This window comes from Streptomyces sp. 2A115 (assembly GCF_052245575.1).
GTDB lineage: Bacteria > Actinomycetota > Actinomycetes > Streptomycetales > Streptomycetaceae > Streptomyces.
In genome coordinates, this window is sequence record NZ_JBQQCG010000003.1 from 1 (window position 1) to 111656 (window position 111656).

The 111656-nt window shown below is 69.8% G+C and carries 102 protein-coding genes and 7 pseudogenes (1 of these 109 running past the window's edge); 53 read left to right on the forward strand and 56 right to left on the reverse strand.

Annotation, left to right across the window (positions count from 1 at the left end; translation table 11 throughout):
* Positions 1-293: 293 nt before the first annotated feature.
* Both ACTWQR_RS03090 and ACTWQR_RS03095 read right to left on the reverse strand, forming a co-directional pair.
* A complete protein-coding gene (locus ACTWQR_RS03090; RefSeq protein WP_443225302.1) occupies positions 294-1289 on the reverse strand; it encodes an FkbM family methyltransferase in 996 nt (331 codons plus the stop codon).
* The gene (locus ACTWQR_RS03095) at positions 1238-3274 is read right to left on the reverse strand and encodes a glycoside hydrolase family 15 protein (protein WP_443225303.1); all 2037 of its coding nucleotides are present in this window, start codon (positions 3272-3274) and stop codon (positions 1238-1240) included. Before ACTWQR_RS03095 ends, ACTWQR_RS03090 begins: the two co-directional genes overlap by 52 nt.
* Before the next feature lie 122 nt (positions 3275-3396).
* On the opposite strand from ACTWQR_RS03095, the gene ACTWQR_RS03100 reads away from it, so the two are divergent.
* Positions 3397-4326: a hypothetical protein gene (locus ACTWQR_RS03100; RefSeq protein WP_443225304.1), complete on the forward strand. Its 930-nt coding sequence runs from the start codon at positions 3397-3399 to the stop codon at positions 4324-4326.
* A gap of 52 nt (positions 4327-4378) precedes the next feature.
* Here ACTWQR_RS03100 and ACTWQR_RS03105 read toward each other — a convergent pair whose 3' ends face one another.
* Positions 4379-4780: a YybH family protein gene (locus tag ACTWQR_RS03105; protein ID WP_443225305.1), complete on the reverse strand. Its 402-nt coding sequence runs from the start codon at positions 4778-4780 to the stop codon at positions 4379-4381.
* 143 nt (positions 4781-4923) lie between these two features.
* Between ACTWQR_RS03105 and ACTWQR_RS03110 the strand changes: the two genes are divergently transcribed.
* The 3 genes from ACTWQR_RS03110 (at position 4924) to ACTWQR_RS03120 (ending at position 6708) form a co-directional block, all read left to right on the forward strand.
* Positions 4924-5406 (forward strand): SgcJ/EcaC family oxidoreductase, encoded by a 483-nt coding sequence (locus tag ACTWQR_RS03110; RefSeq protein WP_443225306.1) that lies wholly within the window; start codon positions 4924-4926, stop codon positions 5404-5406.
* A 117-nt stretch (positions 5407-5523) separates the two neighbouring features.
* Positions 5524-5955 carry a luciferase domain-containing protein gene (locus ACTWQR_RS03115; RefSeq protein ID WP_443225307.1) on the forward strand — a complete coding sequence of 144 codons (432 nt, stop codon included), beginning with the start codon at positions 5524-5526 and terminating at the stop codon, positions 5953-5955.
* Positions 5956-6408: 453 nt separating this feature from the next.
* Positions 6409-6708: a DUF6342 family protein gene (locus tag ACTWQR_RS03120; protein WP_443225308.1), complete on the forward strand. Its 300-nt coding sequence runs from the start codon at positions 6409-6411 to the stop codon at positions 6706-6708.
* Positions 6709-7145: 437 nt separating this feature from the next.
* Here ACTWQR_RS03120 and ACTWQR_RS03125 read toward each other — a convergent pair whose 3' ends face one another.
* Entirely contained in the window at positions 7146-7937 is a 792-nt protein-coding gene (locus tag ACTWQR_RS03125; RefSeq protein WP_443225309.1) for a L,D-transpeptidase, read from the reverse strand.
* Positions 7938-8025: 88 nt separating this feature from the next.
* On the reverse strand, positions 8026-8541 hold the full coding sequence (locus ACTWQR_RS03130; protein WP_443225310.1) for a SigE family RNA polymerase sigma factor: 516 nt from the start codon (positions 8539-8541) through the stop codon (positions 8026-8028).
* Positions 8542-8985: 444 nt separating this feature from the next.
* Between ACTWQR_RS03130 and ACTWQR_RS03135 the strand changes: the two are divergent.
* A pseudogene (locus ACTWQR_RS03135) lies at positions 8986-9273 on the forward strand (RNA polymerase sigma factor); the annotation flags it as partial.
* Between the two features lie 83 nt (positions 9274-9356).
* Here ACTWQR_RS03135 and ACTWQR_RS03140 read toward each other — a convergent pair.
* Entirely contained in the window at positions 9357-10127 is a 771-nt protein-coding gene (locus ACTWQR_RS03140; RefSeq protein ID WP_443225564.1) for a TIGR03943 family putative permease subunit, read from the reverse strand.
* Positions 10128-10135: 8 nt separating this feature from the next.
* On the reverse strand, positions 10136-11146 hold the full coding sequence (locus ACTWQR_RS03145) for a permease (RefSeq protein WP_443225311.1): 1011 nt from the start codon (positions 11144-11146) through the stop codon (positions 10136-10138).
* 162 nt (positions 11147-11308) lie between these two features.
* Here ACTWQR_RS03145 and ACTWQR_RS03150 point away from each other — a divergent pair, with 162 nt between their 5' ends.
* From ACTWQR_RS03150 to ACTWQR_RS03165, 4 genes are all read left to right on the forward strand, one after another.
* A complete protein-coding gene (locus tag ACTWQR_RS03150; protein WP_443225312.1) occupies positions 11309-11920 on the forward strand; it encodes a Uma2 family endonuclease in 612 nt (203 codons plus the stop codon).
* Positions 11921-11949: 29 nt separating this feature from the next.
* Positions 11950-12414: a VOC family protein gene (locus tag ACTWQR_RS03155; RefSeq protein ID WP_443225313.1), complete on the forward strand. Its 465-nt coding sequence runs from the start codon at positions 11950-11952 to the stop codon at positions 12412-12414.
* Between the two features lie 113 nt (positions 12415-12527).
* Entirely contained in the window at positions 12528-13463 is a 936-nt protein-coding gene (gene hemC / locus ACTWQR_RS03160) for a hydroxymethylbilane synthase (protein WP_443225314.1), read from the forward strand.
* A 119-nt stretch (positions 13464-13582) separates the two neighbouring features.
* Positions 13583-14149, forward strand: a complete 567-nt coding sequence (locus ACTWQR_RS03165; protein WP_443225315.1) for a TIGR03086 family metal-binding protein — start codon at positions 13583-13585, stop codon at positions 14147-14149.
* Positions 14150-14164: 15 nt separating this feature from the next.
* Here the strand turns inward: ACTWQR_RS03165 and ACTWQR_RS03170 are convergent, their stop codons facing one another.
* Positions 14165-15508 (reverse strand): helix-turn-helix domain-containing protein, encoded by a 1344-nt coding sequence (locus ACTWQR_RS03170; protein WP_443225316.1) that lies wholly within the window; start codon positions 15506-15508, stop codon positions 14165-14167.
* Between the two features lie 516 nt (positions 15509-16024).
* Between ACTWQR_RS03170 and ACTWQR_RS03175 the strand changes: the two genes are divergently transcribed.
* The gene (locus ACTWQR_RS03175; protein WP_443225317.1) at positions 16025-17275 is read left to right on the forward strand and encodes an amidohydrolase; all 1251 of its coding nucleotides are present in this window, start codon (positions 16025-16027) and stop codon (positions 17273-17275) included.
* 73 nt (positions 17276-17348) lie between these two features.
* On the opposite strand, the gene ACTWQR_RS03180 is transcribed toward ACTWQR_RS03175, so the two are convergent.
* Together ACTWQR_RS03180 and ACTWQR_RS03185 are read right to left on the reverse strand one after the other, a co-directional pair.
* A complete protein-coding gene (locus ACTWQR_RS03180) occupies positions 17349-18608 on the reverse strand; it encodes a hypothetical protein (RefSeq protein ID WP_443225565.1) in 1260 nt (419 codons plus the stop codon).
* An 89-nt stretch (positions 18609-18697) separates the two neighbouring features.
* Positions 18698-19933 carry a PP2C family protein-serine/threonine phosphatase gene (locus ACTWQR_RS03185; RefSeq protein ID WP_443225318.1) on the reverse strand — a complete coding sequence of 412 codons (1236 nt, stop codon included), beginning with the start codon at positions 19931-19933 and terminating at the stop codon, positions 18698-18700.
* A gap of 198 nt (positions 19934-20131) precedes the next feature.
* Here ACTWQR_RS03185 and ACTWQR_RS03190 point away from each other — a divergent pair, with 198 nt between their 5' ends.
* The 4 genes from ACTWQR_RS03190 to ACTWQR_RS03205 all read left to right on the forward strand — a co-directional run bounded on the left by ACTWQR_RS03190 (position 20132) and on the right by ACTWQR_RS03205 (position 23748).
* Positions 20132-20506, forward strand: a complete 375-nt coding sequence (locus ACTWQR_RS03190) for a hypothetical protein (RefSeq protein WP_443225319.1) — start codon at positions 20132-20134, stop codon at positions 20504-20506.
* Positions 20507-20820: 314 nt separating this feature from the next.
* The gene (locus ACTWQR_RS03195) at positions 20821-21870 is read left to right on the forward strand and encodes an ATP-binding cassette domain-containing protein (protein ID WP_443225320.1); all 1050 of its coding nucleotides are present in this window, start codon (positions 20821-20823) and stop codon (positions 21868-21870) included.
* Positions 21867-22727: an ABC transporter permease gene (locus ACTWQR_RS03200; RefSeq protein ID WP_443225321.1), complete on the forward strand. Its 861-nt coding sequence runs from the start codon at positions 21867-21869 to the stop codon at positions 22725-22727. Before ACTWQR_RS03195 ends, ACTWQR_RS03200 begins: the two co-directional genes overlap by 4 nt.
* Before the next feature lie 136 nt (positions 22728-22863).
* Positions 22864-23748, forward strand: coding sequence for a hypothetical protein (locus ACTWQR_RS03205; RefSeq protein ID WP_443225322.1), 885 nt, complete (start codon positions 22864-22866; stop codon positions 23746-23748).
* Here the strand turns inward: ACTWQR_RS03205 and ACTWQR_RS03210 are convergent.
* Entirely contained in the window at positions 23639-24985 is a 1347-nt protein-coding gene (locus ACTWQR_RS03210; RefSeq protein ID WP_443225323.1) for an aminotransferase-like domain-containing protein, read from the reverse strand. The genes ACTWQR_RS03205 and ACTWQR_RS03210 overlap by 110 nt on opposite strands.
* A gap of 77 nt (positions 24986-25062) precedes the next feature.
* Here ACTWQR_RS03210 and ACTWQR_RS03215 point away from each other — a divergent pair, with 77 nt between their 5' ends.
* Both ACTWQR_RS03215 and ACTWQR_RS03220 read left to right on the forward strand, forming a co-directional pair.
* Positions 25063-25848, forward strand: coding sequence for an alpha/beta fold hydrolase (locus ACTWQR_RS03215; RefSeq protein WP_443225324.1), 786 nt, complete (start codon positions 25063-25065; stop codon positions 25846-25848).
* A gap of 154 nt (positions 25849-26002) precedes the next feature.
* On the forward strand, positions 26003-27127 hold the full coding sequence (locus ACTWQR_RS03220; protein WP_443225566.1) for an endonuclease/exonuclease/phosphatase family protein: 1125 nt from the start codon (positions 26003-26005) through the stop codon (positions 27125-27127).
* Between the two features lie 16 nt (positions 27128-27143).
* On the opposite strand, the pseudogene ACTWQR_RS03225 reads toward ACTWQR_RS03220, so the two are convergent.
* Both ACTWQR_RS03225 and ACTWQR_RS03230 read right to left on the reverse strand, forming a co-directional pair.
* Positions 27144-27242, reverse strand: a pseudogene (locus ACTWQR_RS03225) (snapalysin family zinc-dependent metalloprotease); the annotation flags it as partial.
* A gap of 50 nt (positions 27243-27292) precedes the next feature.
* Entirely contained in the window at positions 27293-29365 is a 2073-nt protein-coding gene (locus tag ACTWQR_RS03230; RefSeq protein ID WP_443225325.1) for a PhoX family protein, read from the reverse strand.
* A gap of 247 nt (positions 29366-29612) precedes the next feature.
* Here ACTWQR_RS03230 and ACTWQR_RS03235 point away from each other — a divergent pair, with 247 nt between their 5' ends.
* Both ACTWQR_RS03235 and metG read left to right on the forward strand, forming a co-directional pair.
* On the forward strand, positions 29613-31520 hold the full coding sequence (locus tag ACTWQR_RS03235; RefSeq protein WP_443225326.1) for a VWA domain-containing protein: 1908 nt from the start codon (positions 29613-29615) through the stop codon (positions 31518-31520).
* A 229-nt stretch (positions 31521-31749) separates the two neighbouring features.
* Positions 31750-33465, forward strand: a complete 1716-nt coding sequence (gene metG / locus ACTWQR_RS03240; protein ID WP_443225327.1) for a methionine--tRNA ligase — start codon at positions 31750-31752, stop codon at positions 33463-33465.
* 64 nt (positions 33466-33529) lie between these two features.
* Here metG and ACTWQR_RS03245 read toward each other — a convergent pair whose 3' ends face one another.
* The 3 genes from ACTWQR_RS03245 to ACTWQR_RS03255 form a co-directional block, all read right to left on the reverse strand.
* Positions 33530-34285, reverse strand: a complete 756-nt coding sequence (locus ACTWQR_RS03245; RefSeq protein ID WP_443225328.1) for a class E sortase — start codon at positions 34283-34285, stop codon at positions 33530-33532.
* A gap of 186 nt (positions 34286-34471) precedes the next feature.
* Entirely contained in the window at positions 34472-34768 is a 297-nt protein-coding gene (locus ACTWQR_RS03250; protein WP_443225329.1) for a helix-turn-helix domain-containing protein, read from the reverse strand.
* Complete coding sequence (locus ACTWQR_RS03255) at positions 34768-35259, reverse strand: DUF2975 domain-containing protein (protein WP_443225330.1); 492 nt, start codon at positions 35257-35259, stop codon at positions 34768-34770. The genes ACTWQR_RS03250 and ACTWQR_RS03255 overlap by 1 nt, the downstream gene beginning before the upstream one ends.
* A 170-nt stretch (positions 35260-35429) precedes the next feature.
* On the opposite strand from ACTWQR_RS03255, the gene ACTWQR_RS03260 reads away from it, so the two are divergent.
* Positions 35430-36848, forward strand: coding sequence for an FG-GAP repeat domain-containing protein (locus ACTWQR_RS03260; protein ID WP_443225331.1), 1419 nt, complete (start codon positions 35430-35432; stop codon positions 36846-36848).
* A 61-nt stretch (positions 36849-36909) separates the two neighbouring features.
* Positions 36910-37464, forward strand: coding sequence for an NUDIX hydrolase (locus ACTWQR_RS03265; RefSeq protein ID WP_443225332.1), 555 nt, complete (start codon positions 36910-36912; stop codon positions 37462-37464).
* Between the two features lie 21 nt (positions 37465-37485).
* Here ACTWQR_RS03265 and ACTWQR_RS03270 read toward each other — a convergent pair whose 3' ends face one another.
* The gene (locus ACTWQR_RS03270; protein WP_443225333.1) at positions 37486-38205 is read right to left on the reverse strand and encodes a DinB family protein; all 720 of its coding nucleotides are present in this window, start codon (positions 38203-38205) and stop codon (positions 37486-37488) included.
* A 91-nt stretch (positions 38206-38296) separates the two neighbouring features.
* Complete coding sequence (locus ACTWQR_RS03275; protein ID WP_443225334.1) at positions 38297-38710, reverse strand: ATP-binding protein; 414 nt, start codon at positions 38708-38710, stop codon at positions 38297-38299.
* A gap of 237 nt (positions 38711-38947) precedes the next feature.
* On the opposite strand from ACTWQR_RS03275, the gene ACTWQR_RS03280 reads away from it, so the two are divergent.
* A complete protein-coding gene (locus tag ACTWQR_RS03280; protein ID WP_443225335.1) occupies positions 38948-39799 on the forward strand; it encodes a helix-turn-helix domain-containing protein in 852 nt (283 codons plus the stop codon).
* A gap of 8 nt (positions 39800-39807) precedes the next feature.
* The gene (locus tag ACTWQR_RS03285) at positions 39808-40005 is read left to right on the forward strand and encodes a DUF397 domain-containing protein (RefSeq protein ID WP_443225336.1); all 198 of its coding nucleotides are present in this window, start codon (positions 39808-39810) and stop codon (positions 40003-40005) included.
* Positions 40006-40045: 40 nt separating this feature from the next.
* Here ACTWQR_RS03285 and ACTWQR_RS03290 read toward each other — a convergent pair whose 3' ends face one another.
* Both ACTWQR_RS03290 and ACTWQR_RS03295 read right to left on the reverse strand, forming a co-directional pair.
* Positions 40046-41392, reverse strand: a complete 1347-nt coding sequence (locus tag ACTWQR_RS03290; protein ID WP_443225337.1) for a pectate lyase family protein — start codon at positions 41390-41392, stop codon at positions 40046-40048.
* Between the two features lie 214 nt (positions 41393-41606).
* Entirely contained in the window at positions 41607-42404 is a 798-nt protein-coding gene (locus ACTWQR_RS03295; RefSeq protein ID WP_443225338.1) for a DUF3152 domain-containing protein, read from the reverse strand.
* 324 nt (positions 42405-42728) lie between these two features.
* On the opposite strand from ACTWQR_RS03295, the gene ACTWQR_RS03300 reads away from it, so the two are divergent.
* The 4 genes from ACTWQR_RS03300 (at position 42729) to ACTWQR_RS03315 (ending at position 46254) form a co-directional block, all read left to right on the forward strand.
* Entirely contained in the window at positions 42729-43427 is a 699-nt protein-coding gene (locus ACTWQR_RS03300) for a response regulator (RefSeq protein WP_443225339.1), read from the forward strand.
* A 35-nt stretch (positions 43428-43462) separates the two neighbouring features.
* Positions 43463-44956, forward strand: a complete 1494-nt coding sequence (locus ACTWQR_RS03305) for a sensor histidine kinase (protein ID WP_443225567.1) — start codon at positions 43463-43465, stop codon at positions 44954-44956.
* Positions 44953-45543: a hypothetical protein gene (locus tag ACTWQR_RS03310; protein ID WP_443225340.1), complete on the forward strand. Its 591-nt coding sequence runs from the start codon at positions 44953-44955 to the stop codon at positions 45541-45543. Before ACTWQR_RS03305 ends, ACTWQR_RS03310 begins: the two co-directional genes overlap by 4 nt.
* Before the next feature lie 234 nt (positions 45544-45777).
* Positions 45778-46254, forward strand: coding sequence for a hypothetical protein (locus tag ACTWQR_RS03315; RefSeq protein WP_443225341.1), 477 nt, complete (start codon positions 45778-45780; stop codon positions 46252-46254).
* Between the two features lie 22 nt (positions 46255-46276).
* Here the strand turns inward: ACTWQR_RS03315 and ACTWQR_RS03320 are convergent, their stop codons facing one another.
* The 8 genes from ACTWQR_RS03320 to aspS all read right to left on the reverse strand — a co-directional run bounded on the left by ACTWQR_RS03320 (position 46277) and on the right by aspS (position 55406).
* A complete protein-coding gene (locus ACTWQR_RS03320; protein WP_443225342.1) occupies positions 46277-46642 on the reverse strand; it encodes a hypothetical protein in 366 nt (121 codons plus the stop codon).
* A 193-nt stretch (positions 46643-46835) separates the two neighbouring features.
* Positions 46836-48680, reverse strand: a complete 1845-nt coding sequence (locus ACTWQR_RS03325; protein ID WP_443225343.1) for a carbohydrate-binding domain-containing protein — start codon at positions 48678-48680, stop codon at positions 46836-46838.
* A complete protein-coding gene (locus ACTWQR_RS03330) occupies positions 48677-49525 on the reverse strand; it encodes a VTC domain-containing protein (protein ID WP_443225344.1) in 849 nt (282 codons plus the stop codon). Before ACTWQR_RS03330 ends, ACTWQR_RS03325 begins: the two co-directional genes overlap by 4 nt.
* Complete coding sequence (locus tag ACTWQR_RS03335; RefSeq protein ID WP_443225345.1) at positions 49522-50166, reverse strand: DUF4956 domain-containing protein; 645 nt, start codon at positions 50164-50166, stop codon at positions 49522-49524. The genes ACTWQR_RS03330 and ACTWQR_RS03335 overlap by 4 nt, the downstream gene beginning before the upstream one ends.
* Positions 50167-50422: 256 nt before the next feature.
* Positions 50423-51736, reverse strand: a complete 1314-nt coding sequence (locus ACTWQR_RS03340) for a pectate lyase family protein (protein ID WP_443225568.1) — start codon at positions 51734-51736, stop codon at positions 50423-50425.
* 171 nt (positions 51737-51907) lie between these two features.
* Positions 51908-52342: a hypothetical protein gene (locus tag ACTWQR_RS03345; RefSeq protein ID WP_443225346.1), complete on the reverse strand. Its 435-nt coding sequence runs from the start codon at positions 52340-52342 to the stop codon at positions 51908-51910.
* A gap of 214 nt (positions 52343-52556) precedes the next feature.
* Positions 52557-53525, reverse strand: coding sequence for an intradiol ring-cleavage dioxygenase (locus ACTWQR_RS03350; protein WP_443225347.1), 969 nt, complete (start codon positions 53523-53525; stop codon positions 52557-52559).
* Positions 53526-53642: 117 nt separating this feature from the next.
* Positions 53643-55406, reverse strand: a complete 1764-nt coding sequence (gene aspS, locus ACTWQR_RS03355; RefSeq protein WP_443225348.1) for an aspartate--tRNA ligase — start codon at positions 55404-55406, stop codon at positions 53643-53645.
* 217 nt (positions 55407-55623) lie between these two features.
* On the opposite strand from aspS, the gene ACTWQR_RS03360 reads away from it, so the two are divergent.
* On the forward strand, positions 55624-57801 hold the full coding sequence (locus ACTWQR_RS03360; protein ID WP_443225349.1) for a SpoIIE family protein phosphatase: 2178 nt from the start codon (positions 55624-55626) through the stop codon (positions 57799-57801).
* On the opposite strand, the pseudogene ACTWQR_RS03365 reads toward ACTWQR_RS03360, so the two are convergent.
* Positions 57750-58840: pseudogene (locus tag ACTWQR_RS03365) on the reverse strand (AI-2E family transporter). The gene ACTWQR_RS03360 and the pseudogene ACTWQR_RS03365 overlap by 52 nt on opposite strands.
* Before the next feature lie 83 nt (positions 58841-58923).
* On the opposite strand from ACTWQR_RS03365, the gene ACTWQR_RS03370 reads away from it, so the two are divergent.
* Positions 58924-60300, forward strand: coding sequence for a cytochrome P450 (locus ACTWQR_RS03370; protein ID WP_443225350.1), 1377 nt, complete (start codon positions 58924-58926; stop codon positions 60298-60300).
* A 212-nt stretch (positions 60301-60512) separates the two neighbouring features.
* Here the strand turns inward: ACTWQR_RS03370 and ACTWQR_RS03375 are convergent, their stop codons facing one another.
* Complete coding sequence (locus ACTWQR_RS03375; protein WP_443225351.1) at positions 60513-61940, reverse strand: condensation domain-containing protein; 1428 nt, start codon at positions 61938-61940, stop codon at positions 60513-60515.
* Between the two features lie 333 nt (positions 61941-62273).
* Between ACTWQR_RS03375 and ACTWQR_RS03380 the strand changes: the two genes are divergently transcribed.
* The 6 genes from ACTWQR_RS03380 to ACTWQR_RS03405 all read left to right on the forward strand — a co-directional run bounded on the left by ACTWQR_RS03380 (position 62274) and on the right by ACTWQR_RS03405 (position 65864).
* Entirely contained in the window at positions 62274-62468 is a 195-nt protein-coding gene (locus ACTWQR_RS03380) for a hypothetical protein (RefSeq protein ID WP_443225352.1), read from the forward strand.
* Positions 62469-63032: 564 nt separating this feature from the next.
* On the forward strand, positions 63033-63275 hold the full coding sequence (locus ACTWQR_RS03385; RefSeq protein ID WP_443225353.1) for a hypothetical protein: 243 nt from the start codon (positions 63033-63035) through the stop codon (positions 63273-63275).
* 249 nt (positions 63276-63524) lie between these two features.
* Entirely contained in the window at positions 63525-63665 is a 141-nt protein-coding gene (locus tag ACTWQR_RS03390; RefSeq protein WP_443225354.1) for a hypothetical protein, read from the forward strand.
* 288 nt (positions 63666-63953) lie between these two features.
* Entirely contained in the window at positions 63954-64316 is a 363-nt protein-coding gene (locus ACTWQR_RS03395) for a hypothetical protein (protein WP_443225355.1), read from the forward strand.
* Between the two features lie 411 nt (positions 64317-64727).
* Positions 64728-65006, forward strand: coding sequence for a hypothetical protein (locus tag ACTWQR_RS03400; RefSeq protein WP_443225356.1), 279 nt, complete (start codon positions 64728-64730; stop codon positions 65004-65006).
* Between the two features lie 510 nt (positions 65007-65516).
* Positions 65517-65864: a hypothetical protein gene (locus tag ACTWQR_RS03405; protein WP_443225357.1), complete on the forward strand. Its 348-nt coding sequence runs from the start codon at positions 65517-65519 to the stop codon at positions 65862-65864.
* A gap of 183 nt (positions 65865-66047) precedes the next feature.
* Here ACTWQR_RS03405 and ACTWQR_RS03410 read toward each other — a convergent pair whose 3' ends face one another.
* From ACTWQR_RS03410 to ACTWQR_RS03420, 3 genes are all read right to left on the reverse strand, one after another.
* Positions 66048-66350 carry a hypothetical protein gene (locus ACTWQR_RS03410; RefSeq protein ID WP_443225358.1) on the reverse strand — a complete coding sequence of 101 codons (303 nt, stop codon included), beginning with the start codon at positions 66348-66350 and terminating at the stop codon, positions 66048-66050.
* A 318-nt stretch (positions 66351-66668) separates the two neighbouring features.
* On the reverse strand, positions 66669-66968 hold the full coding sequence (locus tag ACTWQR_RS03415) for a hypothetical protein (protein ID WP_443225359.1): 300 nt from the start codon (positions 66966-66968) through the stop codon (positions 66669-66671).
* Between the two features lie 221 nt (positions 66969-67189).
* Positions 67190-67678, reverse strand: a complete 489-nt coding sequence (locus tag ACTWQR_RS03420; RefSeq protein WP_443225360.1) for a hypothetical protein — start codon at positions 67676-67678, stop codon at positions 67190-67192.
* A gap of 845 nt (positions 67679-68523) precedes the next feature.
* Here ACTWQR_RS03420 and ACTWQR_RS03425 point away from each other — a divergent pair.
* Both ACTWQR_RS03425 and ACTWQR_RS03430 read left to right on the forward strand, forming a co-directional pair.
* The gene (locus ACTWQR_RS03425) at positions 68524-68955 is read left to right on the forward strand and encodes a hypothetical protein (protein WP_443225361.1); all 432 of its coding nucleotides are present in this window, start codon (positions 68524-68526) and stop codon (positions 68953-68955) included.
* A gap of 71 nt (positions 68956-69026) precedes the next feature.
* The gene (locus tag ACTWQR_RS03430; protein ID WP_443225362.1) at positions 69027-69302 is read left to right on the forward strand and encodes a hypothetical protein; all 276 of its coding nucleotides are present in this window, start codon (positions 69027-69029) and stop codon (positions 69300-69302) included.
* A gap of 422 nt (positions 69303-69724) precedes the next feature.
* On the opposite strand, the gene ACTWQR_RS03435 is transcribed toward ACTWQR_RS03430, so the two are convergent.
* The gene (locus tag ACTWQR_RS03435; protein ID WP_443225363.1) at positions 69725-70696 is read right to left on the reverse strand and encodes a pirin family protein; all 972 of its coding nucleotides are present in this window, start codon (positions 70694-70696) and stop codon (positions 69725-69727) included.
* 157 nt (positions 70697-70853) lie between these two features.
* Positions 70854-71333 (reverse strand): SseB family protein, encoded by a 480-nt coding sequence (locus ACTWQR_RS03440; protein ID WP_443225364.1) that lies wholly within the window; start codon positions 71331-71333, stop codon positions 70854-70856.
* 259 nt (positions 71334-71592) lie between these two features.
* Here ACTWQR_RS03440 and ACTWQR_RS03445 point away from each other — a divergent pair, with 259 nt between their 5' ends.
* The 7 genes and pseudogenes from ACTWQR_RS03445 to ACTWQR_RS03475 all read left to right on the forward strand — a co-directional run bounded on the left by ACTWQR_RS03445 (position 71593) and on the right by ACTWQR_RS03475 (position 77857).
* Positions 71593-73419: an acyl-CoA dehydrogenase gene (locus ACTWQR_RS03445; protein ID WP_443225365.1), complete on the forward strand. Its 1827-nt coding sequence runs from the start codon at positions 71593-71595 to the stop codon at positions 73417-73419.
* A 316-nt stretch (positions 73420-73735) separates the two neighbouring features.
* Entirely contained in the window at positions 73736-75037 is a 1302-nt protein-coding gene (locus ACTWQR_RS03450; protein WP_443225366.1) for a M18 family aminopeptidase, read from the forward strand.
* 100 nt (positions 75038-75137) lie between these two features.
* Entirely contained in the window at positions 75138-75386 is a 249-nt protein-coding gene (locus ACTWQR_RS03455) for a DUF6458 family protein (protein WP_443225367.1), read from the forward strand.
* A gap of 392 nt (positions 75387-75778) precedes the next feature.
* Entirely contained in the window at positions 75779-76831 is a 1053-nt protein-coding gene (locus ACTWQR_RS03460) for a glycosyltransferase family 2 protein (protein ID WP_443225569.1), read from the forward strand.
* A 78-nt stretch (positions 76832-76909) separates the two neighbouring features.
* Positions 76910-77074 (forward strand): hypothetical protein, encoded by a 165-nt coding sequence (locus ACTWQR_RS03465; protein WP_443225368.1) that lies wholly within the window; start codon positions 76910-76912, stop codon positions 77072-77074.
* 20 nt (positions 77075-77094) lie between these two features.
* A pseudogene (locus ACTWQR_RS03470) lies at positions 77095-77366 on the forward strand (helix-turn-helix domain-containing protein); the annotation flags it as partial.
* Positions 77363-77857 (forward strand): LURP-one-related/scramblase family protein, encoded by a 495-nt coding sequence (locus ACTWQR_RS03475; RefSeq protein ID WP_443225369.1) that lies wholly within the window; start codon positions 77363-77365, stop codon positions 77855-77857. The pseudogene ACTWQR_RS03470 and the gene ACTWQR_RS03475, both read left to right, overlap by 4 nt.
* Before the next feature lie 200 nt (positions 77858-78057).
* Here the strand turns inward: ACTWQR_RS03475 and ACTWQR_RS03480 are convergent, their stop codons facing one another.
* Entirely contained in the window at positions 78058-78930 is an 873-nt protein-coding gene (locus ACTWQR_RS03480) for a carbon-nitrogen family hydrolase (RefSeq protein ID WP_443225370.1), read from the reverse strand.
* A 154-nt stretch (positions 78931-79084) separates the two neighbouring features.
* Between ACTWQR_RS03480 and ACTWQR_RS03485 the strand changes: the two genes are divergently transcribed.
* Entirely contained in the window at positions 79085-79909 is an 825-nt protein-coding gene (locus ACTWQR_RS03485) for a maleylpyruvate isomerase family mycothiol-dependent enzyme (RefSeq protein WP_443225371.1), read from the forward strand.
* A gap of 64 nt (positions 79910-79973) precedes the next feature.
* Here ACTWQR_RS03485 and ACTWQR_RS03490 read toward each other — a convergent pair whose 3' ends face one another.
* Complete coding sequence (locus ACTWQR_RS03490; RefSeq protein WP_443225372.1) at positions 79974-81293, reverse strand: MFS transporter; 1320 nt, start codon at positions 81291-81293, stop codon at positions 79974-79976.
* The gene (locus tag ACTWQR_RS03495) at positions 81290-81940 is read right to left on the reverse strand and encodes a GntR family transcriptional regulator (RefSeq protein WP_443225373.1); all 651 of its coding nucleotides are present in this window, start codon (positions 81938-81940) and stop codon (positions 81290-81292) included. Before ACTWQR_RS03495 ends, ACTWQR_RS03490 begins: the two co-directional genes overlap by 4 nt.
* 222 nt (positions 81941-82162) lie before the next feature.
* On the opposite strand from ACTWQR_RS03495, the gene ACTWQR_RS03500 reads away from it, so the two are divergent.
* Both ACTWQR_RS03500 and ACTWQR_RS03505 read left to right on the forward strand, forming a co-directional pair.
* A complete protein-coding gene (locus ACTWQR_RS03500; protein ID WP_443225374.1) occupies positions 82163-83059 on the forward strand; it encodes a D-alanyl-D-alanine carboxypeptidase family protein in 897 nt (298 codons plus the stop codon).
* 259 nt (positions 83060-83318) lie between these two features.
* A complete protein-coding gene (locus tag ACTWQR_RS03505) occupies positions 83319-84362 on the forward strand; it encodes a BRO family protein (protein ID WP_443225375.1) in 1044 nt (347 codons plus the stop codon).
* Positions 84363-84485: 123 nt separating this feature from the next.
* Here the strand turns inward: ACTWQR_RS03505 and ACTWQR_RS03510 are convergent, their stop codons facing one another.
* From ACTWQR_RS03510 to pdhA (ACTWQR_RS03520), 3 genes are read right to left on the reverse strand one after another with little or no spacing between them, the layout of a single operon-like run.
* Positions 84486-85973: a dihydrolipoamide acetyltransferase family protein gene (locus ACTWQR_RS03510; protein ID WP_443225376.1), complete on the reverse strand. Its 1488-nt coding sequence runs from the start codon at positions 85971-85973 to the stop codon at positions 84486-84488.
* Positions 85974-85984: 11 nt separating this feature from the next.
* A complete protein-coding gene (locus tag ACTWQR_RS03515; RefSeq protein ID WP_443225377.1) occupies positions 85985-86965 on the reverse strand; it encodes an alpha-ketoacid dehydrogenase subunit beta in 981 nt (326 codons plus the stop codon).
* 2 nt (positions 86966-86967) lie between these two features.
* Complete coding sequence (gene pdhA, locus ACTWQR_RS03520; protein ID WP_443225378.1) at positions 86968-88143, reverse strand: pyruvate dehydrogenase (acetyl-transferring) E1 component subunit alpha; 1176 nt, start codon at positions 88141-88143, stop codon at positions 86968-86970.
* Between the two features lie 376 nt (positions 88144-88519).
* On the opposite strand from pdhA (ACTWQR_RS03520), the pseudogene ACTWQR_RS03525 reads away from it, so the two are divergent.
* Positions 88520-88677, forward strand: a pseudogene (locus ACTWQR_RS03525) (DNA-binding response regulator); the annotation flags it as partial.
* Positions 88678-88926: 249 nt separating this feature from the next.
* Entirely contained in the window at positions 88927-89931 is a 1005-nt protein-coding gene (locus ACTWQR_RS03530) for a phosphotransferase (RefSeq protein WP_443225570.1), read from the forward strand.
* Between the two features lie 145 nt (positions 89932-90076).
* Here ACTWQR_RS03530 and ACTWQR_RS03535 read toward each other — a convergent pair whose 3' ends face one another.
* Positions 90077-91630 carry a protein kinase domain-containing protein gene (locus tag ACTWQR_RS03535; RefSeq protein WP_443225379.1) on the reverse strand — a complete coding sequence of 518 codons (1554 nt, stop codon included), beginning with the start codon at positions 91628-91630 and terminating at the stop codon, positions 90077-90079.
* Between the two features lie 344 nt (positions 91631-91974).
* Here ACTWQR_RS03535 and ACTWQR_RS03540 point away from each other — a divergent pair, with 344 nt between their 5' ends.
* Positions 91975-93654, forward strand: coding sequence for a protein kinase domain-containing protein (locus ACTWQR_RS03540; RefSeq protein ID WP_443225380.1), 1680 nt, complete (start codon positions 91975-91977; stop codon positions 93652-93654).
* A gap of 179 nt (positions 93655-93833) precedes the next feature.
* On the opposite strand, the gene ACTWQR_RS03545 is transcribed toward ACTWQR_RS03540, so the two are convergent.
* Positions 93834-94379: a bacterial proteasome activator family protein gene (locus ACTWQR_RS03545; protein ID WP_443225381.1), complete on the reverse strand. Its 546-nt coding sequence runs from the start codon at positions 94377-94379 to the stop codon at positions 93834-93836.
* 86 nt (positions 94380-94465) lie between these two features.
* The gene (locus ACTWQR_RS03550; RefSeq protein ID WP_443225382.1) at positions 94466-95059 is read right to left on the reverse strand and encodes a PadR family transcriptional regulator; all 594 of its coding nucleotides are present in this window, start codon (positions 95057-95059) and stop codon (positions 94466-94468) included.
* A 186-nt stretch (positions 95060-95245) separates the two neighbouring features.
* Between ACTWQR_RS03550 and ACTWQR_RS03555 the strand changes: the two genes are divergently transcribed.
* On the forward strand, positions 95246-95701 hold the full coding sequence (locus ACTWQR_RS03555) for a hypothetical protein (protein WP_443225383.1): 456 nt from the start codon (positions 95246-95248) through the stop codon (positions 95699-95701).
* A 59-nt stretch (positions 95702-95760) separates the two neighbouring features.
* On the opposite strand, the gene ACTWQR_RS03560 is transcribed toward ACTWQR_RS03555, so the two are convergent.
* Positions 95761-96744 (reverse strand): NAD(P)H-quinone oxidoreductase, encoded by a 984-nt coding sequence (locus tag ACTWQR_RS03560; protein ID WP_443225384.1) that lies wholly within the window; start codon positions 96742-96744, stop codon positions 95761-95763.
* A gap of 96 nt (positions 96745-96840) precedes the next feature.
* On the opposite strand from ACTWQR_RS03560, the pseudogene ACTWQR_RS03565 reads away from it, so the two are divergent.
* Positions 96841-97065 (forward strand): annotated as a pseudogene (locus tag ACTWQR_RS03565) (phosphatase PAP2 family protein); the annotation flags it as partial.
* Here ACTWQR_RS03565 and ACTWQR_RS03570 read toward each other — a convergent pair.
* The 7 genes and pseudogenes from ACTWQR_RS03570 to pdhA (ACTWQR_RS03600) all read right to left on the reverse strand — a co-directional run.
* A pseudogene (locus ACTWQR_RS03570) lies at positions 97051-97215 on the reverse strand (LuxR C-terminal-related transcriptional regulator); the annotation flags it as partial. The pseudogenes ACTWQR_RS03565 and ACTWQR_RS03570 sit on opposite strands and share 15 nt — an antisense overlap.
* Before the next feature lie 133 nt (positions 97216-97348).
* The gene (locus ACTWQR_RS03575; protein ID WP_443225385.1) at positions 97349-98455 is read right to left on the reverse strand and encodes a potassium channel family protein; all 1107 of its coding nucleotides are present in this window, start codon (positions 98453-98455) and stop codon (positions 97349-97351) included.
* On the reverse strand, positions 98443-99840 hold the full coding sequence (locus ACTWQR_RS03580) for a molybdopterin molybdotransferase MoeA (RefSeq protein ID WP_443225386.1): 1398 nt from the start codon (positions 99838-99840) through the stop codon (positions 98443-98445). The genes ACTWQR_RS03575 and ACTWQR_RS03580 overlap by 13 nt, the downstream gene beginning before the upstream one ends.
* Positions 99837-100853, reverse strand: a complete 1017-nt coding sequence (locus ACTWQR_RS03585; RefSeq protein WP_443225387.1) for an NTP transferase domain-containing protein — start codon at positions 100851-100853, stop codon at positions 99837-99839. Before ACTWQR_RS03585 ends, ACTWQR_RS03580 begins: the two co-directional genes overlap by 4 nt.
* 124 nt (positions 100854-100977) lie before the next feature.
* Entirely contained in the window at positions 100978-102558 is a 1581-nt protein-coding gene (locus ACTWQR_RS03590) for a dihydrolipoamide acetyltransferase family protein (protein ID WP_443225388.1), read from the reverse strand.
* Positions 102558-103562: an alpha-ketoacid dehydrogenase subunit beta gene (locus ACTWQR_RS03595; RefSeq protein ID WP_443225389.1), complete on the reverse strand. Its 1005-nt coding sequence runs from the start codon at positions 103560-103562 to the stop codon at positions 102558-102560. Before ACTWQR_RS03595 ends, ACTWQR_RS03590 begins: the two co-directional genes overlap by 1 nt.
* Entirely contained in the window at positions 103559-104716 is a 1158-nt protein-coding gene (pdhA, locus tag ACTWQR_RS03600; protein ID WP_443225390.1) for a pyruvate dehydrogenase (acetyl-transferring) E1 component subunit alpha, read from the reverse strand. Before pdhA (ACTWQR_RS03600) ends, ACTWQR_RS03595 begins: the two co-directional genes overlap by 4 nt.
* Before the next feature lie 174 nt (positions 104717-104890).
* Between pdhA (ACTWQR_RS03600) and ACTWQR_RS03605 the strand changes: the two genes are divergently transcribed.
* On the forward strand, positions 104891-105391 hold the full coding sequence (locus ACTWQR_RS03605; RefSeq protein WP_443225391.1) for an Lrp/AsnC family transcriptional regulator: 501 nt from the start codon (positions 104891-104893) through the stop codon (positions 105389-105391).
* Between the two features lie 59 nt (positions 105392-105450).
* Here the strand turns inward: ACTWQR_RS03605 and ACTWQR_RS03610 are convergent, their stop codons facing one another.
* Both ACTWQR_RS03610 and ACTWQR_RS03615 read right to left on the reverse strand, forming a co-directional pair.
* On the reverse strand, positions 105451-106041 hold the full coding sequence (locus ACTWQR_RS03610; protein ID WP_443225392.1) for a TetR/AcrR family transcriptional regulator: 591 nt from the start codon (positions 106039-106041) through the stop codon (positions 105451-105453).
* The gene (locus tag ACTWQR_RS03615; protein WP_443225393.1) at positions 106038-107552 is read right to left on the reverse strand and encodes a 3-hydroxyacyl-CoA dehydrogenase; all 1515 of its coding nucleotides are present in this window, start codon (positions 107550-107552) and stop codon (positions 106038-106040) included. The genes ACTWQR_RS03610 and ACTWQR_RS03615 overlap by 4 nt, the downstream gene beginning before the upstream one ends.
* Before the next feature lie 201 nt (positions 107553-107753).
* Between ACTWQR_RS03615 and paaN the strand changes: the two genes are divergently transcribed.
* Complete coding sequence (gene paaN / locus ACTWQR_RS03620) at positions 107754-109448, forward strand: phenylacetic acid degradation protein PaaN (RefSeq protein ID WP_443225394.1); 1695 nt, start codon at positions 107754-107756, stop codon at positions 109446-109448.
* Between the two features lie 94 nt (positions 109449-109542).
* On the opposite strand, the gene ACTWQR_RS03625 is transcribed toward paaN, so the two are convergent.
* A complete protein-coding gene (locus tag ACTWQR_RS03625) occupies positions 109543-110286 on the reverse strand; it encodes a TrmH family RNA methyltransferase (protein ID WP_443225395.1) in 744 nt (247 codons plus the stop codon).
* Positions 110283-111656: the 3' portion of an HTTM domain-containing protein gene (locus ACTWQR_RS03630; protein WP_443225396.1), read on the reverse strand. The gene runs 72 nt beyond the window's last position; the window shows 1374 of its 1446 coding nt (coding positions 73-1446); its start codon lies beyond the right edge, outside the window; the stop codon is at positions 110283-110285. The genes ACTWQR_RS03625 and ACTWQR_RS03630 overlap by 4 nt, the downstream gene beginning before the upstream one ends.

Sequence of the window (111656 nt, forward strand, 5' to 3'; positions counted from 1 at the left end):
CCGCCCCCACTCGTCCGCACCCGGTACGTCCCCGCGCACATGGGTTGGTTGTGGGGCGGGGACGTACCGGGTGCGGACGAGTGGGGGCGGGGGCTACGGCCCCGCCCCGTCAGGGGCGCGGGGAACTGCGCGACCAGCCACTGACGGCCCGCACTGTACGAACCGGCCTGAGGCGCTTTTAGGGGCGCGGGGAACTGCGCGACCAGCCCCCACCAACCCGCACCCGACAACCGCCCAACCACAGCGGAGCGTGCCGCGGGGAACTGCGCGATCAGTCCCCACCGGTCGGCACCTTACGAACCGGCCTCAGACGCCCGCATCATCACGCAGTCGAACTCCACCACGCGCCCCGAAGAGGGCTCCCGGGTCACGGGGTACATGCCCGTGATCCCGAACCCGGCCTCCTCGTACGCGGCAACGGCCTCCGCCATCCCCGGACTGCCTTCGTACAGCCGCAACGGCGCGACCTCGGACTGCATCCCCACGAACTCCGAGATCCGCTTTCCCGCGCCCGCGAACACCTCCAGGTCGAAGCCCTGCGTGTCCATCTTCAGATAGGGCCGAGGATCGGCGACCCCTTCCAGCGCCTTGTCCATCATGTCGTCGAGCCGTCGGATCTCGATCTCCTCCATACGGCCCTTCGCGAACCGCTTGTAGCGCTCCTTGCCGTACTCGCTCGGCGGCAACAGCGAGTTCATGGTCTTCCAGTCCACATGGATGGACTGCACGGCCTCCTCGCGCCCGAGCGCGAAGTTGTACACGTGCCAGTCAGGATCCTTTTCCGCGGCTCGGCTCAACCTGGCGAAGGTATCGGCAACAGGTTCGAAGGAGACAATGCGGCCGGTGTAGCCGAACCGCCGCAGTCCCTTGCCGTACTGCCCGGCGTTGGCCCCCACGTCGAACACGCAGTTCACCCGGTACTTCTCGAGCAGCGCGGCCACATGCTGCGTACACAGGTAGTGGGCGGCTGCCAGCTGGAACTCACGTTCACGTTCCGCCGACACAGCCTCCCCGAGGAAAAGCCGCGCACCGGTCTCACCGAACGGGACGGTCGTCATCTCTCGTCCCGCCCCCTTCGAGGTCCCGCGCGCGACCATCCACGCGTCCTCCCCCAGCGGCGTGACCGCGTACCGGCCCTTTCCGCGGGTCACCAGATCGGCTCCGCCCCCCACGGGAACGCTGGTCCGGTCGCCTCGCCGGAAAACCACCGCCGCACCGGGACCGAGATCGAGCACCTTCACCCCGATGCGGGGGAGGACTTTGAGCAGTCTTCTGTAAAAGGTCTCCATCCAGCCAGCCTCGCAGACGACACCTTGAATTCACCGGGACTTTGAGGAACAAGTTTTCGCGCGTGGTGAGTGGCGTGCCCGTCCAGTTCGTACGCAACATGGATGAGGGGCACGTGCGTGAAGGCCTGAGGAAAGTTACCCAATTGGCGGCGGGCGCGGGGGTCGTACTCCTCGGCCAGCAGACCGACGTCGTTGCGCAGGAGCAGCAGTCGCTCGAAGAGCTCCCGCGCCTCGTCCTCCCGGCCGGTCAGCCGCAGCGCGTCCGCGAGCCAGAAGGAGCAGGCGAGGAAGGCACCTTCGCCGCCGGCGAGACCGTCGGGGCCAGGGCCGGAGCCTGTGCCGGAGGAGGCGCCGACCGTCCGGCCCGTCGAGTAGCGGCGGACCAGCCCGTCCGAGACGAGCTCCCGCTCGACGGCGGCGATCGTGCCCAGGACCCTGGGGTCGTCCGGCGGCAGGAAGCCCGTCCGGGGCATGAGGAGCAGAGCGGCGTCGAGCGCACGGGAGCCGTAGGACTGGGTGAAGGTGGAGCGGGCCGGGTCGAAGCCGTTCTCGCAGACCTCCCGGTGGATTAGGTCCCGGATCTCGCGCCAGCGCTCGACGGGGCCGGGGCGTCCGTGCTCCTCGGCCATGCGTACCGCCCGGTCGAAGGCCACCCAGCACATGACCTTGGAGTGGACGTGGTGGCGTGGTGAGCCGCGCGTCTCCCACAGGCCCTGGTCCGGTCGGGACCACACCTTCTCCAGGTGGTCGAGCACGGCCCGCTGGAGGGAGAGGAGATGGTGCTCGGGCCGGAGTCCGGCACGCAGGGCCAGGGCGAGGGTGTCCATCAACTCGCCCGGGACGTCGAGCTGTTGCTGTGCGGCGGCTCCGTTGCCGATCCGTACTGGACGCGAACTCTCGTACCCGGCAAGCCAGTCGGCCGTCCACTCGGTCAGTCTGCGCTCGCCGCCGATGCCGTACATGATCTGGATGTCCTGCGGCCGTCCCGCGACGGCCCGCTCCAGCCAGCCCCGCCACGCGTCCGCCTCGGCGGTGAAGCCGCTGCGCAGGAGCGCCTCCAGGGTCATGCCGGCGTCGCGCAGCCAGCAGTAGCGGTAGTCCCAGTTGCGTACGCCGCCGGGCTGTTCGGGGAGGGAGGTGGTGGGGGCCGCGGCGATACCACCGGTCGGCTCGTAGGTGAGGGCCTTGAGCGTGATCAGGGAACGTACGACCGCTTCCCGGTAGGCGCCCTGGTACGAACAGGTGCGCAGCCACTCGCTCCAGTACTCCTCCGTGCGGCGCAGCGCGTCGAAGGGGTCCACCGGGTCGGGGGCGGGCAGGTGGGAGGGCTGCCAGGTCAGGACGAAGGGGACCTGTTCGCCGGTGGTGACGGTGAAGTCGGCGGTGTGGGACTCGCCGTGTGCGGTCAGTTCGGCGGGGGTGGACAACCACACCGACTCGGGTCCCGCGATACCCGTCAACTGCCCGCCCACCCGGTGCATCCAGGGCACCACACTCCCGTACTCGAAGCGCAGCCGCAGGTCCATGTGCAGGTCGACGCTGCCGGACACGCCCTCCACGATCCGTACGACGCAGGGGGTCCCGCCCTCGCGGCGCGGCATGAAGTCGATGACCGTGGCGCGGCCGGTGGCGGTCTCCCACTCGGTTTCCAGGACGAGGGAGTCGCCGCGGTAGCGACGGCGGCGGGTGCGGTTTTCCTGGGGGTCAGGGGTCCCTTGGGGTTCAGGGGTCCCCTCGGCTCCCGGGTTCCCTTCGACTTCCGGGTTCCCTTCGACTTCCGGGTTCCCTGTGGCTTCCGGGTTCCCTGTGGCTTCCGTGGGGGCGATCCGCCATCGGCCGTTGTTCTCGTCGCCCAGCAGCGCGGCGAAGCACGCGGGTGAGTCGAAGCGCGGCAGGCAGAGCCAGTCCAGGCTGCCGTCCCGGCCGACGAGGGCGGCCGTCAGCAGGTCCCCGATCAGGGCGTAGTCCTCGATCTTTCCCGGCATGGGCTCAGTGTCGGCGCGGGGCGGGGCGGGGGCATCTCGAAGGGGACCGCGGCGAGGCAGGGGGCTCCCCCGTTCGGACCGGTGCGCTGGTGGGCGGGGCCGACCGGTGATGGCGTTGTGCCGTGGTGGAACCCAAGGACGTCAACGACCTTCAGGAGGAATCCGCGATGAACCGTTCGGCCCGTCCGCCCCGTCGTACCTCCCGTGCCGGTACCCGTGCCCGTGTCCTCGCCTCTGTCCTGGCGGCGGCCGCGCTGCTGACAGTGACGGCCGGGTGCTCGGACGGCGACGGTGCCGGCAGCGGGAACGGCGAGGTCGGAGGGTCGGACGACGCGGCGGTCTCCCCGTCGCCCGTGGGAGTACAGGCGCCGAGCGCCGCCGCCTCCCCGTCGGTCACCGTGGCCCGGACCCTCACCGAGACGCAGGCGCGGGCAGCGCTGATCACCAACGCGGACCTGGGTGAGGAGTGGGCGCCGACGCAAGGCGCGGCGACCTGGCGGGACGGGCTCCTCAAGGGGGAGACGGACGTCGCCGACTGCCAGAAGCTGCTCGACGGCCTGTACGCCGAGGACCTGCTCGGCGAGCCCGCCGGGGCCCGGGCGGTCAGGGGCTTCGACGACTCCGACTACGGGGCGCAGCTGCGCTATCAGGTCGCCGCGTACGACCGGGCGGCGCTGGACACGTCGCTGTCCTGGTTGAAGACGCTGCCGGAGACGTGCGAGCGGTTCACGGCCACGAACGCGCAAGGCCGGCCACGGACGGTCCACGTCGCCGGCGTGCGCCTGCCCGACGTGGGCGAGGCCCGCGAAGGCCTGACCGTGACCGTGACCGACGAGACGATGACCGACGAGACCGACGGCATGCCCATCACTCTCACCCTGGACTTCGCAGCCGTACGGGTCGGCGACAACGCCCTCTCCCTCACCAACGGCGGTCTCGACGGCGTCGACGACGACCCGACCGAGCAGGCGGCCGGGCTCGGCGCGCAGCGCCTCGAGGACGTCCTCGCCGGCCGCACACCTGCCGCCCAGCCCGCGAACGAGCAGGACTGACCGCGGCACTCCGTACTGTTCGGTTCCGTTCCGTTCCGCTCAGCCGAAGACCCTAGACAGTCACGTTCGGGAACGAGTGGTGCTCATGCGCCACGACCCAGCGGCCCGACTCCTTGCGCAGGCCGAGGGTGAGGCGCAGGCGGGTCTCGGGGTGGGCGGCCATCTCCTCGGGGGTGCCGCAGCGGAGAAGGGCGTGGGCGTAGGCGACGTCCGCACCCGCGGTGACATCGAGCGAGACGATGTCGAAACAGGCGCCCTTCGCCTGCCACTCGAAGAAAGGCGGCCAGGTGGCGCGGTAGGCGTCGAGGCCGCGGACTCCGTCCTGCGGCGGCGGTACGTCGAACATCACGATGTCCTCGGCGTGGTCGGCCATGACCGTGTCCAGGTCACCGGCGTGTACCGCCGCGGCCCATCGCGTGATCAGCTCGTGGATCAGCTCTTCGTCGTTCTTCATGTCAGGCTCCTTTTACTGGTGAAGACTCCCCGGCGCCCCGGAACTCATCGCCGATCCCACCGCCGAACTCATCACCGACCCTCTCGCCCCCCGAGAGCCACCCTCTTGACCTCAAGCAAACTTGAGGTTGAAAGCTGTACCCCATGAACACGACACCCACCAACGCGACACCCACGAACACGCCGCCCGCGAGCACGCCGCCCCTGGGCGAGCAGACCCGTGCGGCCGAGATCGAGGCCATCAAGCAGGTGGTCGCCACGGTCGAGTACGCGCAACGGAACGAGTTGGTCGAGGAGTTCGTCGGGCTCTTCCGGGAGGACGCGATCTGGACGACCGGGCATGGCAGGCGGCTGTTCGGGCGGGACGCGATCTCCGAGTTCACGAACAAGGTGCTGCCGGGGGCGATGAAGGACTCCTCGGCCACGTACGAAGTGGTGCACGTAGTGTTCGTCCGGCCCGACGTCGCCGCCGTCAAGGTGCGTCAGCGGTACGCGACCCTCGACGGCGTCCCCGCCGAGGGGCAGCCGGAGGGCAGTCCGCTGTACGTGATGTCCAAGGAGAACGGGCGCTGGCTGCTGACCGCCTGCCAGAACACGGAGGTCCTGGACGCACAGGTCACGGCGTAGGGACGCATGGGTCGTGGCATAAGTCATTGCATAAGTCATGACATAGGTCGTGTAGAGCGCAGGGTCGGAAGTGGCTGGGGGTGGTACTCCCGGTGAAGCGTGAGCGAGGATGGGGTTATGACCGCGGCCCATCGCGCCATCGCTCTCCTGGAGACCTGGCCGAACCTGGTAAGTGGCCCGCCCCGCTGCACCGTTGGGCGGGCTTTCGCTTCGGCGGGACACGAGATCGTCCACTTCCACTCCGACGACTCCGCCGATCTCTACCTCACCCCCACAGCGGTCGAACGGCTGCTCCCCCAACTCCTCCACGCCAGCGCGATCAGGGTCCGCCCCGGCGCCTCCTGGATCACCGTCCTCCTCGACTGCGACGCGGACGTCGAGCTCCTGCTGGGCCTCATGAGCGTCGCGCTGAAGGAACACGGCGCGGTTTCGCCCCGCCGCCCGTCACCGCCGTGCGACTGGGAACGGCCGGTGATCCCCGGTCCACGCCCGGGGGCCGCCCGGCGCGTGGTGGACCGGCTGCGGCCGCATCACCACCACAGCCACTGACCCAGTCGCACGAACGTCAACCTCCACACCGCCGCACCAGCCGTCCACCTCGAAGCCGTGGTCCACCACGACCGCGTACTCGTCTCCATGCCCGACGGGTCGGTGAGCGGGGTCCGGAACCACGCCTCGACGAATGCGCTCGTCAGGACCACCAGCCCGCCTCTCACTCCCGCACACCGAACAGACATATGGCTCTTTCCTCGCGGAAATCACCGGAGTGCACTAAAGCATCATTCCCGATGATCCAGAAAAAGAGTACTTGCGCGACCCTATGCTGACAGGCAGTCAGACTAGGTATATTACCAACTCATTCGGGTGATGCCGTATGTCACCCGAACAGAGAAGATCTTCCATTGGGAAGCGGGCGCGTCTTGTTCGGGCTGCACGCACGGAACGACGCGGTTGCGGCCCGTGAGAAGAGATACGGCCCGCCGGGACTCGAGAGGAAGCCTCATGGCTGAAATTGACCTCGGACTGGCGACGGACTGGGATGAGGGCGACACCCACGGCCGCGTCAAGCTGCGACCGAACCAGGTCTACCCGAACTCTCCCAAGAAGGACGTGCTCATCAGCTCACCGGTGAGCATCGAGCTGGCCGTGAACACGAACTTATCCACCTCTCAGGAGGCGGACAAGATCTACTTCACGACCTACCACGGCCGGACAAAAAAGATCATCGCGGTACTCGACTCCGACGGCAACCTGCACATCGCCGGTCGTCTGATCACCGAGCAGAAGGATCTCTCGTACTAGGGACTGTCCGGCGCGGGAGCGGCGCCAGAGACGTACGGCGGCAGCGGCCAAGGTGCCGGACGACGTACGCCCCCTGGCAATGCGCGTGGCCTGGAACCGGCGAACCTTCACACGGTTGATCAGCCGATCGGCTTCGCTCCTGCGGGCATGACACCAGGTTCAAAAGCCGGCGGGCCTGCCGCCATTGCTGCCACAGCGTTGGCGGTGGGCCTGCCGGGAACGGCATGCGGTGACGGTGTGATTGCGCTGCCGACGCCGAAGGCGACGGCGGTCGCGGCATGATGAGTACGCTGCGCCGTCCCTCAGGTGGTCCGGCCGGAGGCGTCCCGCTGGCGCCACGCTCACAGTCGGCGAGAACCGCTAGAGGCGTCACCGCCTTCCACGGCGCCAGCGGGGGGCTGAACTGGCCGGTTCTGGTGGAAGCTCTTGGTCTGCCGTCAGGAACCGCTCCGGTCGGAAGGCGAGGCGACTGCAGGACCGTCACTGCCGCCGCCGCTCACAGCACCCGTCTCCCTCGGAGCCGCCCCCACCACCTCCACCACCGATCCCGGACCCAGCTGCCCGTACAGCCACTTCGCGTCGACGCTCCGCAGGCCGATCAGGCCGCCGGTGGTGTCGTAGTTGCCGGGTGCCTTCTCGTCCCAGGTGAGGGCGAGGAGGTAGTTCGTGCGGTCGTTGGGGGCGCGCAGCCGCATCACCCACGTCGCCTTCGTGTCGTACTCCTTCAGGCCCGCCGGCTCTCCGGGCACCGTCCCCGCCTCCCACTTGGCAGTGACGGTCATCAGGCCCGTCGGTGTGGGTGTCGCGGCCGCGCCGGAGGAGATGGGCAGGGTGCGGTCCCCGACAGCCAGTACGCGTCGGCTGAGGTCGACGGTGGCGGCGACGCGCGCCGGGCTGGGCGCGGTGGTGGCCGGCTGCGTCGGTGCGCTGTACGTCGCGGCGGGCGGGGTCGAGCGGGCGCCCTCGCCCCCGGTGAACGCCACGGTCGCCACCAGGGCCAGGGCCGCCGCGACGGTGGCGCCGGCCGCGGCCAGCGAGACCTTCCGGCGGCGTCGGCGACCCACCGCGCGGTGCCGGATCTCCGAGCCGGGGACGGGTACGGGTGTCTCGTGGTCCTGGGCCAGTTCGTGGAGGGCGATGGTCAGTTCGGAGCGGTCGAACTCGGCGGCGGAGTAACCGATTCCGGCGTGGGAGTGGCCGGTACCGGTACCGGCGTAGGGGTGATGCAACTCGCCGGATCCACCAGGTCCACCGCGGCCACCATGTTCGCCAAGGGCACCAGATCCACCGGCGCCACCAGATCCGCCGGGCGTGAGTTCATCGGACACGGTCGTCCTCCCTCTCGCCCTCACCCAGTTCGTCGGCCTCGCCGAGCCGCCGTGCCAGCGCGGCCCGGCCGCGGGACAGCCGGGCCTTGACCGTCCCCACAGGCGCACCGGTTTCGGAGGCTACCTGTTCGACACTCAGGTCGCACAGATGGTGCAGAACGACCGCCATCCGCTGTGCCTCCGGCAGTTCCCGTAACGCCCCCACCAGCGCGGCCCGTTCCGGGCCGGGTCCGGGCGTGTGCTCGGGCGGCGGATTGCGGCGCACCAGTTCCAGCCAGCGCCGCGCCCGCCGCCAGCGGCTCACCGCGAGCCGCATCGCGACGGTACGGATCCACGCCTCCGGCGCCCCCTCGGCGAGGAACTCCCGCCGCCGGTCCCAGGCACGTACGAACGCCTCCTGGACGACGTCCTGCGCCTCACCGTGATCCCCGGTGAAGGCGAAGAGCTGGCCGGTCAGCCGGGGGAACGCGGCGGCGTAGAACGCGTCGAACTCTTCCTCGGTCATGCCCCCCTGCCCACGCCCCCGCGCTGTCTGCGGAATTCCCGTGCAACCCGGCTGCCTCCGCCGTGCGTACAGGTCCCGTACGTCTCGTACATCGAAGCACAACCCAGGAGGAAGGAGTGGCGAGCGGGCAAAGCGCTCGACCGGCCATGGACGACGACGACTTCAGCACCCGGGCAACCGACCACTGGCCTCGCCTGATGCGGACCGCGCGCCTGCTCACGGCGGACCGGGGTGAGGGAGAGGGCGTGGCCGAGGAGCTGGCGCGGGCCGCGCTGGCCGAGGTGTACGCGCGGCGGAAGCGGGTGCCGGGGGACGACGCGGAGTTCTATGTGCGGCGGGCGTTGGTGGGGGGGTTACCTCCGGCGGATGCGAAGGGAGCGGCTGCCGTTCGTCCGGTCCGGGCCGACGTCGAGGTCGTCGAGGTGGTTGAAGTCGCCGAAGTGGTTGAAGTCGTCGACATCGTTCAAGTCGTCGGAATCGTCGAAGCCGTCGACGTCGTCCAGGTCATCGGAATCGTCGAAGTCGTCCGAGGCATCGGAGACATCGGAGACACCGAAGTCGTACGAGCCCGATCAACTCGATTCCCTCACCGAGGCGTTGGCCGAACTCCGGCCCCGCCGCCGTGCCGTGGCGGTCCTCGTCCACTGGGACGGTCTGACCCACCGCGAGATCGCCGCGCTTCTCGAGTGCTCGCCCGGCGCGGTCAAAGCGCACAGGCGCCGAGCTCTGAAGGCCCTCCGCGAGCACCCCGACCGGGGCGGCCAGTGCGGTAGGGCCGCCCGCTCACGCATCCGCACCGGCACGGAACGGAACGCTCAGCGCTTCTCGTACGGGTCTGAGGGAGCCGTAACCCGCTTCACGGACGCGGCGTCCAGCACCGGCCGAGCCTCATCCGATCCGGGTTCCCCCGTCGGACGCCAGGTCCCGGTGACCGTCACCCACTCATCGGCCGCCGGAGCTTCGGCCCCACGGATCTCGACCTTCAGCGCCTGCACGTCGGCGGCGCAGCACGAGACGAGGAGCCGGGCGACGTACCAGGTGCCGTCGTCGCCCCGGGTCACGAAGCCGGTCAGCCGGACGGTACGGCCCTCCAGCGACGCTTCCGTGTCCCACTCCGCGCGGGACGCGAACGCGCCGACCGTGAGGTCGACGGGGTCACCGGCCGGGAGCTTCGGGAAGGTGCCGGCACCTTGAGCCGCGCTCTTCGCCTCCTCACGCCCGGCGCTGTACGAGCCGAGGGCCGGGGGAGGGAAGAGGAGGAGAGCGAGGACGGGTGCGGTGAGGAGCCAGGCGATGCGGGGGCTACGGGTGTGGTCGTGGCCGTCATGGCTCTCATTGCCCTCGTGGCCCGCATGACCCTCGTGATCACGGCTGCTGTCCCGCTTGATCATGCCCACCACTCCGAGCACGACCAGCGTCACCCCCGACACGATCAGATACGGCCGCAGCCCTTCCTTCACGTACCGCAGATACAGCTCGCCGAAGAGCGCGATCCTGAGCAGCGCGGCCCCGCACAGGATCAGCAGCACCCCCTGCGCACGAAGCCGAAGCCGAAGTCGCAGCCGAACGAGCGGCCGCAGCCGCATACGTGACCTCACAGCACCCACCACCCCACCAACACACTGCTCCCCACAGCCACCACCCACGTCACCGACGAGAACCGCCACGCGAACGCCCGCCCGAAGGTCCCCGCCTGCAAAGCGATGAGTTTCAGGTCGACCATCGGCCCGACCACCATGAAGGCGAGCCGGGCGGTGGGCGAGAACCCTGTCAGGGAAGCCGCGACGAAGGCATCGGCCTCGGAGCACACGCACAGCACGACGGCGAGGACGGCGAGCAGCAGCACCGACAGCCAGGGCGACCCGGTGAAGACATCGAGCACGGACCTCGGAACGAGAATGTTGAAGGTCGCCGCAGCCGCCGCGCCGAGCACGAGGAAGCCCCCGGCGTGCAGAAAGTCGTGCTGAAGCCCGTCCCGAAAACCTCGCCACCCGCCGCCCGCGACAGCCCCCGCGCCCCCCTTGCTCCTCCGCGGCAGCCACTCCTCCCGCCCGAACCGCACCCACAGCCACCCCATCACCACGGCGGTGGCGAGCGAGGCGACGAGCCGGGCGCCGACCATGGCGGGGTTCCCGGGGAACGCGATCGACGTGGCGACGAGCACGACCGGGTTGATGGCGGGCGCGGAGAGCAGGAAGGCCAGCGCGGCCGCCGGCGCGACGCCACGCCGCATCAGGCTGTCGGCCACCGGCACGGACGCGCACTCACACCCTGGCAGGACCACCCCGGCCGCCCCCGCGACCGGTACGGCGAGCGCCGGATTCTTCGGCAGTACGCGCCTGAACACCCGCGCCGGTACGAACGCGCCGATCGCCGCCGACACCACCGTGCCCAGCAGCAGAAAGGGGATGCCCTGCACGACGACGGCCGTGAACACGGTCCACCAGGCGGCCATGGCCGGAGTCGCGAGGTCGAGCGCGAACTTCGGCCCGAGCACGGACCCGACGGTGGCGATCGCGATCAGGGCAACGCCCCCGACCACCGCGTACACCAGTGCCCGAGCCACGACCCGCGCCCCGTCGCCCAGACTCCGTCGGTTCTCCACGCCCCTTGCTTCCCGCCTCACCTGCACCGGTCGTACGTCCGGTGCAGGCTAACCGGTGGTTCTGTGCGGGGTCATCGTTTCCGCCAGGAGGCGGCTGTCAGCCGTTGGCGGAACGTGACCGGCGGTACCGTGGGTGATGTGACGGGGAACAAGGAGTCGGCCATGTCCCAGAAGACCATTTACCGACACCTGCGCGAACTGCGCGATCAGCTCGCAACTCCCCCTGGCTTCACCTGGCCGGAGATCAGTGAGGGCCGCCTCGTGATGATGATGAGTCCGCGACCTCGCCATCAGCTCACGGCGGTGGACGTGCGGGATCAGCTCGCCGCCCAGCTGCCGAAAGGCATAGTCGCCGCGGAAGCCACGGACACGGATGACGAGTCGCTCGGCACACTTCGCATCCCGGACATTCTGGTGGTGCCCAGGACCGCCATGGAAACGGACGATCCGCTGGACCCTCGCGAGATCCTTCTCGCCATCGAGATCGTGTCCCCGCCCAACCCCAACAACGACTACAAGGACAAGGCCGACGACTACCCCGCGATGGGTATCCCCCACTACCTGATCGTCGATCCCCGCGACGGTACGTGGACGTACCAGTGGGAAATCGGCAAGTGCGACGGTCGTCCCGCATACGAAAACCGGCTACACCTGTCTTACGGAAACACCGTCACCGTCGCGACCGACCTGGGTGCGTGGACGATCGAGACGGGCACTCTGCCCCGCTACAGCCGCAAGGACATGGCTCTCTCGCCCGAATCCGAAGGGGCGTAGCTGTCAGTGGTGCGCAGTACGGTCCTGGCATGGCAGCCAGAATCGATCTGACCCTCGACTGCACGGACGCGAAGCTCCTCGCCGACTTCTGGAAGACGGCCCTGGGGTACGTCGACGAGCCGCCGCCCGCTCCCTTCCGGACCCGTGCGGAATGGCTCGCGCAGTTCGACCTCCCGGAGGACGATTCCGGGGACGACTCCGAGGACGGCGCCGCGTGGCTCTGCGATCCCGACGGCGTCGGGCCCCGGCTCTCCATCTTCAAGGTCCCCGAGCCCAAGACGGCGAAGAACCGGCTCCATATCGACGTCCGGGTGCCGGGGCATGGCAGTCCCGACGAGCGGTGGGCGCGGATCAGGGCGGAGTCCGAGCGGCTGGTGAAGGCGGGCGGGACCGTCCTGGAGGAGTTCGACGGGCACCACATCATGATGGCCGACCCCGAGGGCAACGAGTTCTGCGTCGCCGCAGCCGCAGCCTCCTCCTCGGCCTCGGTCTGAAGGTTCCGGATCTGCCGGCGCTGCCCAGGCCGGGCGGCCCGTACATCGTCGACGACCTGCTGCCTCGGGCGACGCGCAGCCGCCGTGGCCCGACGACCACTATCGTGGACGCCATGTCCGTCCCTGAGCTGATCCGTATCGTCTCCCGCGACTCGCCCATGGCCCTGGCCCAGGTGGAGCGCGTACGCGCCGAACTGACCGCGTTCCACCCGCGTCTGCGCACCGAGGTCGTGCCCGTGAAGACGACCGGCGACAAGTGGATGGGCGATCTCGCCCAGGTCGAGGGCAAGGGGGCCTTCACCAAGGAGGTCGACGCCGCGCTCCTGGCCGGCGAGGCGGACCTGGCGGTGCACTGCGTCAAGGACGTGCCCGCCGACCGGCCGCTCCCGGCGGGCACCATGTTCGCCGCGTTCCTCAAGCGGGACGACATCCGCGACGCGCTCATCCACCCCGGCGGGCTCACCCTCGACGAGCTGCCGGCCGGGACACGGATCGGCACCTCCTCCGTACGCCGCATCGCGCAGCTGGCCGCCACCCACCCGCACCTTCAGTGCGTACCGTTCCGCGGCAACGCCAACCGGCGCCTGGAGAAACTCGCGGCAGGCGAGGCGGACGCGCTGCTGCTCGCGGTCTCCGGCCTGGAACGCATCGACCGCACCGATGTCATCACCGAGGTTCTCTCCGCCGAGACGATGATGCCGCCGATCGGCGCGGGCATCCTCGCCCTCCAGTGCCGCGAGGGCGACACGACGATCATCGACACCGTCAGCGCGCTCGGCGACCCGGACACGCACCGCGAGGCCACCGCCGAGCGCATGTTCCTCCACGTCCTCCAGGGCCACTGCAACTCGCCGATCGCCGGCTACGCCAAGGCCGGACGAGGCGGCGAACTGTCCCTGCGGGCCTGCGTGTTCACCCCGGACGGCAAGACCCAGCTGAACGCCCACGAGTGGGCCGGCCGCCTCGATCCCGCCACCCTCGGCACCTCCGTCGCCGTCGCCCTGCTGCGCCAGGGCGCTCGCGAGCTGATCGACAACATCGCCCACTGAACCCACTGAGCGCACAGAGCGCACAGAGCGCACAGAGGACAAAAAGCGCACTGAGGCCGGCGCTCGCGGTGTCGCGTTTCTTCAAGGCCGTGATCCACGGCCGCCCCTAGACTCCGGGCATGGAGAGAGTCGAGCTGCTCACGGGTGTCCTGGCCAAGACCGGTGATCTCATCGAGGGCGTCGAGGCCGGTCAGCTCGGTCTGCCGACGCCGTGCGAGGAATACGACGTCGAGACGCTGGTCAACCACCTCGTCGGCTGGCTCCTGCTGTTCGAGGCCCGCTGCAACGGCCGTCCCTACGACGCCGACCCCGCGAGCCACCGGAGCGGCCCCGACCCGGCCGCCGAGTTCCGCGCCGCCGCTGCCGGTCTCGTCGCCGGGTGGGCGAAGTACGGCTTCGAGCGTGAGGTCGCCGTCACGGGTGGCAGCAAGCTGCCCGGCGAGATGGTGTTCAACATGACGGTCATGGAGTTCCTGACCCATGGCTGGGACCTGGCCAAGGCCACCGGTCAGCCGATCCCCTTCACCGAGGAGGAGGCGGCCGAGACCCTGGCCCGCGCGGAGGTCACCCTCCCGCCGCAGTACCGGGGTGAGGGCATGTCCTTCGGCCACATCGTCCCCGTGGACGAGAACGCGCCGGCCGTGGACCGGCTCGTGGCCTTCCTCGGACGCCACCCGGCACGGTAGGGGTGGTCAGGCAGGTCAGAGCGGCGGGTGCGCAGGTGCCGGTCCCAGCGTCGTCGTTCCCGGTGCCGTGCGATGGCCCAGGCCCGTCCGGTACGCGTCCAGCGCCGCCTCGACCCGGCCCGTACGCCGGAGCAGGTCGCCCAGCAGGCGGCACAGGTCGGCCAAGTCGCCTGCGGCGCCCGCCCGTTCGAGGAGGCTCAGCGCGCGCACGTAGTGCTCCTCGGCCGTCTCCGTGTCCCGGGCGTCCTCCGCGATGATGCCGAGCAGCCGGTGCGCGGCCGCCGAATGCACCGCGCCCCGCTCCGAGCTCAGGTCACCGAGCACGTCGCGCAGCAGGCCCGCCGCCTCCTCCGACTTCCCCCGCCGGTGCAGTACGTCCGCCAGCTCCACGGCCACCTGGCTGGTGTAGAGCGCGGCCCGCTTGGCGGAGAGCATCTCCTGCGCCTGCCGCAACTCCGCTTCCGCCCGCTTCAGTTCGCCGTTCTGCGCGTACAAGTACCCGCGCATCCAGTGGCAGTTGGCGAGCTCCGTACGGATCTGAAGGTGCCGGTACAGTTCCGCCGCCTTCGCCAGGGACGCGTCCGCCTCGGCCATCCGTCCCTCGGCGATCATCGTCCGGGCGACGGACCGGTGCATACGGGCCACCAGCGCCGGGTTCCCGACCTGCGGGGCCAGCGCGAGAGCGAACTCCGCGGCCTGTGCGGCCCGGGCGTGCGCTCCCATGTCCATGTACGGAGCGATGACGCCGGTGTACAGCAACAGCAGGGCGTCGGGGTCGTGCAGGCCACCGCGGTTCAGTTCGTCGAGCGTGGACTCGTACAGGTAGCAGGAGTAACGGAGTTCGCCCGCCAGGTAGTGGGAGACGGCCCGGCCCCGCAGCGCCGGCACCCGGCTCGGGAGCGGTGCGTCCGCGAGCCACTTCTCCGCCTGTTCGAAGCGGAGCCGCGCTGTCGTCAAGTCGCCGGTGTCCAGGGCGCATTCACCCAGCCCCAGTGACGCGGCCGCGCACTCGGCATCGAGCCCGTGGGCCTCCGCCTCGTCGAGCAGCGCGGTGTACTGCTCGGCCGCGACCTCCGCCTCGCCGGTGGCAAGGGTCCGCTGGGCGTCCGTGAGCCTCAGCCGCAGGTCGGTGGCGAGGTGGGCGGGCCGGCCGGTGGCCAGCTCCTCGTACGCGACCCCGAGCCGCTCCGCGATGTGCCGCAGCGCCTCCTCGGAGGGCCGTACACGGCCTGCCTCCAGCGTCGAGACGTACGCGGGTGTGTACGCGGGTTCCGCCAACTGCTTCTGCGTCAGCCCGCGTTCCGTACGCAGCTGCTGCACTCTGCGCCCGATGGTTCCCGGGTCGTCGCGCTCGGCCATGGCGTAAGCATGCCAGTAAGCCGACTTACACCCGGGGGGTACCCAACTACCGTTGCGTAACAGGCTGGTTAAAGAAGTGCGGGAAGGCGGCCGACGGCCGGATGCACCTCTTGCCCCCGAGCCGCGCACGGCCTAGGTTAAGCCGCGCGTTAAACGCATGATGACGCACACTTAATACGCTGGCCTACGTTGACGATGCGAGGTTGTCGCCGTGTTCCGACGCATTGCCGCGCGCTATGTCCCGGCTCGTTTCGTTACGGCTCTGGGTGCCGCAGTAATCGCCTTCACCGCACTGATCAGCGCGTCGGCCGCGGGCCCCCGCTAGTCGCAGACCCGGCTGTAGGGCACGTCGGGGACGTAGGTGCGCCGCTGGGATCTGGTGAGGCGGGGCTGCCGAGGGGCCGCTGGGTGTCCGTGTCCCACAGTCTGCCCCGCTCGGCACCGTCCCACAGGGCCACGCGGCCGATGTGGTCGCCCGCATCGGTGGCTTTCGCCGTACGGACTTACCCTGACCCCGTGACCTCCCCCGCCGCCCGCACCGCCCTGGACCTCACCGCCGACCTCCCGCTCCCCGCCCTCGAAGACCTCTACCGGGACCTGCACCGCCACCCGGAGCTGTCCTCACGTGAACACCGGACGGCCGCCGCGCTCGCCGACCGGTTCCGTACGGCCGGGTTCGACACGGTCACGGGCGTCGGCGGCACCGGAGTCGTCGGGGTGCTGCTGAACGGGGACGGGCCCACCGTCCTCCTGCGCGCCGACATGGACGCGCTGCCGGTCGTGGAGAAGACCGGACTGTCGTACGCCTCCGAGAAGTCCGGCGTGATGCACGCCTGCGGACACGATCTGCACGTGACCTGGCTGGCCGGCGCCGCCGACGCGCTCGCCGCCGGCCGTGACACCTGGAACGGCACGCTGCTCGTCCTCGGCCAGCCCGCCGAGGAGACCGGCGAGGGCGCGGCCGCGATGGTGAACGACCACCTTTACCAGCGTTTCCCGGTGCCGGACGTCCTGCTCGCCCAGCACGCGGCCCCCGGCCCCGCCGGTCTGTACGCCCACTCGCCCGGCCTGATCATGTCGGCCTCCACGGACGTCGACATCGTCGTGCACGGAGTGGGCGGGCACGGCTCCCGGCCCGAGGCGACCGTCGACCCGGTGGTGACGGCCGCGTACATCGTGACGAGGCTCCAGACCGTCGTCGCGCGCGAGGTCGCGGCCCGCGAGTCCGCCGTCCTGACCGTCGGTCGGATCGAGGCGGGCACGCGCCACAACATCATCCCGTCCGAGGCGTACATCGCCCTCAACCTCCGTACACAGTCCGCCGAGGTGAGGGAGCGGATGCTCGCCGCGATCCGGCGGATCGTCGCGGGCGAGTGCGCGGCGGCGGGCTGCCCGCGCGAGCCGACCGTGACGGTCGGCGGCAGCTTCCCTGTCACCGTGAACGACATCGACACCGACCGCCGGGTCGCCGCCGTGCACGGCGAGGTCTTCGGCGCCGGTACGGTCCTCGACTTCGGGCCTGTCATGGGCAGCGAGGACTTCCCGTTCCTCGCCGAGGACGGAATTCCGTACGCGTACTGGTTCGTGACGAGCACGCCCGCCGATGTGTGGGAGGCGGCCGGGGCCGAATCCGGCGGGGACCTGATGGAGCAGCTCGCCGCGGTGCCGAGCAATCACAGCCCGCACTTCGCCCCTGACCTGGGGACGGTCGGGCCGGGGGTGCGGACGCTGGTGTCGGGGGCGCTGGAGATGCTGTCGGTGCGGTGACCAGGTCGTCGCGCGTTGGGGGCGCGGAGTTGCGGGGGGATCAAGCAGGCTGGGGTGGGGGCATGTCAGAGAGCTAGAGACGCTCGACCTCGTCACACCTGTGAAGCCGGCTGAGGTGCCGCTGGACATGGTCCAGCGCCCCCTGCCGACGCCCCGGAACGCGCAGACGCAGGTCGGCCAGCGCGGGCCCGAGCTCACGGGCCCGCGCGGAGTCGTCGATACACCCCCACTGATGGTGGGCCCGGTCGACGGCCGCCTCGACACCGGACGCGTCCGGCTCCTGCCCCGCCGCGAGCCGTGCGTCGGCCACCGCCAGCCAGGTCCGGCAGCTCCGCACCGCGTCCCCCGCGAACATGGCCAGGTCGGCCCGTACTTCCATCCAGTGGACGACCTCGTCGGTCCCGGGCCCGTACGCCCGCAGCGCATCACGCTCCCGCTGCTCGGCCAGCGCGTCGGCCTCGGCGTGCCGGCCGTTCTGGACGGCGGCGGTGATGGCGGCGTGAGGGTCGGCGGGCACGGAGGGTGTCGCCGGGGAGGGGGCTGCCGCCTGGGACTCCGGGGAGGGGGCGGAAGCGGGAACAGACACGGGCCCTGGCATGGGACGCGTCGCGGGCTGGGCCGGCCACGGGGAGACTCCGGCCGGCGTCGCGAACATCCCCGGCCCGACCCCCGTCCCGGCCCCAGCCGACTGCCGCGGATCGACCGCCAGCACGAGGTCACGCCGGGCGGCCTCCGGGTCCTCCCCCGACGACCGGGTCAGCGCCTGCTGGTGGAGCTGCTGGAGCGGAGGACGCTGGCCGCTGCGGAGGATGGTCGCGACGGCCTTCATGTACGTGGGCGTCGCCACCCCGCGTCGCGGCGGGGGCGGGGCCACACGGCCGTACAGCAGGGCACCCGGTCCCGCGGCGAGCGGCCGCGAGATGAGGTGCTGCCAGGTCTCGGCGTCGGTGTGGAGGTCGACGATCAGGGTCGTACTGCCCGGGACGCGCAACCGGAGTTCCTCGCGGATCCAGTGCCAGGGGAAGCCGGTGTAGCGGACGGTGGCCGGGGTCGTACGGGCCAGCGCGAGGTGCGGAAGCCGCTGGCGGCGGTCGAGTTGGAGCTGGCCGGTGAGGAAGACCGTGAGCGGTCCCGGGGCCGTCGCGGCGGCGCGCAGCCGGGTCAGGACGGCCTGCGGCTCCAGTGGGTCGGCGAGTTCGACCACGTTCGCGGTGTCCGTGCCCGAGAGCACCGAGGGCGCCACCGCGGCGAGCACGGGCAGCACCGACGCGGCGTCCACCAGACACCCCTTGCCCACCGGCGAAGCCGCGAGCAGCAGCACGGTTCCAGGCATTGCCGCCGTCCCCTCCCGTTCGATCACCACGGCAGCACCGTAACCGGTGCGGGTGCAAAGGGGGGACCTCGGCCCGGGAGGACCGGAGTTCACCGCGCGGCGGGGCGTGCGGGGTGGACGGGATGAGCAGGGCGAGCGAGCCGTACGGCGAAGATCGTGGTGTCGTCGGCGAGGTGGCCGCCGCAGTGGCGGAGGGTGCCGTCGCGGACGAGTTCGACGAGGAGCCGGGGGTGCACGCACGCGGGGTCGGTGGCGACGGCGAGGGCCACGCGCTCGTGCAGCGGGAAGAATCCGCCGTCGCCGTCGCGCGCCTCGGTCACGCCGTCCGTGACCAGGAGGAGGGTCTCGTCTGCGCCGAGGGCGACCCGGTGGACCGGCGGGACACCCGATCCGGTTTCCGCCAGCGTGCTCAGGCCGAGCGGCAGGCCGTCGCCGGGCGGCAGGGCGCGTACGCCGTGCGGTCCCGCCACCAGCGGGGGTTCGTGGCCGAAGTTGACGACGTCGACGTGGCCGGCGGGGGAGCCCGGGAGAGGGAAGGCGACGAGGACGGCGGTGGCGAAGCGTTCCATGCCGCGGGCCGGGTCTTTGTCCAGTTCCTCGCCCAGGTCGGCGAGGTACTGCCGGTGGCGGCCCATCCGTACCTCCAGGCGTTCGGCGACGACGGCGAGGGACGGCTCGTGGTAGGCGGACTCGCGGAACGTGCCGAGCAGGGCGGCGGCCGCCTCGACCGCGGGCAGGCCCTTGCCCTGGACGTCGCCGAGCAGGACCCGCGTGCCGTGCGGTCCCGGCTGGATGTCGTAGAAGTCGCCGCCGACGCGGGCCTCGGTGTCGGCGGCGAGGTACACGGCCGCGTGGTCGAGGCCGGCCCAGGGCGTCGGCAGGGGGCGCAGCACGGTGCGGCGGGTCGTCTCGGCGACGTCCCGCATGTGCAGCATGCGCCGCTCGCCGCGCAGCCGTACGGCGCACGCCAGCGTCGCCAGTACGCCGCCCACGCCGACGAGGATGAAGTCGGGGAGTCCCGTCTGGTACTGGTGCGGCCAGGCGGTGTCCACTTCGACGTACGTGATGAGCGCGAGTCCGGCGAACGCGGCCGTCGTCAGGACTCCGCAGATCGCCGCCGCGATGCCGGGCACGAGGACGATCCAGGAGATGATCCGGAAGTCTCCGGAGGTGTTCCAGTCGACCACGGCGATCGCGACGAGCAACAACAGCGGCGGAACCCAGGCGACGCTGCGCCCGCGCACGCGAAGGAGCGCCTGCGCCTCGGCGCGCCCTCGCCGCATCCCGACGCCGGTGTCCGGTCCCTCCGGCTCCGCGCCACTCATCTCTTCGACTCCCGTGGCACCTCGCCCCCCTTCGGACCCGCTCAGCGAAGCATGGGCGAGCGGGGGGCCGCACGGCGGGCTCCGCCGGTTGGGCCCGCACATCACACCCTGGCGGAGCCACACCGTACGCCGACTTGCCAGTACCGCCCCCCAGGTGTGCTCTGGATGGCAGGGGGGCGAGGAGAGAGGAGTGCTGTCATGGCTCACGCGGCACCCGCGTCAAGGACACTCGGCGCCTCAAAACTGGTGGTCCCCGTATTCGGCGGCATCGTCTACGGCCTCTGGGCCGCGGCCATCGGACGCGACGCGGGCCCGATCACCGGCTGGAACGTCCTGCTGGGCGTGGCCTCGGCGATCGCGTTCGCCGTGGCCCACGTCGGCATCCACGCCCTCGCCCCACGCCTGCCGCGGGAGCTGCACGCACTCGCGTGGGCGGCGTTCGCGGGCATCGCGTTCGGCTTCCTCTACAGCCTCACCGACGCCACCGTCCTGAAGTCCGCGGGCCTGGCATGCGTGGTCGCGGCGGGTGTGTTCGCGGTGGTGTTCTACCGCTACTACACGACCGAGGACTGACGCCTGACGGACCGACGCCTTGCGGGCCGACGCCTTGCGGGCCGACGCCTTGCGGACTGACACCTGGCGGACTGACACCTGACCGGCTTGCGTGGTTGCGAGGCCCCGGCCCCCCAAGCCGGGGCCTCTGGACGTCACGAATCCCCGGGTCGCCCGCCCCACCGATGAGTTTCCGCGCCCCGTGGGGTCTGCATCTCAAGACCGATCGAGGGTTGCGTCGCGAGACCGATGCCCTTCAAGGGCGGCGGACGCACCCTTGAACCCACGAGCCAGCCACGAGAAGCCATGAGCACCACGCGGATGGGCGGACAGACATGACCAGCAGCAACCGCACCGACCAATGGGCCGGGCCGGCCATCGAAACCGCCGGCCTGGTGAAGACCTTCGGCGACAACCGCGCCGTCGACGGCGTCGACCTGCGCATCGAGGCCGGCACGGTGTACGGCCTGCTCGGGCCGAACGGCGCCGGGAAGACCACGACCGTACGGATGCTGGCGACCCTGCTGCGCCCCGACGGCGGCGAGGCCCACGTCTTCGGCCACGACGTCGTACGGGAGGCGGACACGGTCCGCAGCCGGGTGAGCCTCACCGGCCAGTACGCCTCGGTGGACGAGGACCTGACCGGCACCGAGAACCTCGTGCTGCTGGCCCGCCTGACCGGCCACAGCAAGAAGGCCTCGTACGCCCGCGCGGCCCAGCTCCTCGACGCCTTCGGCCTGTCGGAGGCGGCGGGCCGCCAGGTGAAGCACTACTCGGGCGGCATGCGGCGCCGTATCGACATCGCCGCCTCCATCCTCAACACCCCGGACCTGCTGTTCCTGGACGAGCCGACGACGGGCCTGGACCCGCGCAGCCGCAACCAGGTCTGGGAGATCGTACGAGCGGTCGTGGCCCAGGGCACGACGGTCCTCCTCACCACCCAGTACCTGGACGAGGCCGACCAGTTGGCGTCCCGGATCGCCGTCATCGACAAGGGCAAGGTCATCGCCGAGGGCACCAAGGGCGAGCTGAAGGCATCGGTCGGGGCCGGGGCCGTTCACGTACGGCTGCGGGACGCCCACCAGCGCCCGGACGCCGAGCTGCTGTTGCGGCAGACCCTCGACGCGGACGTTCAGCTGGAGCCGGACCCGGTGGCGCTTACGGCGCGGGTCGGCAACGGCAGGGCGAACGGCTGCGGCGCCGCCGAGAAGGCGTCCCACGCGCTCGCCGAACTGGCCCGCGCGGGCATCACCGTCGACAACTTCTCGCTGGGCCAGCCGAGTCTGGACGAGGTGTTCCTGGCCCTCACCGGCACCACCGAGCACGTGTACGACCAGCAGAAGGACCAGCAGAAGAACGAGCAGACGAAAGAGGCCACGGCATGAGCACCGCGACCCAGACCAACCAGACCGCGGACGCCGCTGAGCTCGCACCGGTCAGCACCGAGAGCCTGGCCGCCCTGCTCGTCGCCACCGAACGCCCGCCGCGTCCGAACGCGCTCCAGACGTCGCTCACCTTCGGCTGGCGGGCGGTGCTCAAGATCAAGCACGTACCCGAGCAGCTCTTCGACGTGACGGCGTTCCCGATCATGATGGTGCTGATGTACACGTACCTGTTCGGGGGTGCGCTGGCGGGCTCCCCGAGCGAGTACATCCAGTACCTGCTCCCCGGCATCCTCGTGATGTCGGTCGTCATGATCACGATGTACACGGGCCTGTCGGTCAACATCGACATCGAGAAGGGCGTCTTCGACCGCTTCCGCTCGCTGCCGATCTGGCGCCCGTCGACCCTGGTCGGCTACCTGCTCGGGGACGCCCTGCGCTACACGATGGCGTCGATCGTGATGCTCGCGGTCGGCCTGATCATGGGTTTCCGCCCGGACGGCGGCTTCCCGGGAGTCGTGGCGGGAGTGGTCCTGCTGATCATCTTCTCCTTCGCCTTCTCCTGGGTGTGGACGGTGTTCGGTCTGCTCCTGCGGACGGAGAAGGCGGTCATGAGCGTCAGCATGATGATCCTGTTCCCCCTGACCTTCCTCAGCGACATCTTCGTCCGCCCCGAGACCATGCCGGGCTGGCTCCAGGCCTTCGTCAACAACAACCCGATCACTCACCTGTCCTCGGCGGTACGGGGCCTGATGGACGGCTCCTGGCCGAGCACGGAGATCGCGTGGTCGCTGGGCTGGTCCGGGCTGTTCGTGGTGGTGTTCGGCTCCCTGACGATGCGTCTCTACAACCGCAAGTAGTCGCGGCTCCGCGACCTCGGGTGACCGGAGACCGGACCTGTCCCTCTGTCCCCCGGAAGAAGCAATCCGCGCCCGGATGCAGCACCCCGGTCGTCCCCCGATGGCGGAGGGCACGACCGGGGCTCTTCCTTGAAGAGTGCGGAAAGTCCTCTCGGCGGTGCTGATCGTGCTCGCCTGCGTCCTCGTGCCGCTGGGCGGGCTTTCGGCGTGGGCGAAGTACGAGATCGGCGACACCGGCCGGTACGTCGCCACGATGGCACCGGTCGCCGCCGGGCCCGACGTGCGGCGCTCGATCGCGGACACGGTCACCGACGGGATCATGACGGAGGTCGAGGTCGGGCCGCTGGAGGACCAGGTCCGCGCGTACGTACGCGAGGCGGTGCGGTCCTTCACCGGTACCGAGGCCTTTCGTACGGCGTGGGACGCGGCGAACCGTGCCGCGCACGAGAGCGTCCTGCGGGCCCTGCGCGGCAACGCCGACCGCGCCGTCACCGTCGACCTCGAGCCCGTCACCCAACAACTGAAGACCCGGCTCACCGACGACCGCGTGCCGATGGCGAACCACATCCCCGTGGCGCACACCGAGATCACCGTCCTTCAGGCCCAGGAGCTGAGCGCGCTCCGAAAGGGGTTCCACGTGTTGGAGTTCGCGGGTTTCTGGCTCCCCTTCGCCGCGACGGCCCTGGCCGTCGGCGGCATCCTCCTGGCGGTACGCCGACGCCGCGCCGTCACGGCCACCGCGCTCGGCATGGCCCTGGGCGCCGCACTCCTGGCCCTGGCGACGGTCATCGGCCGCGCCCTGGCCCTGACCGACCTGCCTCCGCACGTCTCCCGCGCGGCAGCGGGCGAGGTCTACGACGCCCTCACCTCGACCCTCCGCACGGCCACCTGGCTCATCCTGGCCCTCGGCCTCACGGTGGCCCTGGCGACGTGGCTCCCGGACCACTTCGCGCGACGTCGCGCAACGTCCGCAGCGCAGCCCCCAGCACCGGCACCGGAACCGACGCGAGTCCGAGCCTGACGGAGTCCGGCGCTCCGTAGGGCGCCACCGCGAAGGCCGACCCCGCCGTGACCGCGATCCCGTGCTCGACGGCGGCCGCCGTGAAAGTGTCCGCGCGCCAGGGCGAAGGCAACTCCCACCAGACGTAGTACGCGCACGGATCGGCCCGCACGACGAACCCGCCCAGGCACTCCGCGACGACCCGCTGCCGCCGCACCGCGTCCGCCCGCTTCTCTTCCACCAGCCGGTCGACGATCCCGTCCTGGATCCACCGCGTCCCCGCCTCCAACGCGAACCGCCCCGCCGTCCACCCTCCCGACCGCAGAGCCCCCGCCACGCCCTCGACCCGCCCCTCGGGCACGACGAGGAAGCCGACCGTCAGCCCGGGCGCGACACGCTTGGACAGCCCGTCCACGACATACACGCGCTCGGGCGCGTAGGCGGCGAACGGCACACCCCCCTCGCAGAGAAAGGACCAGACGCGGTCCTCGACCACCGGCAGGTCCAACTCCCGCACCACACGGGCAAGTTCACGCTTCCTCGCGTCACCCATCGTCGCCGACGTCGGATTGTGCAATGTCGGCTGGACGAACACGGCCGACAGCGGCGCGGCACGGTGGGCGGCGACCACGGCGTCCGGCAGCAGCCCCTCCTCGTCCATGGCCAGCGGCACAAGCGTGCCCCCGACCCGCCCCGCGATGTCCTTGACCAGCGGATACGTCAGCGCCTCGACACCCACCCGTCCCCCTGGACGTATGACGGAGGCGAGCGCGCCGGCGATGGCCTGCCGCCCGTTGCCGGCGAACAGGATCCGCTCCGGTCCGGGCCGCCACCCGCTCCCCGCCAGCAGCCCGGCCGTGGCCGCACGCGCGGCCGCCGTCCCGTCGGCCGGCACGGTCCGTGTCGCCTCCCCCAGCACGTCGTCCCGCAACAGCGGTGCGAGTCCGCGTGAGAGCGCCTCCGACTGCCCTTCCACGAAGGGGTAGTTGAGCTCCAGATTGACCGGCGCGTCACTCACGGTCTCGGCGAGCGCCCGCCCCGACGGCACCGGCGCCGCCCGCACGAAGGTGCCCCGCCCGACCTCCCCGACGACCAGCCCCCGCCGCACCAGTTCCCCGTACACCCGGCCGGCCGTCGACCCCGCGATCCTCCTCCGCCGGGCGAACACCCGCTGCGGCGGCAGCCGTTCACCGGCCTTGAGCCGGCCCGAGACGATCTCCTCGGCCAGCCGGTCGGCAATCCGCCGATAGTCCTCCACGTACACCCCTCCTTGGATTGCACCGAGGGCAAAGATTTTATTGCACCGAGGAGCTACCGAGCCCTAATGTCCACCTCATGGCTCCCTACCTCGCATACGAGGAAAAAGGCGCGCAAGCCTCAACCCTCCCACCGCTTGTTCTGATTCACGGCCACCCCTTCGACCACACGATGTGGACCCCTCAGCTCAGCGCCTTCTCCGCCTGCCGCCGAGTAATCGCCCCGGACCTACGCGGTTACGGCGCGTCCCCCGTCACCCCAGGGGTCACCCCGCTCTCCACCTTCGCCGAGGACATCGCGACGCTCCTCACCGATCTCCAGGTGGACGAATTCGCCCTCGCCGGCCTCTCCATGGGCGGCCAGATCGCCATGGAGTGCTACAGCCGCTTCCCGGAACGCATCCGGGCGCTGGTCCTGGCCGACACCTTCCCCTCACCGGAGACTCCCACCGGCAGGAAGTCCCGCAACGAGATGGCGGACCGTCTCCTCCGCGAGGGGATGCGGGGGTACGCCGACGAGGTCCTGCACAAGATGGTCGCCCCGTACGCCCACCCGGATGTGGCGGCCCACGTCCACCGCATGATGACCAGCACGCCTCCCGAGGGCGCCGCGGCAGCGCTGCGCGGCCGCGCGGAGCGGCCCGACTACCGCGGCCTCCTCACCCGGGTCACTGTCCCGACCCTGGTCGTGGTCGGCGAGGACGACGAATACACGCCGGTCTCCGACGCGAAGGCCATGCACGACGCGATCCCGGGTTCCACGCTCCGCGTCATCCCTGACTCGGCCCACATGCCGAACCTGGAGCAACCGGAAGACTTCAACGAGACCCTGGCGACCTTCTTGAACCACGTCGACGAACACTGACCCGGGACCACTTCCCGCGCCCGACCAACCACCCGACCAACCACCCAACCAACCGATCAACCGCCCGACCGCCGGAGGCCCCGCAACCTTCCCCCCACAACCCCCGTCTTTGAGAGAGGATCCACCCAAGACGAAAGGGACGGGCTTGGGCACTGTGACGGCTGAGACGGACGAGTGGACCGATGACGCCCCCACCTCCCGGCACGGCGGGCCGGGAATCGGTGCGTGGTTCGCCGGGCTTCTGCTCGCGGGCGTGAGCGTCGTCGTCGGGTGCCGTATCGCCGACACCGACGCCATCACCCCCGTCCCCCAGCTCCTCGCCTTCCTCCCCTGGCTCCTCGCCCCCACCGGCATCGCCCTCCTTCTCTCCGCCCTCACCCGCTGGCGCACCGGCCTCGCCTGGGGTGTGGCCGCCCTCGCCGCGATCGCCTGGTTCATCGAGCCGTACGGAAAGACCACGGAACCCGATGGCCCCCCACTCGTCGAACTCCGCGTCCTCACATCGAACGTCGAGTTCGGCGAGGCGACGGACGACCTGATCGAGGCGATCAGGGACCAACGCCCCGACCTGGTCTTCGTCCAGGAGTGCGAGAACACCTGCGACGACAAACTGCGGCAGGCCTTCGGGACGGACAGCACGGACGGGACGGACAACACAGACCAGACGGGCAGGGCGGACGGGGCTGAGGGGGCTGAGGGGGCTGAGGGGGCTGAGGGGGCTGAGGGGGCTGAGGGGGCTGAGGGGGCTGACCAGAAGAGCCTCTACCCATACCGGCAAGCAGTCGAGGGCTATGGATCCGACGGTTCCGTCATCCTCAGCCGCCACCCCCTCGAACCAACCCCCGGCATCCCCGCCACCATGGGCATGCCCGGCGCGACAGCCAAGGTGAAGGGCCAGGAGATCCACCTCCAGCTGGCCCATCCCATGCCCCCGCTCCCGGCCCACCTGGACAGCTGGCGCAGGGAACTCACAGCCCTCCGCGACCACGCCGCCGCGAACAAGGCAAAGCCCACCATCCTCGCCGGCGACTTCAACGCCTCCCAGGACCACGCGGCCTTCCGGCGCATCCTCGACACCGGCCTCAGAGACGCCGCCCGCCTCACCGGCGACGCCCGCACCCCGACCTGGCCCGCCAGGACGGCCCCGGCCTTCGGCACCCAGATCGACCACGTCCTCGTGTCCCAGGACTTCTCGGCCAACAGAACCCGCTTCCTGGACCTCGAGAACACGGACCACCGAACCCTGGTCGTGGACCTGACCCTCCACAAGGGCACATGAAAAACGGCGTGGTGGGTCCGTTGGCCCACAGCTGATCCACGCGGGCCCGCTCATTCGCGTCGGGGTTCGAGTTCGTGCAGGCAGTTCCCCGTGCCCCTGAGGACAAAAGACAGGGGCGCCCCCTGGCAGGAGGGCGCCCACTGTCCACGTACCTACAACTACCGCTCAGACGCCGACGTAGCCGCCGTCCTTGGGCCACGCCGCGACCACGGACGGGCGGACGATCTTCCCGGGGCCGTCCGGCCAGGTGCTCGCGGGCTTCTCGACGGTGGCGCCGTCGATCTCGCCCGGGTGCTGCACCGCGACGACGACGCGGCGGCCCTGGATGATGGGGCCGCAGGTCTCGGCGCCCTTCGGCATGGTCAGGAACTGCTTCAGCTCACCGCGCCGGTCGCCGCGCGTCGCGACGCCGAACAGGCCGTCGTGGAAGCCGAGTTGGGCGCCGTCGGTGGAGATCCACAGGTTGCCGTACGGGTCGAAGGCCACGTTGTCGGGGCAGGAGATCGGGCTGACCTTGTCCTTCGGGAAGCCCGCGAAGTACGTGGCCGGGTCGGCCGGGTCGCCCGCGACGAGGAACAGCGACCAGGCAAAGGTCGTGGCGTCGGCACGGTTCCAGCGCTCGGTGAGTTCGAGGACGTGCCCGTGCTTGTTGGCGTTGCGCGGGTTGGCCTCGTCGGCCTTGGCGTTCGTACCGACACCGCGGTTGGAGTTGTTCGTCAGGGCGACGTACACCTTGCCGGTGTGCGGCGAGGGCTGGACGTCCTCGGGGCGGTCCATCTTCGTGGCGCCGACCTTGTCACCGGCGAGCCGCGTGAAGACGAAGACTTCTTCGGCGGTCATACCGTCCACGTGCGAGACGGCGCCCTTCGCGGTGGCGGTGGCCAGCGGAATCCACGTACCACCGCCGTCGAACTCGCCGTCCGACGGCAGCTTGCCCGTGCCGTCGATCTCGATCGCCGGGGAGTCACCGGTCAGCTTGGCGACGTACAGCGTGCCCTCGTCGAGGAGGGTCATGTTGTGCTCGCGGGCGGACCGGCTGTGACCGTGCCGCATCCGCTTGCTGCCGACGAACTTGTACATGTAGTCGAAGCGCTCGTCGTCGCCGGTGTAGGCGACCGGGCGGCCGTCGTCCGTGAGACGGATGGTGGCGCCCTCGTGCTTGAAGCGGCCGAGAGCGGTGCGCTTGCGGGGCGTCGAGGTGGGGTCGTACGGGTCCAGCTCGACGACGTAGCCGAAGCGGTGGACCTCGTTCGGCTCCTGGGCCACGTCGAAGCGCTTGTCGAAACGCTCCCACTTGCGCTCGGTGGCCGTGGTGCCGATGCCGTAGCGCTTGTCCGTCGCGCGGCTGCTGTTGGCGAAGTACTGGTTGAAGTTCTCCTCGCCGTGCAGCGTCGTGCCCCACGGGGTCTCGCCGCCCGCGCAGTTGTTGAGCGTGCCGAGGACCTTCGTACCGGTCGGGTCGGCGGAGGTCTTGAGGAGGTCCGACCCGGCGGCCGGGCCGGTGACCTTGAACTCCGTGGTGGCGGTGACGCGGCGGTTGAGGTGGTGCCGGGGCACGGCGGTGAGCTTGCCGGTCTTCCGGTCCTCCTCGACCACGACGACGGACAGGCCGTGGGCCGCCCAGGCGATCTCGGCCTGCTCACGGGTCGGGTTGGCGGCGGTGTATCCCTTGAACATCAGGATCTCGTCGGTGTACTCGTGGTTCGCCACGAGCACCTGACGGCCGCGCTCGCCCGGCAGCGGGAGCAGGGCGAGGAAGTCGCAGTTGTACCCGAACTGGCCCGCCTGTGCCTTGGCGGTCTGCTTGTCCGGGTCGAAGGCGGGGGCACCGCGCAGGATGGGCTCGCCCCAGCGGATGACCACGTTCTGGTCGTAGCCCTCGGGGACGGTCACGGCGTCGGCCGTGTTCGGCGCGACGGGCGTGAAGCGCAGGCCGCGGGCGGCCTTGCCCTTCGTGTACGCGGCCGGGGTCGCGTCGGCGCTCTGGGCGGCGGCCGGGGTCGCGACCGCACCGACGACGGCGCCTCCGGCGGCCGCGGAGACCGTCACCACGGCGGCGGCGCGCATCATGGAACGACGGCTGAGCGCCCCGGCGATGACGTCGCCGACGTATTCGTTGGCGCTGGTGTTGGGCACCTCGTGGAAGCAGGCGTCACCACAGCGGTACCGACAGGTCATCGCGGATCGGCCGCCCGGGTGTGAGCCGGTCGAGCCGATCAGAGGCAGCAGGTTGCGCACGTTCCCTCCCCTATGTCTGTGTCGAGCGTGACGCTAGGGGCACGCGCGTGCGAGGGCGCGGACGCGAGGTGAACGCGGGGTGAACCCCCAGCGTCTACAGGGGAGTTGAGGCAAAGGAAAGGTAAGGGCAACCTAAGTTGCCGGAGCGAAACCGACCCTGCCAAAGATCGTCAAATCCTGCGGCTAACCTTACGTGTCCGTCCTGGCCAGGGATTGACGGAAACAACTCATGCGAAGGGTTGCGCACATGGGCATTCTCAACCTCCTGCGGAATGCGTTTGGAAAGTCACGCAAGGGGGACGCTGCCGCCGCTGCCGAGCCGAGCGTGCCGCCGACCCGACAGGAAGCGGCTCCCGAGCCCGTGCTTGTGCCCGAGGCGGCTGAGCCGGAGGTTTCGTCGCCGGCATCGGAGCCGGTGCCTGCGTCTGTGCCTGCCGCTGAGTCCAAGGCGTCCGTGGTGGACGACCTTGTTTCGGCGGCGTTCGACAACGTGACGGTCCCGAAGCAGATGCCTCTGGCGACTGAGCCGAGCGGCGAGACCGAGCCTGTGGCTGGGGCTGCGGCCGAGCCTGTGGTCGAGGCTGCGGCCGAGCCCGTGGTCGAGGCCACCGACCGTGTCGTCGAGGCGGCGTCGGAGCCTGTGGTTGAGGCTGCGGCCGAGCCCGTGGCTGAGGCTGCGGCCGAGCCCGTGGCTGAGGCTGCGGCCGAGCCCGTGGCTGACGTCGCGGCCGACGCCGTTGTCGTGGACGCCGTTGACAAGACCCCGGAGCCCGAGACCGAGCCTGCCCCGGAGTCCGTCGCCGCCACCGTGGCCTCGGAGCCCGAGCCCGTTGCCGAGGTCGCCCCGGAGCCCGAGCCCGAGCCGGAGCCGGTGGTGGAACCCGAGCCGGTCGCCGAGGCGCCGAAGCCGGAACCGGTCGTCGAGGCCGAACCGGTCGTCGAGGCCGAGGTCGAGCCCATTGCCGAGGCCGCACCGGAGCCCGAGGCGGCTCCCGAGCCCGAGCCCGAAGCCGCGGTCGAGCCCGAGCCTGCGGTCGAGCCCGTGGCCGACGAGACCCCGGCGCCAGAGCCGGAACCTGCGGCGGAGCCGGTGGCCGAGCCCGAGCCGGTGACCGTGCCCGAGCCTGTGGCGGAGGTCGAGCCGGTGACGGAGGTCGAGCCGGTGGCGGAGACGGAGCCGACTGCCGTCGAGGAGTCCGAGCCCACCGCCGTGGAAACGCCCGAGCCCGAGCCCGCCGTCGCGCAGACGCCCGAGCCCGAGCCCGCCGCCGTACAGACGCCCGAGCCCGAGCCCGCCACCGTACAGACACCGGAACCCATCGCCGCAAAGGCGGCAGCGAGCGAGCCGGCGGCCGCCGACGGCGACCAGGCCCCACAGGGGCCACCCGCAGCCGACGACGAAAGCGTCACGGGCGGTGCGGGCGGGAAAGACATCGCGGCCGAAGGCGAAGCCGAGGCCGACACGCCCGCCACCCCCCTCACCCACATCACCACCCGCGCCCCGGGCCTCCTCACCGCCTACAACGCGGCCGCCGACGCCCTGGCCAAGCACAACCTCACCACCGCCGGAGGCACAGGCACAGGCACAGGCGCCCGCGCCAAGGTCTACCTGGTCCTTGACCGCTCCGCCTCCATGCGCCCGTACTACAAGGACGGCTCAGCCCAGGCCCTCGGCGAGCAGACCCTCGCCCTCGCCGCCCACCTCGACCCCGAGGCCACGGTCCACGTCGTCCTCTTCTCCACCGAACTGGACGGCACCGGTGAACTCACCCTCACCGACCACGAGAACAAGGTCGACGAACTCCACGCCTCCCTCGGCCGCATGGGCCGTACGAGCTACCACGTGGCCGTGGCGGAAGTGATCGCCCAGCACCAGAAGTCGGACGACCCCGCGGTCCCCGCCCTGGTGATCTTCCAGACGGACGGCGCCCCGGACGCCAAGACCCCCGCCACCCAGTCCCTGACGGACGCGGCCAAGAACCACCCCGCCGTCTTCTTCTCCTTCGTCGCGTTCGGCGAGCACGAGAACAAGGCCTTCGACTACCTCCGCAAGCTGAAGACGGAGAACGCCGCCTTCTTCCACGCGGGCCCGACCCCGCGCGAGCTCACGGACGCGGAGCTCTACGAGGGCGTACTGGCGAACTGGCGCCCGTAGCCACAGCCACAGCCACAGCCGTACCCAATCGGCGATCGACGTCGGCGATTGACAATCAGCAATCGTCATCGTCAAGCGGCAATCGGACAGGGCCGCCCGCTTCCCCAGAAAAACGGGGAGCGGGCGGCCCACCCATGTCGGCTACGATTTCAAGGTTCGTAAGACGGTCGAAGGTCGAAGTGCACACCAGAAACCGTCACCCCACGTAGCGACTCGGGAGCAGCCCGCAATGGCTCGACACCTCATCACCAGCGCCCTTCCGTACATCAACGGGATCAAGCACCTGGGCAACATGGTGGGGTCCATGCTCCCGGCGGACGTGTACTCCCGCTACCTCCGCCAGCGCGGCCACGACGTCCTCTACATCTGCGCGACCGACGAGCACGGCACGCCCGCCGAGCTCGCGGCGAAGGAGCAGGGCATCCCGGTCGACGAGTTCTGCGCCCAGGCCCACGACGCGCAGAAGGCGGTGTACGACGGCTTCGAGCTGGCCTTCGACTACTTCGGCCGCAGCTCGAGCCCGCAGAACCGCGACATCACGCAGGAGATCGCGCGCGAGCTGAAGGCCAACGGGTTCATCGAGGAGCGGGCGATCCGCCAGGTGTACTCGAACGCCGACGGTCGTTTCCTCCCCGACCGCTACATCATCGGCACCTGCCCGCACTGCGGCTACGACAAGGCCCGCGGCGACCAGTGCGAGAACTGCACGCGCGTACTGGACCCCACCGACCTGATCGAGCCCCGCTCGGCGATCAGCGGCAGCAGCGACCTGGAGATCCGCGAGACCAAGCACCTGTTCCTCCTCCAGTCGGCGCTCGCCGACGAGGTCGAGGCATGGGTCGACGAACGAGCCGACAACTGGCCGGTCCTCGCCTCCTCCATCGCCCGCAAGTGGCTGACGGAGGGCCTGCACGACCGCGCGATCACCCGTGACCTGGACTGGGGCGTCCCGGTCCCCGCCGACACCTGGCCGGAGCTGGCCGCCGACGGCAAGGTCTTCTACGTCTGGTTCGACGCCCCGATCGAGTACATCGGCTCGACGAAGGAATGGGCGGACCAGGACCCGGAGAACCGTGACTGGCGCTCCTGGTGGTGGGAGTCGGAGGCGGACGTCCACTACACGCAGTTCATGGGCAAGGACAACGTGCCCTTCCACAGCGTGATGTTCCCGGCGACCCTGCTGGGCACGCGCGCGCCGTGGAAGAAGGTCGACGTCATCAAGGCCTTCAACTGGCTGAACTACTACGGCGGCAAGTTCTCCACCTCACAGCAGCGCGGCGTGTTCACGCACGACGCGCTGGAGATCCTGCCCGCCGACTTCTGGCGCTACTTCATGATGGCGAACGCGCCCGAGTCCGACGACTCCTCCTTCACCTGGGAGCACTTCACGTCCACGGTGAACAAGGACCTCGCCGACACCCTCGGCAACTTCGTCAACCGCGTCCTGTCCTTCTCCCGCAAGCGCTTCGGCGACGACGTCCCGGCGGGCGGCGAGCCCGGCGAGGCGGAGGCGAAGCTGGGCGAGGAGATCGCCCGCCTGCTCGCGGAGTACGAGGAGCAGATGGAGGCCATCCAGTTCCGCAAGGCCACGGCCACGCTCCGTGCCCTGTGGTCGGCCGGCAACTCCTACCTGGAGGAGAAGGCCCCCTGGCTGGAGATCAAGACCAACCCGGAGGGCGCGGCCCTGACCCTCCGCACGGCGATGAACCTCATCCACCTCTACGCGGTCATCTCCGAGCCCTTCATCCCGTCCTCGGCAAAGGCGATGCGTTCGGCGTTCACGCTCCCGGACGACACGGCTGTCTGGGTCACCCCGGACGAGGCCCGCGCCCTGTCCTCCGTCCCGACCGGCACGCCCTTCACGGTCCCCCCGGTCCTCTTCACCAAGATCACGGACGAGGACCTGGAGACGTACAAGGAGCGCTTCGGCGGCGCACCGGAGTAACCCGCCAGGACCACCACAGGGCACCCACCGGGCACCCCCTCTCTCAGGGGGTGCCCGTCGGCTTCTATGCCGGCTTCTGTGTGGGCTTCTGCGTGGAAGTCAGCACGCCGATCTTGTCGATGCGGTGTTCGGGATTGCCCCTGTCGTCGCGCCAGTAGTTCCCGGCCGCGTTGTCCTCGGGCGTCGCGCAGGTGGAGATGGTGATCATGGCCTGGGTGGGCCGCTTGCCCGGGAAGCCCGGTACCGCCGCCCGCTGTTCGGCGAGCGAGCGCGGAGACCGGAAGGAGGTCTCTCTGGTCTCGGTGATCTCGTACTCGTAGACCGTCCCACCCACCGTGACGAACACCGAGTCACCCTCGTCGAGAGCCGCCAGCTCGCGCAGAGGGCCGCCCGCGGAGAGCCGGTGGGCCGTGACGAGGTAGTTGCCGACCTCTCCGGGACCGACGCCACCACGGCTGCCGTACGGACTGGCGCCGACGCCACGGTTCTGGATCCGCGTACCCGGCCAGTCATCAGTCGTCCCTTCGTACGGGACGACGCGCAGATCCTTGAGGCCGATCTCCGGGATGGCGAGCCGAGCGGTCTGAGTCCGGGTGCTGGTCTCGCGAGGAGCCTCACTGGGAGTCGGCTCCGCGGAGTTCGCGGAGGGGGTGTCCCGTGGAGGCTCGGCGGGACTGCTGGCCGACGCGCTCGCGCTGGACGCCGTACTGCCCCGGGCGCCCGCGGCACCGTCGGCCACGCCACCACCGGTGGAACAGCCGAGCACCAGGACGCCGACAGCGGCCGAGAGCGCAACGGAAAGAGCACGGGACCGGAACATGGCAGGGCATTCGGGATCGGTAGCCGGGAATTGCGTCGCACCACCACGGGTGGAGGGCGACCGCCTCAATGGGAGAACGCCAAGAGCGGGCCATCCGTTCCCCGTCCCCTCAAGTCCCTCGGGTCCTTTTCGGCTCCTCTTCGGGGCCTCTTCGGACCAAATCCGGAATCCGAAACGGGTGGCTCCTCACCCCAGCCGTGCACGAGATCGCACGTCCGCGGTCTCCGCGGTCTCCGCGGTCTCCGCGGTCTCTGCGGCGTCCTCGCCCTCTTCGTCCTCCTCAGCCTCCCACCGCAGCAGGTCACCCGGCTGGCACTCGAGTACCTCGCACAGCGCGGCGAGCGTCGCGAAGCGCACCGCCTTGGCACGGCCGTTCTTGAGTACCGCCAGGTTGGCGGGCGTGATCCCGACGCGGTCCGCGAGCTCGCCCACGGACATCTTCCGCTTGGCCAGCATCACGTCTATGTCGACGGCGATCGGCATCAGATCACCTCTGCCAGCTCGGCCCGCATCCGCGCCGCCTCGACATCGCGCGCGACGGCCTGGGCGAGCAGCATCCGCAGCACGAGCACGAGGAGCGCGACTCCCAGGATGGCCACGCCGATCCCGCCCATGATGAGGGTGACGCCCGGGTCGTCCCGCTGGCCGGGCGCATTGATGGCCGTGACCGCGAACCACACGAGAGCAGCCGCAACGATCGCGCCGATGATGACGTCCACGTACCGGAAGGCGGCGTGGGAGAACACGGTTCCGCGTCGCACCATCGTTACCAGTCGCCATACACAGACCAGGGCGACCTGGGCCGTCCCGATGCCCAGGATCGTGATCACGCGCAGCGGCGTCAGCGGAAGCGACCCGTCCTCCGGGTCACTCCCGCTGACCAACGCCCACACCATCAATGCCTGTACGAACACGGTGCCGGTGAGCACCACCACGAGCACGGCGCGCAGCGCGCGCACTGTCAGCTTTCCCATCACCCCTCCTCCGATCGATACACGATGGGAATCTATCGACATTCGATAGACATGGCAAGAGGCTGAGAGATCAGCAAGTCGGCGAGGAGGACCTCCGCTGATCGACAACCGGGCAACAGTCGTCCCATCTCGCTGGAGTCGGCACGGCGCGTGGTGTGAGGGTGAGGCGCATGAAGTCTCGTACCGCCTTGCCGGCCTTCGCCGTCTGTGCCGTCTGTGTCGTGCTCGCCCCGCTCAGCGGATGCGGCGACGGCGGAACGGGACCCGAGCCGTCCCCCGCCGACGGGGTGCCCAGCGCGCCCGCCGAGAGCCGGGAGCCGACCCCCGGAAAGGGGTCGAAGGACCCCGACGACATCAACGGCGACGGGTACCGCGACCTCATGGTGCCCGTTCCCGTAGGCGAACGGGTCGCTGTGGTCCACGGCTCGGCGAAGGGGCTCGACCCCTCGATCCGCACGGTCTACAGCCGCCGCGATCTGGGCCTGCCGGATCCGCCGGAGGAAGTGGCCCCGGGCAACCCTGTCGCCCCGGACACGGTCGCCGACCTGGACGGCGACGGTTTCCCGGACTTCGTCACGAGCGTCATGGGCGAGATCGTCGAGGACCGGAATATCTCCGCAGCACGCACCGCCCCGTATGTGACCTGGGGTGGACCGGACGGGCCCACGGAAGGTGCCGAGGCGACCCCGGTGCGGCTGCCGCAGAGCGCATCGAAGCTGGGCCTTGAGTCCGTGGTGCGCGGCGACTTCGACGGGGACGGGCACCACGACCTCGCGGCGTCCGCGAAGAACGGGTCGTCCCTGGTGGTGCTGTACGGACCGTTCACGCGGTCGGGCGCACCGGCGCGCACGGACACCGGCCTGCCCGCGTCGGACGGTTCGCTCGTCGCGGACGACATCGACCCGTCCGGCAAGCCGCGCGCGACCTCCCTGCTGTTCCACGCCGACGGCGACGGCGAGCAGTCCGGCAACACCCTCTACCCGGCCCGCCCCGGCACCGGCCTGTCCGCGAACGCCAAGCAGCTGCGCCCCGGAAACGCCCGCGCGTTCGGCGACTTCGACGGCGACGGCGTGCGCGATGTGGCCATAGGCGACAGCGGCGGCCGCAACGACGAGCCCGGTTACGAGACGGAGGGCCCCGAAGTCGGCGGATCGCTCGCCGTGTACCCCGGCAGCGGCGGCGCACCGGTCACGTACCGGCTGCCGAAGGCACCCGAAGGCGCCACCACCGACTACGGACCCGGCGGTTACGTTGCCGCCGACCCGGACGGCGACGGCCGCGACGGCATCCTGGTCGCCACGTACGAGGGCGCCACACTGATCGACGGCGACAAGCGCATCCCTGTCCTGCGCGAAGGCCCCGCGAAGGCGAACGGCAAGAAGACGCCCGCGAAATGGCGGCACGCCCGGCCCGCGGGAGCCGCCGACTTCAACAACGACGGCAAGGACGAGCTGATCCTCCACTGGGCCACGGGAGTCCTGTTCGGCCTCTACGGCCAGAACCCCACGCACTGGTGGATCACCGACGGCACGACCTCCCGCGACCAGGCGACCTTCACGACGACGGGGTTCGCTCCGCGCGGCTCATAGATGCTGTCCGACGGGAAAAATACCCGTCGCGTCCGCACCTCGCGTCGCTAGGATCCGGCGCATGGCCACAACCCACCACACAGTCATCGAGGTCCTCACGCGCTACCGGCCGAAGACCCCGGCGGAACTCGCCGACGTTGACCGGGTACGCGCGCTCATCGAGGCGGGTGACCCGTGGCACCGGTCGAACCCCCTGCACATCACGGCATCGGCGCTGATCGTGCATCCGGACAGCGGCCGGATACTGCTGCGTCGACACCCACGCCACGAGTCATGGTTCCTGGTCGGCGGACACGCCGATCCGGACGAACACGACCCGCTCGCGATCGCCCTGCGGGAGGGCCAGGAGGAGACAGGCCTGCCCGACCTGGCCCCATGGCCGGACCCGGAAATGCGGCACCTGGTGATCGTGGGGGTTCCGGCGAACAGCCGGGAGGAGGCGCACGAACACGCGGACCTGCGATTCGTCCTGGCCACCAGCGTGCCCGAGACAGTACGGCCGGAGACCCCGGACGCCCCGCTGCGCTGGCTGTCACCGGCCGAGGCGCGAAAGGTGATCACCGAGCCCAACATCCAGGACACGCTGTCCCGAGTGGAACCGCTGCTCGCCCACTGAGCTCCTCGCCGCGCCCCGGGCCTACCCGGGCGTGGTGAAGCGGGCCCGCCACAGGTCGCGCAGCAACGCGATCTCGGCCATGTGGTGGATGAATTCGAGGTTGGACCCCCACAGCGCGGCGATGAACGGCTCCTCGGGGTCGGAGCCGTACGGGTACTGCGAGAGGCCGACCGTGTCGAGCTGCTCCTCGGTGAGGGCGCCGACGTCGGCACGCCAGCGGTCGATCACCGGCCAGAAGCCCTCCAGGGTCGAGGCCGCCGAGGGGGAGAAGTCGATCATCTGCTTCGGGTCCTGCCGTCGTTCGCCGAAGGTCCACTCCCAGCCGCCCGCGAACTCGTAGTACAGATGGTTCAGCCGCCACGCGATGGTCGTGACCGGCGTCTTGTCCGGCTCCGGCTCGCCGGTGTGGGCCAGGATCTGCTCGACCCGCTCGGCGGTCACGCTCCAGTCCTCGGCGATCTTCTCCACCGACATGCCGCCGGCCGCCTGCCGGGCGACCTCCGCGTACTCGCTCGCCGGGATCTCCGCGGCGCCCAGGTCCAGCACCCACTCGCCCGGCCCGAACGCCCGCGGCGTCGTCGCCTCGGCGCGCCGCCGGAGCGACCAGCAGCCGGGCACCGGCTCCCACAGGTACTCCTCGTCGCCGAGCCCCGCCAGCCGCACCCCGGCCATCTCCCTGGCCTTGTCGAACTGGTCGAGCAGCAGGCCCAGTCGGTCGGTCCGTACGCCCTCGATCTCCATGAACGACTCCCCTTCGCGGTCGCGTGACGTACCTCATTACGCTCCGGCGGAGGCTAACGGCCCACCTCACGGGACGCGACCGATTTCCGCGCTATGCGACACCGAGGTCACACCACACGTACTTGCCCCGGTCGCCGCCGTGGCGCAGTGGATGCCAGCCCCAGTCGTCGGCGCAGGCCCGGACGAGGGCGAGGCCTCGGCCCGCCTCGGCGTCCAAGGCCTGCGCCAACTCCCCTGGAGGCGGGGGTGGTACGGGGTTCGCGTCCCACGCGCCGATACGTAGGACTCCGTCCCGCCAGTGGAGGCGTAGGGCCGCGGGGCCCTTTGTGTGGCGTACGGCGTTGGAGATCAGCTCAGTTGCGAGGAGTTCGGCGACATCGGTGAGGCGGATCAGGCCGTGGATCGTGAGGATGAGGCGAAGGGTGCGGCGGCAGACGGTCACCGCGCGGGGGTCGTGGGGGATGTGGAGCGTGTACTCCCAGGGTTCGTCTTCGTTTCGAGGCATGCGTGAACTCCGTTTTCCGTGTGGGGAGTTGAGGATGCGCGGCAGGTGACGGGCGGTGGCAGTGTCACAGCCGTCGTGGCAGGACGGAGTGGTGCGCTTCCGAAGATCCCGGAGTTCCGCAGCGTGTGCGTCGCATCACTGACAGTAGAGACCAAATTTGGTCTCACGCAACCCGCTGTCGTAATCTGCCCCCCGAACGAGGCACCCTTCCAAGGACGTTGAGACGAGGAGGAACCCATGGCACGGAGGCGGCAGCCCACCGCGCGCCAGATGCGTCTCGGCGCCGAGTTGCAAAGACTGCGCGAGGCCGCAGGGCTCAAGGGACGCGAGGCCGCCGCGGCTCTGGGAACGGACTCGGCGAGGTTGAGTCAGATCGAGTCCGGGGTCGTGGGCATGAGCGAGAACACCGTTCGCCGACTTGCCGCGAATTACGCCTGCACGGACACGGAGTTGATCGAGGCGCTGGTGGTGATGGCAACCGACCGGACGCGCGGCTGGTGGGAGAGGTATCAGGGCCTGCTACCAGTCTCGTTCCTGGACATCGCCGAGTTGGAGCACCACGCCACTTACCGGTTCGACGTCGAGTTCCTGCACGTCCCCGGCCTCTTCCAGACGGAGGACTACGCTCGCGGCATCTTCTCGTACCGCGTTCCCGAACTGCCTGACAACGACCTGGCGTTGCGAGTCGACCACCGCATGGAACGCAAGGTGATCATCACAGGCCTCGCCCCCATCCCGTACGAAGCCGTGATCCACGAGGCGGCTCTGCGCATCAGAGTCGGCGATCGAAGCGCCGCACGAACTCAGCTCACCCGCATCCTGGAACTCTCCGAAGCGGATCACATCACCGTGCGTGTCATCCCCTTCGACGTGGACGACTTCGGCGGAGCCTGGAGCGCGATGACGTACGCGGGTGGCGCCGTACCCAAACTGGATACAGCACTTCGCGACACAGCCCACGGCACGGCCTTCATCGACTCCGAAGCCCAACTCAGCGCTTCTCGAACGCTCTTCCGTAAGGTAGAGGCCGTATCACTCGAACCGACACGTTCGCGTGACTTCATCCTCAGGCTGGCGAAGGAACTGTGAGGTGCGCCGTGACCACCCCCGACAACTGGCAGAAGTCGTCCTTCTCCGGGGGCGCTGACGGCAACAATTGCGTTGAAGTGGCCGTCACCTGCGGCACCATCCACCTCCGCGAAAGCGACGCCCCCTCCAAACAGCTCACCACCACCCCCACCCCCCTCGCCCACCTCCTCCACGGCATACGCTCCGGCGCCCTCCGCCGCATATGAGAGGGGCCCGGGCAAGTCCCGGGCCCCTCTCATATCCGGGTCAGGAGAGAACGCCCGCCCCCGCCGAGTTCAACAGCTCCGTCGTCAGGCTCTTCGCCGACGTCTGGAGACCCGCCGTGAGCGACGGAGTCCAGTTCACCGTCGTCTTCAGCTTCTTCGACGAGTTCGCGGAGTTGTACGCGGCCACGATGTCCGTCGCCGCGCCGTTGACGAGGTTGCCGCCGCCGGCAACCGAGCCCGTACCGTCGCCGCTCAGGAGCTTGGCGACCTTCGCGCCTGAGGGGAGCGTCCAGACGTTGTGCTCGGCGACGACCTGGGCCTTGGCGCGCGAGTCGAGGCTGTACTTGGGCGCGTACCCGTTGAGGGTCGTCGTGTCGTAGTAGTTGTTGTAGAGGTGGATCTGGCCGATGCGGGCCAGCGGGGCACGCTGGGTGATGCCCTTCCACACGTTGTGGTGGATGGAGACGCGCAGCTTGCCGACGCTGTCGGTGTCGCTGCTGCCGATCAGCATCGTCTTGTCGTGGTTCGTGAACTGGTTGCGCTCGACGGTCACCAGGTCGGAACCGTTGGTGATGTCGAGGGCACCGTCGTGGACCTGGTACTTGCGGCCGAAGTACGTCTTCTCGGCCTTGTCGAAGAACGGCGCGTCGCTGAACGTGTTGTGGTCGGCCCACACATGGGTCGCCCCGCGCAGGGTGACCGAGTCGTAGGCGGAGTTCCACTCGCCGGAGGAACCGTCGGTCGGGTCCCACTGCGGGAAGCAGTCCTCGGTGGCGGTGAGGGAGAGGTTGCGGACGATGACGTTGTCCACGTCCTGCACCAGCAGACTGCCGCCCTTGATCCCGGCGTTGCTGCCGGGGACGCCCACGAGCGTGGTGTTCGCCGGGACGCGTAAAACGATGTTCTTCTTCTGCTTCGTCTGGGCGGCGGCGCGGGCCTTCTCCTGCGTGCCCGAGGGCGCCTTCTTGCCGTACGTCGCCGGGTCGTACGCCTTCAGGTACGCGTCCAGCGAATAGCCCGTGCCGGAGGCGTAGTCCGCGCAGGTCAGCTTCTTGCCCGCGTCGTCCGTGTTGGCGTCGATCGTGCCCTTGATCTTGATGATCTTCGGCGTGGAGTTGGTGGCGGAGCCCAGCGCCTTCACCAGCTGGGCCCGGGTGGAGACCGTGAAGACGTTCGCCGAGGAGGCCTTCGAGCCACCGGTCGTGCCGGAGCCGGAAGCCGCCCAGCCGTCCTTGGCGGGCAGCGCCTGGTGCGCCAGGTCGACGGGGGTCGCGTCCGCGTTCATCACGAAGGGGACAGCGCCGAGGCCGGCGGCCGCGACGGCGGCGGCGGAGAGGAGAGCGGTCCGCCGCGTGCGGAGGGACCGGCGGTGCGAGGGGGATGCCACGAATGAGTTCCTTACGTGGTTCTTGTGGGGCACGTGCAGTGTGTGAAGCTCCGGTGAACGGCGCTTCTGACTCATGTGTGGTCGCGGCGATCGGAAAGGTTGCCCGGTGTTTTAGGCCAACTCGACGGCCAGTAATGGTTGTTGGCCGCCAAAAGGCCGTTGCACGACGGGCGGGGCAGGGAGGAGGGGCAAGGGAGGAGGGGGCTTCAGGCCCTCAGCGGACCGCCGGACCCGTGACGAGCCGGCCCTTGGCGTCGTACGGCCAGACGTTGGGGACGCAGCCGCGCATGCCCTTGATCTGCTGCATCATCGCCGGGGCGGGCTTGCCCGCTCCGGGGCAGGTAGCGTGCCCGTGGCCGAGGAAGTGGCCGACCTCATGGTTGATGATCAGCGCCCGGTAGGCGTTCACGTCGGCGGCGTAGACCGGAGTCGCCAGCAGCCACCGCTTGAGGTTGACCATGACGTCCTTGCCCACGCTGCAGTTGACCTCGCCGCCGGTGTCGAGCCCGTACCGGCCGCAGATCTCGTCCACCGTTCCCGGTGTGGCGAGGCGCACGACGAAGTCGGTCGTACCGCTGGAGACGCGGCGGAAACCCGACCGGCCGTCGGCCGTCCAGCCGCGCGGGTCGGCGAGTACGCCCTCCACCTGCCGGGCGACATCGGCGGCCGACTGCGTGAGGCCGTCCTCGACGACGACCTTGTAGCGCAGCACCCGGCCGCCCTTCCCCACGGTCCCGCTGCCCCCACCGGCGGTGGTGAACGTGCCGGGGCCCGACAGCGGGATGGACGACGATGAGGATCCCCCGGCGGAAGGGGGAGAGGAAGAGGTGTCCGGAGACGGGTCGCCCTGCTTGCCCTCCTCGGCGGCGGGCGTCTCACTGGTCTTCGCGCCCGCCCCGGCCGTCGTGCCGCCGCTCGGCTTCGCGGACCGGTCCGGCGTCGGCGGGGACGGCCGCGCGGCGACAGTGGGTCCGTCGTCGGCGCCGGAGGCCGGGGGCTCCGTACCGTTCATGGCCAGCGCGACAGCGAGGGATAACACGGCCAGCGCGGCCAAGCCCCCGAGCAGGGGCCCCTTCCGCTTCCGGCCGCGCCCGTCTCCGGCGTGCGTGGGGCCTCCGCGACGTCGACGGGATCGAGAAGTCGAAGCTGTCCCGGCGCGAGCGATCTTGGTCATGGTCATCAAGACTGTGTACGAGATGTGATGGGACCTGGTTCACTGGATAACGAAAACATAACGCCGGATCACCCGGTCGGCCTGTGTGATCGTCCCGTAACAGTTCCCCGGCCTGCCCGCGTCCGGGCCTCAAGTCCCTTGGCCCGTGCGGATACTGAGCCCATGCCACGCGTCCTGCTCATAGAAGACGACCACGCCGTACGGGAGGGCGTCCGGCTCGCACTGCGCCGTCAGGGACACGACGTCACCGCCGCCGGGACCGGCGAGGAGGGGCTGGAGCTGCTGCGGTCCTTCCGGCCGGACGTCGTCGTACTCGATCTGATGCTGCCCGGCCTCAGCGGTCTCGACGTGTGCCGACGGATCCGTACCGAGGACCAGGTGCCGGTCATCATGGCGACCGCCCGGGGCGACGACACGGACATCGTGGTCGGGCTCGAAGCCGGAGCGGACGACTACGTCGTGAAGCCGGTGCAGGCACGCGTACTCGATGCCCGTATCCGCGCGGTCCTGCGCAGGGTGGGCGGCACGCCCGCCGACGGCGGCATACCGAAGATCGAGACCCATGGCGAGGACGGCGAACTGGCCATCGACCGGGCCGGGTTGACCGTCGCCCGGCAAGGCGTGCCGGTCCCCCTCGCCCCTTCCGAACTGCGGCTCCTGCTGACGCTCTCCGCCTCGCCCGGCCAGGTCTTCAGCCGACAGCAGTTGCTGGAGGCGGTGTGGGAGCACAGCTACCACGGCGACTCACGGCTGGTGGACGCCTGCGTCAAGCGGCTGCGCACGAAGATGGGCGAGCCACCGGGGCAGCCGCGCTACATCCAGACCGTGCGCGGCTTCGGCTACCGGTTCCAGTCCCGGTGAAGACATCGTTGCGCGGCCTGCGCCGCTTCCGCCGCCTGCCTGGCCTGCGTGGCCTGCGTGGCCGGCTTCTCGTGGCCTTCGTGCTCGTCGCCGCGGTCGCCACCCTGACCACGGGCGCCCTGACGTTCCGGGAGGCCCGCACCGGAGTGCTTCAGCAGAGCCAGGACACCGTGATCAAACAGCTGCGGGAGCGCGTCAACAGCCTCGCCCCCGCGATCGTTTTTCCCCCGAGCCGGGCCGACCTGGAGTGGGTCGCCGCCCAGGTGGCCCGCGCCGAACCGGGGCAGAACTGGCGCGTACTGGTCACCTATCGCGATCTGCGCGCCACCTCCACGCCGCGGGACAGGTTCGACGAGCTGACACCCGCCATGCGGTCGGCCCTGCGCTCCCGCCGGGCCACCGTCTTCCAGCGGGTGACGTCGGACGGCCGCTCCTCGCTCGTCGTCGGCCTGCCGGTCACCTTCGACATCGAAGGGCGCCCGGCCTCCGGGATCGCCGTCTTCCTGACGGTCCCGCAGACCAGCGAACAGGGTTACGTCGACGCCCTGGTCACCGCCATCGGACGTGCCGTGATACCCGCGCTGGGCCTCGCCGTCCTGCTCGCCCTGCTGGCCGCTCGCGGTGTGCTGCGGCCGGTACGGGAGCTGCGGCGCGCCACGCGCAGGATCGCCGACGGCCACCTGGACACCCGGCTCGCGGTCAACGGCTCCGACGAACTCGCCGACCTGTCGCACACCTTCAACGAGACCGCCGCCGCACTGGAGGAGTCCGTGGCCGAGCTGCGCCGTATGGAGGCCCGGGCCCGCCGCTTCGTCGCCGACGTGTCGCACGAACTGCGTACCCCGCTGGCCGCGATGGCGGCGGTCACCGACGTCCTCGACGAGGACGCGGCCCGGCTCGAAGGAGACACCGCCACGGCCGTACGGCTCATCAGCGAGGAAACCGTGAAGCTGGCCCGCCTCGTGGACGACCTGATGGAGATCTCCCGCTTCGACGCGGGCGCGGCGGGCCTGCAGCTCGACGACATCGACCTCGCCGAGTGCCTTCGGCGCACCCTCGCCTCCCGCGCCTGGCTGGAGACGGTGGACACCCGGTTCCCGGCGCCCGGCGAACTGCGCGGCCGGGTCGACCCGCGCCGCCTCGACGTGGTCGTCGCCAATCTGGTCGGCAACGCGCTCCGGCACGGCGCACGCCCCGTACAACTGCGCCTGTACGGCGATTCGGGGTGCGCGGTCATCGAGGTGCTGGACAGCGGGCCCGGCATCCCGGCGGACGTCCTGCCGCATGTCTTCGACCGCTTCTACAAGTCGGACACCGCGCGGACGAGGACGGAGGGCAGCGGCCTCGGACTCTCGATCACGGTGGAGAACGTCCACTTGCACGGCGGCACGATCCGGGCGGCGAACCGCGCGCAGGGCGGCGGTGCCGTGTTCAGGGTCGAGATCCCACTGCAGCGCCTTCCCCATCAGCCTGCGCATCAGCCCGCACAACGGCCTGCACAACGGCCTCCGCAGGGGGAGGAGTCATGAGAAGACCCGCACACCGGTCGTTCCGGCCCGCGCTGCTCTTCGCGACCGCCCTCGTGCTGTCCTCCTGCGGCATCCCCTCGACCGGTGTGGTGGAGGCCGGAGAGGGAGCCAACGGCATCCGGGCGAGCCAGGCCCTCTACTTCGTCAGGGCCGGCACGCTGCTGGCCGTCCGCCGCCCCGCCTCCGACCCGAGCGGTGTCGACAAGTCCGTGGAGATGCTGTTCGGTGGGCCGGACGCTCGAGAACGCGCCAAGGGCATGACCACCGAACTTCCGCCTCTGATGGCCCCTCCGACGGTCCGGACGGACGGTGCGCGGGTGTCGGTCGAGCTGTCCCGGGAAACCGGACCACTGACCGATACGGCCGCCGCCCAAGTGATCTGCACGGCCGCCGACGCCCTCCTCCTCGAAGCCCCGGCCATCGACGTCGCGCCGACGACGGTCACGGTGACCGTCACGGCCCCCGACGACGTCTGGCGCACCGAGGGCTCCGCCGAGATGTGCCCCGGAATCGCCCCCACCGCCGTGCCACAGGAGACCGCCGAGAACCCTGAAGACGCCGAGATGCCCGCACCGTCCAGCACCTGAACGGGCCCGGGGCCGATCGGCACAAGGTCTACCGTCCGGTTCGCCGCACACGGCCGCGGCCGCCAACAGACCTACCCAAAACGGGAGTTCGCGGCACGGCGCCTCGCCGCCGTGCCTGGCTGAGACTCGCCGTCGCTCCGAGCTGAGACGAACCGAGACCTGTCACGGCCCTGTCGGCCCCGTTTTACCGGACCCCGCCACTGGCATGTCCACGTTTCACCGTATGGTTTCGCCATGGCAGTCCCCCAGGTCATCCCGATCGCCTACGAGCCACACGGTCGCACCGAGGCCATCGGCCGGTACGCGGATGGCCAGTTCCTGGCGTCGGTCACGTACGCCTTTCCCGAAGGGTTCCGTCCCGACGACGGCTGGGAAGAGCACAAGCGCCTCTACACGGTGCTCCACACCTTCGACGCCGAGGGCCGGTACCGCGACTCGGAGATCTGGCGCGCCGGCACCTGGGCCGAGCAGCAGCGCGCCCCGCACGGCCGCGACTCGGTACTCGCCCGGGCCCAGGCCCACCTGGCGACCCTGCTGCGGAGCCTCCCCCGGCGCTCCTACACGGACATCGCGATCCGCCCCTTCCAACTCGCCTTCGACGGCGTGCTGTTCGGGCTGCTGACGGGGGAGGACGAGGTGGAGAGCTGGGCCGAGCTCTACCCGGACCGCCTCGGCTTCGGCCCGCCCTGGGACGGCCTGTACGACACGTGAGCTCCCGGCCGGGCAGCCGGAGTCACCCCATGTGTGCCTTCACATGGTCGACGACCTCGTTGATCTCCTTCGTCGGCGAGAAGTCGACGTACTCGCAGTCCTCCAGCGCTTCCGGTACGTGACCGGGCGGCCAGTAGAAGGCCTGCCCCGCCTCGTAGATCTCCTCCCCCGACTTGGTCCGCATCTTCAGCCGGCCCTTGAACACGTATCCCCAGTGGGGGCACTGGCACTGGTCGTCGGGCAGGCCTTTCACCGCCGGCCTCATGTCCGTGCCCTTGGGAAGGCTCGCGAAGGCGACGGTCATGTCTCCGCCGACTTCCTGCGTGCGCAGCTCCACTCCGCCGCCTTCGATCGCGACGGGGGTGTCGTTCCGGGTGGTTGCCGTCATGATTCCTCCAGATTCCGCCAGGACCGGTTCGCTGCGGGGGCCTCTGGAATCTCCGCGTCTCTCCAGTCTCCCCCCGACCACCGGACCGTGCGATGTCGAGCACCTCACCGCGCGATGTCGACCGCCGCGCCACCCGGTGCCCACCTGCGGCCGCCACCCCCGGCCGCTCCCCTCCGCCGCTGTTTCCTGGCCGCTACCTCCGGCCGCCGCCGAAGCCTCCCTCCGGGGCCTCGCCCGCCGTCACCGTGGAGATCTCCTCGGCCGAGCCGAGGGTGCCGGACTTGGCCAGGCCGCCGGTGCTCGCGCCCGAGGCGGAGCCGCCGGACCGGATCTTGTACTCCTCGCCGCTCTTGACGGCGGAGGACGAGTAGACGACGTTCTGGACGGACCTCGACGTGACGAAGGTGGCCAGGACCTTGCCGTCGGAGTCGGTGACGTGGAGGGTCGTGCCCGCGGCGACCGCAGAGTCGAGGGTCGCGGAGAGCCAGCCCTGCTCGGACTCGGTGTCGGGCGCGACGGCCATGCCCGCGCTGCCGGCGGCCAGCAGGGTGCCGCCGCTGACGGTGAAGGTGCCGTTGACGTCCAGGGCGCCGTTGCCGGACTGCTCGGGCCCGTTGACGACGACCGTGCCGCCGCTGATCTCGGCGGTGCCGTTGGAGTCGAGGCCGTCGCCGTCGGAGGTGATCACGAGGGTGCCGCCGGTGACGGTCAGCTTGAAGTCGCCGACGTCCTCACCGCCGCCCCCGCCGAAGCCGCCCCCACCGGAAGTGCTCGTACCGCCCGCCGCGTTGATCCCGTCGTCGCTGGAACGGATCTCCACCGAGCCGCCGTTCACGGAGATATCGGCGCCCTCGACGCCCTCCACCGCCGACGTGATCGTCAACGACCCCTTGTCGACGGTGAGATCGCCCTCGGCGTGAGCTCCGTCGTCACCGCTCGCGGCCGTCACCTTCGCCCCGTTGACGTGGACCGCGCCGTCGCTGTGCACGGCGTCGTCGGAGGAGTCGACCGAGACGGTGCCACCCTCCAAGACGTTGATCACGCCCGCCTTCAGCCCCTTCGTGGACACGTCGTCCGACGGCTGCGTACCGCTACCGCCGCCGCTCTCGACGGTCAGCGTCCCGCCGGTGACCACCACGTCGGTGGCCGCGTCGACGCCGTCACCCTCGGCGGTCACCTTCACGGTCCCGGCGCCGACAGCGACGTAACCCGAGTCGGCATCCTCGGAGTTGTCGGCCTTGAGGCCGTCGCCCCCGGCGGTGACGGTGATCTTCCCCCCGTCCACGATCAGGTAGTCCTTGCCGCGGATGCCGTCGTCGTCGGCGTCGACCACGATCGTGCCGGAGGCGATCACCAGGCCGTCCGCGCTCGCGATGCCGTCGTTGCCGTTGCCGCGCACGGTGAGCGAGCCGCCGCCCGTGACCGTCAGGTCGGCGGCGCTGTAGAGCGCGGCGTTGGCCTCGGCGTCGTCGGCGTACGAGTCGGCGTCGCTGAGGGTGTTCTCGCTGCCGTCGGCGAGGACGACGACGGCTTCGTCCGCCGCGGTGACGGCGACGGCCGCACCGGAGGAGTTGGAGATCTCGGCGCCGTCGAGCACCAACCGCACCTTCTCCTCAGGTGCGTCGACCACGATCTGACCGTCGGAGAGAGTGCCGCTGATCCGGTACGTGCCGGCGGCGGTGATGGTCACCGTGGAGCCCTTGACCGTCACCCCGTCGCCCTCGGCGGACGCGGAGTCGCCGTTCAGCTCGATCGCGACGGCGGCGGACTCGTCCCAGTCGCCGTCGGAGTCCTCAGCGTGCGACTCCTTGTTGTCGGCGAGCACGGCGGCGGCGTTCTGGCCACCGTCCGCGGCGGCCGCCGACCCGCTCGAGGAACTGGAGGAACCGGAGGAGCCGGAGGCGGACTCGCTCTCCGATCCCGACGAGCATCCGGCCAGCGCCGCGGTGGCGAGCACCAGCGAGGCGAGAGCGCCCACGGCCTTCGTACGGAACCGCCGTGCCGTACCCGTCCTTCTCATGCTGCTCTTGCTGCTCATGCTGAACTCCCGTCAGGTGCGGTCGGAAAGTGGCGCCGCAGTACGGGCAGCCAGCGATTGGAGGGCAGGTCGGGGCGCAGGGCGGCGAGCCCGGTGCCGTACTTCGAGACGGGACAGGGCCGGTGCTTGAGCGACCAGAGCAGCCGGTCGGCGCCCGAACCCGCCCGGCCCGACTTGGTCTCGACGATGGTCCGGTCCGGGGTCCGCAGAGTGGTCCCGTCGGGCAGGACCCAGGTCAGGTCGGTGTCGACGGTCAGCCGGCTCCCGGTGGCCGGGAGGAAGAGCGTGGTCCGCCGGTAGTACGTGGTCAGCGCGGGCCCGAACCGGAAGCGACGGGAGTTGATCCCGGCCTCGGCGAGCACGGAGTCGACGTACGCCCGCGCTTCGGGCCCGAGCCGCCTGACGTCTCCCTCGTACGGCATCTCGTCCGGGACCCCGTCCGGGACCCCGTCCGGGACCCGGTCCGGGATCTCATACGGGACGCGCTGCTTGACCGTGGTGCCGCGCGGGCCCCGTGTCTTGATCTCCAGGAAGTGCTGACCGGAGTCGAGATACGTACGGATCCGGAGCTTGAACCGCCGCCGTCGACTCCGGGCGGCGCCCAGGTACCCGTCCATCTCCGGGGTGTCGAAGTAGACGGACCGGTAGCCGAACTCCCTCGCGCCGTCCGCCTCCAGGACCCTCGTGTCCTCGTCGAGGCCGCCCAGGAAGAAGGGCAGATCGGCGACCGGGAGCATGTACTTGCGGTCGAGGCGGGTCAGCAGCGAGGCCTGCGCGACGAGTTCGTCGAGCCCGATCGGCCGCAGCGCGCCGACAACGGGCCGCACCGAGTCGAGGGCTGTCATGCCCGGATTCCCTGTCCGGCACGGGAATCGGTCCCGCCGATCCCGCCGATCCCGCCGGCCCCGCCGGTCCGCTGGGGCTTGGGCGCCCGGGAGGCGCCGGAGACGACGACGTACCGGACCTCGACGTGTGTCGTGTCGTTGACGAGGTCGATCGCCTTGACCGACAGGTTCACGACCCGCCCGCCGAGCAGCACTTCGAGGTGCGCGCGCAGGGCGTCCTCGTCGGTGTACGCGGAGTCCAGGCGCAGCTCCCGTTGCCGGTGGCGCGAGTACAGCCGGGGGTGGTCGGCGACGAAGAGCGTGGCCACGACGAGCGCCATCAGCGCGACGTGGAGAACGCCGACGGACTCGGAGAGCCCGGCCAGCAGGCCGAGGGCAAGGGCCGAGAAGTAGTACGCGATCTCCTGGTGCGCGATCTCGTACGACCGCAGCCTGATGATCGAGAGGACGCCGAACAGGCCCATTCCCAGGCCGATTCCGACCGACGTGGAGCCGAGGATCATCGCCACGGCGAGCACGCCGACGTTCACTCCCAGGAACGCGGCCACCAGATCCCGGCGGTGATGGCGCGGGAAGTAGATCCCGAAGGTCAGTACGGAGATGGCGACCAGATCGGCGACCACGAGAAGAAACCGGTCCATGTCAGTGGTCTCCCTCGGATCTGCCGTCGTCGCCCGCGATAGCGCTAATTGGGCTCATGACAACGACGATCGAGGATCTCCCTGTGCCCCCCCTTTGCCTTTCCTTAAGGGAGCTTGAGAAGTACAGCAACCAAAGCCGAGGTAAACACCCCCCGGAGCGCCCGCCTCCCCAAACCGCCCCAAAAGGTTATTGGAAGGTTTGGGACGCTCGCGACCTGCCTGAGGTGTCCCAAACCTTCCAATAACCCCTTTATGGCTAGGGGAGGACTCCGGCGCCGGTCGTTGTTGTCAGGGACGTGGGGAGGTTTGTTGCTGTTGTTTGGAGGCGGGCTGTGAGGGACGGGGTCCAGTTCGCCGTTGTCTTCAGCTTCTTGGAGTTGGCGGCGTTGTATGCGGCGACCAGGTTGGTCGCCTTGCCGTTCACGAGGTTTCCGGTGCCGGCGATCGCACCCGTGCCGTCGCCGCTCAGCAGCTTCGAGACCTTCTGGCCGGCCGGCACCTTCCAGTAGTTGCGCTCGGCGATGACCTGCGCCTTTGCGCGGGAGTTGATGCTGTAGGAGTGCGCGTAACCGTTGAGGGTCGTCGTGTCGTAGAAGTTGTTGTAGACGTGGATCTGGCCGATACGGGCCAGCGGGGCGCGCTGGGTGACGCCCTTCCACACGTTGTGGTGGATGGAGACGCGCAGCTTGCCGACGCTGTCGGTGTCGCTGCTGCCGATCAGCATCGTCTTGTCGTGGTTCGTGAACCTGTTCCGCTCGACGGTCACCAGGTCGGAACCGTTGGTGATGTCGAGGGCCCCGTCGTGCCGCTGATACTTACGGCCGAAGTACGCCTTCGCGGCACTGTCGTAGTTCGGCCCGTCGCTGAAGGTGTTGTGATCGACCCACACATGGGTCGCCCCGCGCAGGGTGATGGAGTCGTACTCGGAGTTCCAGTTGCCGGTGTCACCGTCGTCCGGGTCCCACGCCGGGAAGCAGTCCCTCGTGTTGGTGAGGGAGAGGTTCCGGATGATGACGTTGTCGGCGTTCTTCACCTGCAGACTGCCGCCGGTGATCCCGGCCTTCGTACCCGGCACGCCCACGATGGTGGTGTTGGCCGGCACCATGAAGACGATGTTCTTCTTCTGCTTCGCCTGGGCGGCGGCGCGGGCCTTCTCCTGCGCGCCCGAGGGTGACTTCAGGTAGGCCGCCAGCGAGTAACCGGTACCGGAGGCGTAGTCGGCGCAGGTCAGCGCCTTGCCCGCGGCGTTGGTGTTGGCGTTGATCTTGCCCTTCACCTTGATGATCTTCGGTGCGGAGTTGGTGGCGGCGCCGAGTGCCTTCACCAGCTGGGCCCGGGTGGAGACGGTGTAGACACGCGCGGAGGAGGCCTTCGAACCCCCGGTCGTACCGGAGCCGGAGGCTGCCCAGCCGTCCTTGGCGGGCAGCGCCTGACGGGCCAGTTCGACGGCACCCGCGTTCGCGTTCATCACGAAGGGGACAGCGCCGAGGCCGGCGGCCGCGACGGCGCCGACGGAGAGGAGGGCGGTGCGCCTCCGGCGGAGGGACCGGCGGTGGGAGGGGGGTACCACGGGGGATGCCACGAATGAGTCCTTACGTGGGTGTGGTGCACGTGCGCTGTGCGCGAAGCTTCGGGGAACGAAGCTTCTGACTCATCTGTGGCTGCCGTGGCCGAAAAAGTTGCCGCGCATTTTCGACCAACTCGGGGGCGGGAATCGGTCGTTGGCGGCAGGGGTATCGACTCACCCCATGGGGACGAGACCTCGCCTGTCCTGCCCTCGACCCGGATCCGGCAGGGTCGGCCCCGGGTCGAGGCCGAGCGCGGTGCGGGCGGCGCGGACGTGCCGGAGGCCCTCCAGCGCCGTCCGTGTCACCAGCACGTACTCGGTGGCGGTGCGGGCGCCGGCCAGTTCGTCGCGGGCGGTGCGAAGGCGTTCGGCGGCGTCCGTCAGCGCCTGTGCCGCGGTCCTGTCGGCTCCCGCGAGCGCCCTCGCGTCGACGGTGGACAGGCTTCCGCCGAGCCGTACGACCCAGCCGTTGGCGTCAGCCTCCGCGTCCAGGTCGGACATGCCGTGTGCCCGGTGCGACCGGCGCTGCGCGACGACCGCGACCACCCCGACCACCGCGACCACCGCCCCGACGATCAGCAGCAGTGCGAGCAGCACGGTGAATCCCATGTTGTCCTCCAGTGGTCTCCTCCGGCGCCGCCGGTCTCGTGCGGGATGTGCTCACCTCCGCGCGTCCCATCACACGCCCCCTCGCTGTGCGCCTCCGACGAGATTCCTGTGCGTCGCCTGTATGGCTGCCCCATGAATGGCACCGCAAGGGAACGGGCCCGAAATCACCACCGTTCCGGGCCCGTTCCTGCGCGTGTACGACCGCCGTACGGGATCAGCTCGCCGTGGCCGAAGCCCCCGGCTGCACCGCGTCACCCGTACCGTCGTGCGTCGCGTCCGGTTCGACGCCCATCGTGATGGAGCCGACGACGCCCTTCGCGATGTCGTCCTTCCGGTACTTGAGCTTGAGAAGACCGCCCGCCGTGCCGGACTGGTCGTAGATGGTGTCCTCGGTGAGCGTCGTGCGTTCGGTGGTGCTCGTGGAGTACGGCTCGACCTCGGCGGACGCGAGGACGGACTCCTCGTCGAAGAAGAACTGGCCGGTGTGGCAGGCGTGCCCGCCTTCGTAGCCGGCGTCGGTCCACTCGCCGTCCACGTGCACCTTGGTGTGGATGTGGACACAGCGGCCCCGGTACCAGCCCGGGAAGATCGTCTTGAAGGTGACGAAGCCCTGCTTGTCGGTCTTCCAGGTGCCGCGCAGATAGCGCTCGTCGTCCGTGGGCTCCTCGTGCACACCGCCACCGCCACCGCCGCCCGCGGGCGGGGAGCCGGTCGGCGTACCGGAGGGGACGTCGGTGGGCGTACCGCTGGGCGGCGTACCGCCGCCACCGCCGGAGGAGACGTCCTCGTAGCCGGAGTAGATGCCCAGCGCGTCACAGTGCCAGATGTCGACGGCGGCGTTCTTGACCGGCTTGCAGGTCTCGTTGTCGATCACCTTGAGGCGGAGGGTCAGCGGGATGCCCTCCTTGTCCTCGGTGATGTCCCGCCGGAGCTTGTCCGCGTCGATGTAGTAGGGACCCTCGGTGGTCTCCGACGTGAGCTTGTAGCACGTCTCCGCGGAGGTGGAGGAGGCGGAGGAGGCGGTCGGGGACGCGCTCTCGCTCGTCTGACCCGCGTTCGCGGTCGCGGCGATGGCACCGCCCACGCCCACCGCGGCCACCGCCGCGCCGCCTGCCACGACGACCTTCCGTCGCGTCACGTTCCGTTTGTGCGCCGGTCCTTGTTTCCCTGGTTTCTCAGTCATGGGGCGGGACGCTAGGGACGCCGGCTGTCAGCAGCATGGGCGCGGACTGTGGTTTTCCAAGGCACGCAAAAGTGGCCCGGAACCGGCGTCGGTTCCGAGCCACTCAGGCGATGTGACCTACTTCGGCTGCGGCTTCCGCACCGAGATGTTCAGCTCGCGGAGGCGGGCCTCCTCCAGCTCCGTCGGTGCGCCCATCATCAGGTCCTGCGCGTTGCCGTTCAGCGGGAACGCGATGGTCTCCCGGATGTTCGGCTCGTCGGCGAGGAGCATGACGATGCGGTCGACGCCCGGGGCGATGCCGCCGTGCGGCGGGGCGCCGAAGCGGAGCGCGCGGAGCATGCCGGCGAACTCGCGCTCGACGGTCTCCTCCTCGTAGCCCGCGATGCCGAAGGCCTTGAGCATGATGTCGGGCTCGTGGTTCCGGATGGCGCCGGAGGACAGCTCCGTGCCGTTGCAGACGATGTCGTACTGCCAGGCCAGGATGTCCAGCGGGTTCTGGGTGTCCAGGGCCTCCATGCCGCCCTGGGGCATCGAGAACGGGTTGTGCGAGAAGTCGATCTTCCCGGTGTCCTCGTCCTTCTCGAACATCGGGAAGTCGACGATCCAGCAGAAGCGGAAGACGTCCGACTCGAAGTGACCCGCACGCTTGGCGGCCTCGACCCGCACCGCGCCCATGATCTTCGAGACCTCGTCGAACTCGCCCGCGCCGAAGAACACCGCGTGACCGGCGGCCAGCGACAGCCGCTTCGTCAGCTCGGCCACGTTCTCCTCGGTCAGGAACTTCGCGATCGGGCCGGTCAGCGAGCCGTCCTCGGTCACTCGCACCCAGGCCAGGCCCTTCGCGCCCTGCGAGACGGCGTAGTCCCCGAGCTGGTCGAAGAACTTCCGGGGCTGCGACGACACGTCCGGCACCGGCAGCGCGCGTACGTGCTTGCCCGCGAAGGCCTTGAACTCCGAGCCCTCGAAGATGTCGGTGATGTCGACGAGCTCCAGCTGGGCCCGCAGGTCCGGCTTGTCGGAGCCGTACTTCAGCATCGCCTCGCGGAACGGGATGCGCGGGAACGGCGAGGTGACCTCTCGGCCGTTGCCGAACTCCGTGAACAGCTCCGTCATCAGCTTCTCGATCGGCTGGAAGACGTCCTCCTGCTCGACGAAGGACATCTCCACGTCGAGCTGGTAGAACTCGCCCGGCGACCGGTCCGCGCGCGCGTCCTCGTCGCGGAAGCAGGGCGCGATCTGGAAGTAGCGGTCGAAGCCGGAGATCATCAGCAGCTGCTTGAACTGCTGCGGGGCCTGGGGGAGTGCGTAGAACTTGCCCGGGTTCAGGCGGGAGGGGACCACGAAGTCGCGGGCGCCCTCGGGGGACGTCGCGGTCAGGATCGGGGTCGCCATCTCGTTGAAGCCCAGCGCCGTCATCTTGTGACGGATCGCTGAGATGATCGCCGTACGCAGCATGATGTTGCGGTGCATGCGCTCGCGGCGCAGGTCCAGGAAGCGGTACTCCAGGCGCCGCTCCTCGTTGACCCCGTCCTCGGCGTTGATCGTGAACGGGAGCGGGGCGGCCGCGCCGAGCAGCTCGACCTCGCTCACCTCGACCTCGACCTCGCCGGTCGGCAGGTCCGGGTTCACGTTCTCCGTGCCTCGCGAGACGGCCTTGCCGTCGACGCGGACCGTGGACTCCTTGGAAAGCTTGTCGAGGGCCTCGTACGCGGCCGTGCCCGGGCGGGCGACGAGCTGCGTGATGCCGTAGTGATCGCGCAGATCGATGAAGAGGATGCCGCCCAGGTCTCGGCGATTGTGCAGCCAGCCGCTCAGCCGGACGTCGCTTTCGACGTCAGAGGCGCGGAGCTCGCCGCAGGTGTGGGACCTGTACCGATGCATCGTCGTTCATCCAGTCTTCGCGGATCGGGGGCTGTTTCACGTGAAACGTCCGGGCCGGCGCCCAGATCCCACAAGGGTACCGGCCGCCCCAGGATCGCCGTCCGCAATAGTCACCGGAACGCGATGCCCATCCGCGTCGCACCTGTCTCAGAGACACCTTGCGGTCACCTCTCCATACAGGTGGCACCCTGCGATCACCTCTCCATACAGTGGGTCAATGCGCACCGAGGATCCCCTTCCCTCAGTAGGGGACGTCTTGGCCACTCTCGCGACTGGCCTGTGGCGGTTGGACGATGCCGCCGGGAAGATCACCATCGACGCCGAGGCCGCCCGGCTCCTCGGCCTGCCCGCGGAGCCGACCACGCTCACGGAGGCGGGCGTACGCGCCCGTTTTCATCCCGTCGACTGGAACGAGATCGACGGCATCGTGCAGCTCGCCCTCGCCGAGGGCACTCTCGCCGAGGCCCGGCTGCGGATCATGGACGAGCAGGGGCAGGTGATCCGTACCGTACGCAGCCGTTCCAAGCCGTCGATCGACCCGCACACCGGCGCGTACCACCTGATCGGCACCCTCCAGGAGGTCACCGAGCCGCCGCCGGGCACCGCCGCGCGCACACCCGTCACGGGCGACTGGCGCCGCTCGCGCGAGGCGTTCCTGCTGGACGCGGGGCGGGCGCTGGCCGAGGCGCGGTCCACGGAGGAGGTGCTGCGGGTCGCGGCCGGCCTGTCGATGCCGGGCTTCTCGCCGGACGGGCTCGCGGTCTTCGGCGTGGAGGGCGACCGGCTGACGGTCATCGGCCACCACGGACACCAGCCTGGGGACGAGAACCCATTCGCCCAGATGCCGCTGGTCACGGACTATCCGGCCGCCGAGGTCGTACGCACCGGCCGTGCCGTCTATCTCTCCTCACCGGACCAGTACCGCGACCGCTACCCGACCGCCTGGCCGCTCGCCCAGCGCTTCGGCCGCCAGTCCTGGGCGTTCCTGCCGCTCACGGTCGCGGGGCGCACGATGGGCGCGTGGATGGCGGCCTTCGCGTACCCCGTCACGTTCACGCCCGACGAGCGCGCGGTGCTGACGACGGTGGCGCGGATGCTGGCGCAGGCCCTCTCGCGGGCCGGGCTCGCCGAGTCCGAGCGGGAGCTCACGGACGGCCTCCAACGCTCGATGCTGCCCACGCTGGGCCCGCGGATCCCCGGCATGAGCGTCGCCGCCCGGTACGTCCCCACGGGCGGCGGGCTCCAGGTGGGCGGCGACTGGTACGACATGATCCCGCTGCCCAGCGGCCGCTTCGCCCTGGTCATCGGCGACGTCCAGGGCCATGACGTACGCGCCGCCGGTCTGATGGGCCAGCTCCGGATCGCGCTGCGGGCGTACGCCTCCGAGGGACACGGCCCGGACGCGGTCCTCTCGCGCGCGTCGCGCTTCCTGTACGGCATCACGTACGACGAGGAGATCACCGACCTCCGCTTCGCGACCTGCCTCTACGTCGAGGTGGACCCGGCGAGCGGGGTCCTCGAGATAGCCCGGGCCGGGCATCCGGACCCGGCGATACGCATGGCCGACGGGACCGTGCTGACCCGGCCCACCGCGGGCGGGCTGCCGCTCGGCATCGACCCGGACGCCGACTATCCGACGACACGGCTCGCCCTGGAGCCCGGCGAGACCATGCTGATCTGCACGGACGGGCTCATCGAGACCGGCGGGCACGACCTGGACACCGGCTGGCGCAGGATCCGCAAGATCCTGGAGAGTCACGACGGCGACATGGAGTCCCTCGCCGACGCACTCGTCCAGGCCGTGCACGGGCCCTCCTCGCACCACACGACCGGCCCGCTGGTGGACCGCCGCGAGGACGACATAGCGGTACTTCTGCTCTGCCGGGAGGGGGAGGGGTGCGGCTGCGCCGACTCGGTGACCGTACGAAGCCCCGTACGCCGCACCGTGCTGACCGTCGCGCAGGCCGAGCACGAGCGGGTCTCCGGAGCCCGGCAGCAGCTGCGCGAACTCCTCCACGACTGGGCCTCCGGCGACCAGGTCGACTCGGCGGTACTGCTGGTCTCCGAGATGGTCACGAACGTGCTCGTCCACACGGACACGGATGCGCTGCTCGTCGCCGAACTGACGGGTGGGAGGGGCGCGACGGGTCAGACGGGCACGACGGGTTCGGGGGATTCCCGTCGGCTGCGGGTCGAGGTGACGGACTGCAGCGACGACCTGCCCCACAAACGGCATCCCGGTGAAATGGCCTCTTCCGGGCGGGGGTTGATGCTGATGGAGCTGCTCGCGGACGCGTGGGGAGTCGACCCGCGGGGCGAGGGCAAGAGCATCTGGTTCGAGCTCTACGAAGCGGAGGGGCCCGGCGAATCCGAAGGGGTTTCCGGGGAGGCGTAGCGCACCCTCAGCTCCGCGAACACCCCGAAGGCCGCCGCCGTCAGCGGCACCGCCAGCAGCATCCCGAGGATCCCCGCCACCGACGCACCCGCGGTGATCGTCAGCATGACGACGGCGGGATGCATCTGCACGGTCCGGCTCTGGATCACCGGCTGGAGCACATGCCCCTCCAGCACCTGACGGCCAGCACTACCCCGAGCGCCCACAGCGCGATCACGACCCCGCGGTCCGCGAGCGTCACCAGAATCGCCACCGCGCCGGAGAGAAAAGCACCCAGATAGGGGATGTACGCCCCGACGAACACGAGCGCGCCGAGCCCGACAGCCCCGGGAACCCGCAGCACGAGGAGCCCCACGGTGATGCAGATCGCGTCGATGAGAGCGATGAACGTCGTCCCGCGCATGAAGCCCTCGACGGCCTGGTACGCCCGCCGCGCCATCGCCTCGGCCGTGTCCCCCGAGTGCCGGGGCACCAGCGCGCGCAGGGTCTCGGCGGCCCGGTGCGAGTCCCGCAGGAAGAAGAAGACGAGCAGCAGCGCGAGGACGGCCATGGCGATCGCCTCGCCCACGACACTGATCCCGCTGATCACGCCGGACGCCGCCGTCCCGCCGAACTTGCCCAGCAGCTCCTTCGCGTTGGACGCCAGGTCGTCGAGCGAGGTGCCGGCCGCCCCGAAGTGCTCGGACAGGGAGTCGGCCGCCTGCTTGAGCGAGTCGATGATCTCGTCACCGGTGTCGATCAGCGCGGCCACCACGATGTACACGACACCGCCGACGACGGCGACCACGGCGGCGCACGTCAGCCCGGCCGCGACCGACCGGTTCACCTTCGCCCGCACCAGCCGCCGGTACAGCGGCCCGAGCAGCGCCGTCCCGAGCAGCGCGAGCAGCACCGGCACCACGGCCGTCCTGAACTCCGCGGCCAGCCGCACCCCGATGACCACGACACCGGTGACCAGCAGCACCACGGCGGACCAGGCGGCCACCCGGCGAACGGGTTCGGGCAGAAGCCGGGCGGGTTCGGGAAGGAGGGGCTGCACGTCTCCACCTGACCATGTGTCAGGCGGGGCGTCGCCCCGGGAGGGGCTGAAAGGTCGAATGGGCGCTGCGGGATGATGCGGCCATGAGCACCATCACTCGGATGACCGAGATACCGGGCCCCAAGGGCCATCCTCTGCTGGGTTCGGCACTCGATCTCCAGCGCGACACACTGGGCACCTTCTTACGCGCCCGGCAGGAGCACGGCGACGTGGTCCGTGTCTCCGCCGGCCCACCCGGAATCCGTACGGTGCTGTACTGCGTCTTCTCCGCGGAGGGCGCCCAGCAGGTACTGGCCTCGCAGGCCGCCAACTTCCGCAAGGACAACCAGTTCTACGAGGAGCTGCGGCTGTCCACCGGCAACGGACTGGTCACCGCCCAGGACGCCGACTACCTCCGCCAACGCCGCCTGATCCAGCCGCTGTTCACCAAGCGCCAGGTGGACGGTTACGCCGCGGCGGTGACGCTGGAGGCCGACGGCACGGTGGCGCGCTGGCGGGACGCCGCCGGGGGCGTGGTCGACGTGGTGCGGGAGATGGACCGGCTCGCGCTGCGCACGGTCTCGCGCATCCTCTTCGGCGCGGACGTCGAGGCCGCCGTGGACGTCATCCACGACAACTTCCCCGTGATCAGCGAGTACGTGACGCGGCGCGGCTACTCCCCCGTCAACGTGCCGCGCTCCTGGCCCCTCCCGTCCAACCGCCGAGCCGAGGCGGCGCGCCGAGCGGTGTACGCGGTCTGCGACCGGATCATCGCGGAACGCAGAGCGGCCGGGACAACGGGCCCCACCGCCGATGACGACCTGCTCTCCCTCCTCTCCGAGGCGAGCGGCGCGGAGGACGGCAGCCTCGACGCCGACGAACTCCGCGACCAGGTCCTGGTCTTCCTGATTGCGGGCCACGAGACGACCGCGACCTCCATGGCCTTCGCACTCCACCTGCTGTCCCGGCACCCCGAGGCCCAGGCACGGGCCCACGAGGAGGCCGACCTCCTGCCGTCCGGACGTACACCCTCGGCCGCCGACCTCGACCGGCTGCCGTATCTGACCCGGGTGTTGAAGGAGGCCATGCGGCTGTACCCGGCCGTTCCGGTGCTCGGCCGCCGGTCCGTCGAGGCCACCGAGGTCGGCGGGCACCTCATCCCGGCCGGCGCCGACGTCCTGGTCCTGCCGTGGGTCACCCACCGCCACCCAGACCTGTGGGACGACCCGGAACGCTTCGACCCCGAGCGGTTCACGCCCGACCGCGAGGCGGCCCGCCACCGCTATGCCTGGTTCCCCTTCAGCGGCGGTCCGCGCGCCTGCATCGGCCAGCACTTCTCCATGCTCGAATCCGTACTGGCCCTGGCGGCCCTGCTGCGCTCGTACGAACTGGAGGCGGTGGACACGGAGGTCCCGCTGGCAGCGGGGATCACGCTCCAGGCGACGGGGCCGGCACGGGTGCGGGTGCGGCCCCGTACGTAGCCGTTGACGAGTGGCGCCCCGCGCGAGGATCGCGGAAAGGCCGAACTCGAAGCGTTCGCCGCAGGATGGTGCGGCCCACCTGGCCCCGGCGCTGCTGCGTGGCGGTGCCCGTCACCGCAATCGCCCCCGACGGCTCAGCCGGGGGCGAGCCGGGCGGGGCCTGCCTCGTGTGTCGGCGGTGGCCGCCCGACACGTGGGGTGTCGCGGATCGTTCACCCGGCGAGATCGTGTGGTGCCAGTTCGCGGTAAGCGCGTTCCTCGCGGGCCACTGTGAGGATGACGTCCCGCAACCGCTCGACGTACAGCCGCATGTTCTTGTACGCGGCATCGGTGTCGGGGTAGCGGCAGGCGAACCACAGGCCTTCGTGGAGTCGGTTGAGCCAGACGCACACCTGGTCGCCGTAGGACACCCTGACCAGTCCGTAAGCCGTCAGTTCGGCCCAGCGCTCCGACCCTGGGATACCTCGCGCGTCGACGTACGAGACGATCGAGTACAGGTCGGGCGAGGTCGGGCGGAAGTCCGAGCCGAGCAGGCGCAGTACTCGGGCGAGAGGCATGCGTGCCAGCGACCTGTTGGCCTGCAGCTCGGCGCGCACGGCTTTCAGAGCGCCGGGGAAATCGGGCGCCTGGTCCATGGGGACCTCGATCGGCGCGCCGCCGACGTACCAGCCCACGGAGTCGCACCACTTCGACTTCACCCGGGTGTGGAACGGCACGACGGCGCGGTAGACGGGCTGTCCGCCGATCTCGTGGACGATGAGGCTGGTGGCGGCCAGGATGCCGACGAGACTGCCACCGAAGGGTCGGCAGTACGACTCGAACGCCGCGGCGGTGTCCGCGTCGACGAGCATCTCGCGCATGAGCTTCTGCGTGGGCAGAGCGCCGCCGGGCTTCAGACCGAGTTCGACGGGGAAGTTGGGCAGCTTCCCGTTGCACCGCCCGATGAATTCCCGCCAGCGGCCGACGATCGCGTGAGTGTCGTCGATCCGGTCCGCGCCCGCCCGCTCGATCTCGCAGAAGTCGACGTAACTGCCGACCGGCGGCTTCTCCACGGGGCGGCCCTCGGCGGCTGCCGCGTAGAGCTCGTGGATCTCGCCGGGCAGGCGCTGGATCGAGTACGCGTCGACGTTGCTGTGGTCGAAGACCATGTACACGCTGGCGCCGTCGTCCCTGATGACCGCCGCATAGAGGAAGTTGGGCCAGCTCAGCGCGTTCGCGGCGGCGTCGAAGCGGTCTTGGAGGTGCTGGACGAGTTGCGCCGCGCCGGGGAAGTCGCCGACCACCTCGCGGTGGAGGGACACGGCCTCGGTGTCGAGCGTGAACCGGCGCATCTCGTCGCCGTCCCAGCGGAAGCCACTGCGCAGCGTCTCGTGCCGCAACGTCCAACTGCGCAGCGCGTCCTGCAGTGCGTCGAGGTCGACCCTGCCCGGGATGTCGAATGCCGTACCGAGCCAGGTCGGCACGAACAGGCCGTCCTCCCGCACCGATCGGGCGGTCCTGATGTGCGACTCCTGGACGTACGCCGGCGGCCGGGGGTCCTCCGGAAGGCTCGCCGCCGCCGCCACGGTCGCCGGACTGAGCGCCCACTCGACAAGTCGTCCGGGCCGGACCTCGCAACGCTGGATGTCGGTCATTCGCACGGGCGTCTCCGTTCGCAGTTGGAGCCCGGATCGGGCGGACCCGATCAAGGGAATGCCGCGACCGCGAATGGATTCGCCCGGAACATGATGTTTTCCCACCTTTGAGTGGATTAAGTGATCGGCGGATGTGAGCCAATCGGTCCGCCGGGCATCCAGTGGGGTTAGCCCAGGCGTTGGAGCCCACGGGCAGGTCGCGCTCAGGGGTGCGGAGTTCCTTCGAGTCCAGGCGGAGGGCCCGCTTCTCGTACGCCGAGAAGAAGCCGTGCTCCGAACGGACTTCGCCGAACCCGAAGTTGAGGTATCAGGGCGCCCGGCCTCGGCCAGGGAGCCGCAGTGGGCCGGACCACGTCGAAGGCCGCACCCGGCGCGGCCGGCACCACCAGGTCATCCCTGGTCACCGCCGCCCAGGCCTTCCTCACCTTGCGACGTCCGGACCCGGAACTCCCCACATCTCCTTTCAAGTCGAGCAGGACCCGCCTCGCCAGGGCCACCCTGAAGTCGAATGGCGAGTCGCGCATCACCCGGTGACAGGACAGGCATTCACCCCCGCCGGTTCGGGCCGTCGAAACACTCGCACCCACGCCGATCGACCCCCCGGCACCTGCCCGTTGGCGACGATAGAGCGCCCCACCGGAGGCCGAAGCCGTCCGAAGGGTCGTGGCCACGACCGTCGCCGCAGTGGTGCGAGCACGGCCTTGAGCGCGCACCAGGCTTTCCCGCCAGGCCCGGTACGGCTCGACGAACGGGGCAGTAGCACGGACGAGTTGCGACGAGCACCGAGAGTAAGCAACCTCTCGTCACTTGGCCGAGGTTCGAATCCTCCCGAGGGGAGACCTCCGGCCCTCATGGGGCCGGTGGTCGCCCTTTGCCACCAAGTAAGCCTGCACCATGTCGAGTTGAGCCATCGCCGCCGCGGACCGAGCGGGCGCCACGGCGTGTTCGACCGGCCCTCGACAACCCCGAATGCGCCCATGTCCCCGCGCGGACACGGATATCCGCCAGCGTGAATACCTTGGATGACTACTGCTAGTGTTCGCTCAGTCACGGTAGGCAATCAGCCTCGACGTACAGGCAATGAAGGACCGAGGTTCCATGCGTAAGTTTCAGCAGGCCATGATCGCAGCAGTGGCGGCCGGCGGTCTGTCCGCCATCGGCGCCGGCGCCGGTACCGCCTACGCCCATGACGGCGCGCCGCACGTGTCCGACCTCTACCGCCCCTACCAGGAGTGCAGCCCGCAGACGGTGGCCCAGAGCGACCTCCCGGTCGCTGTGCTCGGTCTCTCCGAGACCTTCGACACCACCTGCGGCCAGTACAACAACGCCTTCACTGACTGAGGTCGGCGGCGTAATCGTGCACGACGCTTTCCGCGAGCCCCTCGGGGTCACCCCCCGAAGGGGCCCGTTCACGTGCGGGCACCCGGAGCGCGCGGCCGCTCCTCTGGCCTGCATGCGTTCGCGACGGCTCTGAAATCCGGCGCGTGGATGAGAGGTTGCCGGCATTTCGGATTGGCCGGCCACAGTCCTGAGGAGCCGGTCAATCACAGATCGCCTCCTTTCGTTCAAACCGCTGAAGACGATGCACACATGCTTCGCACGGTGGACGTCGCGGCAGTCGCCCTCGGCAACAACGCGTTCCTCGGGGCCGGTACCACCCACGCCGACGGAGATACGGGCGGCGACCACTCCGAGATCCCGCAGAGCGACACCGCAAGTCGCACGACCTGAACCTCGAAGTCCTCGGCGAGGTCGGGCAGCTCAACGGTCTGCCGGGCACTGCGCCCAGCAGCGAGGGTCCGGTGGGCGCCCAGGCCACATCGATCGGCTCGGGCATGTACTGCGGCTGCAGTAACAGCGCCTTCAGCAGGTCAGCCCTTCACTTCGCAAGCGAAACGGACCCGAACGTCCCGGACATGGGTCGGACGCCGGAGCCCGTCTCTCCGACATCCCAGGGTCCGGCGCGGCCGGTACGCGGCGCACGGCTCCCGGGCACCCCTCACAAAGGAGACGCATCACATGTTCAGTAGGAAGAAGATCGCGGCCGTCTTCGGCCTTCTTGGCGGCCTCGCCGCGACCTGCGCCTGCGGCACCCAGGCGTATGCCGCAGGCCCCCCAGGGAACTGCGGTATCGACAGTCAGGGCAACATCACGTGCGTCCAACGGACCGTCGGCACGCCCGAGGGCGACGGGTTCATCATCCGCCAGACACAGACCTGCGTGCCGGTGGAGCCCTTGTCGTTGCCCGTCGTCCCCATTCTCAACAATGGGAGGACGCGGATCGGGCCCGAGGTGACCTGTGCCCCCAACACGACGCAGGCACCCGGCAACCGTGAAAACGGTAGTGAAACCGGTCTGCTGCCTGGCCTGCTGGGCAGCTGACCCCCGGACGGAACGTTCCGACAACTCCCACATCTTCAAGCAGCGGATGGCCGGATACCAGGGTGACCTGGGCCGGCCATCCGCTGTTTTCGCGTCTCGCGAGCGCACGGTCGCGCGGCACGACAGCCATGGGGGTGTCGGCGGGCAAACGGGTGACCGCCCCTCACCGCCCGTGACTCGGCCCCGGGGAATCGTCGTTTCAAGGGGAGAACGGTGAACCCACGACCAGCCGCATCACCAGCTCCTTCATCCCCTTCAAGTCCGCGGAGGGGCGGACGGAAGGGTGCCTCGCCATAAGCCGACACGGCGCATAGAAGGGCCAAAGATCCCAAATGACTACGTTTCGTGTGTATATGCTCACATTAAGTAGTCAAGCCAGGGCGTCACGCCCAGCTAAGAAAGGGTCAAACTATGCGCAAGTTTCAGCGGGCCGCGGTCGTAGCCGCAGCGATCGCGGGACTGTCCGCCATCGGCGCCGGCGTCAGCTTCGCCAACGACGGCTACGACGGTGGGGTCACCGCGATTGCTTCCTCGCAGGCCAACGCCGTGGCCAACTGGGGCGGCGCCCCGCACGGTCACCCGCACTCCGGCCCGCACGCGGCTCCGTCGTTCGCGCCGGAGAACGGTGTCAACTTCGCACCGGACTACGGCCAGGGCGGCCCGGAGCACGGTCACGGCGGCCCCAGGTAAAGAAGCGCCGAGGGCTCGATGCGCAGGTTTCAGCGGGCTGCGGTCGTAGCAGCAGCGGCCGTGGGGCGAGTGGTTCCGTACTCCACGCCACAGTGCGTCCCATAGGCCGTTTCGAAGGTGGTTCGCGCCGCAGCCCGCACCCCGGTCGGCCCAGCAATCGGTCGCCTCGCGGACCATCGCGTCGCACATCGCCTCGGAGCGCCAGAACAGGCGCATCGACATCCGTCAGAACACCGTATGCACCGTATGCAAGTCGCACGATCTGAACCTCCATCTTCTGGATCAGCTCGGGCTGCTCAACGGTGTACTGGACAACACCCTCAACGGCAAGGCAGCCCGGACGCGCAGCAAACCCACCAGGGTGCGCGTCCGGGCTGCGTCAGTGCCGTCGCCGGACGCAGCTGAAGACGCGTCAGGCGTCGGGTCCCGTAGTTCGGACTTCTCCAAGGCTCGGGCGCAGCCGATCAACGGCACAGACGCCCGGGCCTCGATTGCAAAGGAACGCAGCACATGTTCAGTCGGCAGAAGATCGCAACCGTCTCGGGGCTCCTCGGAAGTCTCGCCGTAATCTGTGTCGGCGGCGCGCCGGCGTACGCCGATGAACCCCCGCGCGATTGCAAGACCTCCGCCGCCGGTGAAACCACCTGCATTCGCAAGAGCGAGATCGTTCACAACGACAAGCACGGCAGGTATGTCGTCAAGCAGACGCAGGAATGCTCGACGACATACCGGCCACACGTGGCGTTGCCCGAGGACAAGGTGCTGAACCAGGGGTCCAAGAAGATCGGGCCGGTTGTGGACTGCTCCAACACGGTGCCACTGCCCAAGGGTTTCAAGCGGCCTCACTTCGCGTTCTGAGGCGCGATCGGCGAATGCCGGACCGGGGATACCCGGTCCGGCATTTCGGTTTTCTGGGGGGACGGTCGACCCATTTTCTGACGTAACTGTCTCGTACCTCGACGGCAACGGGACAGGGCTTTCCGGCGACATAAAAGCCTCGGTGCCCCGGCCTGTGGCCGGGGCACCGAGGAAGGTTCTGACTTACTTGCCGACGCTGTTGTCGCAGCCCATGGTCGAGCCCATGTGGGTCTGCTGTGCGCCCGCGTTGCCCTCGCCGTTCAGCAGGTTGCCGCCCAGGCCGTTGAGGATGCCGACCTGGCCGAGGATGTCGAGGTTCAGGTCGTGTGACCTACAGGTGCTGCTCTGCATGATGTTGAAACCGCCGTCTTTTTTGCCCGAACCCCAGCCGCCCTGACCCCCGTCGGCGTGGGCAGCGCCAGCGCTCAAGAGTCCGATGCTCCCGAGGGCGGCGACCAGGACGGCAGCCTTGCGGAGCTTTTGCATGTCATCTCCGATGGAGTGAGGTGGATGCGATCTGTAATTGATCGCCTTCGTACAGTTACAGAGGCTAATACGAAATATCCGCAAAAAACTCTGCGGCACGCCGAATTCGGGCAACCCTCACCATGTTGGTCTATAGCTGGCAATACCGCACACCGCGAGTGAATCGCGACGCCGGCACATGACCCCGTCGACTCGGCCGCCGCTCACGAAGCCGGTCGGATGGCTATTTCGACACAAAAGAGGGCCCCGGCGCCGAGCCTGGGGCTCGGTGCCGGGACCAGTTTCCCGCTCTCGGCCGCCTATGCGACCGTCAGGCGCCTAGAAGGCGCTGTTGTTGCAGCCCATGCTCGAACCGATGTGGGTGTCCTGCGCGCCCGGGTTGCCCTCACCGTTGAGCGCGCTGCCCAGCAGGCCGTTGAGCAGCCCGACCTGGCCGAGGATGTCGAGGTTCAGGTCGTGCGACTTGCAGTTGGAGCTCTGCAGGACGTTGAAGCGCTCGCCGCCCTTGCCGTGGCCGCCGCCGTGCCCACCCCCGTCGGCGTGGGCAGTGCCGGCGCTCAGGAGTCCGACGCTGCCGATGGCAGCGACCAGGACGGCAGCCTTGCGAAGCTTGTGCATGTCATCTCCGGTGGAGTGAGGTGGGGTGCGATCTGTAATCGACCGCCTTCGTACAGTTACGGGAGATTAGTACGAAATACGCTCAAAACACCCGACGACGCGCCGGAATTTCGTGATCTTGTCGGGAAGCATCCTGACGCCGCATCACATGCGAACGGGCCCTTCGGGGACGATCCCGAAGGGCCCGTTGCTGGGCGTCGATGTCTGGCCGTCCGGCGGCCCTAGCGGGAGGTCGCGAGGGCGCTCGAGAGGGCATTCGACTGGCTGTTGGCCTGCGTGCAGTCGATACCCCGGGTCTCGGAGGCGGCGAGCAGGGCAACCGGGGCATTCGCGTTGAGCAGGGACTGCGGGCTGCACTCCTGGTCCGGGTGGAAGAGGTTGTTCTGGTTCGGCGGGGTACCACCCTGCGCCGGGGCCGGCTGGGGGGAGACCTGTGGGTTGATCTGAGGGCTCAGCTGGGGGCTGACCTGCGGGCTGACCTCGGCGCCCCGCTGCGGGGCCGCCTGCCGCTGCGGGGTCGGCGAGCCGTTGGTGTGCGCGGTGGCCTGCGAGTTGGTCCACGAGGCGGCCTGGGCGTCGGGCTGCCCGACGGGCGGCGGAGCAGCACCGTTGTACGCAACGGGAGTGGCGGAGAAACCGGGCCCGGCGCCGATGGCGGACAGACCGCCTGCAGCTGCGACGACGAGCGCGACCTGCTGAAGCTTGCGCATGGAACCCTCGGCCCTTCATTGACCTGTACATGGAACTTATTGAAATGCTGGATGAGCCAGTGCAGTTGTTGCTGTTTTTCTGCCTTGCGCTGCTGCGTTAGACCATCGTTCTGGCCCAGTGGGGAACGAGATGAGTACGCGACCAGTCACGGGATCCGGGGCATGGTCACCCATTTGCCAGAGGGCATGAATCGCCGATCAACCGGGGCCAGATCGGACCGGGAACAAAAGCGGTTAATCCGATGGATGGCAAATGGGTGAGGAAGTTTTGGATCCCGTGACCGGGCCGGAGGAAATATCGTTGCCAGCTGGGAGAGGGCAGCGATCATGAATCAGAGAGGGGCTGTCGGCTCCGGCGTGAAGTCCGCGTGTCAGCCCAGGGATTGCCCTGTTGGGGCGCAGTACGAACATCAGGCTGGGCGCACGCAAGACTGCACCGAATACAACGGATTTCCCTGCACAGGTATTGAAGGGCCGAGAGTTCCATGCGAAAGCTTCACAAGGCCGCGCTCGTCGTAGCAGCGGCCGGCGGTCTGTCCGCCATCGGCGCCGGCGTCAGCCATGCCGACTCTCCCGTCGGGTACAGCGGTGCCCCTCCGGCGCCTGCTTCCCAGTATCCGCCGCCCCAGGCGGCACCCCCGGCGCCCGCTCCGCAGTACCAAGCACCTCAGTACCAAGCACCCCAGGCCCCTGCGCCTGCTCCTCAGTACCAAGCACCCCAGTACCAAGCACCCGCGCCTGCTCCGCAGTACTCAGCACCCCAGCAGAGCGCTCCGCAGGCCGCGGCGACGTCCGGTTCGGCGGGCACCGCGCAAGCCTCCGCTCCACAGCAGTATTCCCAGCCCGTGCCGCAGGCCGCTCCTCAGCAGTATTCCCAGCCGGTGCCGCAGGCCGCTCCCCAGGCGCCCGCCCCGCAGCAGAGCGGTCAGGCCTCCGCCTGGGCCTCGTCGAGTGGCACCGCACACGCCTCCGGCTCGCCGCACGCCTCGCAGCAGTCCGCCCCCCAGCAGCCGGCGCAGGTCATGCCGCAGGTCACCCCGCAGACGGCGCCGCAGGTCATGCCGCAGGTCGCCCCGCACGTCGCCGTACCCCAGGCCTTCAACCCGGAGCCCGCGCCGCGTGTCGCCCCGCAGGTGAACCCGGAGGTGAACCCTCAGGTGAACCCGATCATCAATCCGCTGATCGCGCCGGCCGGCGCACCGCAGGTGTCCCCGCTCGGCCTCGGACAGGTCGCGGCGCCTCCCGTGGGCCAACTCGGTCTGCCCCGAGTCGGCTGATGGCCTCTCAGTTGTCCACCGTCCCAACTCGATCTGCCGCAGACCAGATCCGCTCGATCAACGGAGAAAAAATGCGCAAGCTTCAGAAGGTCGTCATCGTGGGCGCCGTCCTCGGCGGCATCGGCTCCTTCGGTGCCGGCACCGCCCTCGCACACGAGCGGGGGCACGACGGTTTCGACGTCACGCAGGGCATCGAGTGCCGCTCGCACGACATGAACATCGACGTGCTCGGCAGCGTCGGCGCCATCAACGGCCTGCTGGGCAACGCGCTCAACGGCGAGGGAAACCCGGGTGCGCAGCAGTCCCACCTCGGTTCGGACATGGGCTGCAACAGTCAGGCGTTCTGAGCAGCCGCTCTACAGGCCTCTCCCCAAGACCCTCCCCTCTTCGTGTTCTTCGCGGTCCTGCAAAAGGGCCGCTGACCTCCGGGCCCGGTATGACTGCTCCCCTTGGCGATCGGATGACCTGGGGTGGTGTCACCGGGCCCGAGAGGTGCCGTGGAGACGTGACCGTGGCCAGAAACAGCCACGTCGGCCCGACGGCTGTGTGCGTGATGTCGCCGCACCACTTGGTGTTGAGTGCCGACGCGGTGGAGCCCGGTTCATCAGGTCGGCCGGGCACTCGCCGGTCTCCACCACACGGCCGACCGCTGAGCGGGACGACCTCGACGTCCATCGGTCGGCGCAGGCGTGAAAACGGGACCCGGTTCCCGACCGTTGTGCGGTCGGGAACCGGGTCCCGTTCGTGAGTTCCTGGGCGTGGCCGGGGCCTACAGCCCGCCCTCGGACATCCCGTGGACGGCGGGGACCGTGCCCAGCCGCCCCTTCTGGAAGTCCTCGAAGGCCTGCTGGAGTTCCTCGCGGGTGTTCATCACGAACGGGCCGTAGTGCGCCATCGGCTCGCGGATCGGCCGGCCGCCGAGGATGGCGACCTCCAGGGACGGGGTGTTGGAGTCCTGCTGCTCGTCCGCGCGCACGGTCAGCGAGGAGCCCGCGCCGAAGACGGCAGTCTGCCCGGTCTGCACCGGCCGGCGCTCCGCGCCGACGCTGCCGCGCCCGGCCAGCACGTACGCGAGACCGTTGAAGTCCTCGCGCCATGGCAGCGTGAGCTCGGCGCCGGGCGCCACGGTCGCGTGGACCATGGTGATCGGCGTGTGCGTGATGCCGGGACCCTCGTGGCCGTCCAGCTCACCGGCGATGACCCGCAGGAGCGCGCCGCCGTCGGGGGTGGTGAGGAGCTGGACCTGGCCGCCGCGGATGTCCTGGTAGCGCGGAGCCATCATCTTGTCCTTGGCCGGCAGGTTCACCCACAGCTGGAGCCCGTGGAAGAGCCCTCCCGACACGACGAGCGACTCCGGCGGAGCCTCGATGTGCAGGAGGCCCGAGCCCGCCGTCATCCACTGGGTGTCGCCGTTGGTGATGGTGCCGCCACCGCCGTTGGAGTCCTGGTGGTCGAAGATCCCGTCGATGATGTACGTCACGGTCTCGAAGCCACGGTGGGGGTGCCAGGGGGTGCCCTTGGGCTCGCCCGGCGCGTACTCCACCTCGCCCATCTGATCCATCATGATGAACGGATCGAGGTACTTGTAGTTGATCCCGGCGAACGCGCGGCGAACCGGGAAGCCCTCACCCTCGAAACCGCTCGGCGCGGTGGTCACGGCGAGCACGGGACGGGACACGGCCTCCGCCGACGCCGTCACACGGGGCAGGGTCAGCGGGTTCTCGACGGTCACTGCAGGCATGTCGGTACCTCCTTGTGCTCCGAGTTTAGTTGAACGTAGAACTTTCTGCCACCCAGAACACAGAACGCCCGGAGGGCATTCCCTCCGGGCGACCGGTGCGTACATATGGGCACGTACGCGCACATACATGGGCGCGTGTACGTAGCGACCGCGGGTGTCAGCCGTACATGCGGCGCATCGCGAAGTCGACCATCTGCTCGACCGCCTTCGCGTCGAAGACGATGCGGTGCTCGCCCTCCATGTCGAGGACGAAGCCGTAGCCGGTGGGGAGCAGGTCGATCACCTCGGCGCCGGTGATGACGAAGTACTTGGACTCCTTGCCGGCGTACCGGCGCAGTTCCTTGAGCGAGGTGAACATCGGGATCACGGGCTGCTGGGTGTTGTGCAGCGCCAGGAAACCGGGGTTGTCGCCGCGCGGGCAGTAGACCTTGGAGGTGGCGAAGACCTGCTGGAAGTCCTCGGGGGTCAGCGACCCCGTGGTGAACGCGCGTACCGCGTCCGCGAGGGACGGCGGCGAGGGCTCGGGGTAGAGCGGCTGCTGGCCGTAGCCGCCGGGCCCTTGCTGCTGCTGCGGCGGCGGCTGGGGCTGCGCGTACTGCTGCTGGCCCGGTCCCGCGTTCTGGTCGTAGCCGTACATGGGGGCAAGAGTACTGGCGGGGCGGGACGGCCGGACGTCGCACTGGCTTCCGTTCAGGATTTCATCGAAAAGGTGGCGGAGTCCTACGCTCGCGCCCGAATGTAGACCCTGCTCACACTTGGGCGGCTAGGGGTTGCTTCTTATTACCGACGGGTAGCATCATCGTAGCTACTCGTTGGTACGTGAACCAGATACGCACCAGCCGCGAACCAGGTACGAGGAATCACCACCTCCCCGACCCTTTAACGGAGCCGTCGCCATGGGGCACTACAAGTCGAATCTCCGCGACATCGAGTTCAACCTCTTCGAGGTGCTCGGGCGCGACAAGCTGTACGGCACCGGCCCGTTCGCGGAGATGGACACCGAGACCGCCAAGAGCATCCTCGAAGAGGTGACCCGTCTCGCGGAGAACGAGCTGGCGGAGTCCTTCGCGGACGCCGACCGCAACCCACCGGTCTTCGACCCGGAGACCAACACCGCGCCGGTACCCGCGTCCTTCAAGAAGAGCTACCAGGCCTTCATGGACTCCGAGTACTGGCGGCTCGGCCTGCCCGAGGAGATCGGCGGCACGACCGCGCCCCGCTCCCTGATCTGGGCGTACGCGGAGCTGCTGCTCGGCGCGAACCCGGCGGTCTGGATGTACTCGTCAGGACCGGCCTTCGCCGGCATCCTCTTCGACGAGGGCAACGAGGTCCAGAAGCACATAGCGAAGATCGCCGTGGACAAGCAGTGGGGCTCCACCATGGTGCTCACCGAGCCGGACGCCGGTTCGGACGTGGGCGCGGGCCGTACCAAGGCGGTCCAGCAGGAGGACGGCTCCTGGCACATCGAGGGCGTGAAGCGGTTCATCACGTCCGGTGAGCACGACATGTCGGAGAACATCCTCCACTACGTGCTCGCCCGCCCCGAGGGCGCAGGCCCCGGCACCAAGGGCCTGTCCCTCTTCCTCGTACCGAAGTACGAGTTCGACTTCGAGACCGGCGAGCTGGGCGAGCGCAACGGCGTGTACGCGACGAACGTCGAGCACAAGATGGGCCTCAAGGCCTCCAACACCTGCGAGATGACCTTCGGCGACCGCCACCCCGCCAAGGGCTGGCTGATCGGCGACAAGCACGACGGCATCCGCCAGATGTTCCGGATCATCGAGTTCGCGCGGATGATGGTCGGCACGAAGGCCATCTCGACCCTGTCGACGGGCTACCTGAACGCCCTCGAGTACGCCAAGGAGCGCGTCCAGGGCCCCGACCTCGCGCAGTTCATGGACAAGACCGCGCCCAAGGTCACCATCACGCACCACCCGGACGTGCGCCGCTCACTGATGACGCAGAAGGCGTACGCCGAGGGCATGCGCGCCCTCGTACTGCACACCGCGGCGCTCCAGGACGACATCCAGGCCAAGGAGTCCGCGGGCGAGGACACCACCGCGCTCGAGGCCCTCAACGACCTGCTCCTGCCGATCGTGAAGGGCTACGGCTCCGAGAAGGGCTACGAACAGCTCGCCCAGTCCCTGCAGACCTTCGGCGGCTCCGGGTTCCTCCAGGAGTACCCGATCGAGCAGTACATCCGGGACGCCAAGATCGACACCCTGTACGAGGGCACGACCGCCATCCAGGGCCAGGACTTCTTCTTCCGGAAGATCGTCCGCAACCAGGGCGCGGCGCTGAACTCGCTCGCCGAGGACATCAAGAAGTTCCTGGCGCTCGGCACCGGCGGCGAGGAGCTGTCCGGCGCCCGCGAGCACCTCGCCGAGGCGGCCGTCGAGCTGGAGGCCATCGTCGGCCTGATGCTCACCGACCTCGCGGCGACCGAGCAGGACGTCAAGAACATCTACAAGGTCGGGCTCAACACGACCCGGCTGCTGATGGCCTCGGGTGACGTCGTCGTCGGCTATCTGCTGCTGAAGGGGGCCGCCGTCGCCGCCGAGAAGCTGGAGACGGCTCCGGCCAAGGACAAGGCGTTCTACGCCGGCAAGATCGCGGCGGCGAAGTTCTTCGCGGCGAACGTCCTGCCGGGCGTCACCGGTGCGCGCAAGCTCGCCGAGGACGTCGACCTGGACCTGATGGAGCTGGACGAGGCCTCCTTCTAAGCGGTCTCGGGGAGGTGGGGTGCGTTCCCGCGTCGTCCGGTGCGGTGCATCGGCGTGCTGCCGCATCGCCCTCGTACTGGACGTACTTGGGTGATGCGGCAAGGCGGCGAGGTGCCGTGCCGGGCGGCGCGGGGGCGTGCCTCACTTCCCCGAGACCGCTTAGAGGCTTCCGGCACCGCGCTCGACGGGTCGGCCGGGCCCTGAATGTCCGGCCGAGCCCCGTCCGTCCGGTGAGTCCGCCCGATCCATACACCCCATACGAGGGCCCGTTCCCCATCGCCGGGAGCGGGCTCTCGTACGTCGTTAAGGTGAACCCATGCGCACACCCCCACGCTTCGATCGCGGCCACACCGACGACCTCATGACCTTCCTGGCGGCGAGCCCGTCGCCGTACCACGCGGTGGCGAACGCCGCCGAACGGCTGGAGAAGGCAGGCTTCCGGCAGGTCGCGGAGACGGACGCGTGGGACGGGACGAGCGGCGGCAAGTACGTGCTGCGCGGCGGCGCGATCGTGGCCTGGTACGTGCCGGAGGGCGCCGAACCCCACACGGCCTTCCGGATCGTCGGTGCGCACACCGACTCCCCCAACCTGCGGGTGAAGCCGCGCCCGGACAGCGGTGCGCACGGCTGGCGCCAGGTCGCGGTGGAGATCTACGGCGGCCCGCTGCTCAACTCCTGGCTGGACCGGGACCTCGGCCTCGCCGGGCGGCTCTCGCTCCGGGACGGTTCGACGCGGCTGGTGAACATCGACCGGCCGCTGCTGCGGGTCCCCCAACTCGCCATCCACCTGGACCGTTCCGTCACCTCGGACGGCCTCAAGCTCGACAAGCAGAGACACCTCCAGCCCATCTGGGGCATGGGCGACGACGTACGCGACGGCGACCTGATCCGCTTCCTGGAGCGGGAGTCGGGGCTGCCCGAGGGCGAGGCCACCGGCTGGGACCTGATGGTGCACTCCGTGGAACCGCCCGCCTACCTGGGCCGCGACAAGGACCTGGTGGCGGGCCCGCGCATGGACAACCTCCTGTCCGTGCACGCCGGTACGGCGGCGCTGGCGGCCGTCACGACCGCTGAAGCCACCGAACTCCCGTACATCCCGGTCCTCGCGGCGTTCGACCACGAGGAGAACGGTTCGCAGTCGGACACCGGCGCGGACGGGCCGCTGCTCGGCAGTGTGCTGGAGCGTTCCGTGTTCGCCCGCGGGGGGACGTACGAGGACAGGGCGCGCGCCTTCGCCGGTACGGTCTGCCTCTCCTCCGACACGGGTCACGCCGTTCACCCGAACTACGCCGAGCGGCACGACCCGACGCACCACCCGCGCGCGAGCGGCGGCCCGATCCTCAAGGTGAACGTCAACAACCGCTACGCGACGGACGGTTCGGGCCGCGCGGTCTTCGCCGCCGCCTGCGACAAGGCCGGCGTGCCTTTCCAGACCTTCGTCTCCAACAACTCCATGCCCTGCGGCACGACCATCGGCCCCATCACCGCGGCACGCCACGGCATCAAGACGGTCGACATCGGCGTGGCCATCCTCTCTATGCACAGCGCACGTGAACTGTGCGGCGCGGACGACCCGTTCCTGCTGGCGAACGCGTTGGTGGCGTTCTTGGAGGGCTAGAAACGCCAGGCCCTGTTCGTCTGCATGCCCGCGGTGGCGTCGGGTACCCGGGGTGGGCCCGGAACGACACTGTGCTGGTAAGTAACAGGAGGCGACACCCATGGGCCTGGGCGGATGCATCATTCTGATCGCCGCTGGGGCGATCCTCACGTTCGCGACCGACTGGGACATGCAGGGGGTCAACCTCGACCTGGTCGGCATCATCTTCATGCTCGTCGGACTCATCGGCGTGGCGACGTTCAGCAGCATCGCCAAGCGGCGCCGGGTCGTGGTGCCGCCGAACACGCCGGTGATCGACGAGGAGCGGCACCACAACCGGGGCGGGTACAGCGACGGTTACGGCGTCTGACCGGCGCCCGACTGGCGTCCGACCGGCGTCCGACCGGTATGCGGACATGACGCATCGGCAGGTGGCCGACGGACCCAACGACGGACGGCAATAGGGGCACACGCACTGGAGCGGTACAGGACCCCCGGAGCGGTATGCACAGGGCATGCGGAGACAACCTTGAGCATTTCGTAACCGGGGGATTCTTGTGCACTTGTGGGGATGAGGTGAACACTCGGGACCCTGAGGCCCGGGGGGGAAGCAGTGCTGGGCCTTTCCACGAGTACCTCGGGGGGCTCCACGTGCTCGACTCCGCTGCCCCGGCGTCCGCCCTGGCACACGATCCGCGTCGGCAGATATCCGGCCGCCACGCCGCTCGCCGCGCGCACGCCGCCCCCGAGGAACCCGGAAGCATTCCGCGCCTCGCGGCTCTGATACCGGCCCACAACGAGCAGGACCGCATCGCGGCCGCCATCGAGGGCCTGTGGAACCAGACCAGGCGCCCCGACCTTGTCGTGGTCATCGCCGACAACTGCACGGACGACACCGCCGCCGTCTCCGCGGCCCACGGCGCCCAGGTCTTCCACACGCAGGGCAACACCCACAAGAAGGCCGGCGCCCTCAACCAGGCCATCGCCTGGATGCTGCCGCATCTGGACGAGCGCGACCTGCTGCTGGTGCAGGACGCCGACACCGTTCTCAACCCCTGGTTCGCCGAGACCGCCCTCGCCACCTTCAACCGCAAGGTCGGCGCCGTCGGCGGCGTCTTCTACGGCGAGGAGGGCGGCGGCTTCCTCGGCATGCTCCAGCGCATGGAGTTCCACCGCTACGCGTGGGAACTGGAGCGCACCGGCGGCAAGGCACAGGTCCTCACCGGCACCGGCACCATGTTCCGCGCCCGGGTGCTGCGCGAGGTACGCGTCGCTCGCCGCGACGGCGTGATCGGCGGCGGCACGAGCTACTACAGCCTCGCCTCGCTCACCGAGGACGACGAGATGACCAAGGCGGTCAAAACCCTCGGCTACCGCACCATGTCCCCGGCAGGCTGCGCGGTCACCACCGAGGTCATGCCCACCCTGGGCAAGCTGTGGCACCAACGTCTGCGCTGGCAGCGCGGCGCCCTGGAGAACCTGCGCGACTACGGCTGGACCCGGGTCACCGCCCGCTACTTCGCCCAGCAGTTCCTGATGGGCTTCGGCGCACTGTCCTTCCTCGTCTACCTGACCTTCATGATCACGTACACCACGCTGTACGGCTGGCCCGGATTCTCCCCGTTCTGGACCGCGATCGGCCTGATCTTCATGGTCGAGAAGACCGTCTCGGTACGCCGAGCGGGGCCCCGTGCCGTCCTGGTCGCGGCGCTGATGATCCCGGAAATGCTCTACGACCTGTTCCAGCACGCCATCTACCTCACCTCGCTGTGGGGCCTGCTGCGCCGCAGCGAGGAGAAGTGGGTGGCCACGTGAACCGCCCCCCACGCACCAACGCACCACACCACCACGCACCACACCTCTATGACCTCTAAGACCTCTAGGAGAACGACCATGTACGGAAGAGTGATCGGCGCCGGTTCCACCGGTGCGGGCGGTGCCACCCTGGCCGCCACCGGCCTGTGGATGAACAGCATGGCCCTGATGGTCACGGCCACCACGCTGGTGGCCGCGGGTGTGGCCCTGTACAAGCTGGCCCCGCGCCCGCGCCGCCGCTGACCGGGAGGGCGCGGAGGGAGGCTGCCCGCGCGGCCGTCTCCCCCGCCACGCTCCACCGGCGTTTCTCCGCGCAGATGGGGACGACTCCACTCGCCTGGCTCACCGGGGAGCGGGTGGCGCTGGCGTGCCGACTGATCGAGCGCGCTGAGGAGCGGCTCGACGTGGTGGCCAGAAGAGCGGGCTGGGCACGGCCGCGAACCTACGCGCACGACTGCGCCGCGAGACAGGACTCAGCCCGTCGGCCTATCGGCGGCGTTTCGGACCGTCCGCCGGGGAAGCCCTGACCGTATGAGATTCCAGGTACGCGACCGGCTCCTCGGCTTCGGTGAGGACTACTGGATCGAGGACGACCGCGGCGACAGGGCGTTCCTCGTCGACGGCAAGGCGATGCGGCTGCGGGACACCTTCGAGCTGAAGGACACGCACGGGCGCGTCCTCATCGACATCCGTCAGAAGATGCTCGCCCTGCGGGACACGATGGTCATCGAGCGGGACGGTGAGCCGCTGGCGACCATCCGGCGTAAGCGCCTGTCGTTGCTGCGCAACCACTACCGCGTGGCCCTCGCCGACGGCACCGAGCTCGACGTCAGCGGCAAGATCCTCGACCGCGAGTTCACCGTCGAGTACGACGGGGAGCTGCTGGCGCACATCTCGCGACGGTGGCTGCGGGTGCGGGAGACGTACGGCGTCGAGGTCGTACGGGACGACGCGGACCCGGCGCTGCTGATCGCGGTGGCTGTGTGTGTCATCCACCTCGCGGAGAAGGAGCGGGAGGAGGACTGAGCGCTCCGCTGGAAGAACGGTGATGCTGTGTCGATATGCGGCTCCGCCGCGTGCGCGGGCCGGTGGGGGCGCAGGCCGGTGAGGGCGCGGACCGGTGAGGGCTGGTCGCTCCCCCACTCTCGGCTCCTCCCCCCGCGCCCCGTACGGGGCGCGGTACCGCACCGAACTTGGCCAAGGCCGCTTGGAGGAGGACCAGGGGGCTAACGCCGGGGGGCGTCGAGGCCCAGCAGCCGGTCCTTCAGCGCCGGGAACTGTTCCCGCGTCACGCCGACCTTCGCCGGGTCGAACTCCACGGTGAGGATCTCCTCGTCCGAGCCCGCCTCCGCGAGGACCTCGCCCCACGGATCGACCACGATCGAGTGACCGGCCTGCGGAACTCCCGCATGAGTGCCGGCCGTTCCACACGCGAGGACGTACGCCTGGTCCTCGATCGCCCGGGCCCGGGCGAGCAGGGTCCAGTGCGAGCGGCGGCGCTCGGGCCAGCCCGCCGGGACGACGAGCGTCTCGGCGCCCGCGTCGACGAGCCCGCGGAAGAGCTCGGGGAAGCGGAGGTCGTAGCAGGTGGCGAGCCCGAGCGTGGTCGACGGCAGCCGTACGGTGACGAGTTCGGAGCCCGCGCCCATCAGCACGGCCTCGCCCTTGTCGAAGCCGAAGCGATGGATCTTGCGGTACGCGGCGGCCAGTTCGCCGGAGGGGGAGAAGACGAGGGAGGTGTTGTAGAGAGGGCCGTCAAGGGGACCATCACCCGCGCCGGAGCTGCCGCCGGATGCGGCCCGTTCCGGGTCGGATGCGGCACGTTCCGCGTCGGATGCGGCACGTTCCGGGATCGATCCCGCGTGCAGCCATACGCCCGCGTCGCTCGCCGCCTTGGCCATCACCTCGTACGTGGGCCCTTCGAGCGGCTCGGCCTCGGCGCCGAACGACTCGTACGCGAAGGCGCCGGTCGTCCACAGCTCGGGCAGAACGACGAGATCGGCACCGGCTTGTTCGCGTACCAGCGAGGCGACGCGCTGCCTGCGAGCGGGTACCGATTCGCCCTCAACCACGGCGATCTGGAGGAGAGAGGCGCGCACACTACCACCGTCCTGGCATTCGAGCCTTTGATACGGGCCTACGATCGTCACACGAAAGCACTGCCGGGGTGCCTCTCAGCAGCGTAACTTAGCGTCCCAAGACACCCGCTGCCCGTGCACTGCCCGCGTCCAACCGCCCGAGGGGTCCCGTTCCGTGAGTCTGCATCCCAGCCTTCAGTCCTACGCCGACGCCTGGACCCACTCCACCGATGCGATATCCGAGTTGGTGTCGCCGCTGGTGGAGGGTGAGTGGAACCGGCGGACGCCCTGCCCAGGCTGGTCGGTGCGCGACATCGTCTCGCATGTCATCGGCCTGGACTGCGAGATGCTGGGCGACCCGCGGCCGATCCACACCCTCCCCCGCGACCTGTACCACGTGACGAACGAGCACCAGCGGTACATGGAGATGCAGGTCGACGTACGCCGTCACCACACCGCGCCGGAGATGACCTCCGAGCTGGAATACACGATCATCCGCCGCAACCGTCAGCTGCGGAACGAGTCGCGGCAGCCGGACACCCTGGTACGCGGCCCGCTCGGCACCCAGATCACCCTCGAAGAGGCCATGCGCAACCGGGCGTACGACGTCTGGGTGCACGAGCAGGACCTGCGCACCGCCCTCGGCCGGCCGGGCAACCTCGACTCGCCGGGCGCGTACGTCGCCCGCGACGTGCTGCTCGGCAGGCTGCCGAAGGTCGTCGCCAAGGACGCGGGCGCGCCGCCGAACTCGGCGGTCGTCTTCGACGTCCACGGGCCCGTCGAGTTCATGCGCACGGTCCGCGTCGACGCCGAGGGCCACGGTTCGATAGACGGCACCCCGTCCCTGGGCCCGGCCGCCACCCTCACCCTCGACTGGGAGACGTACTTCCGGCTGGCCTGCGGCCGGGTGACACCGGAGGCGGTGGCGGACCGCCTGAAGACCGAGGGCGACCCGGAGCTGACGGCGGCGATCCTGAGGTGGTTCGCGGTCACGCCGTAGCGCGGATGCCGGGGGGCGTGGTCCGTTTCTCCGCCCCCCGTCGCCTCCGCCCCGCCCCGGGTGCCTACACAGGAACGTGCACCGTCTCCACCCGACTGGCCACCAGCCGCTCCCGCTCCCGCCGGGCCGCCTGCTTCCTCAGCCGCAGGATCTGGCTGAGGCCGAGCGCCTGGAGGACGAACACAGCGGAGAACGCGACCGTGTAGTCGTCCCCGCCGGCGTCCAGGAGCACCCCGATCGCGAACAGGGTCGTCATGGAGGCGACGAAACCGCCCATGTTGGTGATACCGGAGGCGGTGCCCTGACGCTCGGGCGGGTTCGCGGGGCGGGCGAAGTCGAAGCCGAGCATCGACGCGGGCCCGCAGGCACCGAGGACCGTGCACAGCACGATCAGCAGCCACATCGGCGCCCGGTCGGCGGGATAGGCGAGCGCGGCGCCCCACACGACGGCCGTCGACAGCACCGTGCCGAGCGCCAGCGGCAGCCGCGCCGCGTGGTGCCGGGCGACGACCTGCCCGTACACCAGGCCGATGGCCATGTTGGAGAGCACGACGAGCGTGAGGAGTTCCCCGGCCGTCGCCCGCGACAGGCCCTGTGCCTCGACGAGGAACGGCATCCCCCACAGCAGCAGGAACACCATCGCCGGGAACTGGGTCGTGAAGTGCACCCACATCCCGAGCCGGGTGCCGGGCTCCCGCCAGGAGGCCGCGATCTGCTTGCGTACGTACGCGGCTCCCTGGTGCGGGAAGGGCTCCGGCTCGTGTCCCTCGGGGTGGTCCTTCAGGAACAGCAGCATCAGTACGAGGACGACGACACCGGCGAGCGCGCTGCCCGCGAAAGCGGCCGTCCAGCCGACACCGCTCAGCAGGCGGGCCAGGACCAGCGTCGAGACGAGGTTGCCCGCCATGCCGACGAGCCCCGCGAGCTGCGCGACCATCGGCCCGCGCCTGGCCGGGAACCAGCGCGAGCCCAGCCGCAGCACGCTGATGAAGGTCATCGCGTCACCGCACCCGAGCAACGCGCGCGAGGTCAGCGCCATCTCGTACGAGGGCGAGAACGCGAAGCCCAACTGCCCGGCCGTGAACAGGATGACGCCGATGGTCAGCACCTTCTTGGTGCCGAGCCGGTCGACCATCAGGCCGACGGGGATCTGCATGCCCGCGTAGACGAGGAGTTGGAGGATCGAGAAGGTCGAGAGGGCGGAGGCGTTGACGTGGAAGCGGTCGGCGGCGTCGAGGCCGGCGACCCCCAGGGACGTACGGAAGATGACCGCGACGAAGTAGACGGCGACGCCGACCGACCAGACGGTGACGGCTCGCCGGCCGCCGGGCGGATCGCCGGGCAGGCTCAGCGCGGACGACGAAGACGATGAGGACGAGCTCATCGGACGTCACCCCGCGCCAGGCTGGAGAACCAGCTGACGTGCCGGTGGACCAGGTCCACGGCCGCTTCCCCGTCGCCGGACCGCAGCGCGTCGAGGATCTCCTTGTGCTCGATGAGCGTCTTGGTGATCCGGTCGGGGTGGGCGTGCATCACGGCGACGCCCATCCTCAACTGCCGGTCGCGCAGCTGGTCGTAGAGCCGGGAGAGGATCTCGTTGCCCCCGCTGCGGACGATCTCGGCGTGGAAGCAGCGGTCGGTGACGGCGGCTCCCGCCAGGTCTCCGGCCGCGGCCTGCTCCCGCTGCTTCTCCAGAAGCTCGGTGAGGCGCTCGATGAGCGCGGGCGAGGCCGGCACCGCCTTGCGGACCGCGTGCTCCTCGACGAGCTGGCGGGTCTCCACCACGTCCGCGATCTCCTGCGCGGAGACGGGCAGCACCAGGGCGCCCTTCTTCGGGTAGAGCCGGATCAGACCCTCGACCTCCAGCTTGAGCAGCGCCTCGCGCACCGGCGTCCGCGATACCCCGACGGCCTCGGCCAACTCACCCTCGGTGAGCAGCGTCCCGCCCTCGTAACGGCGTTCCAGCACTGCTTGCTTGACGTGGGCGTAGACGCGGTCGGCGGCGGGCGGTTGCTTCACGACCAAAGACATGGCGACAGCATAGATACAACACGTACGCATCTGTCGCGGCGGTCCATGATGTGGACCTCGGCGTGAACCCCGACACGAATCCCCGCGCGAACCCCGATGAACCAACTGCACATCCATTTGTGCTACCTACGTGTCTCACGAGAAGGTGGCACTCTCAAGTGGCCGCCCTCCTGGGGCATTTCGCACCCGCTCGGTGCTTTCAACTTAATCGGGGTAATCAACTTGAATACCGGCATAAAGGGCGTACGGGTTCGCAGAGCTGCCGCTGTGGTCATCACCACCGGAGCCGTGCTCGCGACCGGAGCCCTCGGCGTGGCTCCCGCGAACGCGCTCACCAAGCCCACGATCGCTGGCAAGGGCGGCTTCGTGATGAACAGCGGCACGGGCACGACGCTGTTCACCAAGGCCGCGGACACGCGCCTCTCCACGGGCTCGACCACGAAGATCATGACCGCGAAGGTCGTGCTGTCGCAGCCGAACCTCAACCTGGACGCCAAGGTCACGATCCAGAAGGCGTACAGCGACTACATCGTCTCCAGGAACGCCTCGTCCGCCCGGCTGATCGTCGGCGACAAGGTCACCGTCCGCCAGCTCCTCTACGGCTTGATGCTGCCGTCCGGCTGTGACGCCGCGTACGCGCTCGCCGACAAGTTCGGCACCGGCACCACGCGAGCCGCCCGCGTGAAGTCGTTCATCGGCAAGATGAACACGCAGGCCAGGAGCCTCGGCCTGACGAACACGAAGTTCGACTCGTTCGACGGCATCGGCAACGGTTCCAACTACTCCACGCCGCGCGACCTGACGAAGATCGCCCGCAGCGCGATGAAGAGCGCCAACTTCCGCGCAATCGTGAAGACGAAGTCGTACACGGCGAGGACCGTGACGAAGACCGGCGGCACCCGCACGATGGCCGCGTGGAAGAACACCAACGGCCTGCTCGGTACTTACACCGGCACGATCGGCGTGAAGACCGGCTCCGGCCCGGAGGCCAAGTACTGCCTGGTCTTCGCCGCCACCCGCAACGGCAAGACCGTCATCGGCACGGTCCTCGCCTCCACGTCCATCTCGGCCCGCGAGTCGGACGCGAAGAAGATGATGAACTACGCGTTCGCCAGGTAGGTACGGGCATACGAGAAGGGGCTGGCCGCGATGAGCGGCCGGCCCCTTCGGCTTGGAACGCCGAGAGATTATCGAGACCGTAACTGGAGCTTACGGTCTCGGCATTCCCGCAGGTAGAGAGTGTGCGCTCTCCGTGATGCACATACCGCTCTCCCTTCGCAGCGGAACCGGCGCTCATCCCTCGCAATCGTGAACATCCTTACGCCGGCTGGCATATTCGATTTCCTCCGCTTTACGTTCCGCAGCGGAGGTGGTTCACATGATCGAACCCAGCAAGCACCAGCCCAACCCGGCCGCACAGCGCGATGCGATCGACATCAGCGACTTCGTCTACGCGGCCACGGGAGCCCGGATCCGCCGACTGACGATGCCGGACGGGGCCCATTGGTTCCCGGCAGCGGATGTCTGCAAGCAACTGGGGCACAGCAACTCTAGGCAAGCACTCTCAGACCATCTTCCCGAGGAGCACCGAGACATTCTCGAGACCGTAAGTGGAGCTTACGGTCTCGGCATTCCCGCAGGTCGAGAGTGGCGCCGAGACCTGAATCTCATCGACCTCCAGGGTCTGATTCTTCTCGTCAACGCCTGTACCAAGCCCGCCTGCGCGCCCTTCAAGCAGTGGGTCGCCGAAGTGATAGAGACCGTTCAGCGAGAGGGTTCCTACACCCTTGAGGAGGCCGAGGTACAACCCGCGGACCCGGCCGCCCCCATCGCGTACGCCATGCCCGAGCAGGTCGCCGAGGCCATCGTCCGGCTCGAAGAGCGCAACCTTCAGGCGGACGAGCAACTCGCCGTCGCACAGCACGAATCACTCGCCCTGCAACGGGAAACGCTGGAGACCCAGCGGACCATGGTGGAAACGCAGCGAACCATGGCGGAGATGCAGCACACCGTGGTGGACATGCAGCGGACCATCATCGAGATGCAGCGCGAGACCCTCACCGCGCAGCAAGCCATCGCCCAGGCCATGGAACGCATCGCGAACCGGCTCGACACCCTGGCCCTCGACCGTCCGGCACCCACCGCCGCCTTGTCCGCGAATCCGACCACTGAGGCCGTACTGGCCGACTGGCGGCAGCGGTTGTCCGTGACGGCGGACGTCTGGGCGGTGGCCGTGGTGATCGCCCCGGTCCTCGTCGAGGAGGGGGAACTGCGCCAGCCGCTCGAATCGATCGCGGCCCGTACCGGACTGTCGGTACACCGCGTCAACGAATGTCTCCGTCTGCTGCGTAAGCACTCCTGCATCCACTCGCGGGGCGGGACGGAGGACGGGGCACCGGTGTACGTGCTCAACCCGTCCTGATCCGGGCCCGCGAGAGCGGGAACCGACAAGAAGACCCAGCAAGAAGACCGACAAGAAAAAGAGGGCGCCGCAACTCGAACTTGCGGCGCCCTCTTTCGCGTTCAACCTATCCGGCCGAAGGCCTCACGCCCAAGTAATCAGCCGCTTCGGCTGCTCCAGGATCGCCGCCACGTCGGCCAGCACCTTGGAGCCCAGTTCGCCGTCGACCAGCCGGTGGTCGAAGGACAACGCAAGCGTGGTGACCTGGCGGGGCTTGACCTTGCCCTTGTGGACCCACGGCTGCAGCTTGATCGTGCCGACGGCGAGGATCGCGGACTCGCCGGGGTTGAGGACCGGGGTGCCGGTGTCGACGCCGAAGACACCGACATTGGTGATCGTGACCGTGCCGCCCTGCATACCGGCCGGGGAGGTCTTGCCCTCGCGGGCGGTCGACACCAGCTCGCCCAGCGCTTCGGCGAGTTGGGGGAGCGTCTTGGTGTGCGCGTCCTTGATGTTCGGGACGATGAGGCCGCGCGGGGTGGCCGCCGCGATGCCCAGGTTCACGTAGTGCTTCTGGACGATCTCCTGGTTGGCCTCGTCCCAGGACGCGTTGACCTCGGGATTGCGCCTGATCGCGACGAGCAGTGCCTTGGCGATCAGCAGGAGGGGGTTCACGCGGAGACCCGCGAACTCCTTGTCCTGTTTGAGTTCCTCGATGAGCTTCATCGTGCGTGTCACGTCGACCGTCACGAACTCCGTGACGTGCGGCGCCGTGAACGCCGACCCCACCATCGCGGCGGCGGTCGCCTTGCGGACGCCCTTGATCGGGATACGGGTCTCACGGGCGCCGTCGTACGTCACGACCGGAGCCGGTGCCTGGGCGGGAGCACGCGCGGGTGTGGGCGTGGGCGCTTCCGTTGCCGCGGGCTCCGGAGCGGAGGCCACCGCCGCGTGCACGTCCTCGCGCGTGATGATGCCGTCCGGCCCCGACGGCGTGACCGTCGCCAGGTCGACGCCGAGGTCCTTGGCGAGTTTGCGCACAGGAGGCTTGGCGAGGGGGCGGGCCGCCGGGGGCGTATGCCCGTTCAGCTCGCTCTGGATCGCCGCGGCCGCCGGAGCCGCCGTGGCCGCCTCGGGTTGCTGGGCGGGGACTCCCTTACGGGGACGGCGTTTCGTGGAGGCCTCTGAGACCCCGTACCCGACGAGAACCGGCGTGCGACCCTCGGGCTTGGGCTTCTGCTGGGGCTCCCGAGCGGGTGCTTCGGCCGGGGCCGGAGACTCCTGAGCCGGAGATTCCTGCGCCGGATCCTGCTGAGCAGGTGCTTCCCGCGCCGGCACCTCGGGCTCCATGGCCGGAGCGGTCCCGCCGGCCACGTCCACCGCGATGATCACCTGGCCGACGTCCACGGTCGTCCCTTCGGGGAAGCGCAGGTCACGCACCACCCCGTCGAAGGGAATCGGCAGCTCGACCGCGGCCTTGGCGGTCTCGACCTCGCACACCACCTGCCCGTCGGTGACCGTGTCACCGGGCTGGACGTACCACTTGAGGATCTCCGCCTCGGTCAGACCTTCACCCACGTCGGGCATCTTGAACTCGCGCAGTCCCGAGGCGTTCTCGGTCATCGTCGTCACGAACCTCTCCCTCAGTACGCCAGCGAGCGGTCGACGGTGTCGAGCACGCGGTCCAGGCCCGGCAGGAACTCGTCCTCCAGCCGCGCCGGCGGATACGGCGCGTGATAGCCGCCGACCCGCAGGACGGGCGCCTCCAGGTGGTAGAAGCACCGCTCCGTGATCCGGGCGGCGATCTCCGCACCCGTACCCAGGAACACCGGAGCCTCGTGCACCACGACCAGGCGGCGGGTCTTCTCGACCGAGACCTGGATGGAGTCGAAGTCGATGGGGGACATGGAGCGCAGGTCCAGAACCTCGAGGGACTTGCCCTCTTCCTGGGCGGCGGCCGCGACCTCCTGGCAGACCTTCACCATCGGCCCGTATGCGGCCAGCGTCAGGTCGCTGCCCTCGCGCACCACGCGGGCCTTGTGCAGCGGCCCGGGGATCGCGTCCGTGTTGACCTCTGACTTGTCCCAGTAGCGCCGCTTCGGCTCGAAGAAGATCACCGGGTCGTCGCTCTGGATGGCCTGCTGCATCATCCAGTAGGCATCGCTCGCGTTCGAGGGAGAAACCACCTTCAGGCCCGCCACGTGCGCGAACAGGGCCTCCGGCGACTCGGAGTGGTGCTCGACGGCGCCGATCCCGCCACCGTACGGAATGCGGATGACGACCGGCAGCTTGATCTTGCCGAGCGCCCGCGCGTGCATCTTCGCGAGCTGCGTGACGATCTGGTCGTAGGCCGGGAAGACGAAGCCGTCGAACTGGATCTCCACGACGGGCCGGTAGCCGCGCAGCGCGAGGCCGATCGCCGTGCCGACGATGCCCGATTCGGCGAGCGGGGTGTCGATGACCCGGTCCTCGCCGAAGTCCTTCTGCAGGCCGTCGGTGACCCTGAAGACGCCGCCGAGTTTGCCGACGTCCTCGCCCATGATCAGGACCTTGGGGTCGGCGTCGAGGGCCGTGCGCAGCGACTCGTTGATCGCCTTGGCCAGTGCCAGCTTTTCCGCTGCCATCGTTACTTGCCCTCCCCTTCGTCCGCGAACGACGCCTGATAGGCGGCGAACTGGGCCCGCTCCTCGTCGACGAGCGCGTGCCCGTCCGCGTACACGTTCTCGAAGATGGCGAAGTGGTCCGGGTCCGGCATGGCACGTACCACTTCGCGCACTCGCCTTCCCAACGCCTCGCTCTCGGCTTCGAGTTCCGCGAAAAATCCCTCATCCGTGTCAGTTTCGGACTCGAGATACGTGCGCAGGCGCAGGATCGGGTCCTTCGCCTCCCACGCCTCGCGCTCCTCGTCGGCCCGGTACTTGGTCGGGTCGTCGGAGGTGGTGTGCGCACCCATGCGGTACGTGTACGCCTCGACGAGCGTGGGCCCCTCGCCCCGGCGGGCCCGCTCCAGGGCCCACTTGGTGACGGCCAGGCAGGCGAGTACGTCGTTGCCGTCGACGCGGACGCCCGGGAAGCCGTAGCCCTGCGCACGCTGGTAGAGCGGAACGCGGGTCTGCTTCTCGGTGGGCTCGGAGATGGCCCACTGGTTGTTCTGGCAGAAGAAGACGACGGGCGCGTTGTAGACGGCGGAGAAGGTGAACGATTCAGCGACGTCGCCCTGGCTTGAGGCGCCGTCCCCGAAGTACGCGATCACGGCCGAGTCGGCGCCGTCCTTGGCGACGCCCATCGCGTAGCCGGTGGCGTGCAGCGTCTGCGAGCCGATGACGATCGTGTAGAGGTGGAAGTTGTTGCTGTTGGGGTCCCAGCCGCCGTTGTTCACGCCCCGGAACATGCCGAGCAGGTTGGTCGGGTCGACCCCGCGGCACCAGGCGACGCCGTGCTCGCGGTAGGTCGGGAAGACGTAGTCGTCCTCGCGGGTGGCCCGCCCTGAGCCGATCTGGGCGGCCTCCTGGCCGAGCAGCGAGGCCCACAGGCCCAGCTCACCCTGACGCTGCAGGGAGGTGGCCTCGGCGTCGAAGCGTCGCGTGAGCACCATGTCGCGGTAGAGGCCGCGGAGCTCTTCGGGGGTGATGTCGGCGACGTACTCGGCGTACTCGGCGTACTTCGCGTTCTTGACGCGCTTGCCCTCAGGGGTCAGCAACTGTACGAGTTCGGGCTGGGCGCCCGGCGTCTTCTTCGCAGCGGTGCGCTTGGTACCGGCGCTGCGTCGCGGCTTGCGCGCGGCAGTGCTCTCCACGGTCACGTGTGCTCCTCCGTCGGTCCGGCCCCCGGGGTGGCCGGGTGACCAGTGCGGCTCGCCTGTTCCAGTCCCGTGCACGGGGTGGGTGCCCTCGGCCGGGAACAGGCGTGACAGGTGCCCCGGCGAGCGCCCTGCAACAATCACGTTACCCAGTGCTCCACATTTCTGTGAAACCCCTCCTGACCTGCGTTTTTGCTTGGATTTCCAACTACTTTTAATCGGATTTCCGAATACTTTGCGCCGGTCGGGAACAGTCGCTGGTCAGAGCACTGGTTTCAGCCTTGCAGGGGGCCGGAACACCGGCACGTTATCCCGGTGACCCCGGACTCGGGAAGGGTTCGGCTGGGCGGGTGAAGAGATCACGTATGAGGCTTGCTCCGTGCACGTAGACGTAAAAATCAGTGTATTTCTCCCCGCTGACCACGAGGTCGTACGCCGCGGGGTTCACGAGCCGCTCTCGGCCGAGGATGACCTCGAGGCGGTCGGCGAGGCCGGTACGGCGGCCGACGCGCTGGCGGGATTCCGGCCACACGCCCGTACGCCGTTCGTGCGGACCGCGGGTCGGCACGTAGGCCGCCGAACCGACCACCCGGTCCATCCGGGGATCGGATCGACCCCGCAGTTCGCCATCGCGCGTCCCACGGCGCCCTTCACGGACGGTGCCATGGAGAGCCAGTTCCAGCACGTCCTGTGATAGAAGACGACTGTCTGTGACAAGCGCGAGGTCAGAGGCCCGAATCGTGCCCTAACATCTGGCGCGTGCCGCGCTCATCTGTACCACCCCCTCTGTCTCATGCGCCCCCTTTGGGTGCCCTTCTACGCCAGTACGCCGCAGGGTCCGCGCTGACCTGCGACCCCGTCGACCAGGGGCTGCTCAACCGCGGATACCGGCTCTCCACGACACGCGGCCGGTACTTCCTGAAGCACCACTTCGACCCCGAGACCGCCGATCCCGCGGCGATCGCCCGCCAGCACCACGCCACCCAGCGCCTCGCGGACCTCGGAATCCCGGTCGCCCCGCCACTGACCGGCACCGACGGGCGAACGGTCGCCGTAGTCGGCGGCCACGCCTACGCGCTGCACCCCTGGGTCGACGGTCGCCACCAGCACGGGGGCCAGCTCACGCCGGAACAGTGCGGACGGCTTGGGGCGCTGCTGGGCGTCGTCCACGCGAGTCTGGAGCGGGTGATGCCGACGGAAGGACGAGCGCCGGCGAAACCGGCGGACGGCGCCGACCCCGCCGACACCTTCGCACTCATCGACGACCTGCTCGCCCGGGTACGCCGCCACCGCCCGGCGGACGCCTTCGACGAACTGGCCCGCCACCGCCTCCTGGAACGACGCGTCCTCCTGGAACGGCACGCGGACCGACGGCCCCCGCGAGGCGGCTCCGTGGGCTGGGTGCACGGGGACTTCCACCCCTTCAACGTGCTCTACAGGGGAGACGCTCCCGCCGCGATCGTCGACTGGGACCGCCTCGGCGTCCAGCCGCGGGCCGAGGAGGCGGTACGCGCCGCGGTGATCTTCTTCGTACGTCCCGCCGGCGCGCTCGACCTGACGAAAGTACGGGCCTACGCGCGCGCGTACCGGCGTTCCGCGCGGGCCACCCCGTCCGAGCTCTCGACCGCCGTGCACCGGGTGTGGTGGGAGCGGCTCAACGACTTCTGGATACTGCGCTGGCACTACGAGCGCGGGGACACCCGTGCCGACCCGCAGTTTCCGGCGGCCTCCGCGCTGGCGGTGTGGTGGACACGCGAGTACGACGCGGTCTGCGAGGCGTTCGTGGGGTGACACACAGGTGACGACGCTCAGTCGTGAAACTCGTGGAAGTCGTGAAGCTCGTGAAAGTCGCGGAAGTCGTGAAACGGCACGCGCGCGTGGAGCCCGTTTTCGAGCTCCACGCGCGCGTGGGATGTTCGTGGAACCGGCCGAGGGGTCAGCCGACGCCGCCGTCTTCCTCCCCCGTGGCACCGCCGTTGCCACCCGTGTCCGTCGGCTCGGGCGGATCGCTCGTCGGAGTCGTCTCCTCGTCCGTCGGTTCCGTGGGGGTTGGCGCCGAGGACGTCGGCTTGTCCGAGGGCTCCGTCGGTGTGGCCGATGGCGTGTAGCTCGGCGATGGTGTGGACGAAGGCGTGTAGTCCGGGTCGGTGCCCGTGTCGGTGCTGTCGTCCGAGGAGTCGTCCGTCTCCTCGTCGGTGGCGGTCTCGCTCGGCGTCGTCTCCGCTGTGGTCGGCGAGGTGGTCGGCGACTGCGTCGTACCGGTCCCGCCGCCGCCCCCGTTGTCGCCGCTCTGAAGCGCCAGCGCGACCCCCGCCGCTATGGCGACCACCGCGAGGACCGCAAGAATCCACAGCTTGCCGCGGCCGCTGCCCCGGTTGCCGCGTCCCTCGAAGCCGCCGTCGTCCCCGCCGCCGCGGCCCGGCGGCAGGATCGGTGACGGGATCTGCGTGGTGCCCTCGCCCGGGTGCGGCAGCCCCGCCGCGCCGAGGCCCATGGCCGGGGTCCGCTGGCCCTGGTGCATCTCCACGTGGCCGGTGTTCCAGGTGCCGGTGTGGCCGCCCTGGTCGTACAGCATCTGCAGCCCGTACTGGACGAGCCCGCGCATCTCCTCGGCGGTCTGGAACCGGTCGTCCGGCTCCTTCGCGAGCGAGCGCATGACCAGGCCGTCCAGCTCCGGCGGCGCCGCGTCCGAGACCTCGGACGGGGGCACCGGGATGTCCTGGACGTGCTGGTAGACCACCGAAAGCGGAGTCTCGCCCGTGAACGGCGGCCGCAGTGCGAGGAGTTCGTAGAGCAGGCAGCCCGTGGCGTACAGGTCGCTGCGGTGGTCGACCGCCTTGCCGAGCGCCTGCTCGGGCGACAGGTACTGGGGTGTGCCCATGACCATGCCTGTTTGAGTCATGGTCGACTGGGCGCCGTGCAGGGCGCGCGCGATGCCGAAGTCCATCACCTTGACCGCACCGGTCTGGGTGATGATCACGTTCGCGGGCTTGATGTCACGGTGCACGATGCCGTGCTGGTGCGAATAAGCAAGCGCTTCCAGCACACCGGAGACGATGATCAGCGCCTGCTCGGGCCCGGGGGCCTCCGCGTTGATCAGCAGGTCGCGGATCGTGCGGCCCTCGACGAGCTCCATCACGATGTACGGGACGACCTGGTGACCGACCACGTCCTCGCCGGAGTCGTAGACCGCCACCACCGCGTGGTGGTTGAGGCCGGCCACCGACTGGGCCTCGCGGGTGAATCGGGCCTTGGACACCGGGTCCTCGGCCAGATCGGAACGGAGCAGCTTGACCGCGACCGTACGTCCAAGACGTACGTCCTCGGCGCCGAACACCTCGGCCATGCCGCCCCGGCCGAGTCTGTGGGTCAGCCGATACCGGCCGTCCCCGACCAGCCCGCCGTTACCCCACATCTCCGGCGCATCTGACATACCGCCGCCAGTCGCCTCGGGGTCGGACGGGCCCTGAGCGCGCTGCTGCTGTGCCATCAGTCCTCGCCGTCGTTTTCTGTCCGCACTGTCGGAGTACGCGCGGTGGTTGTTACGGTCTCCGTCGGGCCACGCTACAGCCTCCGCGTGAGAGCACGCCCCGAGATGGACCGGCCATCAAACCCACAGCCGGTCCGCGGAAGCAAATTCCGTGTACCGGCCGCACAGCACCTGTAACGCTTCCGCGACTCTTCTTTCGCGTACGGTCACGGAACGGGCACCGAGCTTGACGTGTCAGTGCCCTCCGGCAGACTTGGCCGAATAACACTAAGGATCACCGGCCGCGGGGGCACGTCACAGCTTTCGCCCGCGTGACGGCGTACGCCGATGGGGGACGCAGAAACATGAGCCAGGACGGCGCACACGGCCGGTACGCAGGGCGTTCGGTCGCCGGCGGGCGCTACCAGCTGCGCGACTTGCTCGGCGAGGGCGGCATGGCCTCGGTGCATCTCGCGTACGACTCGGTGCTCGACCGGCAGGTCGCGATCAAGACACTGCACACCGACCTCGGCCGGGAGCAGGCCTTCCGCGAGCGCTTCCGCCGCGAGGCCCAGTCGGTGGCCAAGCTCACGCACACCAACATCGTCTCGGTCTTCGACACCGGCGAGGACGATCTGGACGGGGTGACGACTCCGTACATCGTCATGGAGTACGTCGAGGGCCGCCCGCTCGGTTCGGTCCTCGACCAGGACATCGCGCAGTACGGGGCGATGCCCGCCGACACGGCCTTGAAGATCACCGCGGACGTTCTGGCGGCGCTGGAGATCAGCCACGAGATGGGCCTGGTCCACCGCGACATCAAGCCGGGCAACGTGATGATGACGAAGCGGAACGTCGTCAAGGTGATGGACTTCGGCATCGCCCGCGCCATGCAGTCCGGTGTCACGTCGATGACGCAGACCGGCATGGTCGTCGGCACCCCGCAGTACCTCTCCCCGGAGCAGGCCCTCGGCCGGGGTGTGGACGCCCGCTCCGACCTGTACTCCGTCGGCATCATGCTGTTCCAGCTGGTCACCGGGCGGCTGCCGTTCGAGGCGGACTCACCGCTGGCCATCGCGTATGCGCACGTCCAGGAAGAGCCCGTCACGGCCTCCTCGATCAACCGCTCGCTGCCGCCGGCCGTGGACGCGCTGATCGCCCGCGCGCTGAAGAAGAACCCGAACGAGCGTTTTGTGAACGCCGAGTCGATGCGCGACGAGTGCCTGCGCGTGGCCCAGTCCTTCCAGGCCGCGCCACCGATCATCGTGCCGGGCGCACGGACGTCGAGCGGCGCCGGTGTCGGCTCCGCCGTGTTCCCGCCGGTCGACCAGTCGGCTCAGGGGCCCGTGGGGAACGTACAGACGCCGTACCAGCCGGGTCCGTACGCGCCGCAGCAGGGCTACTCGACCCCCGCGCCTGCGCCCGCCCCCGCCCCGTCGTACGGCTATCCGCAGCAGAGCGGCTACCAGACACCGGCCCAGACCGCCCCGTACACCCCGCAGCAGGGTTACTCGACTCCGGCGCCGTACACGATCTCGCCGCAGCCCACGACCCCCGCCTCCGGCGTGGGAGGCGGTGGGGGCGGTGGCGGAGGCAAGAGCAATGTGCCGGTGATCGTTGGCTCGATCATCGTCGCGCTCGCCGCCATCGGCGGGCTGATCGCCGCGCTGACACTCAGCGGTGGGGACGGTGACGAGAACGAGGGCGGCACCGCGGGCTCCAGCGCGTCGGCGTCGGCGTCCGAGGTGGCCGGATACAAAGGGCCGGACACGACGAAGAAGATCGAGAAGACCGAGTGCATGGAGCCCGAGGAGTCGTACAACGACCCCGAAAAGATCAAGGTGCCCGACTTCAGGTTCAAGAACATCGACTCGGTGAAGGCCTGCTTCCAGGCAGCGGGCTGGCAGTACGACCCCAAGCAGGTGGACGAGAACGCCTACGGCGACGGCACAGTCATGAACCAGATCCCCGAGGCGGACTCGGACGTCGACCCCAAGGACATGCCCAAGATCGAGCTCTATGTCTCGACGGGCAACCCCTCCTGAATTCCTGACTGCTCGAAAATTCCTGACGGCTCGAACACCCGAGGGACCACGCGAAAGGGCCCGGCATCCCTGCCGGGCCCTTTTCGTCTGCGTGTCTGAGTTCTGCGTGTCCGCGTGCTGCGTGTCCGCGTGCTGTCCGGTCGGTCGTTCGCGCGCTGCCCCTGTGGATCTACGTGGTTCTACAGGTAAGGACCGCCCGACCGGCCGCCCGCACGCGGGTCGACCTCATCGCCCTCGGCGCCGCCGACGCCCGGAGGGAGCGCGCGGCGCATCTGTTCCAGCTGGGCGCGGGCCGCCATCTGCTGGGCGAACAGGGTGGTCTGGATCCCGTGGAAGAGACCCTCCAGCCAGCCCACCAACTGCGCCTGAGCGATGCGCAGTTCCGCGTCGGAGGGAATCGTCTCGTCCGTGAACGGCAGGGAGAGCCGCTCCAACTCGTCGACGAGGTCGGGAGCGAGACCGTCCTCCAGCTCCTTCACCGAGCTGGCGTGGATCTCCTTGAGCCGAACCCGGCTCGCCTCGTCCAGAGGAGCCGCACGCACCTCCTCCAGCAGCTGCTTGATCATGCTCCCGATGCGCATGACCTTGGCGGGCTGCTCCACCATCTCCGTCACCGGGACCTCACGGGAGTCCTCGTCTCCTCCGCCGCCGAGAGCCATCCCGTCCTGGCCAACGACCAGGATCTGGGGGTTCTCCGGCGACCTTTCGTTCCTCGGCATCTCCATGCCGCCATTCTCTCGCACCCGTACATGTCATCACCCTCGTGCCCCCTCGTAGGGGTGATCCACCCTGTACGTACGGGCGCTCGGTGTCAGACAGGCGGTATCGGCGGTGCCTGCGGTGGTTCCTCCGGTGGCTCCTTGGCCGCTGTCGCCTCCGCGAGCCGCAGCAGTCTGGCCTCGCAGTGGTCGAGCCAGCGGGTCTCGGCCTCCGTGCGGAAGATGAGGTGCTCGAGCACGAACAGCCGGGCCAGCTCGTCGCGGTGCGCGGGCGCCTCCGCGAGCGCCTGGGCCCGCAGCCGGGTGTACGTGTGGATCGCCGCCGACAGATGCCTCCGCTGGGCCTCCGTGACCGCCCGTACGTCCACCCCGGGCGCGCCGACCGCCATCGCCAGCTTGATCGCCAGCTCGTCGCGCGGCAGGTCCGTCCGCTCCACGGGAGTCGCGTACCAGGCCCGCAGCTCGGCCCGGCCCGAGTCCGTCAGCGCGTACAGCGCGTGGCCCGCCTCGTCCGCGCCCTCCTGTACGACCAGGCCGTCCCGCTCCAGCCGGCCGAGCGTCGTGTAGACCTGGCCGACGTTCAGCGGCCAGGCGGAGCCGGTGCGCGCCTCGAACTCGGTGCGCAGCCGCGAGCCGTAGCGAGGGCCGCGCGCCAGGAGCGCCAGCAGGCCGTGGCGTATCGACATAACCGGTATCTGTACCTGGTGGACCTGTGTGTGCCAAGGGTGTCACCGAGCGTGACTCCACAGGGAACTCAGGGGACTCAGGGGACTCAGAGGACTCCTTGCGGCGACCGAGATGCCGGTGCGGGGGCCTCGTGTGACGCTGGTGCCGTCGATCTTGGCTCCTCGCACCGGGAGGGGGTCACCGACGTGGCTCCATGGCTCCGCCCCCCGCGCGTGGCCTGCCTGCTGCTGGTCCTGGTGGCAGGCCCCGCCCCTTCGTCCTCGTATGCCGCCTCTTACGGCAGCGCCTACGCCCCTTCGTACGCCGCCGAGCCCGCCCCCGCCGAGTCGCGGGCCGGCAGCCGCGCGGGCGCGGGGCGAGAGCGGCCGGGGCGGGAGGCGGCACCGACGGACGAGGACACCGGCGCGGACCACCCGGACGGCCCAGCGAGCCCGGACCGCCCGGAAGCCGGCGTCACACCCGAGCCGTCCAGGAACACCACACCGCTGTCCGACCCGCCCGTCGGGGCCGAGCAGGGCGACACCCGCTCCGTGAACAGCTCGGAACCCATCCTCCGGGTCCTGCCCCTCGGCAGCGGACTGGTCCTCATCGGCCTGGGCCTGGCCCTCGCGTTCCTCGCGCTGCGCGTGCGGCGGGGGTGAGTCGAAGCCCCGGGGTGTGATCCCTAAAGGGCGCGTGAACCCTGGTAGGCGCGTGAACCCTAGTAGGGGAGCGTGAGCAGCACCTTCCCGATGTTCCCGCTCTCCTCCAGCACCCGGTGCGCCGCGGCCGCCTCGCTCATCGGCAGCTCGCGGTCGACCACCGGACGTACGTGACCGGCGGCGATCAACGGCCAGACATGCTCCCGTACGGCTGCGACGATCGCCGCCTTCTCTCCGGTGGGACGGGCCCGCAGCGAGGTCGCGGTGACGGCGGCCCGCTTGTTGAGGAGCGTGGCGATGTTCAGCTCGCCCTTGATGCCGCCCTGCATGCCGATGATCGCGAGCCGCCCGTTGACCGCGAGGGCCCGGACGTTGCGGTCCAGGTACTTGGCGCCCATGTTGTCGAGGATGACGTCGGCGCCCGCTCCGTCGGTGGCGGCCTTGATCTCCTCGACGAAATCCTGCTCGCGGTAGTTGATCAGCACGTCCGCGCCGAGCTCGGCGCAGAACTCCAGCTTCTCCTTGCTTCCCGCGGTGACGGCGACCTTCGCGCCGACGGCCTTGGCCAGCTGGATCGCCATGGTGCCGATGCCGCTCGCTCCGCCGTGCACCAGGAGCGTCTCGCCGGGGCGGAGGTGGGAGATCATGAAGACGTTGGACCAGACCGTGCAGGTCACCTCGGGCAGCGCGGCCGCCTTGTCGAGGCCGACGCCCTCGGGAACGGGCAGCAACTGCCCGGCCGGCACGGCCACCTTCTCGGCATACCCGCCACCCGCGAGCAGCGCACACACTTCGTCGCCGACGGCCCACCCCGAGACGCCGGGACCGAGCGCGGTGATCCGCCCGGAGCACTCGAGTCCTGGGTACGGGGACGCTCCTGGCGGTGGGTTGTAGAACCCCTGGCGCTGGAGCAGATCGGCGCGGTTCACGGCGCTGGCCGCTACCTGGATGAGGACTTCCCCGTCACCGGGAACGGGGTCCGGCGCATCTGCCCACTCGAGCGCTTCGGGACCGCCGGGCTGAGTAATGGTCACTGCCTTCATGGAGCCGACGCTACTCCTCGCACGGCGTGTCCCTGCCAGGTACCTGGGGGCGCGGGATGACGACGGCGTCACCATCGGATCGGGTCTTGCCCTCCGGCCACCCTGGCCGCCGGGCTGGCGGTCGGCCTGACCCTGCTGCGACCCCGCCTCGCCGCGGTCACGCTGCCGCTGGCCGGGGCTACCGCGCTGCTACGGGTCGTCGTGGGGGTCCACTACCCGCACGACGTGCTCGCCGGGCCGATGCTCGGCGGCACTGTGGTGGCAGCCGTACTGCTCGCGCTCATGCCGCTTGCCCAGCGGGCGGCGTCACGGCTGGGGAGGCTCCGGAGGAACGATGCCGGCCTCATGGGCAACGACCGCGGCAGCGGCCCGGTTGTCCACACCCAGACGCGCCAGGATGGAACTGACATGGGCTTTGGCCGTCCCCTCCACCACATGCAGCCGCCGGGCGATCTGTCCGTTGCACAGCCCGTCCCGGTCACCGTCACGCCGTTGATCGCCACGCTGTCCACGGAAGCGACGGTACAGATGCCGAGGGCCGTCCGACACTGCCGAAAGTCCAACACGCGCCTGTGATGTGATCCGCGAGCACCGCCGCGTGGAGTCAGTCCTGCCGGAGCGGTCGCATCTCCGGCGCCACCTGCCTGTGCGGTGTGACCCGGACGATGGTGATCAGCCGGTCCGTCAGCTGCAGCTTGCCTACGGCCGGGTCGTCGTATCCGAGCACCCGATGGCCTCGTATGACGCTCACCACCAGGTCCTCCGTCTCGCGGGCGCCCTTTCCCACCTCGGCCTTCACGACCGGCCGTTCGACGATGTCGAGGCCGCTGCCCTGCTGGATGAGGTCCTCCATGACCATGCCCGCGCTGGGGCTGAGCACGGAGAGGCCGAGAAGCCGGCCGGCGGCGCTCGCGCTGGTGATGACGACGTCGGCGCCGGACTGCTTGAGCAGCGGCGCGTTCTCCTCCTCGCGCACCGCGGCCACGATCTTCGCGCCGCGGTTGAGCTGCCGGGCGGTCAGGGCGACGAGCACGGCGGTGTCGTCGCGCTGGGTCGCGATGATGATCTGCCGCGCCTTCTGCACCTCGGCCCGGATCAGTACGTCGCTGCGCGTGGCATCGCCGACCACACCCGCGTACCCGTCGGCCGTCGCCGCGTCTATCACCTTGGAGCTGGGGTCGATGACCACGACCTGCTCCTTCTTCAGCCCCGTCGCACACATGGTCTGAATCGCCGAGCGTCCCTTCGTGCCGAAGCCGATGACAACGGTGTGGTCCCTCAAAGCCGTCCTCCAGCGGTTCAGCCGCCACTCATCCCGGGTTCGTTCGGTGAGGACCTCGAGCGTGGTGCCGACCAGGATGATCAGGAAGAGCACGCGCAGTGGCGTGATCACGAAGATATTGGTGAACCGGGCGGCGTCGCTGACCGGGGTGATGTCGCCGTAGCCGGTGGTGGAGAGAGTGACGGTCGCGTAGTAGAAGGAGTCGAGCAGGTCGACGGAGCCGTCGGAGTTGTCGTTGTAGCCGTCGCGGTCGAGGTAGACGATGAGGGCGGTCCCGACCAGCACCAGCAGTGCGATGACAACCCGTTTGGCGACCTGGCGTATGGGGCGTTCCACCCGTCGGCGGGGCAGTGCCACCCGATGCGTGAGGAGGCGTTCGTCCGCCTGGCGGGCGATCGCGTCATGGCCCGGAAGTTTCACGTGAAACACACCCCGATTCCGGCCGTCGCCCAGGGCAGGTCGAGGATCTCCAGCTCCTGGCCGGAGCGCGCCCCGCCGGGCGGGACGACCGCGAGCGCATCGGCCACGGCGATGCCGCGCAGCATGGCCGGTCCGTTGTAGTGCAGCGGCACGGCCCGGTCCTCACGCAGGACGACGGGGATCAGCCGGGTGTCGTACGGGTGGCCGTGCACGGCGTCCTTGAGGGGCAGCGTGTACGTCTCCGGGGCCGCGCGCCCCGCGAGGGTACGCAGCAGGGGTTCCGCGAGCGTGAGCAGGCCGGAGACGGCGGCGAGGGGGTTGCCGGGCAGGCCGACGAGGTGCTGGTTCTCTTTGGTCCGCGCCAGGAGCATGGGGTGGCCGGGACGCACCATGACGCCGTCCACCAGGAGCTGGGCGCCGATGCGGCGCAGGGTGGGGTGGACGTGGTCGACGGGTCCCGCGGCGGTGCCGCCGGTCGTGACGATGAGGTCGGCGTCGGAGCTCTTCAGCGCCTTGTGCAGAGCCTCTGCGTCGTCGCCCAGCCTGCGCACCGCGATGACGTCCGCGCCGAGTGCGCGCAGCCACGACGGCAGCATCGGGCCGAGCGCGTCCCGGATCAGCCCGTCGTGGGGCAGGCCCTCGGTGAGCAACTCGTCGCCCAGGACCAGGACTTCGGCTCGCGGTCGGGGGACCGCGGTGACCGTGTCGTATCCGGCGGCCGCGGCGAGTCCGAGCACGGCCGGGGTGACCAGCGTGCCGGGCGGCAGCAACGGGTCGCCGGAGCGGCACTCCTGACCGCGGGGGCGAATGTCCTGCCCTTGCGCGACGTCCCGGGCGGCGTGGAGCCGCCCCTTGTCGTCGGTGCGGCCGTGTTCGCTGCGGATCACCGCGGTGGCGTCCTGCGGGATCCGCGCGCCGGTGGCGATCCGGACCGCCTCGCCGTCGGTCAGCGGCTCGGGCTCGGCGTGGCCCGCGAGCACCCCTTCGGCGCGGACGTCCCACGGGCCGGGCCCGGCGACCGCCCAGCCGTCCATCGCGGAGGTGTCGAACGACGGGAGGTCCGTGAGGGCGGTGAGGGGAGCGGCGAGGACGAGGCCCAGCGCGGCGTCGAGGGAAACCGAGACGGGGGCGTGCGGTCGGAGTGGGGCTCGCTCCGCGGTGACGCGGGCCTCGGGCCAAGAGCTGGCGCTGTGGTGGGGGTGAGGCTCGGTGGCGCTCTCCCGGGTCCCGCCGCCAGGTGTCGGCGGCGGTACGGAAGGGAGTCCCGGAGGAGGGCTGCCAGCGGCTCCGGAGCCGTCGGGCACCTGGGCACCACCTTCCTTGACCAAGGCGAGGGCCTCCTCGACGTCGAGGTCGTCGAGATCGACGTCTTCGTACTGGCCCCGGGCGGTCATCCGGCGTCCGGTCGTGCTTCGGGGGCGGCGGAATCGGTACCAGTGCCGGTGCCGGTGCCGGTCTCTTCGGCGGACCCGGGGCCGGAGGAGGCCGTGGGGCCTGCGTCCGGGATTCCCGGTTGGGTCGGTGTGCCCGGCTGAGCCGGGGTGTCGTCCTCCGCCGCCCAGCGCAGCGCCAGCGCCGTCGCCTTGCGCGCGGCCTCCGCCACCGCCTCGGGGCCTCCCTTGGCCTGGGCCGCCGCGTAGCCGACGAGGAACGTGGTCAGCGGTGCGGCGGGCCGGGCCACTCCGTGCGCGGCGTCGCGGGCGACGTCGAGGAGGATGCCGATGTCGACGTCCAGATCGATGCCGAGCTCGTCCTTGACTGCGGTAATCCATTCGTCCAACACGTGCCCATGCTCCCTGATACGTGCCCGGGCGGCGGCGATGTCGTCCCAGGTGTCGCAGTCGAAGGACGCGACGGGGTCGCTGATTCGGGTGAGGTCGAGCGCGCCGGTGAGCCGCCGCAGCGGCAGTCCGGTCAGTGTGCCGTGCTCGGCACGGAGGGCGGCCAGCTCGCGGCGCAGTGCCGCACTCCGGTACGCGGCCACGAGCGGCTGGTCGCGGCCACCGGGGTCCGTGAGCAACACGCCCTCGGTGCCCGCCTCCTGAAGAGCGGTCAGCAGCCGCCGTACCGTCCCCTCGTCCAGGAACGGCAAGTCGGCGGAGAGCACCACGACGCACTCCGCGGTGGTGCTCCGCAGCCCGGCGTCGAGGGCGGCAGCCGGGCCCGCGCCGGGCGGATCCTCGCGCGCCCACTCCACCGGACGCGCGGTGGGCCTCGGCTCCGCCACGACCACCGTGGTGGCGGCGCCGGAGCAGGCGGCCAGGACCCGGTCGAGCAGGGCGCGGCCGCCCACGCGCACGCCGGGTTTGTCCGCCCCGCCGAGCCTGCGGGCGGCGCCGCCGGCGAGCACGACAGTGTCATAGCCGTCGTCGGTACCGGGTGCGCTGGGAGGCTCGTACGCGGTCACTCCCCGAGTATGAGGGCCCGATGGATCTTTGCCACCCCTGTGCACAGCATGTGGACGGGGGTGGCGGCGTGATGTGTGCGGGTTGGTGGCGAGGTCGTACGGGCCGGGGTGGCCGGCAAGGTGGCTAGAGGGTCCGCAGCAGCACCGTCGGCTGTTCCACACAGTCCGCCACATACCGGAGGAAACCGCCCGCCGTGCCGCCGTCGCAGACCCGGTGGTCGAAGGTGAGCGAGAGCTGCACGACCTGCCGCACCGCCAGCTCGCCCTCGTGCACCCAGGGCTTGGGGACGATCCGGCCGACGCCGAGCATGGCCGCCTCGGGGTGATTGATGATCGGCGTGGAGCCGTCGACGCCGAACACCCCGTAGTTGTTCAGCGTGAAGGTCCCGCCGGTGAGCTCCCTGGGGGTGAGTGTTCCGGTCCGCGCCGCCTCGGTGAGCCGCGCGAACTCCGCGCTCAGCGACTCCGCGTTCCGCGCGTGCGCGTCCTTCACCACCGGCACGACGAGCCCCCGCTCGGTCTGCGCCGCGAACCCGAGGTGCACCGCGTCGAGCCGTACGACCTCGCGGGCGTCCATGTCGACAGTCGAGTTGAGCTCGGGGAAGCGGGCCAGCGCGGCGGTGCAGACGCGGGCGAGCAGCGCGAGGAGGGAGATCTTCGGGCCGCCGGCCGCGTTCATCGCCGCGCGCGCTTGCATGAGTTCCGTGGCGTCGGCGTCCACCCAGCAGGTCGCGTCGGGTATCTCGCGACGGCTGCGGGAGAGCTTGTCGGCGACGGCGCCACGGATGCCTCGGAGGGGGATCCGAGTGCCGGCGACAGTGCCAGTGCCGGTGCTGGTGCCGGGGACCGCAGGCATGGGCGTCATGGCCGGTGCCTGAGCAGTCGGTGCCTGAGCAGTCGGTGCGGACGCGGCCACGGAGACCTGTGGCGTCCGAGCGGCCGACTTGGCGGAAGCGCCGGCCCTGGCGGCGTACTCCACGTCCGCGCGCGTGACGAGCCCCTCCGGACCCGAGCCCGCCAGCTCCCGTAGGTCCAGGCCGTGTTCGCGCGCGAGCCGACGCACGAGCGGGGAGATCACAGGCACGGGGCCGCCGTCGGCCCGGCGCCCGGAATCAGCACTTGGGCGCCCGGAATCGACACCTGAATCGTGTCCGGTCCCGTCCATGACCGGCTCCTCGTCCCGTACGGGACGACGGACAGCGGTGCTGGACCCGGCTGCCGCCGCGACGGTCAGGTCCGTATCCGGGTGTCCCGCACGTCGGCCTGCGGGTGCCTCGGTCCCGTCCGCACTGCCGGACCGGTCCGGGCCGGGTCCGTTCGCTGCCGGCCCCGGCGACCGCGGCCCCGGAGCCGCGCCACTCGCAGGCGGGCGCACCCTTGCGCGCCGCGCCGGAGGCGCCCCCGTGCCGTAGCCCACGAGCACGTTCCCGGAACCCTCGTCCTCACCGCCGGAGGCCGGTGCGCCCACCGCGACCGTCAACAGGGGGGCGCCCACGGGGAGCTCGGTGCCCTCGTCGCCGTAGCGGGCCGTGACCACGCCGCCGTACGGGCAGGGCACCTCGACCATCGCCTTGGCCGTCTCGACCTCGACGACGGGCTGGTCGACGGCGACGACGTCGCCGACCTGGACGAGCCAGCGGACGATCTCGGCCTCGGTGAGTCCTTCACCGAGGTCGGGAAGCCTGAATTCCAGGACCTGCGCCATCAGCTCTCCGCCTCCCACTGCAGACGCGCCACCGCGTCCAGAATCCGGTCGACTCCGGGCAGGTGATGCCGTTCCAGCATCGGCGGCGGGTACGGGATGTCGAACCCGGCCACCCGCAGCACCGGCGCCTCCAGATAGTGGAAGCACCGCTCGGTGACCCGCGCGGCGATCTCTCCGCCCGGCCCGCCGAAACTCCCGGACTCGTGCACCACGACGGCCCGCCCTGTCCGCCGTACGGACGTGGAGACCGTCTCGTCGTCGAACGGCACCAGGGAGCGCAGGTCGACGACTTCGAGATCCCAGCCCTCGGCCCGAGCCGCCTCGGCCGCCTCCAGGCAGACGGGCACGGACGACCCGTATGTGAGGAGCGTTGCGCTCCGGCCGGAGCGCCGCACCACCGCGCGGCCTATCGGTTCAACGGGCCGCGGCTCTTCGGGGTTCCAGGAGTCCTTCGACCAGTACAGGCGCTTGGGTTCGAGGAAGACGACCGGGTCGTCGGAGGCGATGGCGGCGCGCAGCAGTCCGTACGCGTCGGCAACCGTCGCGGGCGTGACGACATGGAGCCCCGGAGTCGCCATGTAGTACGCCTCGGACGAGTCGCTGTGGTGCTCGACGCCGCCGATGCCGCCGCCGTAGGGAACGCGGATGGTGATCGGCAGCGGCATGGCGCCCCGCGTGCGGTTGCGCATCCGCGCCACGTGCGAGATCAGCTGCTCGAAGGCGGGGTACGCGAAGGCGTCGAACTGCATCTCGACGACCGGTCGCAGCCCGTACATGGCCATGCCGACGGCCGTCCCGAGGATGCCCGCCTCGGCGAGCGGCGTGTCCGTGACGCGGTCCTCGCCGAACTCCTTGGCGAGCCCGTCGGTGACCCGGAAGACGCCGCCCAGGGTGCCGACGTCCTCGCCCATGACGTGCACGGTCGGGTCGTCGGCCATCGCGTCGCGCAGCGCCCGCCCGAGGGCCTGCGCCATGGTGGCCGGCTTCACCGCGACGGTGGTCATCGCGCGGCTCCTTCCGACTCGTCCTCATGATTGCGGGCCTCGGCGTCCAGCTCGGCCCACAGCTGCGCCTCCTGCTCCAGGAGTTGGGTCGTGGGCTGGGCGTACACGTGCGCGAAGAGGTCCATGGGGTCGAGGGCCGGTTCCTGGTTCATGCGCTCGCGCAGGTTCGCGGCCATCGCGTCGGCGTCCTCGCGCGCGGCACGTATGCCGGCCTCGTCGAGCAGTCCGCGCTCGGTCAGTTCGTGCTCCAGGAGGGCGATCGGGTCGTGCTCGCGCCAGGCCGCCACCTCGGAGTCGGCGCGGTAGCGCTTGTCGTCGTCGGCGTTCGTGTGGGCCTCCATGCGGTACGTCACCGCCTCCACGAGCGTCGGACCGCCGCCCGCGCGCGCGTGGGCGATGGCATCGCTGAGGACCTCGTGCACCGCGGCGGCGTCGTTGCCGTCCACCAGGCGGCCCGGCATCCCGTAGCCGACGGCCTTGTGGGCCAGCGAGGGGGCCGCGGTCTGCTTGGCGAGCGGGACGGAGATCGCGAAGCCGTTGTTCTGGACGAGGAAGACGACCGGGGCCTGCCAGACGGCGGCGAAGTTCAGCGCCTCGTGGAAGTCGCCCTCGCTGGTGCCGCCGTCGCCGACCAGGGCGAGCGCGACCACGTCGTCACCCTTGAGGCGCGCGGCGTGCGCGAGGCCCACGGCGTGCGGCAGCTGGGTCGCCAGCGGCGTGCACAGCGGCGCGATGCGGTGCTCGTGGGGGTCGTATCCGGTGTGCCAGTCACCGCGCAGGAGGGTAAGAGCCTGTACGGGATCGAGGCCTCGGGCGACGGCGGCCAGCGTGTCCCGGTAGCTCGGGAAGAGCCAGTCGCGCTCCTGGAGGACGAGCGCGGCGGCGACCTCGCAGGCCTCCTGGCCGGTGGAGGAGGGGTAGACGGCAAGGCGGCCCTGCTTGGTGAGGGCCGTGGCCTGCGCGTTGTAGCGACGGCCGCGCACCAGCTCCGCGTACAGACGGCGCAACAGACCCGGGTCGGCTTGAGCGGCTGCCTCGGTGCCGAGGACGCGGTGGGGCAGCGCGTCGGGCAGCAGCGGCGCGGGGTCGGTGCGGGGCTGCCAGGCGGGCGGCGGGGTTGGCCGGTATGCGCCTCGCTGCTCCATGACCGTCATGTCGGCACCTCCTCGTGGGACGGCTTCGAAAGGCACGCCAAAGGTGATGCGCCTCACCTACCGATTGTTCGGTCGTCGACACATTTTGGCTACAGGCACCTGCAGGCTGTGGACAAACGGTTCTCCACAGCCTGATATGGACGCAGTACGTCCATGGTAGGGAAGCGGGGGGACATGCCACCTGAACAAATGGCCGAGGGGCCGGAGGCCGGAAGCTCCCCGCCGCCCGCGCGCCCGCTCGACGCCATCGATCAGGACATCCTCCAAATGCTCCAGGCGGACGGCCGCGCCTCGATACGGTCCGTGGCCGAGCGCGTCCACGTCTCCCGGGCCAACGCCTACGCACGCATCAACCGCCTCCTCGAGGACGGCGTGATCCGCGGCTTCGGCGCCCGCGTCAATCACGAGCGCGCGGGACACGGCACCTCGGCATACGTCACCCTCAAGATCGTGCAGAACTCGTGGCGCACTGTGCGGGAGCAGCTGAGGGAGCTCCCGGGTGCCTCCCACATCGCCCTGGTGGGCGGCGATTTCGACGTCCTGCTGCTGGTGCACACGCCGGACAACAGAGCCCTGCGCGAACTGGTGCTCACCCGGCTCCAGGCCATCCCCGAGGTGCTCAGCACGCGGACGCTGCTGGTGTTCGAGGAAGAGGACCTGGAGCCGCAGGGGTGAGGGCAGGCCCGCAGTGGCCTGGAATCACAGGAGGACGGTCCGGAGTCGCCGGACCGGGCTCAGTCCTCTTTCCTGAGCCCCCCGAAGACCAGTCGCACGACCGCGTCCGCCACTTCGCGCTCGCCCATGCCCCGCCCGTCGGGGCGGTACCACTCGACGATCGAGTTGATCATCCCGAAGACCAGCCGGGTCGCGAGCCCGAACTCCACGTCGCCGCGTACGTCCCCGTCGGCCGCCGCCGCCCTCAGGAGCTCGGCCACCCGGTGGTCGAAGTCCCGGCGCCGCTCCAGGGCCCAGCGCTCGGCTTCGGTGTTGCCGCGCACCCGCAGCAGCAGCGTCACGTACGGCAGCTCGGCGGTGAGCACCTCGACCATGCGCCGGGTGACGTACTCCAGACGCTCCACGGCACGCCCCACGCGCGCGTGCTCCTCGTCGAGGATCCCGAAGAGGCCGTCGAGGGCCCGGCTGACGGCCCGGCGCAGCAGCTCCTCCTTGCCCGTGACGTGGTGGTATATCGACGACTTGGAGATGCCGGCCGCCTTGGAGAGGTGCTCCATGGAGGTGCCGTCGTAGCCGCGCTCGTTGAAGATCCGCACGGCCACGGAGAGCAGCGTCTCCGGGGTGTAGGTGTCGCGCTTGGCGGTGGTCATGGGGTGCCCTCCCGCTTCTCGGAGGCGTACGCGTGGCGGTAGAGCGCGAGAGACGGCGCGTAACGCCCTGAGGGTTCACGCAGGTGCAGGTCGTCCAGGACGTCGTAGGCCCAGCTCCTGCCGAGCCTGCGGCTCCATTCGAAGGGCCCCAGGGGGTAGTTGACGCCCAGCCGCATCGCCGTGTCGATGTCCTCCTCGGTGGCCACCCCCTTGGCGACCGCGTCGTGCGCCAGGTCGACGATGCGGGCCACGGTACGGGCGACGATCATGCCCGGTACGTCCCCGATGACGCTGACGTCCTTGCCGAGGGCCTGGAAGAGCCCGGTCGCCTCGGCGAGGGTCTGCGTCTGGGCGTCCCGCGAGTGGGACAGGGCGATACGGGTCGCCCGGCGGTAGTCGAGCGCCAGGTCGAAGTAGACGACGTCGCGGAACTCGACGGCGGTCTGGCCGTCCGCGAGGGCCAGCTGGCCGCCGCTCGGCAGTACCAGCCGCGTGCCGTGGTCCTCCTCGTCCTCGCGGACCTGGATGCCCGCCTCCCGGATCAGCGCGACCAATTCGGCGGCGGGGCCCAGATCGCCCTCCACGACGACGTGCGCGGGCGGCTGGACCTTCTCCGCGGTGTGCGGCTCGGGGCGGTCGGCGTCGTCCCCGTAGTCGTACCAGCCGTGTCCCGTCTTGCGGCCGTGCCGGCCGGACTCGACGAGCCGCCGCTGGGCCAGCGAGGGCGTGAACCGCACGTCCTGGAAGAAGGACTCCCACACGGACCGCGTGACGGACTCGTTGATGTCCTGGCCGATGAGGTCGGTCAGTTCGAAGGCGCCCATTTTGAAGCCGCCCGACTCGCGCAGGACGGCGTCGATCGTGGCGGGATCGGCGGCCTGGGCCTCGTAGACCGCGAAGGCCTCGGCGTAGAAGGGCCGCGCGATGCGGTTGACGATGAAGCCCGGGGTGTCGGCGCAGGCGACCGGGGTCTTCCCCCAGGCGCGTGCCATCTCGTACGCGCGCGTCGCCGACGTGACGTCCGTCGCGAACCCGGAGACGACCTCCACGAGGGGCATCAGCGGCGCGGGGTTGAAGAAGTGCAGCCCCACGAAGCGGCCGGGGTTGCGCAGGGCGCCGCCGATCGCGGTCACCGACAGGGACGAGGTGTTGGTGGCGAGCAGGCAGTCGTCCTCGACGATCTCCTCGAGTTCGCGCAACAGTTGCTGTTTGACGTCCAGTCGCTCCAGGACGGCTTCGACGACCAGACCGGAGTCGGCGAGTTCGGAGAGGGTCTCGGCGGGGCGCAGGCGGGCGCGTGCGGCGTCCCGTTCGGCGCCGGTCAGCCGGTCCTTCTCGACAAGCCGGTCGAGGCGGGTACCGATCGCTTCGGCCGCGGCCAGGGCACGGCCGGGCACGGCGTCGTACAGCCGCACGGGGTGGCCGGCGACGAGAGCGACCTGAGCGATGCCCTGGCCCATGGTGCCGGTGCCGACGACGGCCACGGGGCCGGCGAGGTCGAGTGCTGTCATGCTCGCGATCCTCCCGCACCGGGTTGTCCACAGGTTCGGCGGTCCCCCTTGTCCCGACCGATCGTTCGGTTACTCTAGCCGTGTCCGCCCACCCGTCTCCCACCACCACCCTGCACGAGGCGCTTCGCGCCACACCTTTCGATAATTCTGCCCAGGTCGCGAGTTCGAAGAAGAGCTCGTGAGACGAGGAGTTGGTCCCTGATGGCCACTGCCGAACTCACCACGCATCAGCTGATCGCCCAGCACCGGCCCACCCTCGACCAGGCGCTGGAAGCGATCCGCACACGCGCGTACTGGTCCCCGCACCCCGAGCACCCCAAGGCGTACGGGGAGAACGGCAGCCTGGGCATGCCGGAGGGCAAGGCCGCCTTCGACGCCCTCCTGGGCAGCCGCCTCGACCTCGGCCAGCCCGGCACCGACGACTGGGTGGGCGGCGAGGTCTCGCCGTACGGGATCGAGCTGGGCGTCACGTACCCGCACGCGGACATCGACGCACTGCTGCCCGCCATGCGCGCCGGGCAGCGCGCGTGGCGCGACGCGGGCGCGGAGATGCGCGCCGTGGTGTGCCTGGAGATCCTCAAGCGGATCAGTGACCGCACGCACGAGTTCGCGCACGCGGTCATGCACACCAGCGGCCAGGCCTTCATGATGGCGTTCCAGGCGGGCGGCCCGCACGCGCAGGACCGCGGCCTGGAGGCTGTGGCGTACGCGTACGTGGAACAGGTCCGCACGCCGGACAACGCCGAGTGGACGAAGCCCCAGGGCAAACGCGACCCGATCGCGCTGACCAAGCAGTTCACGCCGGTGCCGCGCGGCACCGCGCTGCTGATCGGCTGCAACACCTTCCCGACGTGGAACGGCTACCCGGGCCTGTTCGCCTCCCTGGCCACCGGCAACGCGGTCCTCGTGAAGCCCCACCCGCGCGCGGTGCTGCCGCTCGCGCTCACCGTCCAGGTGGCCCGCGAGGTGCTGACCGAGGCGGGCTTCGACCCGAACCTGGTGGCGCTGGCCGCCGAGCGCCCCGGAGAGGGCATCGCCAAGACCCTGGCCACCCGCCCCGAGATCCGGATCATCGACTACACGGGCTCGACGGCGTTCGGCGACTGGCTGGAGGCCAACGCCCGCCAGGCGCAGGTCTACACGGAGAAGGCCGGCGTCAACACGGTGATCGTGGAGTCCACCGACAACTACAAGGGGATGCTGTCGAACCTCGCCTTCTCCTTGTCCCTCTACAGCGGCCAGATGTGCACGACCCCGCAGAACCTCCTCATCCCGCGTGACGGCATCCGTACGGAGGATGGCCCCAGGTCGTACGACGAGGTGGTCGCCGACCTCGCCAAGTCGGTCGGCGGACTCCTCGGGGACGACGCCCGGGCGAACGCCCTTCTCGGAGCGATCGTGAACCCCGACGTGAAGGCACGCCTGGAAGCCGCGGCCGGGCTCGGTGAAGTCGCGCTTGCCTCACGGGAAATCGCCAACCCCGAGTTCCCGGGCGCGGTCGTCCGCACTCCCGTGATCGTGAAGCTCGACGGCGCCAAGCCCGACGCCGAGGCGGCCTACATGAGCGAGTGCTTCGGGCCGGTCTCCTTCGCCGTCGCGGTCGACTCCGCGGCGGACGCGGTGGAACTGCTGCGGCGGACGATCAGGGACAAGGGCGCGATGACGGTCGGCGCGTACACGACCTCCGAGGAGTTCGAGCAGGCCGTGCAGGAGGCCTGCCTGGAGGAGTGCGCTCAGCTCTCGCTGAACCTCACGGGCGGGGTCTACGTCAACCAAACCGCCGCCTTCTCGGACTTCCACGGCTCGGGCGGCAACTCGGCGGCGAACTCTGCGCTGTGTGACGGCGCTTTCGTGGCGAACCGATTCCGAGTGGTGGAGGTTCGTCGGGAGGCGTAGGCGGGCCGTTGGGGAACTGCGGGTTGCTGCACGGCTGCGGGTTGTTGCACGGCTGCGGGTAGCCGGGGGCTGGGCGCGCAGTTCCCCGCCGCCCCTAGGGGGCGCTCCAGTGGAACAGCGTCATGGCCACGCTGGTCGCGAGGTTGTAGCTGGAGACCTGAGGGCGCATCGGCAGGGACACCAGGTGGTCGGCACGCGCGCGTAGGTCGGGAGACAGGCCACTGCGCTCCGAGCCGAAGGCGAGCAGCGCGTCGTCCGGGAGCTTCAGGCCCCGGATGTCCTCGCCCTCCGGGTCGAGGGCGAACACCGGCCCGGGCGGCAGCTCGGCCACGGTCAGGCGCTCCACGACGGTCGCGAAGTGCAGTCCCGCCCCGCCGCGCACGACCGTGGGATGCCAGGGGTCGAGGGTGCCGGTGGTGACGACTCCGGTCGCGCCGAAGCCCGCCGCGAGCCGGATCACCGCGCCGGCGTTCCCGAGATTGCGCGGATGGTCGAGGACGACAACGGGCGCGGTACGCGGAGTACGGGCCAGCGCCCGCAGACCCGCGTCGCGCGAGGGACGCACCGCCAGCGCGGCCACCGCGGTGGGGTGCGCACGCGGGACCAGGCTCTGGTACGCGGCCTCCGGGACCTCTTCCAGGAGGCCGTCGAGCGTGTCCCGTACGTCCGGCGCCAGCTCGTCGGCGAGCGCGAGCGCCGCCTCCCGGTCCGTGGTGACGGCCACCGTGACGTCGGCCCGGAAGCGCACGGCGTGCTTGAGGGCGTGGAAGCCGTCGAGCAGGACGGAGGTGTCGGCGAGCCGGCGCCAGGCGCGTACGGGGTCGTGGGGGGCCGTCATGCCGTGAAGCCTACGTGCCTGTCCTCGGCCGTCGCCGGGGCGCGCGAAGCCTCCGCACGCGGTTCCGGCAGCGTACGGCCGACGCCCGAAAACAACCGTCCACGCGCGCGTGCCACCCATCCGCCGAGGCGGCGCAGGAAGGACGTCGGCAGGAACACCGCGTCGGCGGCGATCATCGCGAGCGAGAAGAACGGCAGTCCCAGGACGACGGCGATCACGGCGTGCTCGGTCATCATGGCCGCCAGCAGGACGTTCTTCACCTGCCGGTTGAAGAGCGTGAAGGGGAAGGCGACCTGCACGATGACCGTCCCGTACGTCACCAGCATCACCGTCGTGCCGTGTGCGGACAGCAGGTCGGAGAGGACCGGCCAGGGCGAGAAGTAGTCCAGGTGGAGCGGGTAGTAGACGGCGGTGCCGTCCTGCCAGCGGGAACCCTGGATCTTGTACCAGCCGGCGGTCGCGTAGATCAGGCACGCCTCGGCCATGATCACGAACAGGGCGGCGTTGTGGGCGAGGTTGGCGACGACGTCGAGGAATATGCGGGGCTGCGCGGTGCGCGCGTATCGTCCGACGGCCCACCACAGGCCAAGGGCGGCCCACAGGCCCCAGAGGATCGCCGGCAACAGCCCGGGGCCGAGGACCCACGACAGAAAGGCCAGTTCAGGACCGAACACTTCCTCCCGAGCCTCGATCATGTCTGACAGCAGTCGACCGACAGCGAGTTTCCCGGCCAATGTCGCGGCAGCCAGCGCAAGACCGAGCAACGCCCACAGCACGGGCCCCACCCTGTCCGGGCTGAACCGCTCCCCACGCGCGCGCGCCTCACCCGCGAGCCGCTCCCGTCGCTCGTCCAGCGACCACACCTGGCCGCAGCGCGTGAACACGAGGTAGATCGCCATCAGGTGGATGACGTTGTCGCCGCCGTCCCCCATGAAGATGCTGCGGTTCTGCAGGGAGAGCACGCCTATCAGGAAAAGCACGGACATGGTGCGGGTGCGCCAGCCGAGCATCAGTAGGGCGCTGGAGAGCACGGCGAGGGCGTAGACGATCTCGAACCAGACCTGGCTGTCGGCCCATATGAGGGCCGTGAAGGCGTGGTTGTTGGCAATGAGCTGCTGAGCGAGATCCCAGCTCCAGGGGCCGTCGGGCCCGTACATCTCCTCGCGGTGCGGGAACTCACGCAGCAGGAACAGCAGCCAGGTGACCGCGAAGCCGATGCGGATCACGGCGGTCTGGTACGGGCCGAGGGCCTCGCCGGTGACGCGTGTGACGGCACGTGCGAGCTTCTGGCCGACACGGTCCTTGCCGTCGTAGCGGCTCGTCCGACTGCTTGCCGGGCTACTGGCCGGGCTACTTGTCCGGCTGATCAT

Bases quoted from the DNA above. Each gene is read 5' to 3' on its own strand.
- ACTWQR_RS03090 (WP_443225302.1), bottom strand. From the start codon at position 1,289: ATGGAGACCTTTTACAGAAGACTGCTCAAAGTCCTCCCCCGCATCGGG.
- ACTWQR_RS03095 (WP_443225303.1), bottom strand. From the start codon at position 3,274: ATGCCGGGAAAGATCGAGGACTACGCCCTGATCGGGGACCTGCTGACG.
- ACTWQR_RS03105 (WP_443225305.1), bottom strand. From the start codon at position 4,780: ATGAAGAACGACGAAGAGCTGATCCACGAGCTGATCACGCGATGGGCC.
- ACTWQR_RS03110 (WP_443225306.1), top strand. From the start codon at position 4,924: ATGAACACGACACCCACCAACGCGACACCCACGAACACGCCGCCCGCG.
- ACTWQR_RS03115 (WP_443225307.1), top strand. From the start codon at position 5,524: ATGACCGCGGCCCATCGCGCCATCGCTCTCCTGGAGACCTGGCCGAAC.
- ACTWQR_RS03120 (WP_443225308.1), top strand. From the start codon at position 6,409: ATGGCTGAAATTGACCTCGGACTGGCGACGGACTGGGATGAGGGCGAC.
- ACTWQR_RS03130 (WP_443225310.1), bottom strand. From the start codon at position 8,541: ATGACCGAGGAAGAGTTCGACGCGTTCTACGCCGCCGCGTTCCCCCGG.
- ACTWQR_RS03140 (WP_443225564.1), bottom strand. From the start codon at position 10,127: ATGCGGCTGCGGCCGCTCGTTCGGCTGCGACTTCGGCTTCGGCTTCGT.
- ACTWQR_RS03150 (WP_443225312.1), top strand. From the start codon at position 11,309: ATGTCCCAGAAGACCATTTACCGACACCTGCGCGAACTGCGCGATCAG.
- ACTWQR_RS03155 (WP_443225313.1), top strand. From the start codon at position 11,950: ATGGCAGCCAGAATCGATCTGACCCTCGACTGCACGGACGCGAAGCTC.
- hemC (WP_443225314.1), top strand. From the start codon at position 12,528: ATGTCCGTCCCTGAGCTGATCCGTATCGTCTCCCGCGACTCGCCCATG.
- ACTWQR_RS03165 (WP_443225315.1), top strand. From the start codon at position 13,583: ATGGAGAGAGTCGAGCTGCTCACGGGTGTCCTGGCCAAGACCGGTGAT.
- ACTWQR_RS03170 (WP_443225316.1), bottom strand. From the start codon at position 15,508: ATGGCCGAGCGCGACGACCCGGGAACCATCGGGCGCAGAGTGCAGCAG.
- ACTWQR_RS03180 (WP_443225565.1), bottom strand. From the start codon at position 18,608: ATGCCTGGAACCGTGCTGCTGCTCGCGGCTTCGCCGGTGGGCAAGGGG.
- ACTWQR_RS03185 (WP_443225318.1), bottom strand. From the start codon at position 19,933: ATGAGTGGCGCGGAGCCGGAGGGACCGGACACCGGCGTCGGGATGCGG.
- ACTWQR_RS03190 (WP_443225319.1), top strand. From the start codon at position 20,132: ATGGCTCACGCGGCACCCGCGTCAAGGACACTCGGCGCCTCAAAACTG.
- ACTWQR_RS03195 (WP_443225320.1), top strand. From the start codon at position 20,821: ATGACCAGCAGCAACCGCACCGACCAATGGGCCGGGCCGGCCATCGAA.
- ACTWQR_RS03200 (WP_443225321.1), top strand. From the start codon at position 21,867: ATGAGCACCGCGACCCAGACCAACCAGACCGCGGACGCCGCTGAGCTC.
- ACTWQR_RS03215 (WP_443225324.1), top strand. From the start codon at position 25,063: ATGGCTCCCTACCTCGCATACGAGGAAAAAGGCGCGCAAGCCTCAACC.
- ACTWQR_RS03235 (WP_443225326.1), top strand. From the start codon at position 29,613: ATGGGCATTCTCAACCTCCTGCGGAATGCGTTTGGAAAGTCACGCAAG.
- metG (WP_443225327.1), top strand. From the start codon at position 31,750: ATGGCTCGACACCTCATCACCAGCGCCCTTCCGTACATCAACGGGATC.
- ACTWQR_RS03245 (WP_443225328.1), bottom strand. From the start codon at position 34,285: ATGTTCCGGTCCCGTGCTCTTTCCGTTGCGCTCTCGGCCGCTGTCGGC.
- ACTWQR_RS03250 (WP_443225329.1), bottom strand. From the start codon at position 34,768: ATGCCGATCGCCGTCGACATAGACGTGATGCTGGCCAAGCGGAAGATG.
- ACTWQR_RS03255 (WP_443225330.1), bottom strand. From the start codon at position 35,259: ATGGGAAAGCTGACAGTGCGCGCGCTGCGCGCCGTGCTCGTGGTGGTG.
- ACTWQR_RS03260 (WP_443225331.1), top strand. From the start codon at position 35,430: ATGAAGTCTCGTACCGCCTTGCCGGCCTTCGCCGTCTGTGCCGTCTGT.
- ACTWQR_RS03265 (WP_443225332.1), top strand. From the start codon at position 36,910: ATGGCCACAACCCACCACACAGTCATCGAGGTCCTCACGCGCTACCGG.
- ACTWQR_RS03270 (WP_443225333.1), bottom strand. From the start codon at position 38,205: ATGGAGATCGAGGGCGTACGGACCGACCGACTGGGCCTGCTGCTCGAC.
- ACTWQR_RS03275 (WP_443225334.1), bottom strand. From the start codon at position 38,710: ATGCCTCGAAACGAAGACGAACCCTGGGAGTACACGCTCCACATCCCC.
- ACTWQR_RS03280 (WP_443225335.1), top strand. From the start codon at position 38,948: ATGGCACGGAGGCGGCAGCCCACCGCGCGCCAGATGCGTCTCGGCGCC.
- ACTWQR_RS03295 (WP_443225338.1), bottom strand. From the start codon at position 42,404: ATGAACGGTACGGAGCCCCCGGCCTCCGGCGCCGACGACGGACCCACT.
- ACTWQR_RS03300 (WP_443225339.1), top strand. From the start codon at position 42,729: ATGCCACGCGTCCTGCTCATAGAAGACGACCACGCCGTACGGGAGGGC.
- ACTWQR_RS03310 (WP_443225340.1), top strand. From the start codon at position 44,953: ATGAGAAGACCCGCACACCGGTCGTTCCGGCCCGCGCTGCTCTTCGCG.
- ACTWQR_RS03315 (WP_443225341.1), top strand. From the start codon at position 45,778: ATGGCAGTCCCCCAGGTCATCCCGATCGCCTACGAGCCACACGGTCGC.
- ACTWQR_RS03320 (WP_443225342.1), bottom strand. From the start codon at position 46,642: ATGACGGCAACCACCCGGAACGACACCCCCGTCGCGATCGAAGGCGGC.
- ACTWQR_RS03325 (WP_443225343.1), bottom strand. From the start codon at position 48,680: ATGAGCAGCAAGAGCAGCATGAGAAGGACGGGTACGGCACGGCGGTTC.
- ACTWQR_RS03330 (WP_443225344.1), bottom strand. From the start codon at position 49,525: ATGACAGCCCTCGACTCGGTGCGGCCCGTTGTCGGCGCGCTGCGGCCG.
- ACTWQR_RS03335 (WP_443225345.1), bottom strand. From the start codon at position 50,166: ATGGACCGGTTTCTTCTCGTGGTCGCCGATCTGGTCGCCATCTCCGTA.
- ACTWQR_RS03345 (WP_443225346.1), bottom strand. From the start codon at position 52,342: ATGGGATTCACCGTGCTGCTCGCACTGCTGCTGATCGTCGGGGCGGTG.
- ACTWQR_RS03350 (WP_443225347.1), bottom strand. From the start codon at position 53,525: ATGACTGAGAAACCAGGGAAACAAGGACCGGCGCACAAACGGAACGTG.
- aspS (WP_443225348.1), bottom strand. From the start codon at position 55,406: ATGCATCGGTACAGGTCCCACACCTGCGGCGAGCTCCGCGCCTCTGAC.
- ACTWQR_RS03360 (WP_443225349.1), top strand. From the start codon at position 55,624: ATGCGCACCGAGGATCCCCTTCCCTCAGTAGGGGACGTCTTGGCCACT.
- ACTWQR_RS03370 (WP_443225350.1), top strand. From the start codon at position 58,924: ATGAGCACCATCACTCGGATGACCGAGATACCGGGCCCCAAGGGCCAT.
- ACTWQR_RS03385 (WP_443225353.1), top strand. From the start codon at position 63,033: ATGCGTAAGTTTCAGCAGGCCATGATCGCAGCAGTGGCGGCCGGCGGT.
- ACTWQR_RS03390 (WP_443225354.1), top strand. From the start codon at position 63,525: ATGCTTCGCACGGTGGACGTCGCGGCAGTCGCCCTCGGCAACAACGCG.
- ACTWQR_RS03395 (WP_443225355.1), top strand. From the start codon at position 63,954: ATGTTCAGTAGGAAGAAGATCGCGGCCGTCTTCGGCCTTCTTGGCGGC.
- ACTWQR_RS03400 (WP_443225356.1), top strand. From the start codon at position 64,728: ATGCGCAAGTTTCAGCGGGCCGCGGTCGTAGCCGCAGCGATCGCGGGA.
- ACTWQR_RS03405 (WP_443225357.1), top strand. From the start codon at position 65,517: ATGTTCAGTCGGCAGAAGATCGCAACCGTCTCGGGGCTCCTCGGAAGT.
- ACTWQR_RS03410 (WP_443225358.1), bottom strand. From the start codon at position 66,350: ATGCAAAAGCTCCGCAAGGCTGCCGTCCTGGTCGCCGCCCTCGGGAGC.
- ACTWQR_RS03415 (WP_443225359.1), bottom strand. From the start codon at position 66,968: ATGCACAAGCTTCGCAAGGCTGCCGTCCTGGTCGCTGCCATCGGCAGC.
- ACTWQR_RS03420 (WP_443225360.1), bottom strand. From the start codon at position 67,678: ATGCGCAAGCTTCAGCAGGTCGCGCTCGTCGTCGCAGCTGCAGGCGGT.
- ACTWQR_RS03430 (WP_443225362.1), top strand. From the start codon at position 69,027: ATGCGCAAGCTTCAGAAGGTCGTCATCGTGGGCGCCGTCCTCGGCGGC.
- ACTWQR_RS03435 (WP_443225363.1), bottom strand. From the start codon at position 70,696: ATGCCTGCAGTGACCGTCGAGAACCCGCTGACCCTGCCCCGTGTGACG.
- ACTWQR_RS03440 (WP_443225364.1), bottom strand. From the start codon at position 71,333: ATGTACGGCTACGACCAGAACGCGGGACCGGGCCAGCAGCAGTACGCG.
- ACTWQR_RS03445 (WP_443225365.1), top strand. From the start codon at position 71,593: ATGGGGCACTACAAGTCGAATCTCCGCGACATCGAGTTCAACCTCTTC.
- ACTWQR_RS03450 (WP_443225366.1), top strand. From the start codon at position 73,736: ATGCGCACACCCCCACGCTTCGATCGCGGCCACACCGACGACCTCATG.
- ACTWQR_RS03455 (WP_443225367.1), top strand. From the start codon at position 75,138: ATGGGCCTGGGCGGATGCATCATTCTGATCGCCGCTGGGGCGATCCTC.
- ACTWQR_RS03465 (WP_443225368.1), top strand. From the start codon at position 76,910: ATGTACGGAAGAGTGATCGGCGCCGGTTCCACCGGTGCGGGCGGTGCC.
- ACTWQR_RS03475 (WP_443225369.1), top strand. From the start codon at position 77,363: ATGAGATTCCAGGTACGCGACCGGCTCCTCGGCTTCGGTGAGGACTAC.
- ACTWQR_RS03490 (WP_443225372.1), bottom strand. From the start codon at position 81,293: ATGAGCTCGTCCTCATCGTCTTCGTCGTCCGCGCTGAGCCTGCCCGGC.
- ACTWQR_RS03495 (WP_443225373.1), bottom strand. From the start codon at position 81,940: ATGTCTTTGGTCGTGAAGCAACCGCCCGCCGCCGACCGCGTCTACGCC.
- ACTWQR_RS03505 (WP_443225375.1), top strand. From the start codon at position 83,319: ATGATCGAACCCAGCAAGCACCAGCCCAACCCGGCCGCACAGCGCGAT.
- ACTWQR_RS03515 (WP_443225377.1), bottom strand. From the start codon at position 86,965: ATGGCAGCGGAAAAGCTGGCACTGGCCAAGGCGATCAACGAGTCGCTG.
- ACTWQR_RS03535 (WP_443225379.1), bottom strand. From the start codon at position 91,630: ATGGCACAGCAGCAGCGCGCTCAGGGCCCGTCCGACCCCGAGGCGACT.
- ACTWQR_RS03540 (WP_443225380.1), top strand. From the start codon at position 91,975: ATGAGCCAGGACGGCGCACACGGCCGGTACGCAGGGCGTTCGGTCGCC.
- ACTWQR_RS03545 (WP_443225381.1), bottom strand. From the start codon at position 94,379: ATGGAGATGCCGAGGAACGAAAGGTCGCCGGAGAACCCCCAGATCCTG.
- ACTWQR_RS03550 (WP_443225382.1), bottom strand. From the start codon at position 95,059: ATGTCGATACGCCACGGCCTGCTGGCGCTCCTGGCGCGCGGCCCTCGC.
- ACTWQR_RS03560 (WP_443225384.1), bottom strand. From the start codon at position 96,744: ATGAAGGCAGTGACCATTACTCAGCCCGGCGGTCCCGAAGCGCTCGAG.
- ACTWQR_RS03580 (WP_443225386.1), bottom strand. From the start codon at position 99,840: ATGACCGCCCGGGGCCAGTACGAAGACGTCGATCTCGACGACCTCGAC.
- ACTWQR_RS03590 (WP_443225388.1), bottom strand. From the start codon at position 102,558: ATGGCGCAGGTCCTGGAATTCAGGCTTCCCGACCTCGGTGAAGGACTC.
- ACTWQR_RS03595 (WP_443225389.1), bottom strand. From the start codon at position 103,562: ATGACCACCGTCGCGGTGAAGCCGGCCACCATGGCGCAGGCCCTCGGG.
- pdhA (WP_443225390.1), bottom strand. From the start codon at position 104,716: ATGACGGTCATGGAGCAGCGAGGCGCATACCGGCCAACCCCGCCGCCC.
- ACTWQR_RS03605 (WP_443225391.1), top strand. From the start codon at position 104,891: ATGCCACCTGAACAAATGGCCGAGGGGCCGGAGGCCGGAAGCTCCCCG.
- ACTWQR_RS03610 (WP_443225392.1), bottom strand. From the start codon at position 106,041: ATGACCACCGCCAAGCGCGACACCTACACCCCGGAGACGCTGCTCTCC.
- ACTWQR_RS03615 (WP_443225393.1), bottom strand. From the start codon at position 107,552: ATGACAGCACTCGACCTCGCCGGCCCCGTGGCCGTCGTCGGCACCGGC.
- paaN (WP_443225394.1), top strand. From the start codon at position 107,754: ATGGCCACTGCCGAACTCACCACGCATCAGCTGATCGCCCAGCACCGG.
- ACTWQR_RS03625 (WP_443225395.1), bottom strand. From the start codon at position 110,286: ATGACGGCCCCCCACGACCCCGTACGCGCCTGGCGCCGGCTCGCCGAC.